115 protein-coding genes (2 of these 115 only partly in view) are annotated in these 111,049 nt (G+C 72.5%); 69 read left to right on the top strand and 46 right to left on the bottom strand.

Annotated features, from left to right (window positions below):
* Both AC07B0_RS12360 and AC07B0_RS12355 read left to right on the top strand, forming a co-directional pair.
* Nucleotides 1-531: the 3' portion of a 2-isopropylmalate synthase gene (locus AC07B0_RS12360; protein WP_469382643.1), read on the top strand. 714 nt of this gene lie to the left of the window's left edge; the window shows 531 of its 1,245 coding nt (coding positions 715-1,245); its start codon lies off the left edge, out of view; its stop codon occupies nt 529-531.
* The gene (locus AC07B0_RS12355; protein WP_469382644.1) at nt 528-1,232 is read left to right on the top strand and encodes a hypothetical protein; all 705 of its coding nucleotides are present in this window, start codon (nt 528-530) and stop codon (nt 1,230-1,232) included. The genes AC07B0_RS12360 and AC07B0_RS12355 overlap by 4 nt, the downstream gene beginning before the upstream one ends.
* On the opposite strand, the gene AC07B0_RS12350 is transcribed toward AC07B0_RS12355, so the two are convergent.
* Complete coding sequence (locus AC07B0_RS12350) at nt 1,219-1,647, bottom strand: MarR family winged helix-turn-helix transcriptional regulator (protein WP_356882362.1); 429 nt, start codon at nt 1,645-1,647, stop codon at nt 1,219-1,221. The genes AC07B0_RS12355 and AC07B0_RS12350 overlap by 14 nt on opposite strands.
* Nucleotides 1,648-1,778: 131 nt before the next feature.
* Between AC07B0_RS12350 and AC07B0_RS12345 the strand changes: the two genes are divergently transcribed.
* The 5 genes from AC07B0_RS12345 (at nt 1,779) to AC07B0_RS12325 (ending at nt 8,067) form a co-directional block, all read left to right on the top strand.
* Nucleotides 1,779-2,663 carry an MBL fold metallo-hydrolase gene (locus AC07B0_RS12345; protein ID WP_469382645.1) on the top strand — a complete coding sequence of 295 codons (885 nt, stop codon included), beginning with the start codon at nt 1,779-1,781 and terminating at the stop codon, nt 2,661-2,663.
* Nucleotides 2,664-2,804: 141 nt separating this feature from the next.
* Entirely contained in the window at nt 2,805-4,037 is a 1,233-nt protein-coding gene (locus AC07B0_RS12340; RefSeq protein ID WP_469382646.1) for an FAD-dependent oxidoreductase, read from the top strand.
* Between the two features lie 141 nt (nt 4,038-4,178).
* A complete protein-coding gene (locus tag AC07B0_RS12335) occupies nt 4,179-4,691 on the top strand; it encodes an SRPBCC family protein (protein WP_467299969.1) in 513 nt (170 codons plus the stop codon).
* 555 nt (nt 4,692-5,246) lie between these two features.
* Nucleotides 5,247-6,272 carry a trypsin-like serine peptidase gene (locus AC07B0_RS12330; RefSeq protein WP_356882354.1) on the top strand — a complete coding sequence of 342 codons (1,026 nt, stop codon included), beginning with the start codon at nt 5,247-5,249 and terminating at the stop codon, nt 6,270-6,272.
* Nucleotides 6,273-6,456: 184 nt separating this feature from the next.
* Nucleotides 6,457-8,067 (top strand): alpha/beta hydrolase, encoded by a 1,611-nt coding sequence (locus tag AC07B0_RS12325; RefSeq protein ID WP_469382647.1) that lies wholly within the window; start codon nt 6,457-6,459, stop codon nt 8,065-8,067.
* A gap of 72 nt (nt 8,068-8,139) precedes the next feature.
* Here the strand turns inward: AC07B0_RS12325 and katG are convergent, their stop codons facing one another.
* Entirely contained in the window at nt 8,140-10,329 is a 2,190-nt protein-coding gene (gene katG / locus AC07B0_RS12320; RefSeq protein ID WP_469382648.1) for a catalase/peroxidase HPI, read from the bottom strand.
* A 293-nt stretch (nt 10,330-10,622) separates the two neighbouring features.
* Between katG and AC07B0_RS12315 the strand changes: the two genes are divergently transcribed.
* Nucleotides 10,623-11,051 (top strand): Fur family transcriptional regulator, encoded by a 429-nt coding sequence (locus AC07B0_RS12315; RefSeq protein WP_478897891.1) that lies wholly within the window; start codon nt 10,623-10,625, stop codon nt 11,049-11,051.
* A 40-nt stretch (nt 11,052-11,091) separates the two neighbouring features.
* Here AC07B0_RS12315 and AC07B0_RS12310 read toward each other — a convergent pair whose 3' ends face one another.
* From AC07B0_RS12310 to AC07B0_RS12295, 4 genes are all read right to left on the bottom strand, one after another.
* A complete protein-coding gene (locus tag AC07B0_RS12310; RefSeq protein WP_478897887.1) occupies nt 11,092-12,654 on the bottom strand; it encodes a mucoidy inhibitor MuiA family protein in 1,563 nt (520 codons plus the stop codon).
* An 8-nt stretch (nt 12,655-12,662) separates the two neighbouring features.
* The gene (locus tag AC07B0_RS12305) at nt 12,663-14,789 is read right to left on the bottom strand and encodes a DUF4139 domain-containing protein (RefSeq protein WP_478897885.1); all 2,127 of its coding nucleotides are present in this window, start codon (nt 14,787-14,789) and stop codon (nt 12,663-12,665) included.
* Between the two features lie 83 nt (nt 14,790-14,872).
* Entirely contained in the window at nt 14,873-16,684 is a 1,812-nt protein-coding gene (locus AC07B0_RS12300) for a thiamine pyrophosphate-requiring protein (protein WP_469382651.1), read from the bottom strand.
* A 66-nt stretch (nt 16,685-16,750) separates the two neighbouring features.
* Nucleotides 16,751-17,068 (bottom strand): WhiB family transcriptional regulator, encoded by a 318-nt coding sequence (locus AC07B0_RS12295; RefSeq protein ID WP_478897883.1) that lies wholly within the window; start codon nt 17,066-17,068, stop codon nt 16,751-16,753.
* Nucleotides 17,069-17,317: 249 nt separating this feature from the next.
* On the opposite strand from AC07B0_RS12295, the gene AC07B0_RS12290 reads away from it, so the two are divergent.
* The 4 genes from AC07B0_RS12290 to AC07B0_RS12275 all read left to right on the top strand — a co-directional run bounded on the left by AC07B0_RS12290 (nt 17,318) and on the right by AC07B0_RS12275 (nt 21,286).
* Nucleotides 17,318-17,962 (top strand): DNA alkylation repair protein, encoded by a 645-nt coding sequence (locus AC07B0_RS12290; protein ID WP_469382681.1) that lies wholly within the window; start codon nt 17,318-17,320, stop codon nt 17,960-17,962.
* Nucleotides 17,963-18,013: 51 nt separating this feature from the next.
* Nucleotides 18,014-19,051, top strand: a complete 1,038-nt coding sequence (locus tag AC07B0_RS12285; RefSeq protein WP_478897881.1) for a hypothetical protein — start codon at nt 18,014-18,016, stop codon at nt 19,049-19,051.
* Nucleotides 19,044-20,048 (top strand): RNA ligase family protein, encoded by a 1,005-nt coding sequence (locus tag AC07B0_RS12280; protein WP_478897879.1) that lies wholly within the window; start codon nt 19,044-19,046, stop codon nt 20,046-20,048. The genes AC07B0_RS12285 and AC07B0_RS12280 overlap by 8 nt, the downstream gene beginning before the upstream one ends.
* 155 nt (nt 20,049-20,203) lie before the next feature.
* Nucleotides 20,204-21,286 (top strand): MBL fold metallo-hydrolase, encoded by a 1,083-nt coding sequence (locus AC07B0_RS12275; RefSeq protein WP_478897877.1) that lies wholly within the window; start codon nt 20,204-20,206, stop codon nt 21,284-21,286.
* Between the two features lie 10 nt (nt 21,287-21,296).
* On the opposite strand, the gene AC07B0_RS12270 is transcribed toward AC07B0_RS12275, so the two are convergent.
* The gene (locus AC07B0_RS12270; RefSeq protein WP_469382656.1) at nt 21,297-21,851 is read right to left on the bottom strand and encodes a GNAT family N-acetyltransferase; all 555 of its coding nucleotides are present in this window, start codon (nt 21,849-21,851) and stop codon (nt 21,297-21,299) included.
* Nucleotides 21,852-21,968: 117 nt separating this feature from the next.
* Here AC07B0_RS12270 and AC07B0_RS12265 point away from each other — a divergent pair, with 117 nt between their 5' ends.
* The gene (locus AC07B0_RS12265) at nt 21,969-22,169 is read left to right on the top strand and encodes a hypothetical protein (RefSeq protein WP_356882328.1); all 201 of its coding nucleotides are present in this window, start codon (nt 21,969-21,971) and stop codon (nt 22,167-22,169) included.
* Between the two features lie 6 nt (nt 22,170-22,175).
* Here AC07B0_RS12265 and AC07B0_RS12260 read toward each other — a convergent pair whose 3' ends face one another.
* On the bottom strand, nt 22,176-23,141 hold the full coding sequence (locus AC07B0_RS12260; protein ID WP_478897874.1) for an MBL fold metallo-hydrolase: 966 nt from the start codon (nt 23,139-23,141) through the stop codon (nt 22,176-22,178).
* Nucleotides 23,142-23,388: 247 nt separating this feature from the next.
* Here AC07B0_RS12260 and AC07B0_RS12255 point away from each other — a divergent pair, with 247 nt between their 5' ends.
* From AC07B0_RS12255 to AC07B0_RS12245, 3 genes are read left to right on the top strand one after another with little or no spacing between them, the layout of a single operon-like run.
* Nucleotides 23,389-23,586 (top strand): hypothetical protein, encoded by a 198-nt coding sequence (locus AC07B0_RS12255; RefSeq protein ID WP_478897873.1) that lies wholly within the window; start codon nt 23,389-23,391, stop codon nt 23,584-23,586.
* A 5-nt stretch (nt 23,587-23,591) separates the two neighbouring features.
* On the top strand, nt 23,592-25,049 hold the full coding sequence (locus AC07B0_RS12250) for an amidase (RefSeq protein WP_478897871.1): 1,458 nt from the start codon (nt 23,592-23,594) through the stop codon (nt 25,047-25,049).
* Nucleotides 25,050-25,059: 10 nt separating this feature from the next.
* Complete coding sequence (locus AC07B0_RS12245; protein ID WP_478897869.1) at nt 25,060-25,632, top strand: TetR/AcrR family transcriptional regulator; 573 nt, start codon at nt 25,060-25,062, stop codon at nt 25,630-25,632.
* Nucleotides 25,633-25,651: 19 nt separating this feature from the next.
* Here the strand turns inward: AC07B0_RS12245 and AC07B0_RS12240 are convergent, their stop codons facing one another.
* A complete protein-coding gene (locus tag AC07B0_RS12240; RefSeq protein WP_356882318.1) occupies nt 25,652-25,864 on the bottom strand; it encodes a hypothetical protein in 213 nt (70 codons plus the stop codon).
* 158 nt (nt 25,865-26,022) lie between these two features.
* Between AC07B0_RS12240 and AC07B0_RS12235 the strand changes: the two genes are divergently transcribed.
* Nucleotides 26,023-26,334 (top strand): hypothetical protein, encoded by a 312-nt coding sequence (locus AC07B0_RS12235; RefSeq protein WP_478897867.1) that lies wholly within the window; start codon nt 26,023-26,025, stop codon nt 26,332-26,334.
* Between the two features lie 48 nt (nt 26,335-26,382).
* On the opposite strand, the gene AC07B0_RS12230 is transcribed toward AC07B0_RS12235, so the two are convergent.
* The 4 genes from AC07B0_RS12230 to AC07B0_RS12215 form a co-directional block, all read right to left on the bottom strand.
* On the bottom strand, nt 26,383-26,856 hold the full coding sequence (locus tag AC07B0_RS12230) for a lamin tail domain-containing protein (RefSeq protein WP_469382661.1): 474 nt from the start codon (nt 26,854-26,856) through the stop codon (nt 26,383-26,385).
* Between the two features lie 224 nt (nt 26,857-27,080).
* The gene (locus AC07B0_RS12225) at nt 27,081-27,506 is read right to left on the bottom strand and encodes an ester cyclase (RefSeq protein ID WP_478897865.1); all 426 of its coding nucleotides are present in this window, start codon (nt 27,504-27,506) and stop codon (nt 27,081-27,083) included.
* Between the two features lie 147 nt (nt 27,507-27,653).
* A complete protein-coding gene (locus tag AC07B0_RS12220) occupies nt 27,654-28,466 on the bottom strand; it encodes a hypothetical protein (protein WP_478897863.1) in 813 nt (270 codons plus the stop codon).
* A gap of 114 nt (nt 28,467-28,580) precedes the next feature.
* Nucleotides 28,581-29,123: a GNAT family N-acetyltransferase gene (locus AC07B0_RS12215; protein ID WP_356882308.1), complete on the bottom strand. Its 543-nt coding sequence runs from the start codon at nt 29,121-29,123 to the stop codon at nt 28,581-28,583.
* A 175-nt stretch (nt 29,124-29,298) separates the two neighbouring features.
* Here AC07B0_RS12215 and AC07B0_RS12210 point away from each other — a divergent pair, with 175 nt between their 5' ends.
* Entirely contained in the window at nt 29,299-29,730 is a 432-nt protein-coding gene (locus AC07B0_RS12210; protein WP_469382664.1) for a GNAT family N-acetyltransferase, read from the top strand.
* A gap of 42 nt (nt 29,731-29,772) precedes the next feature.
* Here AC07B0_RS12210 and AC07B0_RS12205 read toward each other — a convergent pair whose 3' ends face one another.
* On the bottom strand, nt 29,773-29,940 hold the full coding sequence (locus AC07B0_RS12205; RefSeq protein WP_356882303.1) for a hypothetical protein: 168 nt from the start codon (nt 29,938-29,940) through the stop codon (nt 29,773-29,775).
* Between the two features lie 343 nt (nt 29,941-30,283).
* Here AC07B0_RS12205 and AC07B0_RS12200 point away from each other — a divergent pair, with 343 nt between their 5' ends.
* On the top strand, nt 30,284-30,673 hold the full coding sequence (locus AC07B0_RS12200) for a hypothetical protein (RefSeq protein WP_478897860.1): 390 nt from the start codon (nt 30,284-30,286) through the stop codon (nt 30,671-30,673).
* A gap of 24 nt (nt 30,674-30,697) precedes the next feature.
* On the opposite strand, the gene AC07B0_RS12195 is transcribed toward AC07B0_RS12200, so the two are convergent.
* Together AC07B0_RS12195 and AC07B0_RS12190 are read right to left on the bottom strand one after the other, a co-directional pair.
* Nucleotides 30,698-30,979: a DUF3040 domain-containing protein gene (locus AC07B0_RS12195; protein WP_356883394.1), complete on the bottom strand. Its 282-nt coding sequence runs from the start codon at nt 30,977-30,979 to the stop codon at nt 30,698-30,700.
* Nucleotides 30,980-31,001: 22 nt separating this feature from the next.
* On the bottom strand, nt 31,002-32,300 hold the full coding sequence (locus tag AC07B0_RS12190) for an ArsB/NhaD family transporter (RefSeq protein WP_356883396.1): 1,299 nt from the start codon (nt 32,298-32,300) through the stop codon (nt 31,002-31,004).
* A gap of 532 nt (nt 32,301-32,832) precedes the next feature.
* On the opposite strand from AC07B0_RS12190, the gene asnB reads away from it, so the two are divergent.
* Entirely contained in the window at nt 32,833-34,677 is a 1,845-nt protein-coding gene (asnB, locus tag AC07B0_RS12185; RefSeq protein WP_478897858.1) for an asparagine synthase (glutamine-hydrolyzing), read from the top strand.
* Nucleotides 34,678-34,726: 49 nt separating this feature from the next.
* On the opposite strand, the gene AC07B0_RS12180 is transcribed toward asnB, so the two are convergent.
* Complete coding sequence (locus AC07B0_RS12180) at nt 34,727-35,608, bottom strand: endonuclease/exonuclease/phosphatase family protein (RefSeq protein ID WP_469382668.1); 882 nt, start codon at nt 35,606-35,608, stop codon at nt 34,727-34,729.
* A 265-nt stretch (nt 35,609-35,873) separates the two neighbouring features.
* Between AC07B0_RS12180 and AC07B0_RS12175 the strand changes: the two genes are divergently transcribed.
* On the top strand, nt 35,874-36,404 hold the full coding sequence (locus AC07B0_RS12175) for a GtrA family protein (RefSeq protein WP_478897856.1): 531 nt from the start codon (nt 35,874-35,876) through the stop codon (nt 36,402-36,404).
* 182 nt (nt 36,405-36,586) lie between these two features.
* On the opposite strand, the gene AC07B0_RS12170 is transcribed toward AC07B0_RS12175, so the two are convergent.
* Nucleotides 36,587-37,036, bottom strand: a complete 450-nt coding sequence (locus AC07B0_RS12170) for a spore-associated protein (RefSeq protein ID WP_356883402.1) — start codon at nt 37,034-37,036, stop codon at nt 36,587-36,589.
* 384 nt (nt 37,037-37,420) lie between these two features.
* Between AC07B0_RS12170 and AC07B0_RS12165 the strand changes: the two genes are divergently transcribed.
* The 5 genes from AC07B0_RS12165 to AC07B0_RS12145 all read left to right on the top strand — a co-directional run bounded on the left by AC07B0_RS12165 (nt 37,421) and on the right by AC07B0_RS12145 (nt 41,300).
* The gene (locus AC07B0_RS12165) at nt 37,421-38,344 is read left to right on the top strand and encodes a LysR family transcriptional regulator (RefSeq protein WP_478897854.1); all 924 of its coding nucleotides are present in this window, start codon (nt 37,421-37,423) and stop codon (nt 38,342-38,344) included.
* A 300-nt stretch (nt 38,345-38,644) separates the two neighbouring features.
* Nucleotides 38,645-38,962, top strand: a complete 318-nt coding sequence (locus AC07B0_RS12160; RefSeq protein ID WP_478897852.1) for a hypothetical protein — start codon at nt 38,645-38,647, stop codon at nt 38,960-38,962.
* A gap of 211 nt (nt 38,963-39,173) precedes the next feature.
* Entirely contained in the window at nt 39,174-40,448 is a 1,275-nt protein-coding gene (locus AC07B0_RS12155; protein WP_356883408.1) for an NAD(P)/FAD-dependent oxidoreductase, read from the top strand.
* A 105-nt stretch (nt 40,449-40,553) separates the two neighbouring features.
* Nucleotides 40,554-40,730: a hypothetical protein gene (locus tag AC07B0_RS12150; protein ID WP_356883410.1), complete on the top strand. Its 177-nt coding sequence runs from the start codon at nt 40,554-40,556 to the stop codon at nt 40,728-40,730.
* A gap of 126 nt (nt 40,731-40,856) precedes the next feature.
* Nucleotides 40,857-41,300 carry a DUF6325 family protein gene (locus AC07B0_RS12145; RefSeq protein ID WP_478897850.1) on the top strand — a complete coding sequence of 148 codons (444 nt, stop codon included), beginning with the start codon at nt 40,857-40,859 and terminating at the stop codon, nt 41,298-41,300.
* Between the two features lie 119 nt (nt 41,301-41,419).
* On the opposite strand, the gene AC07B0_RS12140 is transcribed toward AC07B0_RS12145, so the two are convergent.
* From AC07B0_RS12140 to AC07B0_RS12130, 3 genes are all read right to left on the bottom strand, one after another.
* The gene (locus tag AC07B0_RS12140; RefSeq protein ID WP_469382671.1) at nt 41,420-41,716 is read right to left on the bottom strand and encodes an SHOCT domain-containing protein; all 297 of its coding nucleotides are present in this window, start codon (nt 41,714-41,716) and stop codon (nt 41,420-41,422) included.
* A 124-nt stretch (nt 41,717-41,840) separates the two neighbouring features.
* The gene (locus AC07B0_RS12135; RefSeq protein WP_478897848.1) at nt 41,841-42,806 is read right to left on the bottom strand and encodes a hypothetical protein; all 966 of its coding nucleotides are present in this window, start codon (nt 42,804-42,806) and stop codon (nt 41,841-41,843) included.
* 94 nt (nt 42,807-42,900) lie between these two features.
* Complete coding sequence (locus AC07B0_RS12130; protein WP_478897846.1) at nt 42,901-44,574, bottom strand: MFS transporter; 1,674 nt, start codon at nt 44,572-44,574, stop codon at nt 42,901-42,903.
* A gap of 343 nt (nt 44,575-44,917) precedes the next feature.
* Between AC07B0_RS12130 and AC07B0_RS12125 the strand changes: the two genes are divergently transcribed.
* The 5 genes from AC07B0_RS12125 (at nt 44,918) to AC07B0_RS12105 (ending at nt 49,462) form a co-directional block, all read left to right on the top strand.
* Nucleotides 44,918-45,553 (top strand): excalibur calcium-binding domain-containing protein, encoded by a 636-nt coding sequence (locus AC07B0_RS12125; RefSeq protein WP_478897844.1) that lies wholly within the window; start codon nt 44,918-44,920, stop codon nt 45,551-45,553.
* 123 nt (nt 45,554-45,676) lie between these two features.
* Complete coding sequence (locus AC07B0_RS12120) at nt 45,677-46,360, top strand: GAP family protein (RefSeq protein WP_478897842.1); 684 nt, start codon at nt 45,677-45,679, stop codon at nt 46,358-46,360.
* A gap of 1,059 nt (nt 46,361-47,419) precedes the next feature.
* On the top strand, nt 47,420-48,151 hold the full coding sequence (locus tag AC07B0_RS12115) for an ANTAR domain-containing protein (protein ID WP_356883422.1): 732 nt from the start codon (nt 47,420-47,422) through the stop codon (nt 48,149-48,151).
* A 5-nt stretch (nt 48,152-48,156) separates the two neighbouring features.
* Nucleotides 48,157-48,885, top strand: coding sequence for a GAF and ANTAR domain-containing protein (locus tag AC07B0_RS12110; RefSeq protein WP_356883424.1), 729 nt, complete (start codon nt 48,157-48,159; stop codon nt 48,883-48,885).
* Between the two features lie 325 nt (nt 48,886-49,210).
* Nucleotides 49,211-49,462, top strand: coding sequence for a hypothetical protein (locus AC07B0_RS12105; RefSeq protein ID WP_356883426.1), 252 nt, complete (start codon nt 49,211-49,213; stop codon nt 49,460-49,462).
* A gap of 7 nt (nt 49,463-49,469) precedes the next feature.
* Here the strand turns inward: AC07B0_RS12105 and AC07B0_RS12100 are convergent, their stop codons facing one another.
* Complete coding sequence (locus AC07B0_RS12100) at nt 49,470-50,837, bottom strand: S41 family peptidase (protein WP_356883428.1); 1,368 nt, start codon at nt 50,835-50,837, stop codon at nt 49,470-49,472.
* 193 nt (nt 50,838-51,030) lie between these two features.
* Here AC07B0_RS12100 and AC07B0_RS12095 point away from each other — a divergent pair, with 193 nt between their 5' ends.
* Both AC07B0_RS12095 and AC07B0_RS12090 read left to right on the top strand, forming a co-directional pair.
* On the top strand, nt 51,031-54,450 hold the full coding sequence (locus tag AC07B0_RS12095; protein WP_478897839.1) for a hypothetical protein: 3,420 nt from the start codon (nt 51,031-51,033) through the stop codon (nt 54,448-54,450).
* A 99-nt stretch (nt 54,451-54,549) separates the two neighbouring features.
* Nucleotides 54,550-54,945 (top strand): YciI family protein, encoded by a 396-nt coding sequence (locus tag AC07B0_RS12090; RefSeq protein WP_469382676.1) that lies wholly within the window; start codon nt 54,550-54,552, stop codon nt 54,943-54,945.
* 129 nt (nt 54,946-55,074) lie between these two features.
* Here the strand turns inward: AC07B0_RS12090 and AC07B0_RS12085 are convergent, their stop codons facing one another.
* The 4 genes from AC07B0_RS12085 to AC07B0_RS12070 form a co-directional block, all read right to left on the bottom strand.
* Complete coding sequence (locus AC07B0_RS12085; RefSeq protein ID WP_478897837.1) at nt 55,075-56,190, bottom strand: ABC transporter substrate-binding protein; 1,116 nt, start codon at nt 56,188-56,190, stop codon at nt 55,075-55,077.
* Between the two features lie 318 nt (nt 56,191-56,508).
* Nucleotides 56,509-56,580, bottom strand: coding sequence for a putative leader peptide (locus AC07B0_RS12080; protein ID WP_356883799.1), 72 nt, complete (start codon nt 56,578-56,580; stop codon nt 56,509-56,511).
* A 203-nt stretch (nt 56,581-56,783) separates the two neighbouring features.
* The gene (locus AC07B0_RS12075; protein WP_356883797.1) at nt 56,784-57,242 is read right to left on the bottom strand and encodes an RrF2 family transcriptional regulator; all 459 of its coding nucleotides are present in this window, start codon (nt 57,240-57,242) and stop codon (nt 56,784-56,786) included.
* Between the two features lie 117 nt (nt 57,243-57,359).
* Nucleotides 57,360-58,562 (bottom strand): acyl-CoA dehydrogenase family protein, encoded by a 1,203-nt coding sequence (locus AC07B0_RS12070; protein ID WP_356883795.1) that lies wholly within the window; start codon nt 58,560-58,562, stop codon nt 57,360-57,362.
* Between the two features lie 765 nt (nt 58,563-59,327).
* Between AC07B0_RS12070 and AC07B0_RS12065 the strand changes: the two genes are divergently transcribed.
* Nucleotides 59,328-59,879, top strand: a complete 552-nt coding sequence (locus AC07B0_RS12065) for a winged helix-turn-helix domain-containing protein (RefSeq protein WP_478897834.1) — start codon at nt 59,328-59,330, stop codon at nt 59,877-59,879.
* Nucleotides 59,880-59,973: 94 nt separating this feature from the next.
* On the opposite strand, the gene AC07B0_RS12060 is transcribed toward AC07B0_RS12065, so the two are convergent.
* Nucleotides 59,974-60,306 (bottom strand): STAS domain-containing protein, encoded by a 333-nt coding sequence (locus tag AC07B0_RS12060; RefSeq protein WP_356883792.1) that lies wholly within the window; start codon nt 60,304-60,306, stop codon nt 59,974-59,976.
* Nucleotides 60,307-60,490: 184 nt separating this feature from the next.
* On the opposite strand from AC07B0_RS12060, the gene AC07B0_RS12055 reads away from it, so the two are divergent.
* Nucleotides 60,491-61,168 (top strand): class I SAM-dependent methyltransferase, encoded by a 678-nt coding sequence (locus tag AC07B0_RS12055; protein WP_356883790.1) that lies wholly within the window; start codon nt 60,491-60,493, stop codon nt 61,166-61,168.
* Nucleotides 61,169-61,205: 37 nt separating this feature from the next.
* Here the strand turns inward: AC07B0_RS12055 and AC07B0_RS12050 are convergent, their stop codons facing one another.
* Together AC07B0_RS12050 and AC07B0_RS12045 are read right to left on the bottom strand one after the other, a co-directional pair.
* Complete coding sequence (locus AC07B0_RS12050; RefSeq protein ID WP_478867230.1) at nt 61,206-62,369, bottom strand: agmatine deiminase family protein; 1,164 nt, start codon at nt 62,367-62,369, stop codon at nt 61,206-61,208.
* Between the two features lie 182 nt (nt 62,370-62,551).
* Complete coding sequence (locus AC07B0_RS12045) at nt 62,552-63,151, bottom strand: TetR/AcrR family transcriptional regulator (protein ID WP_478897832.1); 600 nt, start codon at nt 63,149-63,151, stop codon at nt 62,552-62,554.
* Between the two features lie 111 nt (nt 63,152-63,262).
* On the opposite strand from AC07B0_RS12045, the gene AC07B0_RS12040 reads away from it, so the two are divergent.
* From AC07B0_RS12040 to AC07B0_RS11995, 10 genes are all read left to right on the top strand, one after another.
* Nucleotides 63,263-64,879, top strand: a complete 1,617-nt coding sequence (locus AC07B0_RS12040) for a serine/threonine-protein kinase (RefSeq protein ID WP_478897830.1) — start codon at nt 63,263-63,265, stop codon at nt 64,877-64,879.
* Nucleotides 64,880-65,026: 147 nt separating this feature from the next.
* Entirely contained in the window at nt 65,027-65,608 is a 582-nt protein-coding gene (locus AC07B0_RS12035; RefSeq protein ID WP_356883782.1) for a TetR/AcrR family transcriptional regulator, read from the top strand.
* Between the two features lie 366 nt (nt 65,609-65,974).
* A complete protein-coding gene (ureA, locus tag AC07B0_RS12030) occupies nt 65,975-66,679 on the top strand; it encodes an urease subunit gamma (RefSeq protein WP_478867232.1) in 705 nt (234 codons plus the stop codon).
* Nucleotides 66,676-68,430, top strand: a complete 1,755-nt coding sequence (locus AC07B0_RS12025; RefSeq protein WP_478897828.1) for an urease subunit alpha — start codon at nt 66,676-66,678, stop codon at nt 68,428-68,430. Before ureA ends, AC07B0_RS12025 begins: the two co-directional genes overlap by 4 nt.
* A gap of 98 nt (nt 68,431-68,528) precedes the next feature.
* Complete coding sequence (locus AC07B0_RS12020; RefSeq protein WP_478897826.1) at nt 68,529-69,551, top strand: agmatine deiminase family protein; 1,023 nt, start codon at nt 68,529-68,531, stop codon at nt 69,549-69,551.
* An 86-nt stretch (nt 69,552-69,637) separates the two neighbouring features.
* The gene (locus AC07B0_RS12015) at nt 69,638-71,305 is read left to right on the top strand and encodes an ABC transporter substrate-binding protein (protein ID WP_478897825.1); all 1,668 of its coding nucleotides are present in this window, start codon (nt 69,638-69,640) and stop codon (nt 71,303-71,305) included.
* Nucleotides 71,302-72,261, top strand: coding sequence for an ABC transporter permease (locus AC07B0_RS12010; RefSeq protein WP_478897823.1), 960 nt, complete (start codon nt 71,302-71,304; stop codon nt 72,259-72,261). The genes AC07B0_RS12015 and AC07B0_RS12010 overlap by 4 nt, the downstream gene beginning before the upstream one ends.
* A complete protein-coding gene (locus AC07B0_RS12005; protein WP_478897821.1) occupies nt 72,258-73,115 on the top strand; it encodes an ABC transporter permease in 858 nt (285 codons plus the stop codon). The genes AC07B0_RS12010 and AC07B0_RS12005 overlap by 4 nt, the downstream gene beginning before the upstream one ends.
* Nucleotides 73,112-74,128, top strand: a complete 1,017-nt coding sequence (locus tag AC07B0_RS12000) for an ABC transporter ATP-binding protein (protein ID WP_478897820.1) — start codon at nt 73,112-73,114, stop codon at nt 74,126-74,128. Before AC07B0_RS12005 ends, AC07B0_RS12000 begins: the two co-directional genes overlap by 4 nt.
* Nucleotides 74,121-74,918 carry an ABC transporter ATP-binding protein gene (locus AC07B0_RS11995; RefSeq protein ID WP_478897818.1) on the top strand — a complete coding sequence of 266 codons (798 nt, stop codon included), beginning with the start codon at nt 74,121-74,123 and terminating at the stop codon, nt 74,916-74,918. Before AC07B0_RS12000 ends, AC07B0_RS11995 begins: the two co-directional genes overlap by 8 nt.
* A 204-nt stretch (nt 74,919-75,122) precedes the next feature.
* Here the strand turns inward: AC07B0_RS11995 and AC07B0_RS11990 are convergent, their stop codons facing one another.
* Nucleotides 75,123-75,758 carry a TetR/AcrR family transcriptional regulator gene (locus AC07B0_RS11990; protein ID WP_356873594.1) on the bottom strand — a complete coding sequence of 212 codons (636 nt, stop codon included), beginning with the start codon at nt 75,756-75,758 and terminating at the stop codon, nt 75,123-75,125.
* A 157-nt stretch (nt 75,759-75,915) separates the two neighbouring features.
* Between AC07B0_RS11990 and AC07B0_RS11985 the strand changes: the two genes are divergently transcribed.
* On the top strand, nt 75,916-77,067 hold the full coding sequence (locus AC07B0_RS11985) for an agmatine deiminase family protein (RefSeq protein WP_469378115.1): 1,152 nt from the start codon (nt 75,916-75,918) through the stop codon (nt 77,065-77,067).
* Nucleotides 77,068-77,287: 220 nt separating this feature from the next.
* The gene (locus tag AC07B0_RS11980; protein ID WP_478865208.1) at nt 77,288-77,923 is read left to right on the top strand and encodes an esterase/lipase family protein; all 636 of its coding nucleotides are present in this window, start codon (nt 77,288-77,290) and stop codon (nt 77,921-77,923) included.
* A 13-nt stretch (nt 77,924-77,936) separates the two neighbouring features.
* Here AC07B0_RS11980 and AC07B0_RS11975 read toward each other — a convergent pair whose 3' ends face one another.
* From AC07B0_RS11975 to AC07B0_RS11965, 3 genes are all read right to left on the bottom strand, one after another.
* Nucleotides 77,937-78,803, bottom strand: a complete 867-nt coding sequence (locus AC07B0_RS11975) for an alpha/beta fold hydrolase (protein ID WP_478897815.1) — start codon at nt 78,801-78,803, stop codon at nt 77,937-77,939.
* Nucleotides 78,800-79,444 (bottom strand): TetR/AcrR family transcriptional regulator, encoded by a 645-nt coding sequence (locus AC07B0_RS11970; RefSeq protein ID WP_478897813.1) that lies wholly within the window; start codon nt 79,442-79,444, stop codon nt 78,800-78,802. Before AC07B0_RS11970 ends, AC07B0_RS11975 begins: the two co-directional genes overlap by 4 nt.
* Before the next feature lie 162 nt (nt 79,445-79,606).
* Complete coding sequence (locus AC07B0_RS11965; protein ID WP_478897811.1) at nt 79,607-80,218, bottom strand: TetR/AcrR family transcriptional regulator; 612 nt, start codon at nt 80,216-80,218, stop codon at nt 79,607-79,609.
* Between the two features lie 84 nt (nt 80,219-80,302).
* On the opposite strand from AC07B0_RS11965, the gene AC07B0_RS11960 reads away from it, so the two are divergent.
* The gene (locus tag AC07B0_RS11960) at nt 80,303-80,710 is read left to right on the top strand and encodes a DUF4345 domain-containing protein (RefSeq protein ID WP_469378123.1); all 408 of its coding nucleotides are present in this window, start codon (nt 80,303-80,305) and stop codon (nt 80,708-80,710) included.
* Between the two features lie 89 nt (nt 80,711-80,799).
* Here AC07B0_RS11960 and AC07B0_RS11955 read toward each other — a convergent pair whose 3' ends face one another.
* The gene (locus tag AC07B0_RS11955; protein WP_356873902.1) at nt 80,800-81,195 is read right to left on the bottom strand and encodes a RidA family protein; all 396 of its coding nucleotides are present in this window, start codon (nt 81,193-81,195) and stop codon (nt 80,800-80,802) included.
* 136 nt (nt 81,196-81,331) lie between these two features.
* Here AC07B0_RS11955 and AC07B0_RS11950 point away from each other — a divergent pair, with 136 nt between their 5' ends.
* The gene (locus AC07B0_RS11950) at nt 81,332-82,309 is read left to right on the top strand and encodes a helix-turn-helix transcriptional regulator (RefSeq protein WP_356873608.1); all 978 of its coding nucleotides are present in this window, start codon (nt 81,332-81,334) and stop codon (nt 82,307-82,309) included.
* A 12-nt stretch (nt 82,310-82,321) separates the two neighbouring features.
* Here AC07B0_RS11950 and puuE read toward each other — a convergent pair whose 3' ends face one another.
* Nucleotides 82,322-83,230, bottom strand: coding sequence for an allantoinase PuuE (puuE, locus tag AC07B0_RS11945; protein WP_478897808.1), 909 nt, complete (start codon nt 83,228-83,230; stop codon nt 82,322-82,324).
* Between the two features lie 136 nt (nt 83,231-83,366).
* Between puuE and AC07B0_RS11940 the strand changes: the two genes are divergently transcribed.
* The gene (locus AC07B0_RS11940) at nt 83,367-83,669 is read left to right on the top strand and encodes a hypothetical protein (protein WP_356873612.1); all 303 of its coding nucleotides are present in this window, start codon (nt 83,367-83,369) and stop codon (nt 83,667-83,669) included.
* Between the two features lie 35 nt (nt 83,670-83,704).
* Here AC07B0_RS11940 and AC07B0_RS11935 read toward each other — a convergent pair whose 3' ends face one another.
* Nucleotides 83,705-84,031, bottom strand: a complete 327-nt coding sequence (locus AC07B0_RS11935) for a hypothetical protein (protein ID WP_356873614.1) — start codon at nt 84,029-84,031, stop codon at nt 83,705-83,707.
* A 502-nt stretch (nt 84,032-84,533) separates the two neighbouring features.
* Here AC07B0_RS11935 and AC07B0_RS11930 point away from each other — a divergent pair.
* From AC07B0_RS11930 to AC07B0_RS11915, 4 genes are all read left to right on the top strand, one after another.
* Complete coding sequence (locus AC07B0_RS11930) at nt 84,534-85,895, top strand: bifunctional o-acetylhomoserine/o-acetylserine sulfhydrylase (RefSeq protein WP_478897806.1); 1,362 nt, start codon at nt 84,534-84,536, stop codon at nt 85,893-85,895.
* Nucleotides 85,892-87,064 carry a homoserine O-acetyltransferase MetX gene (gene metX / locus AC07B0_RS11925; protein ID WP_478898176.1) on the top strand — a complete coding sequence of 391 codons (1,173 nt, stop codon included), beginning with the start codon at nt 85,892-85,894 and terminating at the stop codon, nt 87,062-87,064. The genes AC07B0_RS11930 and metX overlap by 4 nt, the downstream gene beginning before the upstream one ends.
* 226 nt (nt 87,065-87,290) lie before the next feature.
* Nucleotides 87,291-88,010, top strand: coding sequence for a hypothetical protein (locus AC07B0_RS11920; protein WP_478897804.1), 720 nt, complete (start codon nt 87,291-87,293; stop codon nt 88,008-88,010).
* Between the two features lie 49 nt (nt 88,011-88,059).
* Nucleotides 88,060-88,497 carry a hypothetical protein gene (locus AC07B0_RS11915; protein ID WP_478897802.1) on the top strand — a complete coding sequence of 146 codons (438 nt, stop codon included), beginning with the start codon at nt 88,060-88,062 and terminating at the stop codon, nt 88,495-88,497.
* Here the strand turns inward: AC07B0_RS11915 and AC07B0_RS11910 are convergent.
* Nucleotides 88,463-89,350 carry a class I SAM-dependent methyltransferase gene (locus AC07B0_RS11910; RefSeq protein WP_469378135.1) on the bottom strand — a complete coding sequence of 296 codons (888 nt, stop codon included), beginning with the start codon at nt 89,348-89,350 and terminating at the stop codon, nt 88,463-88,465. The two genes, AC07B0_RS11915 and AC07B0_RS11910, sit on opposite strands and share 35 nt — an antisense overlap.
* Nucleotides 89,351-89,466: 116 nt before the next feature.
* Between AC07B0_RS11910 and AC07B0_RS11905 the strand changes: the two genes are divergently transcribed.
* A complete protein-coding gene (locus AC07B0_RS11905) occupies nt 89,467-90,072 on the top strand; it encodes a TetR family transcriptional regulator (RefSeq protein ID WP_469378136.1) in 606 nt (201 codons plus the stop codon).
* Between the two features lie 53 nt (nt 90,073-90,125).
* Here the strand turns inward: AC07B0_RS11905 and AC07B0_RS11900 are convergent, their stop codons facing one another.
* Entirely contained in the window at nt 90,126-92,609 is a 2,484-nt protein-coding gene (locus AC07B0_RS11900; protein ID WP_478897799.1) for a CehA/McbA family metallohydrolase, read from the bottom strand.
* A 104-nt stretch (nt 92,610-92,713) separates the two neighbouring features.
* Nucleotides 92,714-93,505 (bottom strand): SDR family NAD(P)-dependent oxidoreductase, encoded by a 792-nt coding sequence (locus AC07B0_RS11895; protein WP_478865181.1) that lies wholly within the window; start codon nt 93,503-93,505, stop codon nt 92,714-92,716.
* 141 nt (nt 93,506-93,646) lie between these two features.
* Here AC07B0_RS11895 and AC07B0_RS11890 point away from each other — a divergent pair, with 141 nt between their 5' ends.
* From AC07B0_RS11890 to AC07B0_RS11875, 4 genes are all read left to right on the top strand, one after another.
* Nucleotides 93,647-94,219, top strand: coding sequence for a TetR/AcrR family transcriptional regulator (locus AC07B0_RS11890; RefSeq protein ID WP_356873630.1), 573 nt, complete (start codon nt 93,647-93,649; stop codon nt 94,217-94,219).
* 132 nt (nt 94,220-94,351) lie between these two features.
* A complete protein-coding gene (locus AC07B0_RS11885; protein ID WP_478897797.1) occupies nt 94,352-95,101 on the top strand; it encodes a hypothetical protein in 750 nt (249 codons plus the stop codon).
* A gap of 146 nt (nt 95,102-95,247) precedes the next feature.
* Nucleotides 95,248-95,784 carry a hypothetical protein gene (locus AC07B0_RS11880; RefSeq protein ID WP_356873634.1) on the top strand — a complete coding sequence of 179 codons (537 nt, stop codon included), beginning with the start codon at nt 95,248-95,250 and terminating at the stop codon, nt 95,782-95,784.
* Between the two features lie 134 nt (nt 95,785-95,918).
* Entirely contained in the window at nt 95,919-96,419 is a 501-nt protein-coding gene (locus AC07B0_RS11875; RefSeq protein WP_478897795.1) for a DUF4232 domain-containing protein, read from the top strand.
* Nucleotides 96,420-96,473: 54 nt separating this feature from the next.
* Here the strand turns inward: AC07B0_RS11875 and AC07B0_RS11870 are convergent, their stop codons facing one another.
* Together AC07B0_RS11870 and AC07B0_RS11865 are read right to left on the bottom strand one after the other, a co-directional pair.
* Nucleotides 96,474-96,809: a hypothetical protein gene (locus AC07B0_RS11870; protein WP_356873638.1), complete on the bottom strand. Its 336-nt coding sequence runs from the start codon at nt 96,807-96,809 to the stop codon at nt 96,474-96,476.
* 105 nt (nt 96,810-96,914) lie between these two features.
* Nucleotides 96,915-97,253: an STAS domain-containing protein gene (locus AC07B0_RS11865; RefSeq protein ID WP_356873640.1), complete on the bottom strand. Its 339-nt coding sequence runs from the start codon at nt 97,251-97,253 to the stop codon at nt 96,915-96,917.
* 123 nt (nt 97,254-97,376) lie between these two features.
* On the opposite strand from AC07B0_RS11865, the gene AC07B0_RS11860 reads away from it, so the two are divergent.
* The 5 genes from AC07B0_RS11860 (at nt 97,377) to AC07B0_RS11840 (ending at nt 103,512) form a co-directional block, all read left to right on the top strand.
* Nucleotides 97,377-99,737, top strand: a complete 2,361-nt coding sequence (locus AC07B0_RS11860) for a bifunctional serine/threonine-protein kinase/ABC transporter substrate-binding protein (RefSeq protein ID WP_478897793.1) — start codon at nt 97,377-97,379, stop codon at nt 99,735-99,737.
* Nucleotides 99,738-100,012: 275 nt separating this feature from the next.
* Nucleotides 100,013-101,530: a SulP family inorganic anion transporter gene (locus tag AC07B0_RS11855; protein ID WP_478897791.1), complete on the top strand. Its 1,518-nt coding sequence runs from the start codon at nt 100,013-100,015 to the stop codon at nt 101,528-101,530.
* A 92-nt stretch (nt 101,531-101,622) separates the two neighbouring features.
* Nucleotides 101,623-102,465, top strand: a complete 843-nt coding sequence (locus tag AC07B0_RS11850; RefSeq protein WP_356873644.1) for a hypothetical protein — start codon at nt 101,623-101,625, stop codon at nt 102,463-102,465.
* A 94-nt stretch (nt 102,466-102,559) separates the two neighbouring features.
* The gene (locus tag AC07B0_RS11845; RefSeq protein ID WP_356873646.1) at nt 102,560-102,985 is read left to right on the top strand and encodes a DUF6003 family protein; all 426 of its coding nucleotides are present in this window, start codon (nt 102,560-102,562) and stop codon (nt 102,983-102,985) included.
* A gap of 323 nt (nt 102,986-103,308) precedes the next feature.
* A complete protein-coding gene (locus tag AC07B0_RS11840) occupies nt 103,309-103,512 on the top strand; it encodes a cold-shock protein (protein WP_356873648.1) in 204 nt (67 codons plus the stop codon).
* 145 nt (nt 103,513-103,657) lie between these two features.
* Here the strand turns inward: AC07B0_RS11840 and AC07B0_RS11835 are convergent, their stop codons facing one another.
* A complete protein-coding gene (locus tag AC07B0_RS11835; RefSeq protein WP_478865175.1) occupies nt 103,658-104,878 on the bottom strand; it encodes a phospholipase D-like domain-containing protein in 1,221 nt (406 codons plus the stop codon).
* A 194-nt stretch (nt 104,879-105,072) separates the two neighbouring features.
* Nucleotides 105,073-106,986, bottom strand: a complete 1,914-nt coding sequence (htpG, locus tag AC07B0_RS11830) for a molecular chaperone HtpG (RefSeq protein ID WP_478897789.1) — start codon at nt 106,984-106,986, stop codon at nt 105,073-105,075.
* A gap of 213 nt (nt 106,987-107,199) precedes the next feature.
* Between htpG and AC07B0_RS11825 the strand changes: the two genes are divergently transcribed.
* On the top strand, nt 107,200-107,601 hold the full coding sequence (locus tag AC07B0_RS11825) for a hypothetical protein (RefSeq protein WP_356873652.1): 402 nt from the start codon (nt 107,200-107,202) through the stop codon (nt 107,599-107,601).
* Between the two features lie 13 nt (nt 107,602-107,614).
* On the opposite strand, the gene AC07B0_RS11820 is transcribed toward AC07B0_RS11825, so the two are convergent.
* The gene (locus tag AC07B0_RS11820) at nt 107,615-108,316 is read right to left on the bottom strand and encodes a 2-phosphosulfolactate phosphatase (RefSeq protein WP_478897787.1); all 702 of its coding nucleotides are present in this window, start codon (nt 108,314-108,316) and stop codon (nt 107,615-107,617) included.
* A gap of 87 nt (nt 108,317-108,403) precedes the next feature.
* Here AC07B0_RS11820 and AC07B0_RS11815 point away from each other — a divergent pair, with 87 nt between their 5' ends.
* A complete protein-coding gene (locus AC07B0_RS11815; RefSeq protein ID WP_478897786.1) occupies nt 108,404-108,817 on the top strand; it encodes a nuclear transport factor 2 family protein in 414 nt (137 codons plus the stop codon).
* A gap of 150 nt (nt 108,818-108,967) precedes the next feature.
* On the top strand, nt 108,968-109,612 hold the full coding sequence (locus AC07B0_RS11810) for a dihydrofolate reductase family protein (protein WP_469378160.1): 645 nt from the start codon (nt 108,968-108,970) through the stop codon (nt 109,610-109,612).
* A gap of 38 nt (nt 109,613-109,650) precedes the next feature.
* Here the strand turns inward: AC07B0_RS11810 and AC07B0_RS11805 are convergent, their stop codons facing one another.
* On the bottom strand, nt 109,651-110,178 hold the full coding sequence (locus AC07B0_RS11805) for a DUF4232 domain-containing protein (protein WP_469378162.1): 528 nt from the start codon (nt 110,176-110,178) through the stop codon (nt 109,651-109,653).
* Between the two features lie 139 nt (nt 110,179-110,317).
* A complete protein-coding gene (locus AC07B0_RS11800; RefSeq protein WP_356873662.1) occupies nt 110,318-110,638 on the bottom strand; it encodes a DUF6087 family protein in 321 nt (106 codons plus the stop codon).
* Nucleotides 110,639-110,779: 141 nt separating this feature from the next.
* On the opposite strand from AC07B0_RS11800, the gene AC07B0_RS11795 reads away from it, so the two are divergent.
* Together AC07B0_RS11795 and AC07B0_RS11790 are read left to right on the top strand one after the other, a co-directional pair.
* On the top strand, nt 110,780-110,995 hold the full coding sequence (locus AC07B0_RS11795; protein WP_469378164.1) for a hypothetical protein: 216 nt from the start codon (nt 110,780-110,782) through the stop codon (nt 110,993-110,995).
* On the top strand, nt 110,988-111,049 hold the 5' portion of the coding sequence (locus tag AC07B0_RS11790) for a helix-turn-helix domain-containing protein (RefSeq protein ID WP_469378165.1). The gene runs 1,162 nt beyond the window's last position; the window shows 62 of its 1,224 coding nt (coding positions 1-62); it begins with the start codon at nt 110,988-110,990; its stop codon lies off the right edge, out of view. The genes AC07B0_RS11795 and AC07B0_RS11790 overlap by 8 nt, the downstream gene beginning before the upstream one ends.

The following is a 111,049-nucleotide window of genomic DNA, read 5'->3' as shown; positions in this document are numbered from 1 at the left end:
CGCGTGCACTCCGCGTCCTGGCTGGGCATCGCCGAACGCAGCGGCATGGTCGCCACCGAACAGCTCCTGTTCCTGCTGGCCTACCGCCCCGAACGCACCCGCGCCCTCCTCGGTGACGGCCGCGACCCCTGGTGGACCGCTCCCGACCTGACCCTGCTGCCGGACCTCGCCCGCATGGTGGCCGCGGAGACCGGCGCACCGCTCGGCGTGACCACCCCGGTCGTCGGGGACGGCGTCGGCACCATTTCCACCGGTACGCCCTTCGTCCATCCCCGCCTGTTCGAGCCCTACGATCCGCTCGAACTCCTCGGCATCGAGCCCCGGGTGATCCTCACGCATCTGGCGAGCGCCCGCGTGATCAACGCGGTCGCGGCCCGTCTCGGCCACGACCTCGACCCCGACCAGACCCGCGCCGCGGCGACCTGGGTGAAATCACGGGCCTACGGCCAGGGACACGCCGTGGTCGACGAAGGGGAATTCGCCGACTACCTCACCGCCCTGACCGTCCCCTCCGCGCGGACCCCGCGATGACCGCTCCGCGTACCGACACCGTCGACGCCGCGCACGCGAACCTGTCCCGGCGCCGGGCCGCGGTGCTGCCCAATCCGGCACCCCTGACGTACGTCGTCACCGCCCTCACGCCGCACGCGGTGAACCGGGCCAAGGGACGCCCCGCCGGTCAGCCCGTCGCCCTGTGGACCCACCACCCCGACACGACCGACCGCGTCCTGCGGGCGCTCGACCTCGCCCCCGGGCCGGCCGAAACGGCCCGCCGGCTGCTGACCGGGGAACGCGTCACGCTGCTGGCCCCGCTGCGTCGTGACCACACCCCGCCCGACTGGCTGGCTCCGGCCACGCACGAGGGCTGGACCCTGCTCTTCGGCGCCCGCTGGGCCCCGCTCCGGCCGGTACTGGACGCGTACCCCGTCCTGTACGTCAGCAGTGCCAACCGGACGGGCCGCCCTCCGGTGTCCAGCGCGGCCGGGGCGCGGGCCGTGTTCCCCGGCCACGTCACCGTCCTCGACCCCGCCACGCTCCCCGGCACCACGCCCGACGCCGCGGACGCCCCGCCCCGCTCGGCCACCACCACGGTCCGCCTGCATCCGGACGGGCGCATGGAACTGCACCGCTCCGGCGCCCAGGACCAGGTGTACGCCGGTCCCGGCACCTATCTGGATCACCTGCGCGCCGCCTGCCGGCCCCGGCCCGGGCCCCGGCTCACGGAGAGGTGACGGCCTGCTCCAGCAGACCGTGAAGGACGCGCTGTTCCTGCGGGCTCAGCCCGGAGAGCGGTGAGTCCACGGCCAGGAGTCCGAGGAGACGTGCGCGCAGCGCGGTCCCCTCGGCGGTCAGGACGAGGTGCTTGGCGCGCCGGTCGGTGGGGTGCGGATGGCGTTCGACGAGCCCCTGCTTCTCCAGCTTGTCGATGACGAACGTGGTGTTGGAGGGTTCGCAGCTCATGCGTTCGGCGAGCTCCCGCATGGTCATCGGTCCGCTCATCTCCCGCAGGGCGGTCGCCTGCGGCGCCGTCAGCCCGAGGGTGGCGGCGCGTTCCCGTACGTGCTCGGCGATCCGCTGCGCGAGCCCGTTCACCAGACCGCACAGCTGTCGCTCGGCGATGGCCTGCTGTTCGGGGGGCGTCGTCATGCCACCACCCTAGCAACTCCGTCAAGGTGAAACATTTCTAGCTTGAATGATTCTAACTTGATGCTTATGGTGGTGCTCGTCGCCGCGGGAGGCACCGCGACGGCCTGACGACGACTCACAGGAGAGAACCCATGGCTGACTTGACGGTCGAGCGGGACGAACGACTGAGCCGGCCGGCGGGAATCCGCTCGATACGGCTGGGCGACACGAAGGTGTCGTACGTACCGGACGGAGACGTGCGGCTGCGCCCGCTGCGGATGCTCCCGGACACCACCGACGAGGTGTGGGCCGCACACCCGCAGTACCTGGACCCGGCCGGCCACCTCGTCGGCAGCGTCGGCGCCCTGCTGGTGGAGCGCGGTGACCGCGCCCTGCTCATCGACGCGGGCTTCGGCCCGCAGGCGCTCCAGGCCCCGGACGGCCCCCTCGCCGCGATCCACGGAGGCGCCCTCCCGCGCGGCCTCGCCGAACTGGGCCGCCGCCCCGAGGACATCGAAGCGGTGGCCTTCACCCACCTCCACTCCGACCACCTCGGCTGGGCCTGTCACCCCGCCCCCGGCGAAGACCGGCCCGTGTTCGCCCACGCCGACCACCTGGTCTCCGAGCAGGAGTGGGACCGCCGCGACCTGCTGGAGGCCCAGGGCATGGCCGGACAGGTCGCGGCCCTCGCACCGCGCGTACGGACGGTCACGGACGGGCAGGAGGTCTTCCCCGGTGTACGCGTACGGATCACCCCCGGCCACACCGTCGGGCACGCCGAGTACGTCATCACCGGCGGCGGACGGCGCCTGATCGCCTTCGGCGACGCCATGCACTCGCCGATCCAGGCCGACCACCCCGCATGGTCGTCGGCCTTCGACCACGACCCCGCCCTGACGGCCGGTCACCGCCACCGCCTCGTCGCCGAGCTGGCGGAGCCCGGCACCATCGGCTTCGGCGTCCACTTCGCCGACGTCGTGTTCGGACACGTCCGCCGGGACGGGAACGGCCCGGCCTGGCACCCCGTCGACGCCTGACCGGCGGAAGCGGGCGCCGACGGCGGCGTCACCCGTGGCGCGCGGGAGGTGCGCCGTGGTGTCGCCGTTACCGGCCGCGCCGTCCCGAATGCGGTATACGTCCTCTGGGGCTCACCCGATCCCCGCGAAGGGAGCGTTGCCGTGGAGCGCACGACGTGCTGCGTGGTGGGAGGCGGGCCGGCCGGAATGGTGCTGGCACTGCTGCTGGCGCGGGCCGGGGTGGAGGTGACGGTGCTGGAGAAGCACGGCGACTTCCTGCGCGACTTCCGCGGTGACACCGTGCACCCCTCCACCCTGTCGCTGCTCGACGAGATCGGCCTGGCCGAACGGTTCGCCCGGCTGCCGCAGCGCCGGGTGACCTCCGTGCAGCTGCCCATCGGGCCGGACCGCTCCCTGGTCATGGTCGGCAACATCGGGGCGCTGCCGGGCAAGTACAACTACATCGCGATGGTCCCCCAGTGGGACCTGCTCGACCTCCTCGCCGACGAAGCGGGCCGGGAGCCGTCCTTCCGCCTCCGCATGAACACCGAGGCGACCTCCTTCCTCATCGAGCGCGGCCGGGTCACGGGCGTCCGCTACCGCACCGCGGACGGCGGCACCGGCGAGCTCCGGGCCGACCTGACCGTGGCCTGCGACGGCCGCGGCTCACTGGCCAGGGCCCTGCCCGAACTCGGCCTGGAACACTTCCCCTGCCCCATGGACGCCTGGTGGTTCCGCCTGCCGCGCCACGAGGACGACCCCAGCGGCCTCGTGGGCGCCCTGGGCGACAGGTTCTTCACCGCGCTCATCGACCGCGGCGACTACTGGCAGTGCGCCGCGCTCATCCCGAAGGGGACCGACGCCGAGCGCCGCGCCGAGGGCCTGGAGCGCTTCATGGACCGCTTCACGGCCGCCGCCCCGTGGCTGGCCGGCCGGAGCGGCGCCGTCACCTCCTGGGACGAGGTCAAACTGCTCGACGTACGGCTCGACCGGCTGCGCCGCTGGCACCGTCCCGGGCTGCTGTGCATCGGTGACGCGGCCCACGCGATGTCACCCGTCTTCGGGATCGGCATCAACCTCGCCGTGCAGGACGCGGTGGCCGCGGCCCGCCACCTCGTGCGTCCGCTGCGCGCGAGCACCGTGGGCCTGCGCGACGTGCGCCGCGTCCAGCACCGGCGCTGGCCCACCACCGTGGCGACCCAGGGCCTCCAGCGCCTCGCCCACGCCCAGGTCATCGAACCGCTGCTGGCCGGCCGGACCGCGTTCGGCGATCCCCGCAAGGCCAAGCGGATGACGGAACTCGTCACCGACTCGCGCTGGCTGAACCGGATCCCGGCCTACTTCCTCGCGTACGGAGCCCTCCGCGAGCGCCCCCCGAGGGAATCGCTCCGCTGAAGGACCGTCCGGCGGGAGCCGGGCGGCGAGACGGGGCGTGAGACGGGTCCGGGCCGGCAACGAGTTTTCACCGCGAGGTTACCGATGGGTAGCCGTGGGGGGTGCCGGGACGGTAGCGTCGGCGGCCTGGAGGGGAGTGCCATGCCTCGTACGTTCACGGTGTCCGACAGCATCGTCGTCCACGTCCGTCCCGACGAAGTCTTCCGGCAGGTCGCCGATCCCGCCCGCATGGGCGAATGGAGTCCGGAGAACCTGGGCGCCACCGTCCACGGTGACGTCGGTGAGACGCGCGTGGGGATGGTGTTCGACGGACGGAACAAGCGCGGCGCCTTCCGCTGGACCACGCGCTGCACCGTGACGGCGGTCGAGGCGGACCGCTTGTTCCGGTTCCGGGTGCACGCCATCGGCGTACGGCGCCCGCGGGTGCCCGGCCCCATCGCCACCTGGGAGTACCGGTTCGAGCCGGTTCCCGGGGGCACCAGGGTGACCGAGACGTGGACCGACGACCGGCGTTCGTGGCCCGACTTCGTCGCCGGCGCCTTCGACCGGGTCGCGACGCGGGGACACACCTTCGCCGACTTCCAGCGCGGCAACATCCGCACCACCCTGCGCAACCTCAAGAAGGCCCTGGAACCGGCGCCCGACACCGCGTGACCGCGAGAGGCTGGGACGTCTACGCCGGCGCGGCCTTCGACGCACCCGCCCTCCTGCGCGCCCTGTCCCCGCACATCTCGCTCGAACTGTTGCCGTAGCCCCGGGAGTCGCCGCCCGGCGCCTTCGGCCGGGGCCTCGGCGGCTCCACCGGCCGCTTCGGGGGCGGCGGCGTCCTCGGCGGGTAACTCTGCGGCACCCTCGGGCCCTTGTCCTCGACCGGCTGCGTCCTCATACGGCCACGCTACGTCCGGCCCGGCCGGCCCGGCGGGCATCGGGACGAACCGGCAGCCGTTTCCCGGAGCCTCCGGGACACCCGGCATACGGCCGGCCGGTACCCGGCCGCACGGGCTACGGGGCCGGTCCGGCAGGGCGGTCGGAGCCCCGCTGGAGCCGTGCGTCTCGCGCCCGGCTCGGGGCCCGACCGAATGTCACGGTTGTGTCTCGGGCCGTACGGCGGTGAACAGGGCCCGCAGGAGCCGCGTGGCTAGGGAAGAGTCCGAGCCTCACCTCGCAGCCACGGCCGCCCGCGCCGTACCACCCCACGGGGGTCACCTCATGCTCCATCGCCGTGCCGCCTTCCTCACCGCCGTGCTGGCCGCCCTCGCGCTGACCGTCGCCCTCTCCGGCTGCGCCGCCCCGCAGCTGCCGGCGGCCTTCACCAACCCGGTCATCCCCGGTCTGTGGACCCCCGACCGGATGGCGGGGGCGGTCTCCGCCGACAGCCCGGTGGCCGGCGATCTCGGCGCGGACGTGGACGTGACCGACCCCGAGCCCGCCCCGGTCACGGCGAAACCGGAGGCGACCGCCTACCACGACAACGCGGCCGTCATGGGCAAGCTCTTCTTCGACACGAACGAAGGGCCGAGTGTGTGCTCCGCCACCGCCGTGCGCGATCCCGCCCGCCCCGGCCGCTCCGGCCTGGTGTGGACCGCCGGGCACTGCGTCCACGGCGGGGCCGGGAGCCGGTGGTTCCGCAACATCGTCTTCGTACCGTCGTACAACAACGACGGACTGACCGGGGCGGCCCGCGCCCGGGCCGGCCTCGGCGCGGTGGCCCCCTTCGGGACGTGGTGGGCCGACCGCGCGGAAACCGCGCCGGAGTGGATCGCCGAGGGCGCCCCCAGCGGAGGCGGAGGCTCCCCCTTCGACTTCGCGGTCCTGCACGTCAAGCGCTCGGGAACCAGCGCCTCACTGGAGGAGACGATAGGCAGGGCGGCGCCCGTCTGGTTCGGGGCGGCCTCGGCGACGACGATCCCGGCGATGGGAGTCTGGGGATACCCCGCCGAGAAGCCCTTCGACGGGGAGCGGATGTTCTCCTGCCAGGACCGCCCGGGACGGCTGGCCGTCAGGCGCGGCCAGCCCGTCCTCTACCGGATCGGCTGCACCATGAACGGCGGCGCCTCCGGCGGCGGGTGGTTCGCCCGCGACCCTTCCGGCGCGCTCGCCCTGGTCAGCAACACCTCCATCGGCCCGGACGGCAACACCTGGCTGGCGGGGCCCCGGCTCGGTCAGCGGGCCAGGGAGGTCTACCAGTCGGTCAGCAACGGCTCCTCACCACGTCCGGCCGCCCGGGACCGCTGACCGCCCCACCCGAGCGGTCCCTTCCGGATCCCGTACGGCCCGCCGTCTATCCCGGCCGGGCCCACCGGTGGCAACCTGTGCGTGCCGCTCAGCCGAGCCCGGGCGCCCACACGTCCCCCCACCTCGTGAGCCACCCCTGCCCGTGAGCTGCCCCTGCCGACCCGTCACCGAGGGAGTTCACCGTATGCAGAGCCGTTCAACCGACGACCCGCGCAAGCGCGTGGTGTGGGGGATAACCCTCGTCCTGATCGCGGTCACGGCACTCCTCGGCGTCACGCCCGGGTCCGCCACGGCGACGACCGCCGGCTCCCCGCCCGTGCCCGTCCTGTCCTGGGGCCCCTGCGCCGCCCCGGGGGACGGTTTCGAGTGCGCGACCGCCCGGGTACCGCTGGACCACCGCGATCCCGCCGGACCCACGATCCCCCTCGCCGTCACCCGGCGGCTCGCGGCCGACCCGGCCCACCGCACCGGCGTCCTGCTGCTGCACCCGGGCGGACCCGGCAACTCCGGTGTGGACTTCGCCCGTAACAGCTACGAGGCCCTCCCCGCCTCCCTCCGCGACACCTTCGACGTCGTCGGGTACGACATGCGCGGCGTGGCACGCAGCGGACAGGTGGAGTGCTGGAACGACCAGGAGTACTCGGCCGCCGTCGACGCCGCACGCGGCGTGCCCGCCCCCGGAGCCCTGAGCGAAGCCGTCCGGCAGGGCCGCGACTTCGCCGACGCCTGCCGGGAACGCTCCGGCGGCCTCCTGCCGTTCATCGGCACCGGGTCGAACGCCAAGGACATCGACCTGCTGCGCCGGGCCCTCGGCGAGGAGCAGCTCACCTTCTACGGCCGTTCCTTCGGCAGCTACGTGGGCACCGTCTACGCCGCGCAGTTTCCCCGCCGCGTCCGCGCCATGGTCCTGGACGGCGCCTACGACCCGCACCGCTACTCCGAGGTGCCGTACGCCTACGACGCGGCGCAGTTCGCCGCCCTGGACGGGGCGGTCGGCCGGTTCCTCGACTGGTGCGCGCAGAACGCCACCACCTGCGGATTCGGGGAGGGCAAGCCCCGGCAGGCCTTCGAACAGCTCAAGCGGGCCCTGGACGCCGACCCGGTCATCACCGCGAGCGGACGGCCTGCCACCGGCTACACCCTCGCCTACCGCCTGATGTTCAACATCAACTCGGGCAAGGAGATCTGGCCGTACCTGGGAGAGGCCCTGCGGGCGGCCCAGGCACGCCAGGGCTCGTTCCTGCTGAACCCGCCCTCACCCGGCTCCTTCGACTTCCTCAACGTCAACACGGCCGTCGAGTGCGCCGACCGCGTCTACCCGCCCGGTCGCCTCCTCCTGGGCGCGCTGGTCAGCGCGCACGCGGCCTCGGCGCCCCTGCTGGGACCCCCCATCGGCCTGGGACCGCCCACCTACGACCACAACCACGCACCCACCTGCGCCCAGTGGCAGGCCGAGCGTCCGAGCCGCTACGACGGCTCCTACCGCGCGGCGGGCTCCGCGCCGATCCTCGTCCTCGGCACGACCGGCGACCCGGACACCCCCTACCAGGACGCCGTCGCCCTCGCCCGGACGCTGGACAACGGACGCCTGCTGACCTTCGCGGCCGAGGGACACACCGGCTACAACCGGAGCGCCTGCGTCAGCGCCCTCGTCAACGACTACCTGGCCACCCTGGCGCTGCCCGCGCGCGGGACCGTCTGCGCGGACGAGACGCCCCCGGGCGCCCCCGGCCGCCGCACGACCACGGGCGTCGAGGCCGACGAGACGCGGGACGTGATCCCCACCCTCCGCTGACCCGCGGTCCGTGCCCGGCAGCGGAGGAGTCTCCGCCGCCGGGCACCGGGCCCGGGCGAGGTCCGACGGGGCTCAGGCGAGGTCGAACCGGTCCAGGTTCATCACCTTGTCCCACGCCGCCACGAAGTCACGCACGAACTTCTCGCCCGCGTCCTTGGACGCGTAGACCTCCGCGATGGCGCGGAGCTGGGAGTGCGAGCCGAAGACGAGGTCGACGGCGGTGGCGGTCCACTTGACCTCGCCCGTGGCGTGGTCCCGCCCCTCGTACACGTTCTCGTCCGCGGCCGACGCCTTCCACTCCGTCCCCATGTCCAGGAGGTTGACGAAGAAGTCGTTGGTCAGCTGCTCCGGCCGGTCCGTGAAGACGCCGTGCCGGGATCCCTTGTAACCGGTGTTCAGCGCGCGCAGGCCGCCGGTCAGCACCGTCATCTCGGGTGCGGTCAGGGTCAGCAGGTTGGCACGGTCCAGCAGCAGCGTCTCCGGGGACAGCTTCTCTCCCGCCCGCAGGTAGTTGCGGAACCCGTCCGCCCGCGGTTCGAGCACGGCGAACGACTCCACGTCCGTCTGCTCCTGCGTGGCGTCCGTACGCCCCGGGGCGAAGGGGACCGTGACGGCGTGCCCGGCGTCCTTCGCGGCCCGCTCGACCGCCGCGCAGCCGCCCAGCACGATCAGGTCGGCGAGCGAAACCTTCCGGCCGTCGGACCGCGAGGCGTTGAAGTCCTCCCGGATCCCTTCCAGGGTCCGCACCGCCTCCGCCACCTCGGGCAGGTCGTTGACCTCCCAGTCCTTCTGCGGCGCGAGCCGGATCCGGGCCCCGTTGGCCCCGCCGCGCTTGTCCGTGCCGCGGAAGCTCGCCGCCGACGCCCAAGCCGTGCCGACCAGTTGGGGGACGGACAGTCCCGAGGCGAGGATCCTGCCCTTGAGGTCGGCGACGTCCGCCTCCGAGACGAGCTCGTGATCGACCGCGGGGACCGGGTCCTGCCACAGCTGCGGCTCGGCCACCCACGGCCCGAGGTAGCGCGAGAGGGGGCCCATGTCGCGGTGCAGGAGCTTGTACCAGGCCTTCGCGAACGCCACCGCGAGCTTGTCCGGGTTCTCGTGGAAGCCCTTCGCGATCGGCCCGTACACCGGGTCCAGCTTCAGCGCGAGGTCCGTCGTCAGCATCATGGGGGCGTGCCGCTTCGACGGATCGTGCGCGTCGGGCACGGTGTCCCGGGCCGAGGGGTCCGTCGGAGTCCACTGCTGAGCGCCGGCCGGGCTCCTCGTCAGCTCCCAGTCGTACGCGAACAGGTTGTCCAGGTACCCGTTGTCCCACTTCGTCGGCTCGGAGGTCCAGGCCCCTTCGAGGCCGCTGGTCAGGGAATCGACGCCCTTGCCGCTGCCGCACGTGTTCCGCCAGCCGAGACCCTGCTGCTCGATGGGGCCCGCCTCCGGTTCCGGACCGATGCACTCGGGATCGACCGCGCCGTGGCATTTTCCGAAGGTGTGGCCGCCGATGATGAGGGCGGCCGTCTCCTCGTCGTTCATCGCCATGCGCCCGAACGTCTCGCGAATGTCCCGGGCGGCGGCGACCGGATCCGGATTTCCGTTGGGGCCTTCCGGATTGACGTAGATCAGACCCATCTGAACGGCACCGAAAGGGCCCGTGAGTTCCCTGTCGCCGCTGTACCGGGCGTCTCCGAGCCAGGTGTCCTCAGGGCCCCAGAAGATTTCCTCGGGTTCCCAGATGTCCTCCCGTCCGAAACCGAAACCGAACGTCTTGAACCCCATGGATTCCATGGCGCAGTTGCCGGCGAACACCAGGAGGTCGGCCCACGAGATCTTCCGGCCGTACTTCTGCTTGACCGGCCAGAGCAGACGGCGCGCCTTGTCGAGGCTCGCGTTGTCCGGCCAGCTGTTGAGCGGGGCGAAGCGCTGGGCGCCGGCTCCGCCGCCGCCCCGGCCGTCCTCGATGCGGTAGGTTCCGGCGGAGTGCCAGCTCATCCGGATGAAGAGCGGCCCGTAGTGACCGTAGTCGGCGGGCCACCAGTCCTGCGACGCCGTCATCACCTCGAAGACGTCCCGCTTCAGCGCCTCGACGTCCAGGGACGAGAACTCCTGCGCGTAGTCGAAGTCCTCGTCCATCGGATTCGACTGGGGCGAATGCTGATGGAGAACCTGGAGGTCCAGCTGGTTCGGCCACCAGTCCCGGTTCGTCCTGGGGCGCGTCGCCTCGGGGGTCGGGGCGGGGATTACTGGGTTCTCGCTTTCGCTGCCGGACACGTCCGTCCTTCTTTCCTGTCTCGGTGTTTCCCTCTGCTGGCTGCTTGCGCCTGACGCATTCCCTTCGTCCGGATCGAGCACCGCGGCCCGCCACCCGAACGACGCCGACAATCGAGCGCGCATCAGCGTCCGTATGGTCGCGCACCGCAGACCGCACCGCTACGAGAACACGCAGGGCACCCCCGCACGGCGAACGCCCGAAATGACAAACCGCCGGTTCCGCTTCCCGCCGGAACTCCGGCCGCTGCCGGTAAACTCCTGCTGTCCCGACGAGCCTGAACGGGTGAGCGCACATGAGCGACCTGCTGGAGCGGCTGAAAGGACGTGGCTGGCGGATGACCTCCCAGCGGCGTGTCGTCGCGGAGGTCCTCGACGGCGACCACGTCCACCTCACGGCCGACGAAGTGCACGCCCGCGCGGTCCTGCGGCTGCCCGAGATCGCCCGGGCGACCGTCTACAACACCCTGGGCGAACTGGTGTCCCTCGGCGAGGTCGCGGAGGTCTCCACCGACGGCCGGGCCAAGCGGTACGACCCCAACGCGCACCACCCCCACCAGCACCTGGTGTGCTCCGGCTGCGGCATCATCCGCGACGTCCACATGACCGGCGATCCACTGGCCGGCCTCCCCCCGCAGGAGCGGTTCGGCTTCACGGTGTCCGGGGCCGAGGTGACCTACCGCGGGCTGTGCCCCTCCTGCCTCACCGGCCCGCCGCAGGCGTGACGTACGGCGGACCGCCCACCGGGCCCGGGGCCCCGGAGGCTCAGATCCCGGCGACCTTGGCGCTCGCCGACACCTCGTAGACCAGGGTGACCGTACGGTGGCCGCCGGGCGGGAGACCGACGTCCCAGCGGGCGATGCCGTCGGCGTCGACCACCTCCGGCGCCGGGGAGCAGGCGTCCTTCCGCAGGCGCACCTCCACCGCCGACACCTCGGAGACCGGGATCCGCTCCCGCAGGACGACCACCCGGTCTCCGAGCTCCCCGGGGGCGGAGAACCGGGACAGGTGCAGCCGGACGGTACGGGTGACCACGGTCCGCTGCATGATCCCGGTGGTGTCGCGGGACTCCTCGGCGTGCCGGACCACCCCGTGGTCGTCGCAGCTGCCGAACGCGAGCTCGACGGGGGTGCCGGGCGCGGTGAAGTCCAGGGTCCCGCGGCCGCTGAATCCGCTGCCGCGCACCAGGTCCACGGGCCCGGCGAGCAGTGCGTGGCCGGCCGCGTTGTCGAACCGCACCACCTGGGTGACCAGCGGCGACACCTCGGGCGAACATGCGTACTCGCTGACCGCGGCCGTGGTGAAGACGGAGAGCGGCACGCGGTGGGCGCGGCCGTCCCCGCGCACCGAGACCGGCGCGGGGGAGTGCAGCACCCGCGTCTCGCCGCCGTCGTCCACCCCGGGCAGGCCGAGCACCGGAGCCGGGCCGAGGACCCCGATCTCCTCCTCGCGCAGCTCCACGTCGACCGTGCGGCGCTCGGCCGCCGAGCGGTCCCTGAGCGTCAGCCGGTCCTCGTCCAGCCGTGGCGGATCGGTCGCCAGCGCCGAGCGGGCGGTGGACAGCGTCAGCCGTACGTCCGACCAGTCCTCACCGGTGCGCTGCCAGACCACCGCGTCGGTCTCCAGCGTCAGGGAGTCCCCGTCGAGGACCGCCCGGTAGGCGGGCCGCCACAGCGCGCAGGGGGTGAGGTGGCTCAGGCGCAGCTCCACCGGCCCGGCGGCCGCCGCCTCCACGGTCAGCTCGACGTGCCCGACCAGTTCGGCGGGTTCTTCCTCGGAGACGCGCATGGCCCGCTGCGCCGCCGCCAGTTCGGTGCCGAGGGTGGCCAGCCGGGCGTCCACGGCGCGCAGTCGCTCCCCGTACGCGTCCCGCTCGCCGTCCAGCCGGTCCAGTTCGCGGGACCAGCGGGGCCCTTCGGTCTCCCCGCGGCCGGCGCCCTCGCCGATGTCCCGCAGGAGATCGGTGGTGAGGACGCCGAGCAGGTCGAGGCGGGTACGCAGCCGGTCGCGCCGCTGCCCCAGGTCCAGCCGCTCCTCCTCCAGGGCGCGTACGCGCTGCCGCAGGGCGGAGTCCTCGTCGGGGGACGGCAGCGGACCGCGGGGGGTCCAGCTGCGGACGATCCGCACGTCGAGGACGCTCGCGGGGAATCCGGCGGTCAGCTCGGCATGGAGGGTCCGGTCCACGGCCAGCGCGCTGACCGGGCCGAGGCGCAGCCGCTGGACCCCCGCCTCCAGGTCGAGCACGACGGCGCGCTCGACGTGGGCGCGGTCCTCCAGGCAGGTCACGGCGGTGACGGGGAGGGCGATCGGCTTCGGGGCCGTGGACATGGGGTGCGTCAGCTCCTGCGGTTGCCGCCGGCGAGGGCCTTGCCGGCCGGGATGCGGATCTCGTAGCCGCCGTCGAGGGCGGTGGTGGCGCCTGCGGGCAGGTCGAGCCGCCAGACCCGGGTGCCCGGGGCGTGATGCTCGGGCCCGACGCCGTGCTCGGGCGCCGTCCAGTCGGCCCGTTCCTCGATCCGGACGTCCGGTTCGGAGGTGACCGGTACCCGCTCGCGGACCTCGACGGTGACGGGCCTCGCGAGCCCGTTGGCCAGCTCCACGTGAACGCGGTGGTCGAGGACCGTGGTGTTGTTGCGGAGCCCCGACGTCGACTCGTGCAGGTTCGTCCGGCGGGTCACCCGGATGCCCTCGGCCGGTCCGAGTCCCACCCGGCGGACACCGCCGGGCGCGAGCGTGGGCAGTGCGGTGGTCAGCAGGAAGTCGCCGTCGACGGAGACCTCCACCGGGCCGGCCAGCAGGGCCTGGTCCGTGGCGTTGGACAGCACCAACGTCGCGTACACGGTCGGCTCCACGGCCGGCACGCTGAGGTACTCGGTGCGCAGGCCGACCGGGATCTCGGCGACGGTGACGGTGTGCCAGGTACCGTCCGACGGAACGTCGGCGCGGGCCGCGGCGTCGAAGCGGTGGTCGAAGGAACCCGCCGACTCGCGGGGCCGTACGGCCTGCGCGGGCAGCGGCAGCGCCGCCACCGCTTCGGCACGGCGGCGGTGTTCGGCCGCCACCGGGTCGAGGGGGGCACCGGGGAACAGCCGGCCCCTGCGACCGGACTGCTCGGCGGGGCCGGACAGGACGAGGGAGGCGTAGTCGAGCTCGGCGCCGCTCGGCTGCGGCGGACCGGGCACCGGTGCCGGAGGAGGCGGCGCGGGCACACCACCGGGAGCCGCCGGAGCGGCAGGTGCCGGGGCGGCGGGGGCCCCGGCGAAGGAGGGGGCACCCCTGCGCGCCCTGGCGGGCGGTGGCACGGCGCCGTCCGGCTGCGCGAGGCGGGGCATCCCGCCGGCCAAGGTCTCGGAGGAGCCGCCCGTACCCGCGGGCGCCGCGAACGCGGCCGGCGGACCGCCGTAGCCCTGCGGCGCCGACGGCGGGGGAGGCGGCGGTGGCGGCGGTACGGGACCGGCTGCGGGAGCCACCGGAGCGGGGCGGGCCGCCACGGCCACGGGCGCGCCGGCGCCGGCGGGGCGGGCGGGGCGGGGGCCGGCCCCCTGGTACCCGGCGAACAGGTCGGCGAGTCCCGCCGGGGGCTCGCGCCAGCCGGAGGGCGCGGGGGCGGCCTGACGGCGCCCGATGCGCATCGAGCGGAGCCTCGGCAGGTCGGTGCGGCGCCGCAGGTCCGCGGTGGCCAGTGCGATGCGTACGCCGCTCCAGTCCTCGCCGGTCCGCTGGGCGACCGAGGCGCGCAGCACCAGGCGACCGCCGCCGTCGCCCTGACGGTAGGAGAGCCGGTAGGCCGGCACCCAGACGGCGCCCGGCACCGCGTACTCCAGTTCCAGGTCCACCTCGGCGTCACCGGTACCGCCGCCGGCGGTGTCGAGGGTGAGGACCGCGCACACCGTGGTCTCCACGTGCGCTGACGGCGCGTCGGTGGAGGCGCGGGCGAGCCGGTCGGCGGCGACGGCGAGTTCGTGCTCGGCGACGCGCAGCGCCTCCTCCAGCTCGACGAGGCGGGCGTGCAGCCTCGTCAGCCGTTCGTCGACGAAATCGGCGAGTTCCAGCCACGCGTCGACCGGGGTGCGGCGGTGCGGGTCGTCGCGCCTGCGCGGAGGCGCGACCGGGCGCAGGGCCCCGACCTCTTCGATCAGGCTCAGCTGTCGGTCCCGGCGCCCCTGCGCCGCCCCGTGCGCGTCGCGCAGCCGCTCGACCTCGCGCCGCAGCCCTTCGGGCGTGCCCGTAGCGAGCGGTGCGGCTTCGACCTCCACCCGGGCCTCGGTGACGCGCACCCCGGGAGCGTCCAGGACGCGGGCCCGCAGCGAGCCCGGGTCCAGCGAGCGGGGCAGTCCCGCCACCCGCACCCGGCCGTCGGCCGGAACCCGGCCCCGCGCCAGGCGGCGGCAGACCGCTCCCCGCGCGTACACCACGACCGAATCGAGGGTCGCCCCCCACCGCTGTGCCGTCTCCGTCGTCATGCGCTCCGCCCCCGTCGCGTCCGTGCTGAGCGAAGCCTACGCCCGAGCGGCCGGTGCGCGGCCGCCGAGGCCCGACAGCGGGGTCAGCTGCCGCCCGGGGCCCGGTCGCGGCGGTGACCGGGCAGGAACTCCTGGATCTTCGACTTGATTCCCTGCCGCACCATGCCGGTCCGGTCGCTGTCCCCCTTGAGGATCGCGGAGGCCGTCGCCTCGATCTGGTCGAGGTCGGCGTGCGGCGGAACGGGCGGGACGGCGGGGTCCGTACGGAAGTCGATGACGAACGGCCGGTCGGCGGCCAGCGCCTGACGCCAGGCGGGTTCGACGTCGGCCGGCTTCTCCACGCGCACGCCGTCGAGGCCGATCAGGCGGGCGAAGTCCGCGTAGGGCAGGTCGGGAAGGGACTGGGAGGGAAGGAACTGCGGTGCGCCGTTCAGCGCGCGCATCTCCCAGGTGACCTGGTTGAGGTCACCGTTGTTGAGGACCGCGACCACCAGCCGGGGATCCTCCCAGTCCTGCCAGTACTTGGCGGCGGTGACGAGTTCGGCCATGCCGTTCATCTGCATCGCGCCGTCCCCGACGATCGCGATCGCGGGCCGCTCGGGACGGGCGAACTTCGCACCGATGAGGTACGGAACCCCCGGCCCCATCGTGGCCAGCGTCCCGGACAGCGAGCCGCGCATGGATCCCCGCAGCCGCAGGTGCCGGGCGTACCAGTTGGCGGCCGATCCGGAGTCGGCGGCGAGCATCACGTCGTCGGGCAGCAGGGCGTCGAGGGAGTGCACGACGTGCTCCGGGTTGACCGGGTCGGCCGCCACGCCGGCGCGCCGTTCCATGACCGTCCACCAGCGGGCCGTGTCCTTCTCGATCTTCTTGCGCCAGGACCCGTGCTTCTTCCGCTTCAGCAGGGGCAGCAGCGCGTCGAGGGTCCGCGCCGCGTCCCCGACCAGGTTCACCTCGAACGGGTAGCGCAGTCCGACCATGAACGGATCGATGTCGATCTGTACGGCGCGGGCCTGGTCGAAGGCGGGCAGGAACTGGGAGTAGGGGAAGCCGGAGCCGACCACGAGCAGGGTGTCGCAGTCCCGCATCATCTCGTACGAGGGCCGGGTGCCCAGCAGCCCGATCGACCCCGTGACGTACGGCAGGTCGTCCGGCAGGGCGTCCTTGCCGAGCAGCGCCTTCGCCACCCCGGCGCCCAGCACCTGTGCCAGCTCCTCCACTTGGGGCCGGGCGCCCCGGGCGCCCTGGCCGATGAGGATCGCGACCTTCTCGCCCGCGTTGAGCACCTCGGCGGCCCGTTCGACGTCCGCCGGAGCGGGGACGGGTGCGTAGGCGGACATGCCGAGGCTCGAAGGCACCATCTTGAAGGCGTGGGCCGGCGGCACGTAGTCGAGCTCCTGCACGTCGGCGGGGAGGATGACCGCCGTGACGGTCCGCTGGGCGAGGGCCGTGCGCATCGCCCGGTCGATCACGTTCGGCAGCTGCTCGGGGACGGTGACCGTCTCGCAGAACGCGGAGGCCACGTCCTTGTACAGGCTCGCCAGGTCGACTTCCTGCTGGTAGGAGCCGCCCATCGCGCTCCGGTCGGTCTGGCCCACGATGGCCACGACCGGCACGTGGTCGAGCTTCGCGTCGTACAGGCCGTTCAGCAGGTGGATGGCCCCGGGCCCGGAAGTGGCCGCGCAGACGCCGACCCGGCCGGAGAACTTGGCGTACCCGACCGCCTGGAAGGCCGCCATCTCCTCGTGCCGGGCCTGGACGAACCGCGGCCGGTTCTCCGCGCGGCCCCACGCGGCCAGCAGGCCGTTGATCCCGTCACCGGGATACGCGAAGACGTGCTCCACGTCCCACGCGCGGAGGCGTTCCAGTACGAAATCGGAAACCTTGGTCGACATGGCGGTACTCCTCGTACTCGTCTGGGGCGGCCCGGCGGCGTGGGCCGCGTGCGGGCGCCGGGTCCGTCAGGCGCTGGACGGCAGGGCGGGGCGTTCCGCCCGCGCGGCGACGAGGCGGCGCCGTTCCCCCTCGTCGAGCCCGCCCCACACTCCGTACGGCTCGCCCACGCGCAGCGCGTGCCGCAGGCATTCCGGCTGTACCGGGCACAGCGCGCACACGTCCTTCGCGGCAGCGGCAGCTCCGGCAGCGCGGCGCCCCGGTGACCCGTCGCGTTCCCGGGCGGGGCGGAAGAGCAGGCGCGAGCCGAGCCGGAGGCACTCGGCCTCCTCCTGCCACGGCCGATGGCCGGCCGCACGGCCTTCCGGACGGGAAACGTCCCCCACCTCGGGCTCCCTTCGGATCGGATCGGGCCCTTCGGAGCGGGCGCGAGCGCCCGCCCGTCCCTCGTCTGACCCGTTCGGCGTTCCCGAAACACCGGGCGCGCAGGCGTCGAGGGAGAACGGCACCCCCCTGTACCCCCGGCCTCCGCTCCGGAGGTGGCCGAATTCCGTCGTAGGCTGAATCCCGCATACGACGTACAGGAGGCGGAAGTGGCCGGGACGACGCTGACCGGGACGACGGTGGCCGAGGTGATGGCCGAGCTCGCCGCGCTCCAGGACCCGAAGGCACGCGCGGTGAACGAGCGGCACGGTGACGATCACGGCGTGAACCTCGGCAAGCTGCGCGCGGTCGCCAAGCGGCTGAAGACGCAGCAGGAACTCGCCCGCCGGCTCTGGGAGACGGACGACACCGCCGCCCGGCTGCTGGCCCTCCTGATCTGCCGCCCGAAGGCGTTCGGACGGGACGAGCTGGACGGCATGCTGCGCGGGGCGCGCGCCCCCAAGGTGCACGACTGGCTCGTGAACTACGTGGTGAAGAAGAACCCGCACTCCGAAGAGCTGCGCCTGGCCTGGTCCGCCGATCCGGATCCCGTGGTCGCGAGCGCCGGCTGGGCCCTGACCACCGAACGCGTGGCGAAGAGGCCCGAGGGCCTCGACCTCGCGGGGCTGCTCGACGTCATCGAGGCGGAGATGAAGGACGCCCCGGACCGCCTGCAGTGGGCGATGAACCACTGCCTGGCTCAGATCGGGATCGAGCACGCCGAGTACCGCACCCGGGCGCTCGCCATCGGCGAGCGGCTGGAGGTCCTCAAAGACTACCCGACCTCCCCGGGCTGCACGTCTCCGTTCGCGCCCGCCTGGATCACCGAGATGGTCCGCCGGCGGCAGGACGACTGACGAGAACAATGCCCGCGCCCCGCCGGGAGCACAGCCGCTATCGTCGCCACGGTGATCACCGAAGACGACGTGGATCCGGCGACGCTGGCCGCCGGGATGCTGCGGCCGGCCTGGCGCCACGGTCTGTACTGGGCCCTGGAGGCCCAGGACCACACCGCCGCACTGACGAACGCGCTCGACCGTGCGGCGGCCGTGGCGCGGGCGTCCGCCGCGCAGCTCCGCGAGATCGTCGAGACGGTGGTCCGTGAAGGCCACGAGGAGCTCGGGCGGGGGTTCGTCCACCACCCGGACATCTCCGGGGAGTACCTCCTCGAACTGTGCGACCGGGGCGTGCTCACCGACGCGTTGGGGCACCGTGCCGGGCCCCGCGGGCTGCTGGTGCGGATGTGTGAGGTCCACCGGTACCCGGAGGCGGTCCTGACGCTGGGGCTGGAGCTCTACCGCGATCCCGCCGTCCCGCCGGACGAGTTCGCCGCCTTCGTCCGCCAGTACGGCGGCGTTTCCCGTGGCTGGCTGCTGAGGGCCCTCGCCGAGATCGATCCGGACCCGGCACTCAAACTGACCGCGTACGAGGACGCGCTCACCGCCGCGGCGGCAGCGGGGGACACCGGCCGGGAGGCGGCCGGGTTCCACGCCCGGTACCTGGCGACCGCGCCGAGCGGCGACGCCGGCCGGCTGGCGCGGTTCCTCGACCGGCACCCGGACGCCCACGTACTCGCCCTCCTCCTGGAGTCGAGCGTCCCGGACCCGGTACGCGGCGAGCTGATCGCGGCCCGTGCCCGGGAGTCGGCCGACCCGCGGGTTTCCGACGCCCTCCGGCGCCGGGAACAGCGCCGGGAGGCCGCCAGCGCGTCCCTGGACGCCGAGGCCGCCGCCGAGCTCGCCGCGACCGGACTCGCGGACGTCCTCGTCCTGCTGGCCGCGAACCCGCGGACCCCGCGCCCGATCCTGCGCGAACTGAGCACACGAGCGGCATCGCCCGGTGCCCGCGCCATCCGCAACGCGGCCGCGCACACCCTGCGCCTCACCCGGGGACACCCCGAGGGCCACCGGCCCGAACCGCACCAGCAGGACGGTCCGCATGCCTGACACCCGCTGGACGCCGTACCCCAAGATCCCGTCCCGAACCCGGCTGGGCGAGGGGCGGGCGGCCCGTGAATGGGTCGCGCTGGAGAAGGTCCACGGCGCCAACTTCGCCCTCGTCTGCGACCGCACCGGCGTCCACCCGGCCAAACGCCGCGAACTGCTCGACGAGAGCGGCCTCGACGAGTTCTTCGGCGTGGGGCGGATCTGGCCGGCCCTCGCCGTCGCGGCGGCCCGCTGCGCGGCGGCCCTGCGCCGCGGCCTCGAAACGGACGCCTCCGAACCGGTCACGCTCTACGGCGAACTGGCCGGCGGCCGCTATCCGCACCCGGACGTGCCGCCCGCACCGCGTACGGACCCGGTGCAGACGGGCGTCTGGTACGCGCCGCACCTGCTCTGGCTGCCGTTCGACGCGACGATCGGAACCGGTGACTCCGTCCGCTGGGTCGCCGACCGGGCACTGCGCGAGGCGGCGGCCGCCGCGGGCCTGTACTGCGCCCCGCTGATCGCCCGCGGGACGCTCGCCCGGGTCCAGGAGCGGACGCCGGTGTTCCCGACCCGGGTACCGGCCCTGCTGGGCCTGCCCGAGCTGCCCGGCAACCTCGCGGAAGGGCTCGTCATCAAGCCCGCCGAGGAGTGGTGGCCGACCACCCGCCCCGTGGCCAAGGTCAAGCACCCCTCCTTCGCCGAGGACGAACGCTTCGACGGCGCGCGCCCCTACCTGGCACCCGCCGAAGGCGCCGCGGGCGTCCCCGGCTGGCTCCTCGCCCGGGCCACCGAGCTGCTCACGCCGGCCCGCGCGGCGGCAGCCGTCAGCAAGCTGGGACCCCACGCGCCGCCCGGAGAGGTCGCCGCCGAAGTGGTCCGGGACGCGGTCGAGGAGAGCGCCGAAGCCCTGGGCGGCCTCGACGACACCCTCCTCCGGGCCCTGGAAGGGTCCTTGCGCCCCGCGGCCCTCACCCTGGCGCAGTACGACGCGGCCGACCGCCGACCACGGCGGTGAGCACGGCCGGAGCGGGTCCGGTGTTCGGACAGGTACCTGAAGGGCCGGCCACGACCGGGGGCGGTTCGTTCCCGAGGACACCCCGCCCGGGTCGGCGTACGCTCGCAGCCAGGGCTCCGCGGCGAGCCGCACCGGACGGGACCGCGGGAGGAAGCATGACCGCGCTCGGCGACCTGATCGAGATCGACGACAGGACCGTACTGGTCCTCGGGCAGGAACTGGACGTCGAGCACGGTCAGCCCGACGTCGCCAACGCCCTCGTGCACCGGACCGGCGACACCCTGGTGTTGGTCGACACCGGAGTCACGGCGCCCTTCCGCGCGGCGCTGCGGGCGGCGGCCGACCGGGTCGGGCCCTGGTCCCGGGCCCTGCTGCTGACCACCCACGGCCATCTCGACCACGTCGGCAACAACGACCTGGCCGACGAGCTGGGCGTGCCGGTCGAGCACTACGTCCCCGCCCGTGACGTCGACCAGATGCGGGACCCGGCGACGTACTGGGTGCGGTCCTTCGAACGCGTCGCCGGGTCGGCGCCGCTGCTGGCGCCGCCCGCGCCCACCGCCGACAGGCTGGTGTCGCTCTTCCAGCCGATGCGCCCCTTCGGCGCGACGACCCGCACCTACGAGGAGCGGCCGCTGGAGCAGATCAGGTTCGGCCCCCTCCGGTTCTCCGGCTGGACCTTCGCCGACGGCGCGGTCCGCGTACTGCGCAGCCAGGGACACTGCGCCGGGCACGTGATCGTGCACCTGCGGGACTGCGGTGTCCTCCACCTGTCCGACGAGGGCAACGGGCCCTGCGGTGCGATGGCCGACGCCGACCAGCTCAAGATCCAGACCGTGCTCGGCGCCGCCTCCCTCCTCTTCGAGCAGGGACGGGCCGCACTCCTCACCGACGGGCACACCTTCGCCGTGCGCCGTGGCGCTGACGCGGTGTCCTACCTGGACGGCCTGCTGGAGCAGGCCACCGCCCTGCACGAGGCGGCGCTCGGGCTGACCGGTGAGGCCCTTCACGTCCGGCCGAGCACGTTCACCACCCGCTACGCGGAAGCCATGGCCGCCCGAGGGACCGGCGGCGCCAACCCGAACGCCCTGTTCGTCGCCATGACGGCGGTCAACCAGCTCCGCGAGCTCGGGCTGCGGCCGGAGTCCGGCGGCGCAGACGCGCCCTGGTCCCGGCCCACGCTCCGCAACCCCGCGCCGGCCCCCGTACCCCCCGGCCCTGGCGCGGGAGCCGGCTGAGCCGCGGGGATCAGCGGCCGGGTGCCATGTCGTAGGTGACCCACATGGTGCGCGTGGCCACCTGGTCGTACTTCGACCTCGCCCGGTGGTTGTCGTCGGCGGTGATCCACCGGACCACGCTCCAGCCGCGCTCCGCGGCGATCTCGCGCAGCGCGCCGAGCAGCAGGTCGACGGCGCCCGAACCGCGGTGCTCCGGCGCCACGAACAGGTCGTCGAGGAAGCCGCCGACCGTCGCCGAGAGCGGCCGGGCGTACGGACGGTAGTGGGCCAGGCCGAGGAGCCGGCCGTCGGCGTCCTCGGCGACGAGCGCGTCGACCTCGTGGGCGGGGTCGTTGACCCACCCCCACACCGTCTCGGCCGCCTCCTCCGTCTGCTCCACGCGGTAGAAGTCCGCGTACCCGCGGTAGAGGGCTCGCCACTGGGGGAAGTCCTCGGGCCGGGCGGCGCGGACGGTGATCTGGGACATGCGGGTCACTCCTGTGGTCGTGGGTGCTGCGTCGGTGGCCGTGGAGTCGTCCCGGTTCAGGAGCGCCTCGTCGTTCCGGGCGAGACCGGTCTTCGTCACGAACCGTGACCTTATGCAGTGCTGTTCCGCTGTCGGGCGTGGGGGTGCCGATGCGCCGTTCGTGTCAGTGTGGGGGGGAGGAAGCCTCGGTGAGCACGTCATGGAGGAGTGGCAGACATGGACGGTAGGCAGGACGAGCGCCAGGAAGCGGGGCAGGGCCGGGAGCAGCAGGACCGCTCCGGTGCCATGAGTCAGGATCCCGTTCACCCCGGTACCCGCGCGGAGAGGTCGGTGAGCCCGGAGGAGCTCGCGCAGCGCCGCCGGGAGGAGATGCGGCGCGAGCGCGGCGAGGACGAGATGCGCGAAGACGAGTTCTGACCTCACTCAAGCCGGTGCCTGGCCGCCCGTGGGCGTGGCGGTGGCCCTCGGGCGGCCGGGGCGGGCGGGGACGGGGTGCAGACGGTAGGCGGCGCCGTGCGCGCGGACGAGCCCTGCCGTCGGCGGGGGGAAGTGGCTGCCGAGCAGGAGGGTGTCCGTGCCCGCGAGGTCCGAGAGGAGGTCGCGACGGGTGGCCTCGGCCCGCGCGGGATCGACGTCGACGTGGCTGTGGATGCCGGGCGCGGCGAGCTGGACGGGGTGGTGGATGCAGTCGCCGGTGATCAGGGCCGAGCTGCCCCGGCTGTCCAGCCGTACGGCGACTTGTCCGGGTGTGTGGCCGGGAACCGGTACGAGGGTGACGCCGGGGGCGACGACCAGTCCGCCGGCGGGTACCTCGACGAGGTCGAGGAGTCCGTGGTCGGCGACGGGGTAGACGGAGTCGCGGAACATCTGGTGCCGGGGCCCGTCCATGTCCACGGCCGCCCAGTAGTCCCATTCGGCGCGGCTCACGAGGTAGCGGGCGTTGGGGAAGGTGGGGACCCAGGTACCCGCGTGGGAGCGGGTGTTCCAGCCGACGTGGTCGGTGTGCAGGTGCGTCAGGATGACGACGTCGACGGTCTCGGGGGAGAAGCCGGCCCGCTCCAGACGGTCCAGGTAGTCGGTGCGGAGCCGGTGCCAGGCTGGGTTGGCGCGCTCCTTTCCGTTCCCGATGCCCGTGTCGACGAGGATCCGCAGTCCGTCCGCCTCGATCGCGAACGTGTGGCTCGCCAGGCGGAGCACCCGGTCGGATCCCGCGAAGTCTGGTTGCAGCCAGGGGAATTCGGCCACGACGTCGGGTGTCGCCCGGGGCAGGAGCCAAGGTCCGGTCTGTGGGGGCAGTTCCACCTCGTCGATGCGGTGGACGGTGACGCCCCCCACGGTCCACGCGGGGGTGTGGAGCGGCGCTGCGAGGGCAGTCGGGTCCGAGGTCATGAGCTCGCCTCCTCCTTAACGCTGAGATGTTGCTTTTACGCTACCCCGCCCGCCCGGCTAACGCAATGAATGAGCTTTAGGCCAGCGGCGGGACGATTCTCGAACGACTAAGGCTCAGAGTTTGCGTTAGTGGCGTACTCCCCCTACTCTGCCCCTCACGCAAATATTTAGCTTTTGGGCGGCTCCCGCTCCCTTGTGCGGGACCGAGGCGGCACCCGAGTGCCGCTGCCCGGAAAGGACTTCGGTCATGTCTGTTCCCCCGCTGTCGCCCGAAGCGGCCGCCGAGTCCGCGATGCGCGCCGGACTCTCCCTCGGAGAAGACCGGCACGCCGCCGTCGCCGGAACGGCGCGCCACGTCCTCACCGTCATCAGCCGGCTGCGAGAGATCGACCTGGGGGAGACCCCGCCCGCCTCCGTCTACCACGCCGGCTCCCAGGGGCGGTGAAGGCGATGGAGCCCTACGAGCTGTCCCTCGCCGAGGCGTCAGCGGCCATCGAGGACCGGCGTCTCTCGCCGGTCGAGCTGACCGATTCCGTCCTGGCGCGCATCGAAGCCGTCGACGCCGACGTCAGCGCCTACGTGACCGTGGTCGCCGGGGCCGCGCGGGCCCAGGCCGCCGAAGCGGCCCGGGACATCGCCGCCGGCCGCCGCCGGGGCCCGTTGCACGGCGTCCCCATGGCGTTGAAGGACCTCATCGACACCGCCGGCACGCGGACCGCGTCCGGCTCCGCGGTCCGGGCCGGCCGGACGCCCGCCGCGGACAGCGCCGTGGCCGCCCGGTTGAAGGAGGCCGGCGCCGTCCTGGTGGGCAAGGCCCACACCCACGAGTTCGCCTACGGCCTCACGACCCCCCAGACCCGGAACCCCTGGCACCTGGACCACGTGCCCGGCGGGTCCAGCGGAGGATCGGCCGCCGCCGTGGCCTCAGGGACGGCGACGTACTCGCTGGGCACGGACACCGGCGGCTCGATCCGGGTCCCCTCCGCGCTGACCGGCGTGGTCGGGCTCAAGCCCACCTACGGGCTCGTGCCCCGAGACGGGATCGCCTCGCTGTCCTGGTCCCTCGACCACGTCGGCCCCATCACCCGGACCGTACGGGACGCCGGCCTCGTCCTCGACGCCCTCGTCGGACGACACCCCGGCGAAGCCGCCGGCCCCGGCCACCCGTACGCGGCGTACGCCTCGCGCCCCGACGAGGGCCTGGCCGGCGTGCGCATCGGCGTCCCGGCCACCTACTACTTCGACCACGTGGACCCACAGGTGGAAGCGGCGGTCCGCGAGGCCATCGCGGACCTCGCGGACCTCGGCGCCCGTCTGGTGGACGTGGAGATCCCGATGGGCGAGTACGTCCGGGCCACCCAGTGGGGCCTGATGGTTCCCGAGGCCACCGCCTACCACGAACAGCACCTGCACACCACGCCCGAGCTGTACGGCCCGGACGTACGGGTCCTGCTGGAAGCGGGCGCCCTCGTCCCCGCCACGGACTACCTGCGCGCCCAGCGCGTCCGCACCCTCATGCGCGACGGATGGAACGAGCTCCTGCGCGAGGTCGACGTCGTGGCCGCTCCCACCGTCCCGGCCACGGCGGCCCGGCGCGACCAGGAAACCTTCCGGTGGGCGGACGGGACGGTCGAGACCGTCTCCGACGCCTACGTCCGCCTCTCGGCTCCCGCCAACATCACCGGGCTGCCCGCACTGTCCGTGCCGGCCGGCTTCGACACCGCCGGTCTGCCCGTCGGACTCCAGCTGATCGGCCGCCCGCTGGACGAAGCGACCGTCCTGCGCGTCGGCGAAGCCCACGAGCGGCTGCGCGGCCCCGCGCCGCTCGCCCCGTACCCGTTCCGCCCGTCCGGAGCGCCCGCCCCGGGCAGCCCGGACGCGACGCCGCAAGCGGATCCCCGGCATTAAGGTGACCGACATGACCCCCCAGCCGAGACCCCGTCCAGGAGGGCGCAGCGCCCGTGTCCAGCAGTCGGTCCACGAAGCCGTGCGCACGCTGGAATCCGAGCTCGGACGGGCGGCGTTGACCGTACCCCTCGTCGCCAAGAGGGCCGGCGTCACTCCCTCGACGATCTACCGTCGGTGGGGCGACATGACGGAACTCCTCTCCGACGTCGCGGTGGAGCGGCTCCGCCCCGAAGCGCCGCCCGCCGATCTGGGCAGCCTGCGCGCCGACCTGGAGGCCTGGGCCGTGCAGTTCCTGGAGGAGATGTCCTCGACGGCCGGCCGGGACTACATCCGTGACGCGCTCGGCGGCGATCCGGACGGCCACAACGCCGGCCAGTGCTCCGCCTACGCCGTCGAGCAGGTGGAGATCCTCCTCGCCCGCGCGGGCGAGCGGGGGGAAGCGGCACCGGCCGTCGACGCGGTCATCGACCACGTCGTGGCCCCGATGATGTACCGGATCCTCTTCCGCCCGGGCCTGCTCAACGCCGACTACGCCCGCGCCCTGTCCGACACGGCCCTGACGCGTCTGATGCCCCAGTCCTGACGCGGTGCCCGGCGCCGTGTCACCGTTCACGGTCCATGACGCGACGGGCGGCTTCGGCCTCCGCCGCGGGCGGGGACAGTTCGTCGAGGGTGTCGAGTTCGTCGTCCGACGCGAGCTCCTGCTCCCAGGCTTCCGCGAGCCGCTCCTGCTCCTCGCGCGACGTGCCGGTGACGGCCTCCCGCTGGTCCGGGCCCAAAGCCGCGAGGAAACGTCCGACCGCGTCCGTCGGCATGCCGTGCTCCTTCTCGCCGTGGGGGAGGGGAGCACCGAAACCGCGGAACTGCGCCCCGCCCCAGGATGGGCGAACACGGCCGGCGCCGGCGGCCCGACACGGCGCTCCGCCACCCGAACGGCCGAGCCGCCCGCGGCGCCTCGTTAGGATCGTGCCCCATGAGTGACATGCGGTGGTGGCGGCGGGGGCGCCGGGTGGACGAGTCGGCGGCGGTCGTCGTCGGGGTGGGCAACCTGCTCCTGAGCAGTGCGCTTTCCTGGATGCTGATCGGCGGGGGACCGTTCTACGAGGCCACCACCCGGGCGGAGGAGACGGCGGCCCAGGAGCTCGCGGTCTCGGTCTTCGGCTGCTGGCTGGCGGCCGGACTGGTGCTGTTCCTCGTCCTGGGCATGATGCGGACCCTGGTCGGTCACGTACTGGCGATGCTGCTGCCGGCCGCCGCGCTGGTCCTGCTCCTGCTGGCCCTGTGACGCAGGACCGGCGCCCCGGAACGAGGTCCGGGGCGCCGGGTTCCGGGCTCAGTGACCGTGGCGGTGTCCGCGGCGGTTCCAGGATTCGGTGTCGATGACGTTGCCGCGGTTGTCGCGGAGGGTGGCGGTGTCGCGCTCGTCCCAGATCTGGTGGCGGCGGCCCTGGTAGACGTCGCGGCCGGTGTCGCGGCCCTGACCGGTGTGGACCTTGACGCTGGAGCGCCCGGCCAGGCGGAGACCGTCGAAGCGGTAGCGGTTGCCCTGCTGGTCGGTCAGGGTGAAGCCGCGCAGTTCGACGCTGTGGCGGCCGGAGTTCCGCACCTCGACCCATTCGTCGTTCAGGGCGCGGTTGCCGCGGCCGCGGCTGTCGTTCTGGACCTCGCCGATGGCGAGGGAGGAGCCCTGGCCGCGGTGGTCACGCCGGTGGTCGTCGGCGACGGCCGGGAGCGACGCGGCGCCGATCAGGGCGCCGGCCGCCAGGAGGGCGGCGAGGGCGCGGCGGGTGGCGACGGAAGCAGACATGAGGATGGCCCCTTCAACGGTCAGCCCTGCCCGGTCTCTTGCGAGCCGGGCGGGCTCCGAACGGTTCCCGGCGTCCTGCCGAGGAGCCACACTGTGGCCCCCGTTCCGCCCGAAAGCAACGATAACGCCCCGTGTTACCCAATGCGGACATATTTGTGACCGCCCCAGGTAAGAGCCGTACGTCAAGGCCGTGTTGACTTCGCGAGGTACCGCGGCCGACGGGGCTACGAACGCCGTGACGTCGAGATCTGCCGCATGAGGCTCGTCATGTCCGGGGCCACCCACTCCTCCGCGATCCTGTCGCCCTCGATGCGGTAGAGCTCGATGCTGCGGAAGCTCACAGGCCGGTGTGTCGCCTCGATGCCCTGGAAGGTGCCCCCGTGGGTGCCGTGGAAGTGCACGCGTACCGCCACCTTGTCGCCGACGCCGAACATGTCCTCGATGTCGAGCCGGATGCCGGGGAAGCCGGCGAGCATGGCCTCGGCACCCAGCCTCCACACCTCCCGCCCGTGCAGCGGGCCGGGCAGTCCCGGGAGGTTGGCGATGAAGTCCTCCGTCAGCAGTCCGACGCACGCGTCGAGGTCACCGCCCTCCAGCTGCTGGTAGGCGGTGCGGAGCAGGGCCAGGTTGTTCTCGGTAGCAGAGTCCATCGGGTGTCCTCGTCTCAAGGGGGTCGGGTGCGTTCCGGGCGGCCCGACACCGTGGTGGTGGCGGATCGCCCCACCGAGCCCCTGACGAGCCGCGGCGATCTCTCCGATCCGCACGACCTCAGTGAAAACCTTGGCGTCGCGTCGAGGTCAACTCCCTGCGGAGGCGCCGGAGCGGCGGGGGCGGCCACGGTTGCGGCGACGGCGGGTCCGCCCACGGCTGACCCGGAGCCGGTCCGCGGTCTCGGGGTCCCGTGCCGCCAGCTCGGCGAGTGCCGGGTGCAGAGCGTTGCGGGAACGGCCTTCGCTCAGCAGGGCCTCCCGGCGGGCGTCGTCGCGCAGCCTGCCGTACCTGACGAGGCAGCCGATCTGCACCGGCACGGCGAACCAGGTCGCGATGGCCGCGGCGCCTTCCGCCGGCCCGTGGGGGTCGGTCCCGACCAGGGCGAGGGCCGTCCCCACGATCACCGCCAGCGCGGCCCACACCGCCCACGCCGCCGGGCGGCCGGACCCGCCCGGCTTCGCCGGAAGCCGGGACCGCAGACGGTTGCGGCAGGCGGTGTGGAACTCTTCCCGGGCGGCGCGGAGTTCGGCGTCGCGCGCGTGGACGTTGCCGAGGGAGGCGGGTGCGGTGCGGCGGCGCAGGGCGGCGAGCAGGGCGTCCGGCACGGGGTGCCCGGCTCCGGCCCCCGGGTCGGACCCGGCAGCGGTGAGGGCGAGGTTGCCGCGGCGGGTCACCGTGACCAGTCCGTCGAGCAACAGCCGGGCGGCGGCGGCCTGGACGTCGTCCCCGAGCGGCCGGCGGCCGCAGGCGGCATGGTAGGGGTCGACCACCAGCGCGGCGATCCGCCTGGTCACGGCCCGCCCCCACCACCGCCGTTCCTGACGGACCCGCATGCCGAGGATCCCGTACAGCAGGGCTGTCAGGGGCAGGACGACGCAGGCGAGTTCGACGGGGTTCACGCCGCCGAGCGTAGGAGGCAGCACCGGGGTGCGTACATTCGGTATCCGCCCCCCCCGGAACACCCCTCGGCCGCGGCCCACGGGGCCTGGGCCGAGGAGCGGGGGCGGGGTGCGTCAGGGGCGGGCGAGACCCCACGTCTGCAGGCTGTACGGCCGGCCCTTCTCCTCACCCGTGATCAGCGGTACGTCGAGCAGCCGAAAGCCCGCCTTGGTGGCGACGGTGACGCTGGCGGTGTTCTCGGCCTCCAGCTCCAGGATCACCTGCTCCGCGCCCAGTTGCTCGAACGCGTAGGAGGACATCACCCGCACCGCTCGTGCCGCCAGCCCCCGCCCGCGGTGCGCCGGGCCGACCGCGTAACCGATCTCGGTCCCCTCGGGGGCACGCCGCAGCATTACCTCGCCGAGCGGTGCGCGGCCGTCGACGGTGATGGCGAGCAGGATGGCCGTGCCTTCCGCGCGCAGCTGCCGGTCCCGGTCCAGGCGCGTACGGGCGGCCACGTCGTCGAAGGGGGAGACGATCGGTGTCCAGTACGCGATGTCGGGGTGGTCGAAGAGTTCCGGCATCGAGGCCAAGTCCGCCTCCGTCCAGTCGCGCAGGACGAGCCCCTCCCCCGAGAGCTCGATCCGCTCGGGGAACGACGACGTTGTGCTGCTCATGATGAGGAACCTCCGTGGGCTGACCGCGACGAGGCAGCGTAACCGCGCGCAGACGACGGGGCACCGGGATTTCCCCGTACGCCGGACCGGACCACCACGAGCCGCTCGGTCCACCCGCCGGACGGGGAACGAAAATCAGCGGTGGGGCGGTGGCCGGAGCTGCTTGGATGCCGCCATGACCGCTGAACTCCCCGCCGGGTACGAGATCTCCACCGACTCCGCACGGATCGACGCCGCCCTGGTCCACCGATGGCTGTCGGAGGACGCCTACTGGGCCCGCGACCGGTCCCGGGAGAAGCAGGACCGCGCCATCGCCGCCTCCCTCAACTTCGGCGTCTACGATCGGGCCTCCGGGCGGCAGCTCGGCTATGCCCGGGTGGTCACCGACGGGGCCGATTTCGCCTGGCTGTGCGACGTGTACATCGCCCCGGAAGCCCGCGGCAAGGGGCTGGGAACCGCGCTGGTCACGGCGGTGCGCGAGCACCTCGCCCCGTACGGTCTGCGGCGCGTCCTGCTGGCCACCTCGGACGCGCACGCGGTCTACGCCAAGGTCGGTTTCGCCCCGCTGGCGAAGCCCGAACAGTGGATGACGCTGGGCGCCCAGTGAGCCGCCCACCCGCGAGGCCGGCCGGGTAGGCGACGCCCGGGGTCAGACGCCCGCGCGCCACACCTCGGGGCCGCCGCCCTCCCAGCGGACCGGTCCGTCCTCGGACAGGTCGACGTCTTCCAGGCCGGCCCGTCGCAGGAACTCCGATACGTCGGCGGGGGAGTGGGCACGGCCGAGGTCGGCGTCGACGCCCAGCGCGTGCACGGTCACCTTCCGGCCACCCTTGGGCGACACGGGATGAACGACGATTTCCGTCCGGTCCGGCATGGGTCCAGCCTGCGCGGATCCGTCCGGTCCGGCACGTCGGACGCCTGCTGCCGGCGGCGGCCGGGGAACGCCGGTGCGCCCGGTGCCGGCCGCCGCCGGGGCCGCCGACAGGGCCCACGTTTCAGCAGGTCAGATGGTATTCAGGCCTCATGGGCGGGGGATGTCCGAGGCTGGGAGCCGTTCGGGTGAGGGAGACGGACGACCGACCCCGTCCCTCGCGGTCCCACGGCAACGGGCCCGGGCGCACTTCAGGGCTCCGCGACCACCCGCGTGACAGGATGGGCCCATGACCGAACCGCGTACGTGGGTGAAACGGTGGGGCCGGGGCGACGGGTCCTACCTCTCGGTGTGCTCCAAGGATTCGGTGTTGTCGATCGGCTCGGTCGGCTCGGTGCTGTCCATCGGATCGGTGGGCTCGGTCCTGTCGATCGGATCGGTGGGCTCCGCCCTTTCCGCCGCGTCCATCGGGTCGTCCCTCTCCTTGCTCTCCGCCGCCTCCTGGCTCAGCACGGGGTCGCTGCTGTCCGCGCGGTCCCACTGGTCGGTGCTGTCCTGGCACTCGCGCGACGGATTCATGGCGGCGGGGGCCCTGACCGCGGCCGCCGTCGCCGGACTCGCCCTGCACGCCACGGCGCGCCGCGGACGGGCGCACGGGACGTCGTCCACGCCGTTCTGATCCGCCAGACGGCCAGGACACTCCCTATGGCCCGCGCCGGTGCGGGCGGCGCCGGCGGCCTGCGTCGAAGAGGTTCACGGCGAGCGCGGCCGTGATCAGGCCGCCCGCCAGCAGCAAGCCGTGCGGCACCACCGCCCCGGTGACCACGGCGGACAGGGCCAGCAGCATGACCAGCCAGGCCCGGCCGCGCCGGTACTCGCGGGGCCGCCGCGGACGCCCCGTGCCCAGGCCGCGGGCGAAGCGGGGGTCGTCGTGCCACAGGGCGGCTTCGAGGTCGGCGATCTTCTCGTCGTCCGATTCGGTCATGGTTTCCGCCTCCTTTCCGTGGTCAGGCGAGGGCGAAGTAGCGGAGCCACACGTAGAGGCCGGCCAGGGCCGTCGTGACGGCGGTGACGACCAGGCCGTAGCGGCTGAACTGCCAGAAGGAGATGTGGTGTCCGGCCCGGTCGGCGATGCCCACCGTGACGACGTTCGCGGAGGAGGCGATGATCGTGGCGTTGCCCGCCAGGTCGGCGCCGAGGGCGAAGGACCACCACAGCACCTGGGCCTGCCCGTTCCCTCCGGAGGCGGCGACGATCTCGGAGACGACCGGCCCGGTCGAGGCGACGAAGGGGATGTTGTCGATCACCGCGGACGGCACGATCGACCCGTAGAGCAGGGCCATTGACGCGCCGAGCAGACTGCCGTCCAGCGCCCGGGCCGCGGCCTGCCCCAGGTCGGTGAGGATCCCCGTCCGCACCATGGCGCCGACCATGACGAACAGGCCGGCGAAGAACGCCAGGGTTTCCCACTCGACGTCGGCCGCGACCCGGCGCGCGTCGATGCGCGAGACGGCGAGCAGGACGAGGCCGCCGGAGATCGCCACCACCGAGGGCTCCAGGTGCAAGGTGGTGTGCAGGACGAAGCCGGCCATCACGATCACGACGACGACGCCGCTGACGGCCAGGAGGCGTGCGTCGGTGATGGCGTCCCGCTCGCGCATCGCCATGACGCGCGCGGCCCGCTCGGGGTCGTAGGAGAACGCGCCGCGGAACATCCACCGGGCCAGCACCGCGAACACCACGACCAGCACGGTGGTGACGGGCGCCATGTGGAGCAGGAAGTCGTTGAAGGAGAGCCCGGCGCGGGACCCGATCATGATGTTGGGCGGGTCGCCGATGAGGGTGGCGGCGCCGCCGATGTTGCAGGCCATCACCTCGGCGATCAGGTACGGCGCCACGGGCAGGGCCAGGCGACGGCACACCTCGATGGTGACCGGGGCGATCAGCAGGACGGTGGTGACGTTGTCCAGCCACGCCGACAGCAGGGCGGTGGCGAAGATCAGCAGCACCATGAGCCGGTACGGGCGGCCGCGCGACCTCTTGGCCGTCCAGATCGCGACGAACTCGAACAGTCCGGTGCGCTTCAGCACGGAGACGATCAGCATCATGCCCAGCAGCAGGAAGATGACGTTCCAGTCGATCCCGGCCGCATCGGAGAAGAACGCGTGCTCCGCGCTCGTCGCCCCGATCAGCAGCATGACGACCGCACCGCCCAGCGCCGCGGTGACCCGGCCGACCTTCTCGGTGGCGATCAGTACGTAGACGGCCGCGAACACCGCCACGGCCGCCCAGGCGGAGCCGCTCACGGCGGGCCCGGCCAGGTGGGGGTGGGGGCGGCGAGAGGAATTCGCGGGGTAGGCGGCAGGTTCGTCATCGGCGCTGGCTCCGTTCGTGCCGTGGCCCGGAGCACCCGCCCCGCCCGACCGGATCCGCGCCTCACACGCCGATGCCGCAACCAGGGCTCAGGGTGCTCCTCCACCCCACCCTCTCCCTCGGCACCACCCGCCCACATCGGGGCCGGCACCCATCTTCCGCCCGCCCGCCGGCTTTTCCATCCCCGTACCGTCTTGGGTAAGCCACGGGCAGCCCTTTAGGTTTTCATTATCCAACCCACCCTGACCTTGCGATTCCTTTGCCTTGGCTTGCCCCCTCCTTTGCAGTAGGGGTTCCTAGGGGATGTGACCGGTAGCGGCCGGAACTAGCGTCGGGGCCGACAAGCGCACCCCTCGGGCGTCGAGGCCGGCGTACGTGCCGGAACGGGGCCCCCGGCGGGGCGGAGCCGTACCGGCCTACGCATCGAGCCCCCCGGGAAGCGCCGCGACTACGAGGAGCATCGACATGTGCGGCATCGCCGGCTGGATCGCCTACGACCGGGATCTCACCCAGGAGACCACCACCCTGGACCGCATGGTCCGGACACTGACCGGGCGGGGCCCCGACGCCGGAGGCCGGTGGATCGACGGGCCCGCCGCCCTCGGCCACCGCAGGCTCGCCGTGATCGACCTGGCCGGAGGCGTCCAGCCGATGCGGGCCACCACCCCCGACGGCCCGGTCGTGCTGACCTACAGCGGCGAGGTGTACAACTTCGCCGAACTGCGGACGGAGCTGCGCGGAAGGGGCCATCACTTCCGCACGTCCAGTGACACCGAAGTCGTCCTCAACGCCTACCTGGAGTGGGGTGAGGCGATGGCGCCCCGGCTCAACGGCATGTACGCCTTCGCCGTCTGGGACGCCCGCACCCGCAAACTGGTCCTGATCCGGGACCGGATGGGCGTCAAGCCGCTCTTCTACCACCCCACCGCCGACGGCGTGCTGTTCGCCTCCGAACCCAAGGCGATCTTCGCCAACCCGCTGGCCGAGCCGGTGGTCAGCGCCCGCGGCCTGCGCGAGTTCGTCGCCTTCAACCGGCCGCCCGGCGAAACCATCTGGGACGGCGTGGCCGAGGTCGTCCCCGGCACCGTGGTCACCGTCGACCAGGCCGGCATCCGCAGCCACACCTATTGGCGGCTGGAGAGCCACGAGCACCCCGACGACCTCGACACCACCGTCGAGCGGGTCCGCGACCTCCTCGACGACACCGTCGGCCGCCAACTCGTCGCCGACGTACCCACCTGCGTGCTGCTCTCCGGCGGCCTCGACTCCAGTGCCGTCACCGGACTCGCCGCCCGCCGCCGCGCCGCCGAAGGCCTGCCGCTGCACACCTTCGCCGTGGACTTCACCGGCGAGTCCGCCGGCTTCGTACCCACCGGTGTGCACGGCACCCGCGACGCCGACTTCGCCGGCGCGATGGCCCGCCACGCCGGCACCGAGCACACCGACATCGTGCTCGGCCCCGACTCCGTCGCCGACCCCGGGATACGCCGCCAGGTCGTCATCGCCCGGGACAGCCCGGCCGGCCTCGGCGACATGGACGTCTCCCTCTACCTGCTGTTCAAGGCGATCCGCGAACGGTCCACCGTCGCCCTGTCCGGCGAGGCCGCCGACGAGGTCTTCGGCGGCTACGGCTGGCTGCACGACCCTGTCGTCCAGGCGGGGGACACCTTCCCCTGGATCACCGCGGGCATGATCGGCGCGACCCCCAACACCCAGCCCGTGGAGATGTACGACCTCGACACGCTGATCGCGCTCAACCCGCTGGAGACCGTCGCCGAGAACTACGCGACCGCCCTCGCGGAGGTCGGAAGCGTCGGCTCGGAGAGCCCGCACGAGCAGCGCATGCGCGTCATGTCGTACCTGCACCTGACCCGCTTCCTGCGGATGATGCTCGACCGCAAGGACCGCATGAGCATGGCCGTGGGCCTGGAGGTCCGCGTGCCCTTCTGCGACCACCGGCTCGTGGAGTACGTCTACAACACGCCCTGGACGATGAAGACGTACGACGGCCGCGAGAAGAGCCTGCTGCGCGGCGCGACCAGGAGCCTGCTGCCGCGGTCCGTGGCCGAGCGGACCAAGAGCCCCTACCCGGTCATCCAGGACTGGCGCTACGCCGAGGCGCTCCAGAACAGCGCCAAGGACCTGCTGGGCGAGGACGGACCCGTCTTCCAGATCGTCAGCAAGGGCTGGCTGGCCGAAACCGTGACCGCCGCGCCCGAGAGCCTGACCCCGGCCGCCCGCAACGGCCTGGAGCGTGCCCTGGACACCGCGATCTGGCTGGACGTCTACCGGCCCGAGGTCCGGATGTAGCCGGACGGCTCCGCCTGCCAGCCGGCCTGTCAGCCCGTTCGGGCAGTGTCTACGCCGTGTCCAGGTCGGCGTGCAGCAGGTGGTGGTCCGAGTAGGGGGTCGGACTCACACGGTGCCCGAGCGCGACGACGCCCCGCAGGAAGACGTAGTCGAACTTGCTCCGCCAGTCGGTGGTCGGCTGGCAGCCGCCGGTGCCCGAGGGGCCGCACCGGGGGTCCGCGTCCGTGGCCAGGGCCCACATCACGGCGAGTTCGGGGGTGTCCGGCACGGCGTTGAAGTCACCGAGGACGATCGCGCGGTCGTGCCGGGCGACGTCCTTGGCGAGTACGCCGGTCTGCTCCGCCCGGACCGCCTCCTGGCGCCGTTGGGCGAGGTGTGTGTTGAAGACCCGGACGGGTCGGCCGTCCACCATGGTGGTGACGGCCATGTACCCGCGGTCCTCGGATCCGCCGTCGGGGTATTCCGTGTGGGCGACGTCCGTCATCGGTGCTGCTGAAAGCACCGCCTGGCCGAAGCCCCCCGGACTCCACGGCATTCCCCCGCAGCGGCCCCAATTCTGCAGCACCATCCCGTACTCGACGTGGTAGACCAGCCCGTACAGGGCCTCCAGATGGTCCCGGATCCTCTCGACGTCCCGGACGCAGGCTTCCTGCATGCCGATGACCTGGGGCGCGTACGTGGCGATCTCCGCCGCCCGGTCGACGTTGCTCTCCCCACAGGGGTTGCAGAGGTTCCACGTCATGACCCGGTTCGGTACGACGTCCCCGGCGGCTCCGGCGGGCAGCGCCTTGGCGAAGAGGGCGCTGCTCGGCGCACCGGGGCCGACGAGCGCCACGCAGGCCACGACCAAGGCGCCCCCGAGCATTCGCGTGGCCCTACCGAGCACCGTCGCCTCCTCACAGCGGATGCCCACGGCATCTGACGTCTCCACGGACGAGTTTATGGGACGGATCTTTCGCCACCGCACGCCCTGTAGCGGATCTCGATCCGCTCGCCTGACGGGCATAGCGTTCACCTTCATCCAATGCAACGGGAGGGGGTTTCGTGTTGCGTTAGTTTTCGATCCAGTGCAACGATTTATGGTCTCTGAGCTGCTGATACATCGCTCGATCGCAATATGTGCGTTGCTCGATCCGTGAATGCAACGTAGCGTTTCCATCGTAAGAAACGGTGGATCGGTCGAAGGGGTGGGGACCATGGAGGCAACAGCGCAGAGCCGGCGGCAGGCCGCACCCGGTGCCGTCACCGCCTTCGCCCGCTTCGTGCTGTGCGGCGGGGGAGTGGGGGTGGCCTCCAGCTTCGCGGTGGTGGCCCTCGCCTCCTGGATGCCCTGGGTGTTGGCGAACGCCCTGATCACCGTGGCCTCCACGCTCCTCGCCACGGAGCTGCACGCCCGCTTCACCTTCGGTGCCGGGCGGCGTGCGACCTGGCGCCAGCACGCGCAGTCGGCCGGGTCCGCGGCAGCCGCGTACGCCGTGACCTGCGTCGCGGTACTCGTTCTGCAGCAGCTGGTGGCATCGCCCACTGCCCTGCTGGAGCAGGCCGTCTACCTGTCGGCTTCAGCCCTCGCCGGTGTCGCCCGCTTCGGGGTTCTGCGCCTGGTGGTCTTCGCGCGCAACCGCTCCCAGGACGTCCCGGCCGCAGTGCGCGCCGCCCGTCCCGTCCCCGCGACGCTGCCCCGCGCCGGAGCACCGGCGGCCCCGGCCGAACTCTGCCGCGCCGCCTGACGGGGACCCGGACGGCCGCGCGCCCGAGGGAGGGGGCCGGACGCGCCCTCGCCCCGGCAGAACTCGGTGAGTCTGCCGGGGCGAGCCGGACCGCGGTGGTTCCCGTGTGGTCGTCAGGTCGTGGATCCCGCCCCCGGCGACCGTACGACGGCACAGGACGTCGCGGTCAGGAGGGGCCCGGGTCAGCGGACCTCGGTGACCCGGTGCTCCTTGCGCGCGCCACAGTTGGAGTTGTACACCTGCACGTGCACGTTGCTGATGCCCCCGCCCCAGTCGACGCAGTGGCCCTTGCCGTACACGTAGGCCGGGCCGGCGTACGACGTGTACCGGCCGAAGTCCTCGCCCCGCTCCCAGGTGTCGGTGACTTCGATCCAGAGGGCCATGTCCACGGCGGCACCCGGGTTGTTGCGGATGGTCGCGACGCAGTTCTTGCCGTTCGAGGCGTTGTACGTCAGGTAGACGGTGCCCAGCGAGCCGATGGCGGCCTGGTTCACGGTCTTGTAGGCGCTTCCGCAGACCTTCTGCGGCGTGGTGTTGGGCGCGGCGGTGGCGGGCGCCGCGAGCGCGGTCGTGGCCCCCAGCGCCAGGGCGGCGAACGCGGTGGTGGTGAGAACGGAACGGGTGAGTTTCATATTTCCCCCTGCTGGTCATGGGAGTTGGTCACTTCTGCGTGATGTGACACACATGACGGCGGAACGGTTCCGCGTCGTCGGCAAAAGATGTGACCGCGCCACCTCACTACCCGGCCGGCCGGCCGACGGACGGCCAACGCGCTCCATTCGTCCGCCACCACGCCGCCCGCGCCCGTGAACGGGAAGGCGCCCTCACCGCCCCTCGGCCGCGACCGCGCCGACGTGGCGGCGGGTCGGCACCCGGCATGTTCCTGAGCGCTGTCCGGACCAGTGCTCAGACCATGCCGGGTTGCCGCCCTGGGCCCGAGATCGATCGTCACAGGAGGCCAGACCCCAGTCAATCCTCGGATTTCATTGCCCTGACCCAAGCTGTAGCTTGGGTCGGTGACTCTTGACGATCTTCGATTCTTCGTTGCGGTGTGCAAGGCCGGGTCGCTCAGCGCGGTGGCGCGCGAGGTGTCGTGTACGCAGTCGGCCGTCAGCCAGCACGTCAAACGCCTCGAGCGCGAACTGGGCCTCAGCCTCCTGGAGCGCCACCCCCGGGGAATCGTGCCCACTCAGGCAGGGCACCTGCTGCGCGTGGCCGTCGAGGACGGCCTCGGCGGCATCGACCGCGCCCTGCGGCAGATCGAAGACCTCGTACGAGGCCACGGCGGCTCCGTCCGGATCACCACCGGGGCCACGACGGTCCGCCACTTCATGTCCGATGCCATCGTCGACTTCCGGAGCCGCTACCCACAGGTCAGTCTGGAGTTCGAGACCGAGAACTCCAGCCGCGGCTGCTTCGACGCGCTCGCCGCCGGCGGTCTCGATCTCGCCTGGATCACCATCGGACCGTCCGTGCGGGGCATCGAGCAGCGCCCCGTGATCGAACTGCCCTGGGTACTGGCCGTCAACGCCGAACACCCCCTGGCCGCAAGGCCGTTCATCGAGCCGGCGGACCTGGAGGGCATCCGGGTCGTAGGACTCCCCGAGAACTCGACCTCCCGGGCCCACCTCGACAACTGGCTGCGGGAGTCGGGGGTCCAGCCGGTCTTCGACACCAGCGTCACCGACTGGGACACGGCGATCCTCCTGGCCGAACTGGGCCTCGGCTGCGCGATCGTCCCCGCTCTCCCCGGCTGGCGCGGCCCCCGTCACACGGGCCTGCGCCTCGTCCCCATCCCCGCCCTCCCCGAACTCGGCGCGGGATGGGCCGTCCGGCGCTGGGACGCGCTGTCCCCGCTGGCCCGTACCTTCGCCGACACCGTCGCCCACAACTGCGCGACCGCTCACACCCGTCCCCGGCAGGAACGGCCGGCACCATGACCCCGACCGGGGCCGGATGCGTGACGCGGGGGCTTCCCGTAGCCGGCCTCTCCGCGACAGCGGAGGGCGACCGGGGCCGCTCCCGGGCCCGCCTGGTCGAGTTCCGGGCGCCACAAGGTCGTTGACGGGCGTGCGCTTGTCCTGGCGTCGGGGCCGGCCCGAGCCTGGATGGAGCCCGGCGGAAAGGCCGGTTCCGCTCGCTTGCCGCCCACCGGAATCCGGTCCGGCGAGGAGCGGACCCACCGCAAGCCGAGTACGCCCGTACGACCCCGTGCCCACGACGACGTCCCAGGGAGACCCATGCGCATCAGGCGCCGGATCGCAGCCACCACCGCAGCGGTGGCCATCATGACGGCCGGACTCACGGCCGTGACCACATCGCAAGCGGCGGCCGTCGGGAGCTGCTCGAAGAGGAACGTCACGGGCAGCGGCGGCCACGCCGGAGCCTACATCGCCTGTAAGGGGAGCGGCCGCTTCCAGGCGTACATCACCTGCGAGCGCACCGACAACGGCCTCGACTACACCCACTACGCGGCGTGGCGCACCGCACCCGGCACCGCGGCGGTGTGGTGCGACCTCGGGGCCCGCGTGACCGGCTGGGGCAAGATCGTCGGCTGAGGAACCGCGCCCCGGCACCGGACCCTCGTGCCCCCGCGCGCCACCCCGCCGAGGAGAGTTGCGACTTCGCCGCGCTCCTCGGCGGGCCGTCCGACGTCAGGAGGCCGGGATCCTCCCGACCGGCGGCCCGGTCTTGACAACTGCTCATGTACCTGACAGCAGTGGCACTGCACACTCCCACCGGCCGCACCACGAAGGGAGCGATCAGCGCATGGTCAAGCCTGAGAGCGCGGGATCCGACTACGACGTCGTCATCAGCGGAGCCGGTCTCGCCGGCAGCGCCGCGGCGATCCTGCTCGCTCGACGGGGCGTCCGCGTCGCACTGCTGGAACGCCGCTCGGACCCGGAAGCGTACAAGGTGCTGTGCACGCACTCCCTCACGGCCTGCGCCTACCCGGTGCTGGACGAACTCGGTCTCGTCCCCGCGCTGGAGAAGGCGGGAGCCGTCCGCAACGAGGCGCGCTGGTACACCCGTTGGGGATGGATCGAGCCGAGGGCGGCGCCGACGGGCCCCGAGCTGCCGTACGCGTACAACATTCGGCGCAGCGTCCTCGATCCGCTGATCAGGTCTCGCGCGGCGGACACCCAAGGCGTCGACCTGCTCCTCGGTCATCAGGTGACCGGGGTGGTCCGGGAAGCCGGGCGGACCGTGGGGGTGCGCGCGTCGACACCGCAGGGCGAGCGCGAGATCCGGGCCCGCCTGGTGGTCGGTGCCGACGGCAAGGACTCGGCCGTGGCGAAGCTCGCCGGGGTGCCCGCCCGCCTGCACGAGAACGCGCGGTTCGGCTATCTCGCGCACTTCCGGAACCTTCCGCTGCACGGCGGGATCGGCCAGACCTGGTTCCTGGAGCCGGACATGGCGTACGCGTTCCCCAACGACGACGGGGTGACGGTCATCGCGGTGCTCCCGGACAAGAAGCGATTGCCGGCCTTCCGGGAAGACCTGGAGGGCAGCTTCCTCGCCTACGTCCGCGCCCTGCCCGAAGCGCCGCCCATCGACTCCGCCGAACGCGTCACGAAGATCATCGGTGCGGTCAACTACCCGCTCCTCAGCCGCCGGCCGACCGCACCGGGCGTCGCGCTCGTCGGCGACGCCGCCCTGACCGGCGACCCCCTGTGGGGGGTGGGATGCGGGTGGGCCCTGCAGTCCGCGCAATGGCTGGCCGAGGCGGTCGCCCCGGCCGCGACCGGTCGGGGAGACCTCGACAGGTCGCTCGCGGTGTACGCGCGCAGGCACCGGCGCCGGCTACGCGGTCACCAGTACCTGGGAGCCGACTTCGCCAAGGCCCGTCCCTTCAATCCCGTGGAGCGGCTGGTGTTCTCGGCGGCGGCGCGCGACGAGGAGGTGGCGCGGCACATGTACCTGTTCGCGTCCCGCCTGATCGGGCCGCTGCGCTTCTTGAACCCCGTGGCCCTGGCCAAGGCGTCGGCCGTCAACATCAGGCACCGCCGGGCGGCCGTGGCCCCCGTACGCCGGGCCAGGTGACGGAATCCTGGTGCATACCGGCCAGTAAGCGGGCGGAACGGTTGCGGATTTGATAGTTCTGGCCTGAGCCGGTCGAACCGTTGCCGGCGGGAGAGGGTGAGGGCCGTGTTCGAGGTCGACCGTCCGCGGGTTGTCGTCTGCCCGCACTGCAGGGCCACGGACCAGGACGGGGCGGCCAGGACGCTGTCGGCCGCCGGCGGGGTGCTGTCGGTGACCTGGCACGCCCGCGGCTGTCCGCACCTGGCCGCCGACCTGATCCTCGCCTCGGTGCCCGGCCGCTGACCGCGGCCGGCCACCGGTTCGGTCGAAGGTGCGCGGCCTCGGGACGGATGCTGCAATGGAGACGGGGGTGTGCCGGCCCTTGGCCGCATCGCCGGGCCGCCGATCCGCCGAGTGCGAGGAGTGGTCATGAGCGACGACGTCGAAGACATGGGTCCCGTCGACTTCCTGGTCGTCGAGTTTCCCGGAAACCGCATGACGGGTGAGGCGTTTCCCCTGCTGGTCGACTTGGTGGACCGGGGCATCGTCCGCATCCTCGACCTCCGGTTCATCGCGAAGGACCTCGACGGCAGTGTCATCGCCCTCGAGATCGCGCAACTGGCGGAGGAAGACGGGGACGCGGCGAACCTGGCCGTCTTCGACGGAGTCTCGTCCGGGTTGCTCGGCCAGGACGACCTCGACGAAGCGGCGCACGCACTGGAGCCCGGCAACGGGGCCGCGGTGCTCGTGTACGAGAACGTGTGGGCGGCTCCCTTCGCCCGTGCGCTGCGGCGCAGTGGCGCGCAGATGGTCGCCGGCGGCCGGATTCCCGTCCAGGCCCTGCTGGCTTCCCTCGAAGCCGAGGATGCCTGAGCCCCTGAGCAGAGGAAGCCTGAGCGGGACCGCGAAGCTGAGCGCCGGGGAAGCCCCGGCGCTCAGCTTCGCGGTCGTCGCCCGCGTCCGCATCCGTCAGTCGCCCGCGGTCGGGACCGTCAGGAGCTGAGGATCTTGCGCTTCTGCTCCGCGAACTCGTCCTCGCTCAGGATCCCCTGCTCTTTGAGGGCGCCGAGTTCCTTGAGCTGGTCGATGCGGCTGCTCATGTCGTCGGCCGGCGGGGCGGGCGGCGGCGCGGGCGGCGCCGGCGCGGCGGGGGCCGCGTTCTGCTGAGGGGCCGGAGCCTCCTGTTCGGCCCACCGCCCGGCCTGGCGTCGCGAAACCCGGTTGGAGACGGCCGTTGCCGTACCGGCCACCACTGCGGTGCGTGCTATTCCTCGAAGGAGACCAGGCATGTCGCTCTCTCCCTTGGTCGGGGCCGGTCCGGGGCATCCGGTATCCGGTCCTCCACTTCCTTCCAGCATGGCACCGACAAGGGCTTCGCGCTGAGGCGGGCACGTCGCGGCCGGGGGTACTTGCTCAGGGACAGCGCGACACCGGGTCGTCGTGAACGAGGGCGCAGACCATCTGTTCGCCCCGCCGGTCGTCCGGGTAGGTCCTGACCAGTTCGGCCTTGAAGTCGTTCCACTGGCGCGTGGTCTCGGCGGTGGCTCCGGAAACGGCGCGGTTGAAGTTGTCGCCCGTCTTCGAGCGGAGGGATGCGGCAGTGTCCTTGTTCAGGGCGCGGTTGTGGGTGACGCGGCCGGCGCAGTCCTCGGACTTGACCCCGGTGGAATCGAAGTCGGGGTAACAGCCGGTCGTGAGGTCCACGGGCATGCGGGCGCGCGCGTCCCGGGTCCAGTCGGCGTCCTTCATGGTGCTGTACCGGCGGATGTCGAGGAAGGGCGCGACGTCGGCCCGCGCCAGTCCGGGAGGGTTGGAGAGGCCGACCGCACCGGGGGCGGCTCGGTCGGACCAGTTCGAGTGGGAGTAGAAGTCCTGGACCGAGTGCCAGCCGCGGCCCAGCTGTTCCAGGACGTCGCACTTGGCGCGGCCGGAAGCCTTCTCCCAGGTGCAGGGGGACGAGAGGTCGCTCTGGTCGGCCCGCACCTTGCCGTGCGCGTCGACGAGGCCGTCCGCCGCCCGGATCGCGTTGCGGAAGCGGGCGACGGAGGAACGGATGCAGGCGAGGAGCTCGGTGGTGGCCTCGTCCCGGCTGCGGGGATAGTCCTGGACGTGACGCGGCGCGAGGTAGTCGGCGTTGTCGCAGTGCAGCGGGCCGAGGAGGAAGTACCCGCCGTGGTCATCGGCATTGATCGCGCCGTCGCGCGCACCGGCCATCGCGGACAGCGTGGCCGGCTCCCAGGGCAGGGCCGCCCGCGTGACGGTCTCGTGGTTGCCGCCGGTGAAAGCGAGCGCGGGGGCGGGCGGCACGGCCGCCAGGGCGATCACGACGGCAGCCGGGAACACCACTCGCACAGAGCGGGGCAGCACGCGGTACGACATGCGACGCTCCCGTCCTACGAGGGCGCGGAACCGGAGTGAGCCGGCGCCCCGGTGACAGTCGAGCTTCCGACGGTACGGCCGTCCTCCCACCAGCCTAACGAACGGAGGGTGCGGGTGCCGGGGGCCCGGCGGGCGCCCCCCGGGCACGCCCGTCGCCGGGCGGTGTCGTGGAAGGGGCCGTCGGGATCCGCTGGGTGAAGAACATGGCGATGAGGGCGGCGAAGGCGAGGATGGCCAGTGCGGCGCGCAGACCGTCGAGTCTCGCGGCGCTGTTCGCGTCGATCGCGGCAGAGGTGACTTCCGGGCTCGTGCCCGCCTCGTCGAGGGCGGTCTTGAGCTGGGCGTCCGACATGAACGGCACGCCGCTTTCGAGCGTGACGGTCGCCTCGCTCTTGACCTGGGCCGGAACCGCCGGGTTCTGCTCGATGCTGGTGAGGAAGGAAGCGCTGAGCGCCGCGATCAGGATCGAGCCGGCGAGTGCCGTTCCGATCGACGCGCCGAGGTTGGTGACGGCGTTCTGGATGCCGCCGACCTCGGAGCTCTGCTCGTCGGGCACGGCGGAGACGGTGACGGCCCCGAGCTGGGAGGCCAGTGCTCCCATGCCGAGTCCGATCAGCAGGAGCGGGACGGTGACGATCTCGGCGCCCGCATCCGCGTCCAGTGCGGCGAGCAGGGCCACCGCGCCGACGAGCAGCGCGAGGACCCCCAGTCGCACCACGCGGCGGGGCGAGACGTTCGGGAGGAAGCGCGGGATCAGGATCGCGGCGGCGAGCAGGGTCAGGGACAGCGGCAGGATGTGCGCGCCGGTCTCGAGCGCGGACAGGCCCAGGGCGACCGACAGGTAGAGCGGTACGACGAAGAAGACGCCCATCTGTACGAGGTACTGGAAGAAGAACATCGTCAGGCCGCCGGTGAGCTGCCGGTTGCGCAGCAGGGCCGGGTTCACCAGGGGCTCCCGCTGCCGCTCGACGAGGCGGGCCTCCCAGTGCAGGAAGAGCCACATCAGGAGCAGGCCCGCCAGCATCAGCCAGACGACCAGGGAGATCCCGAGCCAGGCGGGCGCCCCGGGCTTCGGCAGGAACCAGCCCCATTCGCTCGAGCGGAGGACGCCGTAGACGAAGGATCCGAGCCCGAGGGCGGACAGTACGGCGCCGACGAGGTCGATCCGCCGACGCTCGCCGACCGGGGCGTCGGCGGTGCGGCGGGCGAGGAGCAGGATGCCGAGCACGATGACGACCTCGCCGGCGAAGACCCAGCGCCAGGAGAAGTACGTCGTGGCGACGCCCCCGACGAGCGGCCCGACCGCGATCGCCGCGGCTCCCGAGGCGGCTACGAGTCCGTACGCGGACGGCCGGCGCTCCGGCGGGAAGTTGCCGGCGACCAGTGCGACGATCGCGGGCAGGATCAGCGCGGCCCCGATCCCTTCGAGGAACGACCAGCCCAGCAGGAGTACGGAGAGGTTGGGGGCCAGCGCGGTCATCAGCGACCCGCACCCGTAGATCACGCAGCCGGTGAGGAACGCCCGTTTGTGGCCGATGAGCGCGCCGACCTTACCGCCCGGGATCATGAACATCGCCATCACGAGGGTGTACGCCGTGATGGCGCCCTGGATCCCGGTCACGGTGGTGTCGACGTCCTCGGCCACCGTCGCGATCGACACGTTCATGACGGAGCTGTCGAGCGCCATCAGGAACTGTCCGGCGGCGAGCGTCAGCAGTACGACCCCCGCCCGTGCCGGCTTCTCTCGTGTGCCTGCCTCGGGTGCCATGACAGCACGCTCGCAGCGGCCCCGGCCCGCTGCTCATCGACCCGCCGGGGAGGTCAGCTGATTGGCGGCAGCCGCACACGGCCGGGAGGAGCCCTCGTGCGGCGCGGGTCCGTCCGCGTCCGGTACCCGGAGCGCGGTGTTCCCGGTAACCCTTTCGGGCCAGGGGCGTTGGGGTGACGTACCCCCCGGCCGGCCCTACGGGCCCCACGTCGAAGGCCGGGGCGCCCGCCTGCCGCAGAGCCCGTCCGCCACTGTCTGGAGATCCGTGTTCCCCGCTCCCCACCCCGTCCCGCACGAGCCGGCCCCGTCGCGCCGTTGGCACCCGCTGCTCGCTGTTCCCGCCGTGACCGTCGCCACGCTCCTGATGCCCCCGCTCGGCGCGGCGCTCGCCTTCATGGCCCGCTGGGACAAGGCGGGCCGGGCGGTGACCGTGGTCCTGGCCTCGATCTGGTTCCTCGTCCTGGTCGTCGCGGCTTCCGGCCCGAAGGCCGCGCAGGACGACGCGAAACCCGGCGCCCTGCCCGCCGTGACGGCCACCGTCACCGTCACCGCGACGCCGCCCGCACCGCCCGCCTCCGGTCCGGTTCCGTCGGCCACGTCCGCCGCACCGGCCACGCCGGCGCCAGTGGCGTCCGTACCGGTACCGGCGGCCGTCGCCACGCCTGCGCAGGCACCGGCCGTCCCCGCTCCGGCGCAGCCGCAGGTGCCCCAGGCACCGCCGAACCGGACCCGCCCTCCCGCGGCCGACGACGGCAAGGCGAGGACGCTCGTGGACGCGACGGCGGGCGGAGGATCTTCGTCCGGCGGAGGCTCGACCACCGGCGGAGGCTCGTCTGCCGGGGCCGGGGGAGGAGGCCGCGGTGTCTCGTACCGGAACTGCACGGCGGTCCGGGCCGCGGGAGCGGCCCCCATCCGCCGCGGGGACCCCGGCTTCGGAGATCACCTCGACCGGGACGGCGACGGCGTCGCCTGCGAGTGACCGCGGTACCCGCGTGGCGATCACCTGGGAGGGCCGGGAGAATGGAACGGCCGGACGGCGTCGGCGTCGGCGGTATCTGCCGGACGAGGACACGACGGCCGGGGCAAGGCGGGATGTGTGGCCATGGTGCTCGACCTGCTGCTCATCGGCTTGGCCGTGACCCTGTTCCCCTTGCCGATCATGGCGTTCGTACTGGTCGTCTCCGCGCCCCGGGGCGTGCGCAAGGGGCTGGCCTTCATCCTGGCCTGGCTGGCCTGCCTGGTGGCCGTCATCGCGATCGTCCTGCTCCTGACCGGCGGAGAACCGCCGCCGCCCCGCTCCCCGCCCTCCATCGCGGCACTTGCCGCGACCCTGCTCATCGGAGTGGGTCTGATCGGCTACAGCGAGCACAGGCGGCGTCGGCGCCACCGTCCCGCGACAGCCCCGGGCGACCCTGACCGGGAGCGCCCGCAGGCGCCCGGGACCTCGCTGTCGTCACGCATGGACGACGCCACCGGCTGGTCCGCGGCCGCGCTCGCCGTGCTCCTGCAGCCGTGGGGGATGGTCGGCGCCGCCGCTGCCACCGTCGTGCAGGCCGACCTCTCCCACGGCGCGTCCTTCCTGGCCCTCACGGGCTTCTGCGTCCTGGCCACCTCCAGCCTGCTGGCCATGGAGCTGTACGTGGTGTTCGCGCCGGAAAGGGCCCAGGTCGCGCTGACCGGCCTGCGCGCATGGCTCGAACGGCACAAGGAACCGGCCGTCGTGGTCACTTGCCTCGCCCTCGGGCTGTGGCTCGTCGCCAGAAGCATCTACCAGCTCACCGGATGAACCCCGGCAGAGGCACTTGAGCGCCGACGGACCGTCGCTTCCGCCTCGCTCCTCGTCCCCGCCGGCGGCGCCCTCCGGATGCTCGTCGCGATCGGCGAAGAAGCGTGCGAGGCCCCGGCCCGCCCGGGCCAGCAGCTCGGCTGAGGGGCGGCCGTAGCCGGGCTGCTCCAGGCCCCGGCGGAAGGGTTCCGGGTTGTCGGTGGACGCGCTCATCAGGGGCCTCCGTGCTCCTCGACGGCGCCCCGTCGGAACGTGACGCCGCGGGTGTTACTCCGCCAGGCCGGGCGCGGGTGTCCCGGGCGTACCGGCTTCGCGGACCCGGTGTGATCACAAGCTGCTGCTGCGCAAGAGGTACCGAAAGGGAGGCCCACGACGCCGGGCCGTCGGCGTGCGGCCCCACCCGCCCGGCGCGGTTCCCAGCGGTCCCGGAAGCCCCTGCGCCCACACCCCGAGGGCGGGCGCAGGGGACCTCACACCCGAGACCGGTCACCGAACCGGGCCGGACACGACGGGTCTGCACTTCCGGCATCGGCCCGGAGGCGCATGGCTGTGACCCGGCGCGGCGGCCGGCACTGCACGGGGCCGGTCCGGGACACGGAGAGAACCGGGGGTGCCGTCCGTCGTGCGGTCCCGGCCCAGCCACGGAGGCCGGGTCGGGAGAGGTGATCACGGGGTCTGGGTGATCGGGGAGGAGATCTTCGCGGCCACGGGGTCCGGGTGGCAGGAAGGTCTGAATGATCACGGGGGCTGGGTGATCACGGACGGCCTGCCGCTGCCCCGGGGTCACTGAAGCGGACCGTGTAGGAGGCACGGACGGACAGTGGTGACGGGGCGGGACCGGCCGGAGCCCATGGTGGCAACATCCGCGACCCTGAAGCGACCCTGGTGCGGCGCATTCACCCGATCGCGCGTGGAGTGACGTTTCCCCTCAGGCGCCGACCTGCGGCGCGCGCCGTGCCGTGCTTCCGGCCGGACCGGGATGGTCCGCGGGGATCGCGGGCGGGACTAGGCTGGAGGCGACCTCGCGGCCGGCGAGTCGGGGCGGGGGAGGTGAGGCGCATGGCGGCTAGTACGGCGATGGCCCGGATCCTCGCCGAACTCCGCCCCGAGGCGGGCAGTACGGACTTCTTCGGCGGTGACCCGGCCCGGTGCGCGGTCGTCCTGGGTTTCGACGGCGTCGCGGTCTCCCTGACCACGGCGCAGGGCTTCAGCGAGCTGGTCTGGTGTTCGCCCGGCGTCAGTGCCGCACTGGAGGACCTGCAGTTCACCCTCGGCCAGGGACCGGCCTGGGACGCCGCCGCGCGCCTGGTCACCGTGACCGAACCCGAACTGCTCTCGGTGGAGCTGGACCAGTGGCCGGTGCTGCTGGCCGAAGCCGTCGCCCTCGGAGTGCGGGCGGTGGTGTGCATCCCCCTACACCTGGGCGGCGCCTGTCTGGGTACGGTGACCTTCCAGCGAGCCACGCCCGGCCCCATGACGGCCTCGGCCCTCCTGGACGCCCGGCTCCTGGCCGCGGCCATGCTCGCCGTCATCCTCGACAAACCCCCCACGGCCCAGGACTCCGCCACGCCGGAAGAACATGCGAACTTCCACCGGGCGGTCGTGCACCAGGCCACCGGGATGATCAGCGTGCAGGCCGGCATCACCCTCGCCCAGGCCCTGCTGCTCCTGCGCGCCTACTCCTACCGGCACTCCCGCCCCGTGGGAGACGTCGCCGCGGACGTGGTGGCCCGACGGGTGCATTTTCGAGAACAACCGGAGCCGGACGCATCTGGCCGAACGAAGGAGTGAAGGCCATGAACCGCGAGACCCGCGTCCTGGAAGTAGTCGTCGAAGCCGTCGACACGATGCTCGACGACTACGACCTCATCGACTTCCTGCAACGCCTGTGCGAACGCTGCGTCGAGCTCCTCGACGTCTCCGCCGCCGGCGTCATGCTCGTCGACCACAGCGACACCCTCCAGCTCATCGCCGCTTCCGACGAGCACACCCGGCTCCTGGAACTGTTCGCCCTCCAGCACGACGAGGGCCCCTGCGTCGAATGCCACCGCACCGGCCACACATGGCTCAACGTCGACCTCAACACCCCGGCGGCCACCGCCGGGTTCCCCGCCTTCGCCGCCCGGGCCCGCGAAGCCGGCTTCGCCACCACCCACGCCCTGCCCATGCGCCTGCGCCACCAGGTCATCGGCGCCCTCAACCTGTTCCACGAGCAGACCCGGACCCTCACCCCGGCCGACGTACGCCTCGCCCAGACCCTCGCCGACGTCGCCACCATCGCCATCCTCCAGCAGCGCACCATCGACCGCCAGACCGTCGAACACCAGCAGCTGGAAGCGGCGCTGACCAGCCGCATCACCATCGAACAGGCCAAGGGCATCCTCGCGGAGCGCTGGCAGACCGATCCCGACACCGCCTTCACCGCCCTGCGCCGCCACGCCCGCGCCCATCGGATCAAACTCTCCGACCTCGCCGTACAGATCGCCGCGGGCACCCTCGACACCGACACCGTCGACCGCGCCTGACCGGCCCCGGTACCCGCCGAGGTCACCCGACCGGTGGCGGGGGCGGTGGCGGAGGAGGGAACGGCGGCGGGGGCGGAACACGTGGTCGGGGCGGAGCCGCCGGTGGCGGCGGCGGGGGTTCCGACGGAGCCCGGCCGGGCCGATGCCGGGGCGGCCGTGTGGTGACCGGGGGCGGTGGAGCCGGCGGCGGGGGCGGAGGCAGCTCCATCGCCGGCAGCAGCGGACCGCCCGCGCGCAGCCGGGCAACGGTCAGTTCGTTGCGGCGGCGTGCGGTCGGCGAGTCGTCGCGTGCGTAGACGAGCCGGATGCCGGCGAGGCCGAGGTTGTGGACGGTGAAAAGCCGGTAGCCGAGCGCGTGGGCGATCTCCTCGACGCGGTGCCGCTGTGCGGCCGTGGCGTGGCCTGGCAGCAGCTCGACGCGCCCGCGGCCGTCGAAGCGCGAGCGTACCTCGTCGTCCTTCACCTGACTCCACCCCCGGGGAACGGCCGGCGGCCAGGCGGCCGCCACGCACCACGATCGTCGCACGCGCGCGAATCCTCCGCGATCACGATCACGATCACGATCACGATCGCCTGACGTCGAGTCAGTCCGGTGTGCCGCTGTGGTTCCGGAGGACGTGCACGGCCCTGTCGAAGGCCGAGTCCTTCCGCTGGTCGAACTCCTCCTTGGTGAAGACGGGTTCGGTGAGGTGGGGCGGAATGCCCGCGCCGTCGAAGGTCCTGCCCGAACGGGTGAGGAACTCCTCGTTCGGGAGCCAGGCCTCCATGCCGTTGGGGAGCTTGCGCTCCAGGTGGTCCGAGAAGGATCCCTGGGTGGGCTGCCCGATCCGGACCGTCTTTCCGGGCCGCTCCATGAGGGCCTGAGTGAACGTTTCCCCCGCGCTGAGGGTCGAGCCGCCGGTCAGCACGGCGACCGGCCCGGTGTAGCGGGGGCCCTGGGCGGGCGTGACGTACGCGGCCTGGGGGCGCGTGTGCCGGGTGGGGTCCGCGGGGTCGTTGCGGGCCCGCTTGGAGTAGGCGAGGTAGGGGGTGTCGGTCAGACGCCCGGCGAGGTGGAGGCCCAGGGCGTCGTCGCCGCCCCCGTTGATCCGCAGGTCGATGACCAGGCCCTTCAGGCGCCGGGTGCGCTCCTGGCCGAGGACCGTGTCCAGCGCCCTGTCGAGCTCGGCCAGCTCGGCGGCGTGGCCGCCGTCGGCGTACCCGGTGAAGCCGGAGATCCGGAGGTAGCCCTGCCCGCCGGGGAGGTCGGCGTAGGTGATCCGCCCCTTGGCGAAGTCCTGCGACTCCCGGGCGTCCTTGAGGTCGCGCTCCACGATGTACTTCTTGACCTCGGCGTCCAGTGTCCCGTCGGGCATGACGGTGCCGGGGCGGACCCGGTGGAAGAGGCGGGTGCCGCCGCCCAGGACGGCGACGTGGGCGTCGTTGAGCGGTGTGACCATCTCGCTGAAGACGGCGAAGAGTTCGTCCTTCGACGTCTTCGCGTGCACCCGGGGCCGGTACTGGTCGCGTACGGCGTGCCAGTCGATGCCCTTGGCGGCGAAGAAGGGGTAGTTCTCCTCGAAGGACTGCCAGAAGACGTCGAAGGCGGCGAGCGAATCCTCCGGGGCCGTGGACGTACAGGCCTCGGGCAGCGCCGGGATCCGGCGCAGGTTCCGGACGCCGACGTCGCCGGCCGTCCCCACGGACCCGCGCTGCCCTTGGACGCGTACGGTGAAGACGGTGCCGTCGGACGTCGTGTAGGTGCCGGCACCGGTCCGCTGCGCGGAATCGGTCTTGAGGCAGCTGACGGCGGTGGTCTGGTACTCCTGGAGAGTTCCGTTCCGGATGGAGAGCACGGTGCCGTAGCCGTCCGTACGCCAAGTTCCTTCTGTGCCGGGCTGTTGGGCGGTGGCGGCAGGCGCCGTTCCGGCGGCGAGGGCCAGTACGGCGGTGGTGGCCGTGACGATGCGCACGATCTTGCCTTGTCTGTAGGCGACTTGCTCGGTACTGCCCCACGGTCGCCGACGCGCGGTCCGCCCGACCATCCGGCTATCCGGTTGATCTTGGTGGGGCAGGCCCCCGCTACCGGCGGTACCCGGCGCGCGGCTGTGGGGCCGGTCCGATAATCGCTGCGGCGGGCTCGCGTCCTCGGGCACAATGCCCGCGATGATCTCCACTGCCGATGAACTGCTCGCCGCCCTCGAACCCCTGCCGCACGCCGCCCGGCTCCGGGTCACCGCCGTCACCGCTCACCGGCTCGCCACCCGGGGCGAACTGCACCCCCTGCTCGCCGCCCTGGACGCGCGCGGCCCGTACGAACGCCGCCTCGCCGCGCTGGCGGCCCTGACCGCCGGGGAGACGGCACACCTGGCGCACCGGCTGGGCGACCCCGACCCCGTGGTTCGCCGGTACGCGCTGCGCGGCGCCCGGCGACTGCCCGTCCCGGACGCCGTCGTCGAGGCCGCGTACGACGACGCCCCCGCGGTGGTCCGCGCCGACCTCGCACGGCTGCTGCGCGACGGGAGCCGGCCCGAACTCGCCGAGCGACTGGTGCTCCGCGTGCGCGGCGAGTACGGCGACCGGGACGCCGCCCGCCTGCTGCCGGGCTGCTCGCCCGGGTTCACCGCGCGGCTGCTGCCCGAACTCGCCCGGGCGCTCGCCTTCGAGGACTGGAGCACGCTGTCCGCCCGGCATCCCGCCGCCGTCCTCGACCACGCGGAACGGGAACTCGAAGACCTGCCGGAGCAGTTGCGCGACCTCTGGTGGAGGCGGCACGCCACCGCTGTGGCCGCCGCCACGACCGCCGCGCCGGGGCGCGTCCTCGATCTGCTGGAGCGGTACGCCCCCGCCAACCTGCCCGGTCCGGTGCACGACCGGCTGGGCGAACTCGTCGCGGTGGACGCCGGGCGCGTCGTGCGCTGGCTCGCCGACCCCGGCCGGGCGGCCGAGCGGTGGGAGCGGACACCCGGCCGGGCCGTCATGCGGCAGCTGGTGGCGGCGGATCCGCCGGCCCTGCCCGAGCTCGGGGCCCGGTGGTTCCACCGGGACGCCTTCGGCGTACTGCTGCGGTCGGTGCCACCGGCGCGCCGGCCCGGCTTCCTGGACGCCGTCGTCGCGTGCGATCCGAGCAGGGAGCCGCACGCCGGGGTGCTCGCCCTGCTGCCGCCCGCCGAGCAACAGGCCGGAGCCCGGGCGGAGATCGAGGCACTCCGCGCCGAGCGCGGCACGGACTGGGACGTCTCGGACCTGCTCGCCCTGCTGCCGCCCGCCGAGGCCCGCCCCGAACTCCTGGCCGCTCTCGGTACGGGCGACTCCGAGGAGCGCGGGACGATCTGGGACCGGCTGGTCTTCAACGCGGGCCACACCCGTGATCCGGGGCAGGTCGCCGAGGTCCTCGCACTGGCCGCCGGCCGACTGTCCAACGAGCGCGACCCCGTACGCGGGGAGGCCCTGTCCGGCTTCGCCGACCTGCCGACGCCGCTGCTCGTGGCGGCCCTCGGGACGGGCGCGCCCACCGGGGACCGCACCGGGGCCGACTCCCTGGAACGGCTGTGCCTGGCCGCCCTACGGGCCCGGGACTGCTCACCCGGCACCCGGGACACGATCCGGACCCTGGCCGTCACCCTGCTTGCCGCCGTCGCGGACCCGGCTGCCGATGCCGGCGCCGCCGCCCTGCCGACCGCCGTACGCATCGTCGAGGCGCTGACCGCCCACACCGGCACGCCGGAACTCGGACACCTGGGCGCCGTGCTGCGCGGCAGCGGGACGAGCATCCTGCTCGACGTACTCGGCCCGTCGCTCGACCGGGCCGCCGAGCGCGGGGACGTCCTGCCCCTGCTCGCGCTGGTCACCTCCTGCGGACACCGCGCGTACCGGATACCCGAACTCCAGGACCGCCTCGAACAAGCCCTGCACACCTGCCCGGACGGGGACTTCGCCGATGTCGCCGCAGCCTGGCTGGCCGATCCCGCGACCCGCGGCCACCGCGTGGCCGAGCTGCTGGCACGGGAGCCCTCCGCCGTCTTCCTGACCCCGGTGCTCACCGTGCTCGCCGCCGAGCGCACCGACCTGCTGGACCTCGCGCTGCCCGCCGTCCCCCTCCCGGGTGGCCGTTTCCCGGTGTCCGGAACCCCCCGGCCCCTGCCCCCCTTCCGGTACGCCGACCGGTGGCTGCCCCGGCAGCAGCAGGCCGCGGTCCAACTGGCCGCGGCCGTCATCGCCGACACCGGCCGGGGCCTCCACGAACGTGCCGCGCTGCTGCGCGCGGTGGCCCCGGTACCCGGGCACGGGCGGGCCCTGCTCCACCGCCACACCCGCCCGGCCGGCCACGCCGAGCCCGCTCTGACGGCAGCGGCCCTGGACGCGGCCGCGCACACGGACGACCCGGCCTCGGCCCTCGCGGCCATGCTCGACCATGCCGGCGACGACAGCGCCGCGGCCGCCTGGTCCGCCGCCGGCCGCGCCGCTGCCCACGCCCGGCCCACCCAGGTCGCGGCCCTGCTCCATGACGTCCTGACGCGGGAGAGCGGGGTGAAGGTCACCGTCGGCAAGGCGGCCGCCCGGCTGGCCGCCCGACACCTGCCGCCGGGCGCCGCCACGACGCTCCTGTCCACCGTGGGCAGCGCCCCGGGCGTCCATCCGGACGTGCGGGCCACCGTCGTCGGTCTGGCCGCGACGCTGCTCCCGGCCGAGGAGATGTGGGCCCTGCTGGAGTCGGCGGTCACCGACGGACCGGACCCCGCCAGGCGCACGCTCCTCGACGTGAGCCCGGCGGATCTGGCTCCGGCACATCGCGCGCGGTACGGGGAGCTGGTCGCCCGCCTGCCCTTCGTGGCCGGCGGACAGATGGCGGACCAGGCCCTGTCCGAGCTCCGCGACTGGGCGCGGTACACCCCCGCGGCCGGAACGGCGCTGGCGGACGTCTACACCGACCTCGCCTCGTCGCTGAGCGCCAGGCAGGTGAGATACGCGCTGACGGAGCTGGCCCAGTCCGAACTGCCCCACCCGATCGGCGGCGTGGCGCCGGGCAGCCTTCTGCACGACGTCGACCGGCTCCTGGCACGCATCGCGGCCGGCGAACCGGAGGGCGGCGGGCGGGACGGGGATCTGCCGGCGCGCCGCCGCCTGGAGTCCCTCCTCGGCTGGTTGGTCCAGGACCACCGGATGTGCGCGGCCCTGGCCCGGCAGCTGACGGCCGAACCCGCGGTCACGGGCACCCGCACCGCCCTCCTCGTAAAGGCGGTCGACCTGGAGGCTGCCGAGCCCGAGCTGCTGCTCTCGCTCGGCGAGCTCATCGCCGCGCTCGAGGGCCGGTCCGTCCTCGCGGTGGGGGTGGCCAAGTACGTGGAGGAAACCCATCGGTCCGGCAACCGGCTCGCCGACCCGGCCGCGGTGCTCGCCGCGGTCCGTGCCCTGAGCGGCGGCGGCGGTCTCCCGGAGGGCCTCCTCGCCGTGGGCCTCGCCAGGGCCGTCGGTATCCGCCAGGACTGGCCTGAGACCTGCCGCGCCGTCGTCGTCGAACTGCGCCGCCACCCGGAGCGGGAGGTCCGCGAGGCCGCGTACGCCACGGTCCTGGGCGAAAACTGAGCGGCGCGCCGCGGCGCACCGATGAGTTTCGCGGTGCCCGGCTGTCTACCCTTCCGTAAGCCTGAAGAGCGCAGCAGCCGCCCGGGAAGGGTGAGGAACATGAAGTACATGATCCAGATGAACGTGCCTGCCGCCCAGTGGGACACCATCATGTCGGCCTACTCCAAGGACGACATGGAGGCGATGTTCGCCCACATGAACTCCCTCAACGAGGACCTGGTCTCAGCGGGAGAATGGGTGGACGGGCAGGGCCTGGGTGGTCCCTCGCTGGTCAAGACGGTGCGGGCCGGGAGCGACGGACGGCCGCAGGTGACGGACGGCCCCGCCCAGGCGGGGGGAAGCATCCTGGCCGGGTACTGGCTGGTCGACGTCAAGGACGAGGACCGGGCGCTGGAGATCGCGGCACGGGCGTCGGCGTGCCCCGGCCCGGGCGGGGCGCCGGGCGCCGACCCGGTCGAGGTGCACCCGATCCCCGGGGACCCGACACAGGCCTGAGCCGACCGGAGCGGGCGACTCCCCGGCCGCCGCGAGCGGGCCGCCGGGGACATCGGGCACGGGGCGGTGCACCTGAACCTGATGGCCGCCACCGGCCGACCCGTCAGGCCGGCGCGGCCGCCTACGGAGTTACTTGGTGCCGAGACCGGCGTCGGAGACCTCGGGCTTGCCGGCGGCCTTGAGGACCTTGTTCAGGAGCCTCAGGTCGTAGATGCCGGCGAGGTCGGGCTGCTCGATGAGCTTGGCCTTGACCGCCCAGTCGGACTCGGTCTTCAGGGTGGTGGCCAGCGGGTCGTCGGTGACGAGGATGCTCTTCCACGCCGGGTCGATGACCTTGGCTTCGAGCGGCTTGCCGCCCTCGGCCTCCAGCCTGGCGTTCGCGGAGGCCTTGGCCTTGTCCGGGTTGGCGTTGATCCACTCGTTGGTCTTCACCGTGCCCTTCAGCACGGCCTCGACCACGTCCGGGTGCTCGTTGAGGAACTTCTGCGACACGATGATGTTCGTGATCACGAACTTCTTGTCGGGCCACAGGTCGGTCTCGTCGAGGAGGACGGAGGCGCCGTCGGAGACGAGCTTGGAGGCCGTGGGCTCCGGCACCCAGGCGCCGTCGACCGAGCCCTGCTTGAAGGCGTCCGGGGTGACCTTGTTGTCGGTGCGGACGACGGAGACGTCGCCCTTGCCGGACTCGGGGTCGACCTTCCAGCCCTTCTCGGAGATCCAGTTGAGGAACGCGACGTCCTGCGTGTTCCCCTTCTGGGGGGTGGCGATCTTCTTGCCCTTGAGGTCGTCCAGGGTCTTGATCTTGTCCGGGTTCACGACGAGCTTGACGCCGCCGGAGGCCGAGCCGGAGATGATGCGGAGGTTGGAGCCCTTGGACTTGACGTAGCCGTTGATCGAGGGGGAGGGGCCGATGAAGCCGATGTCGAGAGAGCCGCCGTTGAGGGCTTCGATCTCGGACGGGCCGGCGTTGAAGGACTGCGGCTTGAGCTTGGTGCCGTTCAGTTCCTTCTCGATCAGGCCTTCCTGGAGGCCGACGAGGGCGGTGGCGTGCGTCAGGTTCGGGAAGTAGCCGATGCGGACCTCGGACGCGGAGAGCTTCTTGGCGCCGTCGGCCACGTTGGCGGCCGTGTCCTTGGGCTCGTCCTTCTTGGCCTCGGAGCCGTAGCCGCAGGCGGTGAGCAGCAGGGGAAGGGCGGCGGTGACGGCGAGGGCGCGCAGGGCGTTGAGCGGTCTTGCGGCAGACACGGAGGTGTCCTTTCACGGGACGGGGTACAGGGCGTGTGGAACGGAACCGGCTGCGGAGCGGAGTGGCGCAAGGGTGACGGCACGCGGGGCACCCCCTTCCGGCCGTCGGCGGCGGGATCGAGCCCGTGGGCTGAGCGGCGGACGGGTGCCGGACGGCCCGGGGGCGATCGCCGAGCCGTACTTCGGACACCCGCGACTTCGGACACCACCCGCGACTTCGGACACCCCCGACTTCGGACACCCGAGGGCGGTGACGTCGACCGACGGTGACGGGCACCCAACGGCGCCGTGCGTGCGGGGCCGGGACCTGGGGGTGGGTCAGGCAGGCTGACAGATGGCGCTGGACGTACGGACCAGGTCGATGTGCCGACGGGAGGTCAGGGGCGGCATCGGGCCCGCGTGGTGCGGTGTTCGCACGGCCACCTCCTGAATTCCTAGTTTCCCTACCGGGCTGGTAGGCATATTGGCAGGCGGAGGCACCCGCCCCAAGGGGGTGACCACATGATGGACGCCGTGATCTCGCGATATGAGAACCCGCAGGTGGGCGGGGAGATCAGGGCGTAGGTATCGGGGCGCGGGATCAGTACGCGGGATCAGGGATTGGTCCAGGCGTCAGGGGCACGGGTCAGCGCGGACACGTCGGCGGGCAGGTCGGCCGCCGCGACGTCGGCGAGCGTCACACCGTCGAGGATCTCGCGCACGTTGGCCCGCAGCGCGATCCACAGGGGGAGGAGCGCCTGGGCGGGACCGGTGTACGAGAGGTCCGGCGGGCGGACCCCGCGTACCGAGACGAGCGGTCCGTCCACGACGCGGATGACGTCCGCGATGCTGATGGAATCGGCGGGCTTGGCCAGCCGGTAGCCGCCGTTGCCGCCGCGCTGGCTGAGTACGAGGCCACCCCTGCGCATGTCGTTCAGGATGCCTTCGAGGAACTTGTGCGGGATGTCCTGGGCGTCGGCGATGGCTTCGGCCTTCAGTGGCCCGTCATCCTGTGACGCGGCGAGCTGTAGCGCGGCACGTACCGCATAGTCCGCCCTGGCTGAGATCCGCATGCGGACATTATCCCGCACGACGTGCGCCGATGTCCGTCGCGGGTGGGCCGTCGGCCGCCGGGCGGGTGTCCGTGCCCGGCGGCCGAGCGGATCAGGGCGCGGCGGGGGCGTCCGGTGTCAGTGGAAGGCCGCCGCCACGGCTCGGTGGGAGCCGTTCAGGTAGTGCTCGCCGATCGAACGCAGGCGGTGCGCGGCGGGGTAGTGGGCCGTCAGGACGCGGGCGTTGCGCCAGAAGCGGTCCAGGCCGGGGGCGTCCGCGAGCTCCAGTACCCGCGCGGTGACGTGCAGCGCCGCCTTCGACGTCACCGTCTCGGCGGTGGCGACCAGGGCGGCGACGCCCGCGGGTTCCTCGGCGTCGAGCTGCGCGCCCGTGTCGAGGGCCTGCGCCATGACCTCCGTAGCCCGGTCGACCACGGCGGTGGCCGTCTGGGCGGCGGAGGCGAGTTCCCCGTACGTCAGGAACAGGTCCGGGTCCGCGCCGGGCAGCCGGTACGCGCGGCCGCCCCTGCTGAGGTCGCGCGCTTCGGTGAGGGCGCCCTCGACGATGCCGAGGCCGACGTGGCAGAGCGCGAGCCGGAGCGCCGGTCCGGCGAGCGCGGTGAAGGGCGCGATCGACTCCTCGTCGTGCGGCCGGCGGCCCAGCACCTGCCCGGGCGGGACGGTGACCCGGTCGAGGACGACTTCGCCCGCGCCGACGACGCGCTGCCCGAGGCGGTCCTGGGCGGGTTCGATGGTCACGCCCCGCGCGCCGAGCGGAATCCGCAGGAGCAGGTCGTCACCGGTGACGGCGCAGAGGGCGTCGACCACGATCTGGTCCGCGACGGAGACGGCCGTGTCCACGAACCGGCGGCCGTTGAGCACGTAGCCGGTGTCACGCGGCCTCAGCGTGAGGTCCGGCCCGTCGGTGTCTTCGTGCGGTCCGGGCGTGCGGACGGCCCCGGTCCACAGCCATTGCTCGCGCGCCGACTCCTCTTCGAGGGCGCTCGCGTGGTGCGGTCCCGCGTAGAAGCGTCCGCTCCACGCGTGCACGTAGTGGCGGGCGAGTACGTCCCCGACGGAGCTGTCCGCCGCGGCGATCCTCCGTACGACGGCACATGCGGTACGCCAGTCCGCCCCGCGGCCCGGCCCGGGCGGCGTGAGGGCCGCCAGCAAGCCGGCCTCGCGCAGCCGGGCGGCCTCGTCGGTGGGCGGCTCACCCGCCTGGTCGCGGGCGATCGCGTCCGCGGCGAGGTCGTCCGCGACATCGCGGGCGGTACGCAGCAGCCCGCGGCGCAGCTCGTCGGCGGTCCGGCGGGCGGCGGTGCTCGGTGTCGTCGGCACGGGCGTCACTGACAGGCCCGGGTGCAGCCGCGCGGCGCGGGGGATGGGGCTGGGCGGACGGCGGTGCCATGCGGGATGGCAGGGGTCATGTCGGCTACTCCGGAACGTTGTTGGGCGGCGGTGGCGAGCCGTGACGCGTACCGAGCCCGGCGAGTGCCGATGGCACCGGCGTCCGGACGGGCCGAGCTCATCGGAACCCCACCTTTCCCATCGGATTGATAGGGATACTCGCCCGCGGCGACCTTCGCGGCAAGAGCGCGACCGCATGGTGGACAGCGCCGTCTCGTCATGGAAGATGACGTGCCGTCAATTTCTGGCGGTCCGGCCAGAGGTCCGTCCCGGTGCCCTCGCGGGGCTTCCGGGGGCTCCGGCGGTCACGGGCGCCATCCGTTCCCCATGGAATCGATAGGGAAGTATTGACGCCCGCCCGTCGGCCCGCTCACGATGTGGCCATGTCCCCGTCGCAGCCGTTGCTCGTACGCCGCAGGCACGTTGACTTCCGTCTCGTCGCCAGCTGCGTCTGCCGACCCGTCTAGTGTCGGGCTCCTTCGACAGGGCGTTCCATCGACGCGCGCAGGCCTTCCGGCCGCCGCTCCTCCCGTACGTCGGGCTCGTCCCCTGACTCCGGGTCTCCCGAGCCGCAGGGGTCGTACCCCCGGCGCGCGTCATGCTTCCTCGCGCGGTCGTTCCGCCACGGAGAGCCCCGCCCCGTCGCGTCCGAACACCCGGCATCCCCACCCACTCCGAGCAGCCGAGGGGCTCATCGTGACCACCGCACTTCCCGCACACTCCACCCGTCGTTCCCCGGGTTTCCACCTCCAGCTGGTCGGCGGCGGCCCGGTCGGGGTCCCCGCCGACGGGACCGGCGGCGGCCGCGTCGGATACCTCGTGTTCCTGCCGGCGGACGTCGACCCGGTGGCGCTCATGGAATCGCACGGCGTGCGCCCCGAGATCCGTCCCCCGGGGCCCGGAACGCGTCCCGCTGCCCAGCCGGAACCGGCCCCCCGGCCCGAACCCGTCCACTCGGACGACGCCATCCGGGTCGACCAGGACCGGCGGCTGATCGAGGTCGACGGGCGTGAACTGGACCTGACGTACCTGGAGTTCACCCTCCTCGCCCACCTCGTGACGCATCCGCACACGGTTCACACGCGCGAGGCCCTCATCTCGGGCGTCTGGGGATACGGGCACGTCGGCGACGGCCGAACCGTCGACGTCCACGTGGCCCGGCTGCGCCGCAAGCTCGGCCCCGCCTACCGGGACCGCATCTCCACGGTGCGCCGAGTGGGATACAGGTACGCGCCCGACCGCCGGTAGCCCGGGTTCGGCGAGGGGCGTCGTAGGGGACGGCCGGCCGCACGTCGGCGGGCCCGCGCGGGGTCGCCGGGCGCGGGCCCCCGGGCTGCGGCCTTCACTCGGCGCAGGCGCTGGCGAGGTCCGGGGCGATGTTGAGGACCGTGTCGGTACCGGTCACGGAGAACAGCCTCGCGATGTGGGGCGCCAGGGGGCCGGCGAGGACGAGGTGCTGTCGATGATGGGCCATGAGGAGCGTGTTGAGCACGGACGAGTCGACGAAGGAGACCCGCCCCAGGTCGAGGACGGTGCGTGTGACGCCGGCGTGGCAGGCGGCGTGCAGAGCCTGGCTCAGGGCGTCTTGGGAGTCGATGTCGAACTCTCCGGAGCACGCGATGATGCGGGTGCCGTCCTGGTCGGGCAGCGCCCGCACACACGCCAGGTCTCCCACGTCTACTCCCTCGTCGCCTCGTACCCGCCCGCGGCGCCGGGAGCAGCAAGCCGCGCCGACACCGGCCGCACCCCTCGGCGGCTGTCGACACGCGAGATTACATCTAACTTCCAGGTATGAAAAACTATACTGGCCGACATAGAAATCTGCCAGCGGGGGCGTGCGAGCTCTACAGTCGTCCTCTGTGACCGAACCTTCCCCGCACCTCCGTGCGACCACAGACGCCTACGACGCCATCGCCGTCCGCTACGCGGATCTCGTCCGCGACTCGCTCGACGACCTTCCGCTGGACCGCTCGTTTCTCGCCGCGTTCGCCGAACTCGCGCGAGCCGCCGATGCCGGGCCCGTCGCCGAGCTGGGCTGTGGTCCCGGATATGTGACGGGCCATCTCCGAGACCTGCGACTGGACGTCTTCGGCGTCGACCTTTCGCCGGTGATGATCGACCTCGCCCGGGAGGCCCATCCGGACCTGCGGTTCGAAGTCGGTTCGATGCACGCCCTGGACCTGGCCGACGGCGAGCTGGGCGGCATCGTGTCCTGGTACTCGGTCATCCACGCTCCGCCGCGGGAAATTCCCTCGTACTTCGCCGAGTTCCGCCGGGCCCTGGCCCCGGGAGGGACTCTCCTGCTGGCGTTCTTCGAGTCCGGGGGCGGTCCGGTGGCGGCGTTCGACCACAAGGTGACGACGGCCTACCGGTGGCCGGTCGACGAGCTCGCCGGGCTGGCCCGCGAGGCGGGTTTCGTCGAAGTCGGACGGATGCTGCGCGAGCCGCTCGCGGAGGAACGCTACCGACGCGGCCACCTGCTGATGCGCGCCGAGGACCGCCGGCACGGTCCCGCCGCCGGGAACCGGCCCGCCTGAGCCTCCCTGCGCCGCCGGCTCCTCGCCCGCCCGCGGGTCAGGCGGCGGGCTTGCCCGGCTGGTCGTGGGTCGAGCAATGGATGCCGCCGCCGCCCGAGGCGATGGTGTCGATCGGGACGGGTACGACGTCCCGCTTGGGGAAGTGCTCGCGCAGGATCGCGCGGGCCCGGTCGTCGGCCGCGCGGTCGCCGAAACGGGGCATGAAGACGGCGTCGTTGGCGACGTAGAAATTGGCGTACGTCGACACGAAGTCGTCGCCCTCGCCGGTGATCCTGTTCAGGTCGGGCTGCGGCAGGTCGATGACCTCGAAACGCCGGCCCCGGGCGTCCGTCGCCTTCGACAGGACGGCCTTGGCCTGGTCGGCGGAGCGCGACCAGGAGTCCGCCGGGGTACTGGGGTGCGCGCGGTCCAGCAGGACCACGCCGGGCGCGGTGAAGCGCACGAGGCTGTCCACGTGGGCGTCGGTGATGTCCTCGCCGCGCACGCCGGCCAGCCAGATCACCTTCTCGACGCCCAGGGTCTGCTTGAGTTCCTTCTCGATCGTGTCCCGGCTCTTGCCGCGGTTGCGGTTGTCGTTGACGATCGAGCTCTCGGTGATCAGCAGGGTGCCCTCGCCGTCGGGCTCGAAGGATCCGCCCTCCGCGACCAGCGGCGCCTGGAGGCGCGGGATCCCGTACTTCTGGAGCAGGCCGCGGCCCACGACGCCGTCGTTCTTGTGTTCCTGCTTGTTGCCCCAGCCGTTGAAGTTGAAGTCGACCCCGACCACCTTGCCGCCCTCCTCGACGAAGACGGGCACGGTGTCACGGGCCCAGAGGTCGTCGACGGCCAGCGGAATGACCTCCACCTGGGAGCCGCACGCCCGCTGCGCCGCGTCCACCTGGTCGGGCCGGGCCATCATGACGACCGCCTCGTACTCCCCGACGGCACGCGCGATCCGGGCGATGTCCTCGCGGACGTAGGGCAGGTCCTTGTCCCAGACCGAGGCCAGCGCGGGCCAGGACATGAAGGTACGGGTGTGGCTCTCCCACTCGGCGCCGAGCCGGCGCTTGCCGCCCGGGGCGGCGGACGGGGAGGACCCGGCGGTCGCGGGTGCCTGGGCCCCGGACGCGGAGGGTCCGCAGGCCGCGGCGCCCGTGATGGCGGCGCCGATTCCGGCGAGGGTGCGAAGGACGGTCCGACGGGTGGGGGGCAGGAAGGACACGGGAACTCCGATCGTGGGCCGGCCGGAAGGCGTGCTTCCGGCCAGGGCGGGCGCGGGAGGTGGCGTAGGCCGACAAACCGGGCTCTACGGACAAGAATGCGCGCTCCGCACCGCGAACGGCCGCTCTGTAGGAAGAGTGATGCGGCCTCGTGTTGCCACTGTGGCACTGACTGGAAATTCAGTCAACTCGTGGCCGACGCGGAACGCAGTCGTCCTATTTCCACTCGGACCGCCTCGCGCAGCAGGTCGCGGGCGTGCTCCAGGGGGAGCAGGCCGCTGAGCCAGCGGACGCTGAGTCCCTCGAGCAGGGCCGTCAGTCGCTCCGCGGCGGCGGTGACGGCCCCGCGCGGCGCCTCCGGGCACAGCGCGGAGAGGGGGTCCGCGACCTCCGCGACCCAGGCCGCGCCCGCCGCGGCGAGTTCGTCCCGCAGCTCCGCATCGAAGACCGAGTGGGCCCGCAGCTCAGCCCACGCCGTACTGTTCTCGCGGACCTCGGGGACGTCCTGGAACTCCAGCAGCAGGGTCCGTTCCAGGAGCTGCCGCGGATCGGCCGCGGGGGCTCCGGGCCCGGCCTCCCCCGTCGCGGTGTAGCGGTCCGCCCGGTCCCCGACGAACGCCAGGGCGTGCCGCAGGATGCCGGGCCGGTCCTTGAAGTGGTAGTAGATCAGGGCGGTGGACACGCCGGCCTCGGCGGCCAGGTCCGCCACGCGCAAGCCCCGGACGCCCTGACGTGCGATGACCCGTGCGGCGCCCGTGAGGATGGCTCGTCTGCGGTCGGTCACTGTGTATCCCTTCCGGTCGTGTGCGTCTCGCATTGTCACACATTGACTGAAAGTTTAGTTAGGGGCACGATGCGCGCAGGTCGATTGCCGCCTCGTTGAAAGAGCCCCCGCATGTCCGAGCACCTCCACGGCGTACCACCCGCGCCGACGGCGCTGTCCGCCGAAGACCCCTACGAGATCGGCGGCTACCGCCTCCACGCCCGTCTCGGCTCCGGCGGCATGGGGGTGGTCTACCTGGCGTACACCCCCGGAGGGCGCCCGATCGCGCTGAAGGCCGTCCGCAGGGAGTTCGCCGCGGACCCCGAGTTCCGCGAGCGGTTCGCCCGGGAGGTGGCCAGCGCCCGCCGGATCCACGGACTGTTCACGGCCCAGGTGGTCGACTCCGGGGTCGACGACCGCACGCCGTGGCTCGCCACGGCCTACGTGCCCGGGCCGTCGTTGCAGGAGGTCGTGCGGCGGCACGGACCGCTGCCGGTGCGCACGGTCCTGCTGCTCGTCGCCGGCATCGCCGAGGCGCTGCAGGCCATACACCGGGCGGGCGTCGTCCACCGCGACCTCAAGCCCGCCAACGTACTGGTCACGGACGACGGCCCCCGGGTGATCGACTTCGGCATCGCCCGCGCGGCGGACGCCGCCGCCCTCACGGGTACGGGCCTGCGCATCGGCACCGCGGCCTTCATGGCCCCCGAGCAGGCGCTCGGTCTTCCGTCGAGCGCGGCGACCGACGTCTTCGCCCTCGGGGCGCTGACCGGGTACGTGGCGGGCGGGGTCCCTCCCTTCGGGCACGGGCCGGAGTCCGGAGCCCTCTACCGGGTGGTCCACGAACACCCCGACCTCGCCCGCGTACCGCGGGACCTGCACGACCTGATCTCGTGGTGCCTGGCCAAACGCCCCGAGGACCGCCCCACGACCGCGGAACTGATCGAGTCCGTGCACGCGCACCCCGTGGTGGGTCCGCGTCCGGAGTTCACCGACGGCTGGCTGCCCCGCCCGGTCCTGGAGGAGGCCGGCGGCCTGGGAGGCATCGGTACACCCCCTCCCGGGCACCTCCAGCCGACCCGGACCGCGACCGCGACCGCGCCCGCGGCCCGCGAGGGCGCCGGGCCTGCCCCCGAACAGTCCGGGCCGCCGGGGACACGGAACAACTCCTCCGCCCCGGCACCGGCGCCCGCGCAGGGGCCCGGCCCAGACCGCCGGTCGCCGCGCCGCGGGCGACGGGGCCTGCCGGTGGCGGCCCTGACGGCCGCCGCCACCTTGCTGGGCTGCGCCGGGGCCGTCTACTACCTGGACGGCCCGGGCGGGGAGGGGGCGGCCACCGGCGGAAACCCCGCGCCCCGATCAGCTCCGCCCACGGGCTCCGGGTACCTGCCCGGCTACGCGCAGGCCAGGCTCACCGCTCCCGACTCCGGCTACGAGTTCGACCTGAAGACGGGCAAGGTGGTGACCGCGGAAACGGCTACCTGGTACCTGGCGCGAGACGGCCGGGCGTTCCTGCCGTCCGAGGAATCCGACGCCTTCCTGGCTGACGGCGGGGAACTGGGCCCGGCCGGCTGCGTACACGGCATCGAGACGCGCCCGGCCGCCGCCCTGCCCTTCGACGCGCTCGCGAACGCACGGCCGTTCTGCGTGCGGAGTCCGGACCGGAGCGAGATCGCGATCGTGCGGCTGGCCGGAACGGCGGCCGACGGCTCCGTCACGATCGTCGTGGACCAGTACCGCCGGAGCTGAAGCCTTCGCGCCGCCCGGAGACCCATTCGCCCAGGGAGACCCATGGACATCCGCCGCACCACCCCCCGAACCGGGTCCGCACCGGCGCGTACACCTGGTGACGGGCCGCGTACACCTGTCACGGAGGGCCCCGGTAGGGTGCGGACCATGGCGTCTCGCAGCACTCAGATCCTCGAAGCGGCCGCACGGGTGATCGCCCGGCGCGGGGTCCGCGGGCTGCGCGTGGAAGAACTCGCGGCCGAAGCCGGCGTCTCAACCGCCCTGATCTACTACCACTTCAAGGACCGTACGGGGGTGCTGCGCCAGACCCTCGAGTTCATCAACGACCGCGCCGAGCGCTACACCACCGACCGCGACCCGGACGACCCGCCGCTCACGCCCCGGGAAGAGCTGGAGGAAACGCTCCTCCTGGAGCTCCAGGACACCGCGGAGGTCCGGGAGAACAGCTCGGCCTGGGGTGAACTCCGCGCCAGCGCCGTGTTCGACGAGGTGCTGCGCGAGGATCTCGCCCGCGCCACCCTGGTCTGGGTCCAGGAAGTCGCCGCGCTGCTGGGCCAGGTCGAACCGATGACCCCGGCCTCCTCGCTCGCCGCCGCCGCCGAACGCCTCACCGCCCTCCTGGAAGGCCTCAGCATGCGCTGGCTCAGCGGTGGCACCAGGATCGATCACGCGCGGGAGCTCATGCGCGGCGCCATCGACGCCGAACTCGCCGGTCTCCGGCAGAACTGACGCCCCCGGCGGCCCCCCGCTGGGGGTCCAGGGAGGTTGTGCCTGCCCCCGAATGCCGTCCGGCCCTGCCCTTCCCTCGGGAGGGGAACCTTTCGCCACGCCATCTATTGACTGAATTTTCAGTCAATGCCAGAGTGGGGCCCAGAGCCGCCGCAGGCCCCGCAGAGTCCCGCCTCGCAGGCCGTGGACCGGCCCGGCCCGCGGGCAAGCGCCCGCCTCCGAACCTCTCCCATTGCTCCGCACTCCCGGCACACCGGACGACGGACTCGCGGCCCCGGTGGCCCACCCCACCCGCCTTCCGAGGGAAGGAATGATCATGAAGGTTTCGACCGGCCAGGTTTCCTGGGTGGAAGCCCGGTGGGCCCCGTGCCCCTGACACCCACCGAACGCGACCGGCTCCTGCTGTTCACCGCCGCAGAACTGGCCCGGGCCCGCCACGCCCGCGGCCTGCGGCTCAACGTCCCGGAAGCGACCGCCGTCATCGCCGACACCGTGTGCGAGGCGGCACGCGACGGCCTGCGCCTCGCCGACGCCCTCGAACGCGGCCGGAGCGTCCTCGGTCCGGACGACGTACTGCCCGGCGTCGCGGACATCGTGACCGAGGTGATGGTCGAGGCGGTGTTCGAGGACGGCACCCGGCTCGCGGCGATCAGCGAACCGTTCGGGTCGCACCCCCGTGACGACGGCGCGCCGGGCGCCGTACTGCCCGGGGCGGACACCGTGGAGGCGCTCGCGCCGCTCCTGACCGTCACCGTGCGCAACACCGCGACGGTTCCGGTCAGCGTGACCTCCCACTTCCACTTCTTCGAGGCCAACCCGCGCCTGGACTACGACCGCGCCGCCGCGTACGGCATGCGTTTGGCCGTCGCCGCCGGGTCGTCCGTCCGCTTCGACGCCGGCGCCACCGTCGAAGTCGGTCTCGTTCCGATCGGCGGCGACCGGATCGCCATCGGCTTCGCGGGCCTGGTCGACGGCCCGCTGGACGCCCCCGGAGCGAAGGAAGAGGCCCTGATCAGGGCCGCGGCCTGCGGCTACCTCGGCGTGGGCGCCCCGGAAGGAATCCCGACATGAGCAGACCGACACGACACGGCGACCACTGCGCCCCCGGCAGCCGGCACATCGACCCGCGCGAGTACGCGGCGGTGCACGGTCCCCGCGCGGGCGACCGGGTACGGCTCGGTGACTCCGGGCTCACCGTCCGGGTGGAGCACGACGCGCAGAAGCCCGGCGACGAGTTCCTGGCCGGTTTCGGCAAGACGGCCCGCGACGGCCTGCACCTGAAGGCCGCCGCCGTCCGCGAGACCTGCGACGTCGTGATCAGCAACGTGCTGGTCATCGACGCGGTCCTCGGGATCCGCAAGGTGTCCATCGGCATTCGCGAGGGCCGCATCCACGCGATCGGCCGGGCCGGCAACCCCGACACCCTCGACGGCGTCGACGTCGTCGTCGGCACCGGCACGACCATGATCTCGGGCGAGGGTCTGATCGCCACGGCCGGAGCCGTGGACACGCACGTCCACCTGCTGTCCCCGCGCATCATGGAGGCCTCGCTCGCGAGCGGGGTGACCACGATCATCGGTCAGGAGATCGGGCCCAGCTGGGGCGTGGGGGTGAACTCGCCGTGGGCGCTGAAGCACGGTTTCAACGCCTTCGACGCCTGGCCGGTGAACATCGGTTTCCTGGCCCGCGGTTCGTCCTCGGACGCGGCCCCGCTGGTCGAGGCGCTGGCCGAGGGCGGAGCTTGTGGTTTCAAGGTCCACGAGGACATGGGCGCCCATACCCGGGCGCTGGACACCGCGCTGCGGGTGGCCGAGGAGCACGACGTGCAGGTGGCCCTGCATAGCGACGGCCTCAACGAATGCCTGTCCGTCGAGGACACCCTGCGCGTCCTGGACGGCCGGACCATCCACGCCTTCCACATCGAGGGCTGCGGCGGCGGGCACGTGCCCAACGTGCTGAAGATGGCGGGCGTGCCGAACGTGATCGGCTCCTCCACCAACCCCACCCTGCCCTTCGGGCGGGACGCGGTCGCCGAGCACTACGGCATGATCGTCTCGGTCCACGACCTGAAGCCGGACCTGCCCGGCGACGCCGCGATGGCTCGCGACCGGATCCGCGCCGGGACGATGGGGGCCGAGGACGTCCTGCACGACCTGGGCGCCATCGGCATCACCTCCTCCGACGCCCAGGGCATGGGCCGGGCCGGCGAGACCATCCGCCGCACCTTCGCCATGGCCGCCAAGATGAAGGGCGAGCTGGGACCGCTGGCCGGCGACGGCGAGGGCGAGGGCGACGACAACGCCCGCGTCCTGCGCTACATGGCCAAGCTGACCATCAACCCGGCCATCGCCCACGGCCTGTCCCACGAGATCGGCTCCATCGAGGTCGGCAAACTCGCCGACATCGTGCTGTGGCGCCCCCCGTTCTTCGGCGCCAAACCACAGCTCGTCCTCAAGTCCGGCTTCCCCGCCTACGGCGTCACCGGCGACCCCAACGCCGCCACGGACTGCTGCGAACCGCTCGTGCTCGGCCCCCTGTTCGGCGCCCACGGCGCCGCCCCCGCGGACCTCTCGGTGGCGTTCGTCAGCCGGGCCGCCGCCGAGTCGGGCTCCTTCGGCGCACCGTACGACGCGCTCGGTACCCGACGTCGCCGGGTCGCCGTGCGGGGGACCCGTGGCATCGGCCCGAAGAGCCTCGTCGGCAACGATCGGCTGGGGGACGTCGACGTGGATCCCCGTACCGGTCTCGTGACGCTCGACGGGGAACCCCTGCGCTCCGAACCGGCCCAGCGGGTCTCCTTGAACCGCCTCTACTTCCTCTGAGGGAGCGGTCCCGCATTCCGCGTCCACTCACCCCTTCGCTCTTGACTGAATTTTCAGTCGAGTGGAAGACTCTGCCAACGAAAGAAACGAGACACCTGATGGCCGATTACCGTATGCCTGCCGAGTGGACCGCCCACGAGGGCTGTCTGATGGCCTGGCCGACCCGCGAGGACCTGTGGGGAAGCGTGCTCGCCACGGTCAAGGAGGAGTACGCCGACGTCGCCCGCGCCATCGCGGCCTTCGAGCCCGTGACGATGGTCGCCCCGCCCGGCCACGGCGCGGACGCCCGCAACCACTGCGGCGCGGACATCACCGTGATCGAGCTGCCGCTCGACGACTCCTGGTTCCGCGACTCCGCCCCGCTGTTCGTCCTCGACGGGGACGGCAACCGGGCCGGCGTGGACTTCCGCTTCAACGCCTGGGGCGGCAAGCACCACCCGTTCGACGCCGACGACCGGGTCAGCGCCCTGCTGCTGGAGCACCTGGGGGTCGACCGGATCGCCTCCGACATGATCCTCGAAGGCGGAGCGGTCACCGTCGACGGCGAGGGCACGCTGATCACGACGGAGCAGTGCCTGCTGCACCCCAACCGCAACCCCGGCATGAGCCGGGACGAGATCGAGGCCGAACTGAAGGCCCGGCTCGGGGTCACCAAGGTCATCTGGCTGCCGTACGGCGGTCTGCTCGACACCGAGACCGACGGCCACGTCGACGGCGTCTGTGCCTTCGCCGCACCCGGCACCGTCGTCGTCTCCCTGCCCGACAACCCCAACCACCCCGACTACGCCCGGATGCGCGCCAACCGAGAAGTCCTCGAAGCCGCCACCGACGCCCGGGGCCGCCGGCTGGAGATCGTCGACGTACCGCAGACGGCCTTCGCCGACGTCGCCGACGGCGAGATCGAGGTCTCGTACCTGAACTACTACATCGCCAACGGCGGCGTCGTCGTCCCGGTGGCCGGGCTCCAGCAGGACGAGGACGCCCTCGCCGTGATCGCCTCGGCCCACCCCGGCCGCAAGGTCGTCGGGGTGCGCGCGCTGGCCATCGCGTTCGGCGGCGGAGGCGTGCACTGCATCACCCAGCAGATTCCCGCCGCCCGCACCACGATCACCGCCGGCTGACCCGGGCCGACCCCGTTCCCAGTGGACCGCCCCGGCGGTCCGCCCGCTCCTCCCCCCGCATCCCTCACGGAAAAGCGAGCGCGACGATGACCACCTCCCCACCCCGCACCAGCAGACGCCCCCACAGGGGGTCCGGCCGCCGCACCACGGCCCTCACCACCGCCGTCCTGACCTCCCTCGCCCTGCTCGCGGCCTGCTCGGGCCCGCCCAAGGGCGACTCCGGCGCCGTCACCGACGCCCACCTCTCCGCCTCCACACCCCCCGCCCAGGGTGAGATCGACTCCTTCAGCTGGGCCGTCTACGCCGAACCGCCCACCCTCGACTACACGGTGGCCTTCGACTACCCGCAGAACACCATCCTGTCCAACGTGTGCGAGAGCCTGATGCGCTGGACCCCCTCGCTCACCACCGAGCCCGGACTCGCCCAGAAGGCCTCCAACCCCGACCCCACCACCTGGGTCTACGACCTCCGCCCCGGTGTGCGCTTCCACGACGGCAACGAAATGACCGCGGACGACGTGGTCTTCAGCCTCGGCCGGCAGATGGACCCCGACAACGCCGCAGCCTGGGCCCAGGTCTTCCAGAACGTCGCCTCCGTCACCACGAGCGGCCCGCTCCAGGTCACCGTCAAGCTGAAAAAGCCCGACTCCCAGTTCCCGCAGTACATGGCCACCGCCGCGGGAGTGGTGGCGTCCAAGGCCGGCGTCGAGGCCGCGGGCAAGGACTACGGCACCACCGGCGGCCTCGCCTGTACCGGCCCCTTCCAGCTCGGCACGTGGAACAAGGGCCAGTCCATCGAACTCAACCGCTTCGACGGCTACTGGGGCACCGGGGCGAGATCGAAGAAGGCGGTCTTCCGCGTCCTGACGGACCCCTCCGCCCGCACCAACGCCATGCTCAGCGGCGAGGTCGACGGCGGCTACCTGATCCCCACCGAGAGCTACACCCGCCTGCGCGCCGGTGGCACCGGCACCCTCTACTTCGGCGAGGGCCTGAGCACCGTCAACGTCAACGTCACCGACATGACGGGGCCCCTCGGCGACGTCCGCGTCCGCCAGGCCCTGTCCCTGGCGCTCGACCGCACCGGCTTCGTCAAGGCCGGACTCGGCGGCGCCGGCACCGTCACCAACTCCCTCACCACGCGCGCCGCCTGGGCCGCGGCCCCCGAGGGCACCCTGAAGACGGCGTTCGACGGGCTGCCGCCCACCGGCCAGGACATCGAACGGGCCAAGGCCCTGATCAAGGAGGCCGGAGCCGGGGGCAAGACCCTCACCATGGCCACCAGCTCCATAGGCCAGGACGTGTCCCTCCTCGCCACCGCCGTCCAGGCGGCCGGCACCCGGATCGGCCTGGACGTCCAGCTCAAGACCATCGCCCCCAACGCCTTCACGGCGCTGTTCACCGACCCCGAGGCGCGCGAGGGCATCGACATGTTCCCGCTCACCTACTACGACTCGATCACCGACCCCCTCGACCTGCTGGGCAACTTCAAGACCGGCGCCTACCTGAACTTCGCCGGCTACAGCGACCCCCAGTACGACCAGCTCGTCGACCGGGCCGCCGCCGTCTACCCGGTCGAGGAGCGGCTGGAGATCGAGGCGAAGCTCCAGCGGCACGCCTCCGAGCAGCTGCTGTGGATCCCCGTCGCCGAGTGGCCGACCGCGATGTTCCTGAACAAGCGGATCACCGGAGCCCCCACCACGATCTCGTACATGTACTACCCGTGGGCCGCCGACGTGGGGGCCGCCCCGTGAGCTTCGTCCGCTTCGCCGTACGCCGCGTGGCGGAAATGGCCGCCACCCTCCTCGTCGCCTCGTTCGTGGTCTTCGGAGCCATGTACCTGGCACCCGGCAGCCCGGCGAGCTTCCTGCTCGCCGGCCGGTCGGCCTCCCCGGAGGCCCTCGCCTCGATCAACGCCCAGTACCACCTCGACGACCCCTTCCTCGTACGGTACTTCCGCTGGCTCGGGGACGTGCTGCAGGGCGACTTCGGAAGGTCGATCACCTACCGCACCGACGTCTCCAGCCTCCTGGCGGACCGGCTACCCGTAAGCCTGCTGCTGATCGCGATGGCCCTCGTCGTGGTCGTCGCGGTCGGTCTCCTGCTGGGCCGGATCGCCGCCGTCCGCGGCGGAGCGACCGACTCCGCCATCCTCGTCACCACGACCTTCGCCGTGGGTACCCCGTCCTTCGTCGCGGCCGTCCTGCTCCAGGCACTGTTCGCCGTCAACCTCGGCTGGTTCCCCAGCAGCGGCGCGGGCGACGGCCTCGCCGACATGTTCTGGCACCTCACCCTCCCCGCGATCGCCCTCGCGCTGTACCTGATCGGCATGCTCGCCCGGGTCACGCGCTCGGCCATGCTCGAAGCCCTCGACAGCGAACACGTCACCGTCGCACGCAGCCGCGGCGTCCCCGAACGCCAGGTCATCCGCCGGCACGTCTTCCGCAACTCCCTCGGCACCGTCCTGACCACCGGCGGACTGATCGTCTCCACCCTCCTGGTGTGCACCATCCTGGTGGAGACCGCCTTCAGCATCGGCGGCATCGGACAGCTCCTCGAACTGTCCACCACCACCAAGGACTTCCCGACCGTCCAGGCGATCTCACTGATCATCGTCGCCCTCTTCATGACCGTGAACCTCGTCGTGGACCTGCTGCTGCCCCTGGTCGACCCCCGGGTCACCCTCGGATCCAGGAAGGCCGCCGTATGAGCGCCGTTCTCACGCGGCGGCCGGGCCTGTCCCGGATCCGCGCCGCCGGCGGGTCCCCGCTCCACGCCGCCTGCCTGCTGCTCGTCGGCCTGGTCGTCCTCGCCGCGCTCTGCGCGCCCTGGATCGCGCCGCACGACCCCAACGCCGTCGATCTGGGCAACGCCCTCGCCGGGCCTTCCGCCGCACACCCGCTCGGCGTGGACGGCGCCGGCCGTGACACCCTCACCCGGCTGCTGCTGGGCGCCCGCACCTCCCTGCTCGGTCCGCTGGGCGTCGTCGTCTTCTCCACCGTCGCGGGCATCACCATCGGCATGGCCGCCGCCTGGCGGGGCGGCTGGCTCGACTCCGTCCTGTCCCGCAGCACGGAACTGGTCTTCGCCTTCCCCGGCATGCTGCTGGCCATCCTGATCATCTCCGTCTACGGCGAGGGCCTCATCGCCCCCGTCACCGCCCTCGCCATCGCCTACCTGCCCTACGTCAGCCGCCTCACCCGCTCACTGGTCCTGGCCGAACGCGCCCGCCCGTACGTGAGCGCCTACCAGGTCCAGGGCCACTCCGCGACGCAGATCTGCCTGCGCCACGTGCTGCCCAACATCGCCCCCGTCGTCCTCGCCCAGTCCACCGTCAACTTCGGCTACGCCCTCATGGACCTCGCCGGACTGTCGTTCCTCGGGCTCGGCGTCCCCGCGCTCACCCCCGACTGGGGCCGCATGGTCTTCGACGGACAGACCGCCGTCCAGCACGGCTACCCGCTGTCCGCGATCCTGCCCTGCGTCTTCATCGTGCTGACCGTGGTCGCCTTCAACGTGGTCGGCGAGCGCTGGGCCGACCGCGTCGCCAGGAGAGACAGATGACGAACACGACGAACACGAAGAACGCGACGACCGCGACGAACACGCTCGACATCCAGGGGCTGAGGATCACCCTGCCCGGCACCGCCCGGCCCGTCCTCGACGGCATCGACCTCACCGTCGCGGCCGGCGAGACCGTCGCCCTGGTCGGCGAGTCCGGCTCCGGGAAGAGCCTCACCTCCCGCAGCGCGCTGCGCCTGCTGCCGCCCGGCGCGGTCGTCGAAGGCGCGGTGCGGGTCGCCGGGGAGGACGTACTCGCCATGGACGCCGACCGGCTGCGCGGCGTACGCGCCGGCACCGTGGCCATGGTCTTCCAGGACCCGCGCGCCACGGTCAATCCGCTGCGCCGCATCGGCGACTTCCTCACCGAGAGCGTCACCCTCACGCGGACCATGAACCGCGCGGACGCCACCGTCAGGGCCGTCGAACTCCTCCGGGCCGTGGGCCTGGACGAGTCCCTCCTGCGCAAGTACCCGGGCCAGGTGTCCGGCGGCATGCTCCAGCGCGTCGTCATCGCGGCAGCCCTCATGGGGGACCCCGCGCTCCTGCTGGCCGACGAGCCCACCACGGCGCTGGACGTCACCAGCCAGGCCGAGGTGATCGCGCTCCTGGCCGCCCTCCGCGAACGCTTCGGTACCGGCCTGCTGTTCGTCACCCACGACCTGGAACTGGCCGCGGCCATCAGCGACCGCGTCTACGTCATGTACGCCGGGCGGATCGCGGAGAGCGGACCCGCCGGTGCCCTCTTCGCCCACCCGCGCCATCCCTACACGGCCGCCCTCCTCGCCTCCACCCCGCGCATGGACGGACCCCGGGGAAGGCTCGCCGCCATCGAGGGCCAGCCCCCGGACCTGCGGGAGCCGCTCCAGGGCTGCGCCTTCGCCGCCCGCTGCCCGCTCGCCACGGAGATCTGCGACCAGCGGGCCCCCTTGCCGTCACCGGCCCCGGACCGGTCGGACCACCGGGCCGCATGCCACCACAGCGACCTGCTCGAAGGGAGCGCCGTCGATGCCTGAGAACGTACTGGAGGTCAAAGGCCTGCTGCGCGCGTTCGGCGCCGTCCGTGCGGTGGACGACGTGTCCTTCGCCCTGCCCGAGGGCGGATCACTGGGCGTCGTCGGCGAGTCCGGCTCCGGCAAGACGACCACCGCCCGCATCGTCGTCGGTCTGGAGCGCGCCGACGGGGGAGAGGTCCTGATCCGCGGCCGGACCCGGAGCGGGCGCACCCGCGGCCGGACGTCACGGCTGGCCCGCGCCCGGGAGGTCCAGATGGTCTTCCAGGACCCGTACCTCTCCCTCGACCCGCGCACCAGCGTCGAAGCGGCCCTGCGCGAAACCCTGTGCCTGCACTTCCCCGGCCGCGACCACACCAAGCGGATACGGGAACTGCTCGACCAGGTCGGTCTGGGCACCCGGGCCGCCGACGCCCTGCCGCGCCGGCTGTCCGGCGGCCAGCGCCAGCGCGTGGCGATCGCCCGGGCCCTCGCCGTCGAACCGGCCGTCCTCATCCTCGACGAGGCCGTCGCCGCGCTCGACGTCTCCGTGCAGGCACAGATCCTCAACCTGCTGGCCGACATCAGGGAGCAGACCGGGATCGCGTTCCTGTTCATCACCCACGACCTCGGGGTCGTCCGGTGCGTCACCGACGAGATCGTCGTCATGCGGCACGGGTCCGTGGTCGAACAGGGCGGCACGCAGGAGGTGCTCGCCGCGCCCCGGCACCCGTACACCCGGCTGCTGCTGGAGTCCGTACCCCGCCCGGGCTGGGATCCGCAGGCGATCGCGGCGGCCCGGCGCGCGCTCTAGGGCCTGTCGTCAAACTCCCGTCGTCGCCCGGAGGGCGGCCCTGCGGCGTCTGGTGCGTGCTCTCGGTGCGCCGGGCGGAAGCCCGCGTACTGGACGTACTTGGCTTTCGCCCGGTGCGGCGAGAGCGCGTGCCAGGCGTCGCGGGGCAGACGGGAGTTTGACGACAGGCCCTAGTGCCAGGGCACTGGAGCGGGGTGGCCCGGGTCAGGCTCCGGCGGCGAGCGTACGGATCAGCGTGCGCAGCACCGCCCCGGAGTCGGCCTCGGAGCCCAGCGACTCCGCGGCGGCCAGGCCGTCCACGGCGGCGGCGACGGCCCCGCCCAGCAGGTCCGCGTCGACGTCCCCGGTCCGTTCCCCGGCCAGGACCCGGAACAGGGCGACGAAGCAGCCGCGCCAGCGCCGGTACTCCGTCTCCAGGCTCTCCCGGACCCGGGGGTCGTTCAGGGCGTGCCAGTGCAACGCCGAGTGGAGGCGGGAGAGTTCCGCGCCCTCGGGCCGGTCCAGCAGTTCGACCACGCGGTCGGCCCGCTCCTCGAACGACCCGGGGGCGGCGACCGCCTCTTCCAGGGGGTGGATCCACTCGGGGCGGATGTCGGCGATGACCGCCAGGACGAGGTCGGTCCGGTCCTGGAAGTGGTAGTGACACATTCCGTGCGAAACGCCGCAGAGGGCCGCCACGTTGCGGGTGGTGAACCGTTCGCTCATGCCGCCCGCCAGCAGGGTCCGTGCGGCGGCGATCAGTCGTGCCCGGGTCTGTTCGCCCTTCGCCGAGGTCCGGGGCCGAACCGACGGGGCGGGGGGAGCGGGAGAGTCCGGGGAGTCCTTCGTGGAAGCGGCCATGGCGTCACTCTAACGAGCCCGCTCGTCGCGACCTGCGCGTTTCCCCGATCCTGCGGAACGACCCCGTCCAAACTCTTGACCGAGCGCTCGGTCAGTTTTAGCTTTCCGGTCAACCCCGCTGTCAGCGGGGGGAGTTGACGCTCCCAAGGAGACCCTCATGAACGATCACGCAACCAGTCCGACCGGTCAGGGCATGGCCAGACGCGGATTCCTGGCAGCGGCGGGACTCACCGCCGCGGCCGCCGCGCTCGCCGCGACCGAGGGACGGGCCCGGGCGGCGGCCCGCCCCGCCCCGGCGGCCGGTACCTTCCGCGTACCGATCGAGGACGTCCGCCACACCCGCACCTGGATGGCATGGCCGGACAGCACGTCCATCTGGGGCGGCACGCTCAGCGGCGTCCAGTCGGACATCGCGCTCATCGCCCGCACGATCGCCAAGTACGAGCCGGTCTACCTGTGCGCCAACCCGGGCAGCGCCGCCAAGGCCCGCTCCATGTGCGGGTCCACCGTCACGGTCGTCACGACCATCCCCGTCGACGACTGCTGGATGCGCGACTCCGGACCGGTCTTCCGCACCGACGGAGCCGGCGGCCTCGACGCGGTCGGTCTGAACTTCAACGGCTGGGGCAGGAAGCAGGCCCACGCCAAGGACGCCCTGGTCGCCGGCCGGATCGCCGCGTACCTCGGCGTCCCCTTCACCACCGCCGGCCTGGTGGGCGAGGGCGGCGCCGTCGAGCAGGACGGCGCGGGCACCCTGATGGCCACCCGCAGCAGCCTGATCAACCGCAACCGCAACCCCAACCGGTCGCAGGCCCAGATCGAGGCCGCGCTGTGCGCCGCCTACGGCGCCTCCAAGGTGATCTGGTTCGACGGCGTGGTCGGCCAGGACATCACCGACGACCACGTCGACGCGACCTCCCGCTTCCTCGCCCCCGGGAAGGCCCTCGTCCAGATGCCCCTGGCCTCGGACAACGACGTCTACGCCAAGGACGCGCGCCAGCAGTTCCAGATCCTGTCCGCAGCGACGACCGCGGGCGGCGCCCGCATGACCGTCGAGAAGCTCCAGGGCCCCGACTACGACCGGATCCGGTCCACCAACCCGGACTTCCTCGCCTCCTACGCCAACTACTACGTGTGCAACGGCGCCGTCATCAGCGGCCAGTTCGGCGACACCCAGGCCGACAGCGCGGCGCGGGCCACGCTCGCCCGCCTGTTCCCCGGCCGCGCCGTGGAACGGCTCAACATCGACCGCCTCGGCGCCGGCGGCGGCGGCATCCACTGCGTCACCCAGCAGCAGCCGGTGCCGTAGACCTCCGGCGGCCGGGTGGCATCCGAACGGCCGCCGACGGCCCGGCCCCCTGGGCCGAGGAGCCCGCCGGCCGGGGAGCCGTTACGTTTCTGCGGTGAAACCCTGCCTCCGGGCGGGTGAGGATGCGGCCGACCGCCGCGGTCGGTCGCACCGGGCGCGCTACAAACCTCGCGTGATCAGGAACCTGCTGCGGAGCGTGCCCGCGCTCGTGCTCGCCCTCATGTCCCTCCTTCCCACTCCCGCTTCCGCGGCCGGCGGCCGGCACCAGGCCGCCGGCCCCGACCCCGTCGTCTTCGTGCACGGCTGGAACTCCGACGGCTCCACCTGGGAGACCATGGCGGGACGCTTCCGAGCCGACGGCTGGCCGGCCGGCCGCCTCGACCAGTGGACCTACGACACCACCCAGTCCAACGCCACCACCGCCGCACGCCTCGCCGACGAGATCCAGCGCGTCCTGGACGCCACCGGCGCCACCAAGGTCGATGTCATCACGCACTCGATGGGCGCCCTCTCGTCCCGCCACTACCTCAAGAACCTCGGCGGCACCGCCAAGGTGGACGCCTGGGTCTCCCTGGCGGGACCCAACCACGGCACCGAGACCGCCCGCTGGTGCGGCGGCGTCGCGTGCGCGGAGATGCGACCGGGATCCGCCTTCCTGAACGCCCTCAACTCCGGTGACGAAACCCCCGGCTCCCCCCGCTACGCCACCTGGGGCTCGCCCTGCGACCTCCTCATCACCCCTGCGAGCAGCGTGGCCCTCACCGGTGCCCTCAACAGCAAGACCGCCTGCCTCGACCACAGCGGGCTGCGCACCGACCGTGCGGTCTACGAAGCGGTCAAGGCGCACGTTCGATAGGCGCCGCCCGCGGTCACCCGCGGTCCCGCTCGGCTTCCAGGAACGGGACGATCGCATCCAGGAAGTGCTCGTTGCGATCACCGGCCACCATGTGCCCCGCGCCGGCCACATCGACGCGCCGAGCCCGGGGAACCCGGTCGCAGAACTGTTCGGCGACGTCCTCCCGCACCACGTCGCTGAGCCCGCCGCGGACGAGCAGGACCGGTACGTCGGCGTGGCGCGCGGCGCCGAGGAGACGCTCCGCCATGCCCGGCGGGTCCATCCGGTCCTCGAAGCTGTCCAGCATCCGCGGGTCCCAGTGCCACACCCAACGGTCGCCGTGGCGCCGCAGGTTGGCCCGTATCCCTTGGACGTCGGCCGGCCTGGGGCGGTGCGGCAGGTGGGCGGACACCGCCGCGGCCGCCTCTCCCTCGTCGGCGAATCCGTCCGGATGGCCGCGCATGAACGCGACGATCCGACGAAACCCGCGGGGATCCGGTCGATGGGCGACGTCGACGAGCACCAGGGCGCGGACCGCCGCCTTCGGTACCTCTCCGGCGGCGAGCAGCGAACCGAGGCCCCCGAGCGAGGCACCGACGAGCACCGGCCGGCCGCCGGTCTCGGCGACGATCGCCCGGACGTCCCCGGCGAACAGGCCGAGGGAGTATTCCCCACCGGCCGACCACGCGCTGTCGCCGTGCCCACGCAGGTCCGGGGCGATCACCCGCCACCCCAGCGCGGCCAGCCGCGGGCCGGTCCGGCCCCAGGCGTGCCGCGTCTGGCCGCCGCCGTGCAGCAGGAGGAGCGGGGGAGAGGACGCCGCGCCCCACTCGTCCGCCGCGAGCCGGATCCCGCCGTGGCCCGCGAAGCTCCGGTGCCGTGGCAGCGCGTCGGCCGTCATCCCGCGCCCCGGGTCCGCAGCGGGGCCAGCAACTGCTCGCGGTGGGCATCCGCGGCTCCTGCGGCGAGCGCGACGTCCAGGGCGAACAGGGCCCGCGCGAGGAACCGGTCGTCATCGATCAGGGCGGACACCCACTGATGCAGCGCGCCCACGCACGAGGCGCTGACCACCGCCGCCAGGGCGTCGGTGTCGACGTCGGCGCGCAGGAGGCCCCGTGTCCGGGCGTCCGCCATCGCCAGGCGGAGCTGAACGAGAGGGCCACGGCCGTGGTCGAGTACGAGGCCGCTTTCCTCCCAGCCGCGCACCATCCGACGGGACACGACCGGGTCGTCGACGAAGAGCCGGACGGTCGATGCGACGACCTCCCGCGGGTCACCGGCTCCCAGCGCCGCCAGCCGCTCCTCGAGCTCGTCCATGAACCCGTCGGCGAGGGCCTCCCAGATCTTCTCGCGCGGTCCGATCAGGTTGTACACGGTGGCCGGGGACACCTCCGCGCGCTCGGCGATCCGCTCGGTACTGATCACCGGTTCCGGGCTCTCCCGCAGGAGTTCCCGCGTCGCGTCGAGGATCCGGGACCGTCTGCGGGCCTTGTGCCGCTCGCGCAGCCCGTCTCCGGTCGTCGGTACGCGCCCTGTCGTCATGCGGACTCCCGTTCCCCGGAAATTTAGAGACTCTTCCAAATTTGGAGATGCCTCCAAATGGAGTGGGCCAAACCTACTCGGCGGGCTCCGGCAGGCGGACAGGAAACGCGGCCGCACGCCCAGTAGCCGGGACCTCCGGGGCGGCGGCCCCCGGACCCGAGGTCAGTCCGGGGGCGCGACGTTCGCGGGGTCCGCGCGGAGGAACGGACGGAGGGCGCCGAGCAGGGCGCCGACGCAGGTTTCGCGCAGCTCCGCCCGCGTACACGTCTCCGCGGTGAGCCAGTCCAGACAGAGCACCCGGACGAACACCAGCCAGCTCCTCAGGACCGTCGTCACGGCTGCCCGGACGGAGTCGTCCGCGAGCGGGAGGATCTCCAGCAGCCGGGCCCGCAGGACGTCCAGCTCGCCGTCGATGATCGTCTGGACCACCGGATCGCCCGCGAGGAGCCGGTTCGCCGCGAGGACGGTGTTGCGGTGGGCGATGAAGTAGTCGAGGTGTACGTCGAGTCCGTCGCTGAGCTGCGAGAGCAGGTCACCGGGCCGGTCGAGCGGGACCTGTTCGAGCAGCCGGTCGGACGCCTGCCGGTAGACGGCCGCGAACAGCTGCCGCTTGCCGGGGAAGTGGCGGTACAGCAACGCCCGCGAGACTCCGGCCTGTTCGGCGACGTCTTCCATCAGCACCTCGTCGTACGGGTACCGGGCGAAGAGCCGCGCGCCGACGTCGAGGAGCTGGGCACGGCGTTCGTCGGGGCTGAGGCGTCGGCGGGGAGGCACGCGCCCGATGTTACTTGACACACGTCTACTAGTGGGCGCTACTAGTAGACACAAGTCTACTTACCAGGGGTGGGAGGTCGGAGCATGGCCAGGACTCTCAGGTGGCTCGTACTGGCGATGGGCGCCGCATGCGTGGCGATCGGGCTCGCCCACGTGGCGCTCGGGAACGCGGCGATACCCGGTGCGGGCTCCGCCGGTGCCACGGTCGACAGCCTCGGCCGGTTCCTGGGCGCCACGTTCGCGGGGTACGGACTCGCCTGGATCTGGGCCGCCCGCCAGTCTCCGGTCCCGGCGGGCGTGGTCCGTTGGCTGGCCGCGGTGTTCCTGCTCGGCGCCGTCGGCCGGCTGCTCTCGCTCGCCGTGCACGGATGGCCCGACGGCTTCCAGGTCGTGCTGACCGTCGTCGAACTGGTCCTGCCGCCCCTGTACTTCTGGCTCGCCGACGCCGACGAGAAGGCGCACCGGGCGAGCGGGGCCGCGGTCCCCGCCTGACCGGTCCTTCCGGAGCGCGGCGCGTTGTCGTCACGGGCAGCCGCCCGTGCCGGTTCGGCCGGCACGGGCGGCGGGGCGCCGGGGTCGCGTCACGCGACGGCGGTGCCCTCCAGCTCGACCATCTGGCCCGGGACCGCCAGTCGCGTCACCCCGAGCATCGTGGAGGCCGGCGCCACCCCGGCGGCACCCAACCGCGCCGCCAGCACTCCGTAGTGCGGGAAGAGCAGATCGACGTCGGTCGTGTAGACGTTGAGCCGGACGAGGTTCGCGAGGGACATGCCGGCCTCGCCGAGCACGGCCTCCAGGTTGTCGATGCTCAGCGCCAACTGCGCCGCCATGTCACCGTCGTGCCGGGGCTTGCCGTCGCCGCTCATCGCGGTCTGGCCCGAGACGTACAGGGTCCGTGTGTGCCCCGAGACGACCTCACCCTGGTTGAACCCCAGGGCCACCGACCACGTCACCGGGTTGACCGCGGTTCGTTCCACTGTCACGTCATCTCCATTCGATCCATCGGAAGCGCGTACGTCCGTCGGCTCGGTGGCCGACGGCTCTGACGCCGTGTCAACGAGCCTCCCAACTCATCACGACACCTCCTGTCATGTATTCCGTTAAAGTTCTCGTATGCGCGCCGACCGGCTGGTCTCACTGGTCCTGCTGCTGCGCCAGCGGGGCCGGCTGACGGCGGACGTACTGGCCCGTGAGCTGGAGGTGTCCACCCGCACCGTCTTGCGCGACATCGAGGCGCTGTCCGCGGCCGGCGTCCCCGTCTACGCCGAACGCGGCCGGCACGGCGGTTTCGAGCTGCTGCCCGGTTTCCAGACCGAGCTCACCGGCCTGAACCACGAAGAGGCGCTCGCCCTGCTGGCCGCCGGACCGGGGCGCAGCGAGCAGGTGTTCGGCCTCGGCTCGGCGCTCGCTTCGGCCATGCGGAAGGTCGTCGACGCGCTCCCCGAAAGCCACCGGGCCACTGCGGGCGACGCGGCCCGGCGCTTTCTCGTCGACCCGGAGAGCGACCTGCTCTCGCGCCGCCAGGCCGCCGTCGAGGAGGTGCCCGGCCCCACGATGATCGAGGTCAGGCGCGCGGTCCTCGCCGGACACAAACTGCGCATCCACTACGCGGCCACGGGCCAGACGCCGCAGTGGCGCACCGTGGACCCGATCGGCCTGGTCACCGTACGGGACCGGGGCTACCTGCTGGCCACGAGGTCCGGTGCGGACCGCACCTACCGGCTGTCGCGGGTGTTGGCCGCCGAGGAACTCCCCGAAACGGCACAGCGGCCGAACCGGGTCGATCTGGACCGGATCTGGCGGGAACGCTCCGCGCGGTTCCTCTCCGGCGGAGACCACATCACCGTGCTGCTGCGGATGAACCCGGCGCGGCGGGAGGAACTGCTGGACACCGCGCTGGCCGTCCGCGCGGAGGAACCGGACGCGGACGGCTGGCTGCGCCTGGAGGTGACCTTCCAGGATTCCCGGCACGCCGAATGGGCGCTGTGGCAGCTCAGCACGGACGCGGAAGCCCTGGCCCCGCAGTCGCTGCGCACCTCCCTGCGCGATCGCGCCGCCCTGATCGCCGCCCGTTACGGAGACCCGTCCTGAGGGTGCGGGGGCTCAGCGCAGCGGTGGGTGGGTGGCGAGCCAGTGCCGGGCGATCCGTTCGCGGGTGGTGACCCACGCTCCGCCGCGCTGTGCGACGTGCTTCAGGAAGCCGTCGAGGGCGCGGATGCGTCCGGGCCTGCCGATGATCCTGCCGTGCAGGCCGACGCTCATCATGCGCGGGCGGTCGGCCCCTTCGGAGTGGAGCGCGTCGAAGGTGTCGACGAGGTAGGAGAGCATGTCGTCGGCCGTCGTGAAGCCGTGGACGATCAGGAACTTGAAGTCGTTCGCGTCGAGGCTGTAGGGCAGCACGAGGTGCGGCCGGCCGGCGGCTTCCACGTAGAACGGGAGGTCGTCGGAGTAGTCGTCGCTGTCGTAGAGGAAGCCGCCCTCCTCGGCGACGAGGCGCCGCGTGTGGGGGCTCGTACGGCCGGTGTACCAGCCCACCGGACGGCGACCGACGAGCCGCTCGATCGTCGCGATCGAACGCGCCACGTCGGCGCGCTCGGCGTCCTCGGGCACCTGGCGGTAGTCGATCCAGCGCCGGCCGTGGCTCGCCACCTCCCAGCCCGCCGCGGCCATGGCCCGCGCCGCGTCCGGGTTGCGCTCCAGCGCCTGCGCCACCGCGTATACGGTGAGCGGCGCGCCGTGCGCCGCGACCGTACGGTGGACACGCCAGAAGCCGGCCCGTGAGCCGTAGGCGAACATGGACTCCACGTTCAGGTCGCGCCCTCCCACGACGGGCGGCGCACCGACGAGCTCGTGCAGGAACCCCTCGGAGGACAGGTCCCCTTCGAGGACGTTCTGCTCGCCGCCCTCCTCGTAGTTGAGGACGAGGCTGACGGCGACCCGGGCCCCGCCCGGCCAGGCGGCGTGCGGCGGCTCGGCGCCGTACCCGACGAGATCCCGCTGATGCTCGGACACGGGCGGCACCCTACCGCCGCACGGCCGCCGACGGGCGCCCCCTTTCACCACCGCACGCCGTGTCACTTTGAGTAGTGGTGGCCTACTGTCGGTGACATCGGTTTGGGGCAATACGGAAAAGGCAGGTGGAACGGGGATGCGCGAGACACGCCGGATGGCGCGGGTACTGGGAACGTGCGCGGCGGCGCTGACGCTGGCGCTGGCCGCGCCGGGCACGGCGCAGGCGGCCCACGGGGTGCTGTTCATCGACCGGGCGGCGATCCACGACCCGTCCGGCTGCTACCCGTTGGGCGACTTCGTGCCCTCCGAGGTGGCCAACTTCACGGACGAGACCGCCTTCGTGTGGTCGGGGCCCCACTGCGACGGGCGGGTGACGGCCGCCGTACTGCCGGGGCAGGTCCTGCGCCCCGCCCCCGGGATGAGCCTGTTCGTCCAGTAGCGGCCCTTCCGGCGGCGGACCGCCGCCGGGTCATCCTAAGGAGTGTCGTCGAGCGCGGGAGCGGGGCCGGCGAGGGGCGTCCCGCCCTCCAGGGGGAGGGGCGCCCCGGTTCGTACGGCCTCGATGACCGTGTCGTGCAGGGCGCGGCTCGCGTCCTTGCTGGGGCACGGGACGGGGCTTCCCGCGAGCGGGAGCCATTCGGACGCCCCGCTGTACTGCACGGTGACGTGGGCGAGGCCATCGGCTTCGATCCAGGTGGTGTGCACGTCGAGCTCACCGGTGAGGACAACGCCCGCCTCACCGGTGAGCACCCCGTTCCGCCCGGCGAAGACACCGCGAGTGGTCCATGAAGCCCAGCTCATCCGGCCTCCCTGCGCTCGTCGTCCTGCCAGTGTGACCGGATCGGGCTTCGCGCGCCTCTCGCGGACCGGTGCTCCGCGCCGAGCCCCCCATCCGTAACGCCCGTATGAACAAATCCGGACCCGGGGGCCGGTCGGTGCGCAGTCGTTGGCCCGCACCCCCGGGCTGTGGTTTTCTGGGCGCATGACCCCACTCGTGACCCGCCGCCACGTGGACTACGCGCGTGTCACGACCACGGGCTGTCCCGCCGCCCTCTGACGCGGCGCGGCGACCCCGGGTCGCCCCCCTTCCGCGGCACCGCGCGGCCGAACCGCCTTATTCCGTCCGCCCGTTCGCGGACCCCCGGCACACCGCACCCCGGTGACCCGGTGACCCCTCCCGCGCCGTCATACCCCCGAGCGTCCGGGCTCCGCAGGAGCTGAGCTCCGTACGCCCGCCTTCCCGCGCGCCGCCGCGCGGCCCCACCCCGCCCCGCCGGGCTCCGTACGCGTACCGAGGAGAACCATGAGCCAGCCGATCGACGCCGTCACCGCAGGTCACACCCCCCAGGACGAGGCGACCGGACCCGATACCTCCGCCTGGTCGTTCGAGACGAAGCAGCTGCACGCCGGTGCCACCCCGGACCCGGCCACCGGTGCGCGGGCCGTCCCGATCTACCAGACCACCTCGTTCGTCTTCCGCGACACGCAGCACGCGGCCGACCTCTTCTCCCTCGCCGAACCCGGCAACATCTACACCCGCATCCACAACCCCACCCAGGACGTCTTCGAACAGCGGATCGCCGCCCTCGAAGGCGGAGTCGCCGCCGTCGCCCTCGCCTCCGGACAGGCGGCGGAAACGCTGGCGATCCTGAACGTGGCCAGTTCCGGCGACCACATCGTCTCCAGCGCCTCCCTCTACGGCGGCACGTACAACCTCTTCCGCCACACCCTGCCGAAGTTCGGCATCGAGGTCTCCTTCGTCGACGACCCGGACGACCTCGACGCGTGGCGCGCCGCCATCCGCCCCGGGACGAAGGCCCTGTTCGCGGAGACCCTCGGCAATCCGCGCGGCAACGTGCTCGACGTCCGCGCCGTCGCCGACGTGGCCCACGCGGCCGGTCTGCCGCTGATCGTCGACAACACCGTGCCCACCCCGTTCCTGCTGCGCCCGATCGAGCACGGCGCCGACGTCGTCGTCCACTCGGCGACGAAGTTCCTCGGCGGCCACGGCACGACCATCGGCGGCGTCGTCGTCGACGCGGGAACCTTCGACTTCGGCGCGCACCCCGACCGTTTCCCCGACTTCAGCGAGCCGGACCCCAGCTACCACGGCCTGCGGTACTGGCCCGCCCTCGGCCCCGGCGCGTACGCCGTCAAGCTGCGGGTGCAGCTGCTGCGCGACCTCGGTCCGGCCATCGCGCCGCACTCCGCCTTCCTGCTCCTCCAGGGTGTGGAGACGCTGAGCCTGCGCCTGGAGCGCCACACCTCCAACGCCCAGGCACTGGCGCAATGGCTGGAGGGACGCGACGAGGTCACCGCCGTCCACTACCCCGGCCTGCCCTCCAACCGCTGGTACGAGACCGGACGCCGCTACCTGCCGCGCGGCGCGGGAGCCGTACTCTCCTTCGAACTGGCGGGCGGCGCGGAGGCGGGCAGGCGCTTCGTGGACGCGGTCGAGCTGTTCAGTCACCTCGCCAACATCGGTGACGTGCGCAGCCTGATCATCCACCCGGCGTCCACCACCCACAGCCAGCTCGACGAGACGCAGCTCGCCGCCACCGGAACCTCCCCGGGGCTGGTGCGCCTCTCGGTCGGCATCGAGAACCTCGCCGACCTCAAGGCGGACCTGGAGGCAGGCTTCCGCGCCGCGAAGGGCGCGTCCTGAACCCCGACGCGCCGAACGCTCCGGGTGCGGGCCACCCGACGGGCCTCCTTCCCGCCACCGGAGCGTGGCGGGAAGGGGACCCGCCGGGGCGCCGCCGCTGGTACCACCGGACGGGCGGTCTGCCGTTGGAGTCGGGCGGCCTGCTCCCGGGCGTGACCCTGGCGTTCGAGACGTGGGGGCGGCTCGCGCCCGACGCCTCGAACGCGGTACTCGTGCTGCACGCACTCACCGGCGACAGCCACGTCGCCGGTCCGGCCGGACCCGGGCACCCCACCGCCGGCTGGTGGGACGCGCTGGTCGGGCCGGGCCTCGCCGTCGACACGGACCGCTGGTTCGTGGTGGCGCCGAACGTCCTCGGGGGCTGCCAGGGCAGCACCGGGCCGGCTTCGCCGCGCTCCGACGGGCGCCGCTGGGCCGGTTCCTTCCCGCGGCTGACGCAGCGCGACCAGGTCCTCGCCGAAGCCGGGCTCGCCGACGCACTGGGGATCGACCGGTGGGCGCTCGTGATCGGCGGGTCGATGGGCGGGATGCGCGCCCTGGAATGGGCCGTGTCGCTGCCGCGGCGGGTGGCGGCGCTGCTGCTGCTCGCCTGCCCCGCGGCGGCGAGCGCGGACCAGATCGCCTGGGCGTCGGCGCAGGTCCACGCGATCCGCGCCGACCCCCACTGGCGGGGCGGCGACTACCACGACGCCGGCCCGGGACGGGGACCGCACGCCGGTCTCGGCATCGCCCGCCGCATCGCCCACACCACCTACCGAAGTGCCGGAGAACTCGAAGCCCGCTTCGGCCACAGCCCGCAGGACGGGGAGGATCCGTGGCTCGGCGGGCGCTACCAGGTGGAGTCCTACCTCGACCACCAGGCCGCCAAGCTCGCCGGGCGCTTCGACGCGGCCAGTTACGTCGTGCTGTGCGAGGCCATGAACGCCCACGACATCGGCCGGGGCCGGGGAGGCACGCGCGCCGCCCTCGGCCGCGTCGAAGCGAGGACATTCGTGGCGGGGGTGGACTCAGACCGCCTCTACCCGCTGTCGCAGCAGGAGGAGTTGGCCGCGGGCATCCCCTCGGCGAAGGGGAACGTCCGGGTGATCACCTCACCGTTCGGCCACGACGGATTCCTCATCGAGACCCGGCAGGTCGCCGCCCTGGTACGGGAGCTCCTCGCCAGGTGACCTGACCGGGGGCGACGCCCTGACCGCCCGGCCGTCCGGAATCCGGGTTGCGGCCGGCGGTCGCACCGGGCACTGGTACGAGCACCCCCTCGCCCCGGCGCCGGCGCGGCGCGTCCGCCTCATCAGGCCCTGACCTGCGGCACCGCCGGCTCGGGCTGCCCGGTGGCCGCACCGGCCGATATCCTGGGACCCTGCCTCGGGGGCTCTCCTCATGAAGGGCCGCACGATGAACCGGCAGACGAACCGGCATCGGTTTCTCCTGCTCCTCACCGCTCCGCTCCTCGCTTCCTCCGTCGCCCTGACACCCGCCGTCGCGGCCCAGGCCCGTCCGGCGGAGCAGCCCGCAGCCGCGCCCGCCGCACCCTCCTGTCAGTTGGTGCCGGGCGGGAGCGGCAATCCGGCCGGGGCCGCCGTCTACAAGCTCCACCTCGGCGGGTTCCCCGCGAACCAGTCCGTGCGGGTGGAGGGGCCGAAGACCTCGTTCCAGGCCAAGGCGAACGGCAAGGGCGAACTGGACCGGCAGGGATTGCCGCACGGCACGTACAAGGTCAGCTACCAGGGCAAACGGGTCACCTGCGCCACGCCGCCCGCGCAGAAGCCGGGCGGCAAGCAGGACGTGAAGGTCTCCAAGGCCGAGGTGGTCATCCTGACTCCGGCCGAGACCGCCATCGACTGCTCCAAGCCGACCACGGCCGAGTTCGACGGCAAGATCACGGCCACCGGACCGGGGAAGGTCCGCTTCTACTGGACCTTCGCCTCCAGTTCCGACCCGGTCTCGCCGGGCTCCGTCGACTTCCCCGCCGGCACGAAGACCGAGCGCCTGCTGCACGTGGTGGAGGTGTCCCCGCAGGCGAACGCCCCGACGATCAGCACCTTCGTCACCCTGCACCTGCCGGACCAGAAGATGAGCGCCCGGAGCGGACAGGTGACGTTCACCTGCAAGTGACCCGGCGGGAGCCCCGACCGTGAGAACCCCCGAGCAAGAGGAGCAGGCCATGCGCCGTACCAACGGCAGGGCACGCCTGGCGTGCGCCGCCCTGTGTCTCATCCCGGGCCTCGCCCTGGGCGGCGCGGCCGCGGCCACGGCCGCGCCCATGCAGCAGAGTTTCAAAGAGGTGGTCAAACCGTCGGACTCGATCACGGTTCCGGACATGCAGTGTCCCAGGGGGTCCTACCTGGAGAACGTCGACCACTCGCCCGGGCGGATCGTCCCGCGCGGCGTACAGGTGACCGAGCCGGGCGGGGTCGGCGTCACGATCCCGGAGGCGAACTGGGAGAACACGTCCACCGGGGTCTACGCGACCGGGAGCCGTCAGGGCACCGCCACCAACTGGGATCCCGTCACCCCCCACGAACTGACCGTCATGCTGCACTGCACCACCGACCTGACCAAGGCCTTCAAGCAGACCGAACGGCTGGGCCCCCGCGGGTGAACGGGCGCCGCCCGGCGCCGACGGCGGTGACCAGCCAGGAACTGCTGCGCAGCCACACCGCCCCGCCCGTCTCGTGACGGCGCAGGGCTGCCGTCAGTGCCAGGCGCGCCTGCGCCTGCCGGAGCGGCGTGACCTGGCTGAGGAGGTGACGTCCCGGGCCCGAGTCCAGCAGGAACGCCGCGGCGTCCGCCGCGTCCGTACCCCACTTCCCCGGCACCTCCACGCGCCGCACATCGACTCCGGTGAACCCGCCCGCGGTGAGAAGGCCGCGGATGCGGTCGGGGTCGGTGAGGGAGAACATGCCGGGGCCGTCGGGCCGGCCGAAGCCGCCGAGGGGCAGGATGCCTTCGAGTGAGGCGAGCGCCGCGAGCCACTCGTTGGCCTCGGCTTCGGCGGCGCAGACGAAGGCCAGGCGGCCGCCCGGGCGCAGCGCGCGGTGGAGGTTGGTGAACGCGGCGACGGGGTCGGCGAAGAAGGTCATGCCGTAGCGGCTGATGACCGCGTCGAAGCCCTCGGCCTCGAAGGCGTGCAGCTGTGCGTCGCCCTGGACGAACGAAACGTTCTCGACGCCTTCCCGCGCGGCACTGTCGCGGGCCCGCTCCAGCATGGGCCCGGACAGGTCCAGGCCCAGCGCGGTGCCCCGGCCCGTGAGGCGTGCGGCGAGCCGGGTGGTGCGGCCGGCCCCGCAGCCGACGTCCAGCACGCGGTCGTGCCCGGAGATGGCCGCGGCCTCCAGGAGGGGCTGGTTGAAGCCGTCGTTGACGGCGTCCCAGCGCTCCTGGGCGCGGGCCCACTGCTCGCCCTCGTAGCCGTTCCACGCCTCGGCCTGTGCGGTGTTGGCGAAGTGACCCATGGGTGAACTCCCTTCCGCCGGGGCGCGCTGAGGCGTCCCGGCCCTAGTATGGGCATGTGCCCAAACAGTATGGGCGCTCGCCCATACTCGCAATGGGCTTATGGGAAGGGGCTGTTGTGTCACCTCGCGGAGTGGCGATTCCGGACCTGCGGGAGAGGCTGTTCGCGGCCGCGGAACGGGTGGTGGCCCGCGACGGCGCCGCCGCGCTGACCAGTCGCGCCGTCACGGCGGAGGCGGACTGCGCCAAGGGCGTGCTGCACACGCACTTCGCCGGCCTGGACGAGTTCGTCGCCGAGCTCGTACTCGACCGGTTCGCGCGCAGCGCCCGCCAGGCCGGCGAACTGCGGGCCAAGGTGGGGGAGGGCACGGTCGCGGCCAACCTGCAGGCGGTCGTCCTCGCCCTGCTGGAGGCTCTGCCCCCGGCGGTGGTGGGGCTGGCGATGACACGTCCGGCGGCCGCGCTGCACACCCGGGAAGGCCTGCGGACCGGCGCGCCCGCGTTCGAGGAGATCCAGGACGCCTTCACCGCCTACCTGCGCGCGGAGCAACTCCGGGACCGGCTGCCCGCGGGCGCCGACGCCGCCACCATCGCGCTCGCGCTCGTCGGCACGACCCACCACCTGCTCATGACGCGCGTGCCCGGTCACAGGGAGGACCTTGAGGAAGTCGCCGGGCGGCTGCTCGCCGTCGTGCTCGGCGGCACCCGCCCGGCCGCCCCTTGAGCCACGGCCCTCCCTGCCGGTGGCCGCGGCCCCCGGCCCCGGCGCCGTGACGGTCAGCCGGAGCTGATCGCCGTCACGTGCGCGGTGCCGTCGCGCAGGGCGGTGATCCGCACCTGCCCCGCCGGGAACGGGTCCCTTCCGTTCGGGCCGGGTGGCTGCGCGAAGGGGGTCCAGGAGCCGTCCGGCTTCCTGACGTTGTGCCAGATCCGGCCGTCGAGCCCGACCGCCACGACCTGCGCGGAGCCGTCGGGCATCCCCGCGATGCCGAGGGCGCTGGCCCCCATGGTGGGGGTGGTGACGCCCCGCGGGGGCTGGAACCCGCTCCAGCTGCCGTCGGGGCGCCGCTGCTGGTGGTACACGATCCCGTCGCGCCCGATCGCGAGGACCTGCGCGGACCCGTCGGGCATCCCGGTGATCGCCAGGGCCGGGCCCGAGAACGTCGCGGCCCCGTTGTAGCCGGCCAGGCGCCCCCAGGGCGTCCACGTACCGTCCCGCCCGCGAACGCAGTGGTACATCGCACCGTCCGTGCCGTAACTCAGCACCTGCGCGGACCCGTCGGGCAGGGCGGCGACCGACACCTTCGTCGCACCCCAGCGGCTCTTCGCGGTGAATCCGGACAGCGCCCGGAACCCGGGCAGCCCGCCGTCGGCGCGGCGCTGCTGGTGGTAGGTGGTGCCGTCCATCGCCGTGACCACGATCTGACAGGTCCCGTCGGGGAAGGCCGCGATGTCCGCCTCCCGCACGCCGAACCCCGCCGAGCCGTCCGGGCCCGCGACGCGCTGCCAGGGCCGCAGGACGGCCGGACCCCGCACCGTCGCCAGCCAGAGCCCGTTGTCGGGCGCGATGCCCAGCACCACGACGGAGCCGTCCGCCATCCCGGCCGCGGCGCTCTGGATCCCCGCGAACGAGGCACTGCCGGCGGCCGCGCCCGGCAGCGGACGCATTCCGGCCCACGACCCGTCGGGACGGCGCTCGGTGTGGAAGAGCGCGCGCCGCTCGACGTCGTACGGCGGCAGTTGGGCGGAGTAGAACCACACCGGATTGGTGAGGGCGACCAGTTGGTCCAGCGTGGTGGAGGCGGGCTTGAGCCGCCTCACCTCGGCCCTGGCGAACAGGGAGGCCTTGCCCCAGCCCCGCCACCGCAGTTGCCCCCGGCCGCTGCCGTCGATGCAGGTGGCAGCCATGATGCCCCATTCGGTGTACAGCGTCGCGACGCTGTCCGGGGCGCCCGACACGTTCAAGGTCACGTCGACGGTGTCGAAGAGCGACAGGGGGAGTTCCTCACCGGGACCCGCGACCGCACCGCCCCCGCTGGCGGTGAAGTCCACCGTCACGGCCGAGGATTCGACGGCGTACGACCGGCCCCTGCGCAGGGCGTCCAGCACGGCCGGTGTGGAGAGGCCGGCCGCGTGCACCACGTTGTGCGGGCGGCCGACGGCGTCATCGGGGCTGTGCGCGTCGCTGTTGCCCACGGCCGCGACGCGCTTGCCGAGGCAGAGCATGACGTGCCAGGCGGCTATGTTGGCCGCGTCGTCCAGGGTCCACGGCCCGTTCCACACCTCCAGCGCGTCCACCCGGTCGAGGCCGAACTCCCAGAAGGAGCCCGCTGCCGGGGTCAGCGGATGGGCGGCGATCGTGAGTCCGCCCAGACTGTGCACGCGCCGCACGTGCCCCTCGAACACCCCCTGGTCCGCCGGTCCGTAGCGCCAGTCCACCCACTCGCCCTGCGGCAGACCGACGGCCAGCCAGTGGCCGTGACGGGTGGTCACCTCTTCGGCGTTGATGACCAGCAGGTCGGCCGGAACGTTTCCGCGCCACGTGACGCCGGTGGAACTGGTGTTGTGGTCGGACGTCGCGACGAAGTGGAGCCCTTCCCGCCGGGCGTCCGCCACGATCTCGTCCACCGTGCGCCGGCCGTCGGAGTGCACGCTGTGCAGGTGCAGGTCACCCCGGTACCAGCCGGGCCCCCGCCCCGCCACCGAGACCGGCAGGGTGTCGTACGGGGTGCCGGGTAACGGTTCCCCGTGGTGCAGGGTGACGTCGACCTGCCAGGCCATGCCGTCGGCGGCGCCGACCATCGGCCCCAGGATGACGGACCAGCCGCCCGGCTCGATCGGCCCGGGCACGTAGCCGGGGGTCGCGTCCGCGGCGGAGAGGGTGTAGCCCGGCCGTGCGCCGCCCGACCAGCCGCGGAAGCCGGACGGGCCGAAGGAGCCGAGGTCCAGGATTCCGGCGGAGGCGTCGTGCGAGGCGGCGACGGAGATCCGCTGCACCCCGGCCGGGACCTCGAAGGCGACGTACGCCCACTGGTCGATGCCGTACGGGGAACGGCCCCGGTAGGTGGTGGTCACGGTGTCGCTCCCCTCGCCCCGCGTCACGGCGGACGCGACCGGTGCGGGAACCAGCGCGGCGGCTCCGCCCGCGGCCAGCAGGGCCCCCCACCGCAGCAGGGACCTCCGCTCGACGCCCGGGGCGGGGCGCGGGCCGGGGGTGGGGGAGGGGGCGGGCACATCGTTCGGGAGGTGTTCACTCGGCACGGCCGTGCTCTCCGTTCACGTGGGTGGCAGGGAGACGTGCGGGGTGCGCGGACGGGGCGACGGGGCGGGGTCCCGTGGGGGAGGGCAGGGGACGGCGAACCGGCCTACCGGCGTGAGCGCTGGGCGTCGACGATGCGGCGGACGGAGCCGTCGACGTCCGTCCGGGCCTGGACCCTTTCGGCGAAACCGGGGAACTGCCCGGCGACGGCACTCAGCAACCGCAGTTCCAGCGGAGCCACGTTCACCTCGCACCGGTCCCGGCGCACGGCACGCACGACGCCGGCGGCGACCTGGCCGGGCGTGACGGTCCTGATGCCGTTCGGCGTGGTGGCGCCGGTGGCCGCGAACATCCCGGCGTCCCGGACGAACCCGGGCTGGACGAGGGACACGCCCACCCCCGTGCCCCTGAGCTCCTGACGCAGGGCGAGGGCGAATCCGCGCAGCCCGAACTTCGTCGCGTTGTACAGGGACGTCGACTTGGTCGCCGCCTTGCCGGAGATGGAGCCGACCAGCACGATGTGGCCGCGGCCGCGCTCCACCATGTGCTCCGCGAGCAGCCGGGACAGCAGGACGGGCGCGCGCAGGTTGACGTCGAGGGCCCGGTCGAGCTGCTCCTCGGTGTACTCCAGCAGGTCGCCGCTGGCGGGCAGGGCCGCGTTCGCGACGAGGACGTCCGTATCGGCGCAGCTCTCGGCGAGTCGGACCACGTCGGACCGGTCGGCGAGATCGGCGACCACGGTACGGGCGCCCCAGGCGTCCGCGGTGGCCTTGAGGGCTTCTTCCCGGCGGCCGGTGACCGTGAGCCGGGCCCCGTCGGCGGCCAGGCGCGCGGCGAGCGCGGACCCGATTCCTCCGGTGGCTCCGGTGAGCAGAACGTTCGATCCGGACATGTCCACAACGACTCCCGTACGACGGCCCTCTACTGTTCGTTCGAACGAACAGTAGGGATCCCTCCGTCGGCTGTCCACACCGCGGACGTCCCCAACCGGCCTGCCCCGCAAGGGCCGTCACTGCGACCGATGCGGCAGAATGCCGACATGTCCCAGGCTTCCGACACCCGCCAGAGCATCATCGACGCCGTACTGCGGATCATCGGGCAGGACGGCATCGCGGCCGTGACCAACCGGCGGATCGCCAAAGAGGCCGGGGTCTCCCTCGGTTCCGTCACCTATCACTTCGCCACCCAGCACGAGTTGCTGCGCGAGAGCCTGCTGCACTTCGTCGCCGAGGAGACCCGCCACTTCACCTCGCTCGCCGACACGTGCTCCGACGAGCGCTTCGACATCGGACAGGCGGCGGAGGTGGTGGCGCAGGTCGCGGGGGGCAACGCCTTCGACAGCCGCCACATCGCGCCCTTCGAGCTGTACGTGCAGGCCGGCCGTGACGAACGGCTCCGCGCCGCCGCCGCCGAGTGCTTCGCCGCCTACGACCTGCTCGCCGCCCGGATCCTGACCCAGCTCGGCGTGCCGGACCCCGAGCGCCTGGCCGGTGCGGCCGTCGCCCTGGTCTTCGGCCAGCAACTGCGCCGGCTGGCCACCGGCGCCCCCGCCGAGGACCTCGTCGACACCCTGTTGATCCTCACGAAGCTCACCCCGGGGGAGCCCTCGTAGGCCCGGTCCACGACCGCCGGCCCGGTGCGCGCGGTCAGGCGCGGCAGCGGAGCACCTGCGGCGGGGAGGGACCGGCGGGGAGCGGGCGGGGCCGCCGTGGATCGTCCGCTCCGCCCGCTCTAACCTGGCACGATGACGTACGAGGGGGAGTTCCGGGTCGGTGACGTGCTGTCGGTCGCCTGCCCCTTCACGCCGACCACGGTCGAACGCGGCGTGACGTGGAACCACGTGTCCGTGGTCTGGCCGTGGTGGCGCATCGACACCGCCAGCGACTTCATCCACTGGAACGGAATCGTCGCGCTGGGCGTGGACCGGGACGAGCACGCCCCGCAGGAGGACCAGATGGAGCTGTTCCGCACCGAACCATCCCCCGAGCACCTGAAAGCGGGAGACACCTGCCGGGTCGGCATCCCGCCGACCGTCGTCCACGTGACCGAAGTCGACCGTCACGACCCTCCGCTCGAAACCGGCTGGCTGCCACGCCCCGAACTGACCGTGGCCGTGCTGCGCCGTGGTCGGTCGTACCGGGAGTTCCCCGACTACAGCCATCTCAACGGCTCGGGGTACACCCTTCACCCGGGAGACGGGACCCCGTTCTCCTTCGAACTGCTGATGCGGCCGTACGCGTTCCTGCGGCCGGGAGACGAAGTCGCCGACGCCGGGGGCCGGGCCTGGCGCTTCGACGGACCCTGGGACTGGGCCGCATTCGACGGCGCGGGGCCCGGCGCCGGCCCCGAGTGGCCGCTGGTCCTGCTGACCCGCTCCGGGGCGCCGTGCTCCACCGCGGACGCGGAGGAAGTGGCCGCAGACACGGAGACCGGTTCCCACCAGGAGACCGTCCGGCGCTGGATGTCCCTCACCCAGGCATCGCCCACTCCCTAGCGGATGCCGTACGCCGCCCCCGCCATGGAGGCCCGCGTCGACGTCGCGGGTGCGCCTTCCCTCGGGATTCGCCCCCGGCCGGCTCATCGGCGGCCTACGGTACTGACACGCGGTGCCGCAAAGCCGCCGACAACAGGGAGGCCCCAGTGCCATCGTCCTTCGACCCTCAGCACGCCCCGGCCGGCGACGTCGGTGCGGCGCTCCTGGTGATCGACTCGCGGCTCAAAGCGATCTACGACGGCAAGACCGGGACCGGCCCCGAGCAGCGGCAGCTGACGGACCAGTTCATCGCGTCGATGGAGCCCCGGGAAGCCCAGGACCTGCTCGACGGGGCGTGCACGCTCATCTACATGTTCATGACCTGGCTGCGGAAGGCGCACGAGGAGCACGACAAGGACGTCATCGAGTACGTGGTGCCCCACTTCGTGGCCACGATGCGGACGATGTCCCGGAGCATCCGGCCCGAGTCCATCCCCACCATGGCCGCCATGGTCATCGCGGCGGGCACCGGCCTGAGCCCCAGCCTGTGGCGCAGGCAGTACGGGAGGTGGACCGAGGAAGAGATGAACCCCCTGGAAGCCACCGCCCTCCTCCTCGCGGAGCACATCAACCGGATCACGGGCGACCGCGACTACGCCACACGCCTGATCACCAACGCCCTCTCCGGCACGGACCGGGACTGACGACACTCACCAGGGTCCGCTTTGTTGGCATTTCGGGACATTGCCGCGCAGCCGTGGCGGGCAAGGATCCCACCGACCCGTGGGTCCGTGGGGAACGTCCGCGGAACCAGTCGGCAAGCCAGGGAGAGCCCAGCATGCGCACCAGCCGCACGTCCGCCACCGTCGTCGCCGTCATCTCGGCGGTCCTTGTGAGCGCGGGTACCGCGCAGGCAGCCCCGGCGGGCGACGACTCCGCCCCGTCGGCCTGCCGGCCGGCCAACCACCTCGCGAAGATCACGCGGGACCGGGCCGGCTCCGGGCACCTCCACTTCCGCGTCACGCTGACCGCGCCGAAGGGGTACGCGGCGTGCAGCCTCGTCGGTTCCCCGGCCGACGTGGTGTTCGCGCGGCACGGCGCACCGCTCGGCATCACGGTCGGGCGTTACGGCGACCAGAGCACCGCGGTGACCTTCGGGCCGGGAAGCCCCGTCCACTTCGACATCCAGGTCCCCGACCAGGGCCGCTCCACCCCGGCGGACGAAGCGGCGTTCACGCTCAACGCCGCCGGCGGCCGGATCCCGGGCACCTCCGTCGCCGAAGGCACCTTCGCGGTGGCGGCCGGCACCGTCATCGGCCCGATCCGACCCGGAGCCTGAGCCCCGCAGCCCCACCGAGCCGCGCCCGGCCGGCCCAGGGCGGTTCACGGCACGTCACTCGGGGTGTGCCACGGCGTCCTTCTGCAGCTCCGCTGCCGCCAGCAGACTCAGCTTCGGTTCCGCCTGGCGCAGCGCCCTCACCGCGGTGGCCGAGTCGATGTCACCCGTGAAACCGACATCGGCCAGCCGGGAGCGGACCCAGCGGGCGCGCAGCTGGGTTTCGGTGGCGGCGGCGGTGGATTCGACGAGCGCGGCGGCCCGTTCCAGACCGGGGCGCTCGGCGGGCGAGGCCTCGGCCAGGGCGTGGCGCAGGGCCGCCGCGACCGTGTCCGAGTCGCGGATGAGGAGTACGAAGTTGTGCTTCGTGTTCAGTCCCAGAAACCCAGTCATGCCGACCATCGTTGCGGCCGGATTCCGCACGCGGCAAGGGACTTGAGGATTCGCAGAGGTTCGGCCGGGGCGACGTGCCGCCCCGCCCGCCATGGCTGCCCGGGATCAACCGTACGTGATCGGGAACAGCGCGGCGGTGCCCGTCATCGCCAGCAGGCGCAGGAACTGTCCCGGCGGCGCGTGCAGGCTGATGCGCAGGCCGTGTTCCAGTGCGGTGAGCCGGGCCTGGAGGAACGCGTTGAGGCCGGTGGAGTCGCAGAAGGTGAGCTCCGCGAGGTCGAGCACGATCTCGCCGGGAGCGTCGGGCTGGGTGATCACCGCGTGCAGGGCGCCGCGCAGTATGGGTGCCCGGTCCAGGTCCATCTCGCCGCCTACGCGCACGACGACGCGGTGCTCGTCGCCTTCCACCCGGACGTGCGGGACACCGTCTTCCTGATCACCCATGCCGCCCACTCTATGAGACGGCCGAGCGCCCCGGTGAGCAGCGCCCGTGCCCCCGTCGCCCAGGGCGTGATCAAGCCATCCGTTCCGTCACCTGATCGGCTCAGCAGGACCTAGAGTGTCCGCGTGACCGAGCAAAATCCCGAACTCATCGCCGGCCGGTACCAGCTGGTCGAACGCATCGGCCAGGGCGGTATGGGCCGGGTTTGGCGTGGCCTCGACCAGCAGCTCTTCGGACGCGAGGTCGCCGTCAAGGAGATCCTCTTCCCGCCGGGCATGGAGGAAGGCGACCGGGCCGCACTGCTCGCGCGGTTCACCGGCGAGGCCCGGGCGGCGGTCACTCTCAGCCATCCCGGGATCATCACCATCCATGACGTCGTGGACCACGACGGAGCCCCCGTCATCGTCATGGAACTGATCCGCGGGGAGTCCCTGGCCGCCGCCATCCGCAGCCGGGGCCGGCTGCCCGTGCGGCGCGTGGCCGAGATCGGCGCCGCCGTCCTCGACGCCCTGACCGAGGCGCACGCGGCGCGGATCATCCACCGCGACATCAAGCCGGACAACGTGCTCCTGACCAAGGACCGCGTCGTCCTCACCGACTTCGGCATCGCCCACCTCGCGGACGCCACGACCAAGCTGAGTCACAGCGGGATCGTCATCGGCACGCCGCAGTACATGCCGCCGGAACAGCTGGAGGGCAAGCGCCCGACCCCCGCCAACGACCTGTGGGCGCTCGGCGCCACCCTCTACCACGCCGTCGAGGGGCACCCGCCGTTCGCCGCCGAGGGGCTCCACGCCCTCGCCGTGGCCGTGTTCACCCGCCCGCACCGGCCGCCGGTCCACGCCGGACCGCTCGCGCCCGTGCTGGACGCGCTCCTCACCAAGGATCCGGCACAGCGAGTCGGTGCCGCGGAAGCGGCCGAGATGCTGGCGTCGGTGCTGCGGTCCTCCCCGCCCAGGACCGACGCACCCGCCGGCCGCGAGCCCGGGTCCGAGCCCGATCCGAGGGCAACCCCCGTACCGGAGGCGGCGCCGGAGCCGGCACCATCGCCGGAGCCGTCGTCGCGGACTCCCACGGTCCTGGACCACGGGTCCGCCGCCGACTCTCCGCGGCGCCCCGTGCCGGACCGGCCGGCCGGGCCGCCCGTGCCGGTACCCCCGGCCGAGGACCCGGTCACGCTCGGGGCGACGGCCAGGATGGAACACGCCGAGCCGGCGCCCGCCCGGCGGCGGGGCCGCCTCACCCGGCGCTCCGCGGTCCTGGGCACGGTACTGGCCACGCTCGCCACCGGCTCCGTCCTGACCTGGACCCTCACCCGTGACGACACACCCGGCGGCGGCGCGGCCGGCAACGGCTCGGCGCCCTCCGCCGTCACGGTGGTGATCGGGGTGGACGCACCCCTCAGCGGCGGGATGGCCCCGATGGGCGTCGGCATCAGGAACTCCGCCGACCTGGCCGCCAGGACCGCCAACGAAACGCGGCACGTACCGGGCGTGACCTTCGAGATCAAGGCTCTGGACGACGCCGCCGACCCCGCCAAGGGCGCACCGCACGCGGCCGAATTCGTGGCCGACGAGAAGGTGCTCGGGGTCGTCGGGCCCCTCAACTCCGGTGTCGCCCGGACCCTGGTACCACCGCTCGCGCGGGCGGGCGTGGTCAACGTGTCACCGGGCAACACCGACCCCGTACTGACGCTGGGCCCCGACCGGGCCGCCGGCACCAAGTCCCGTCCCCACTCCACCTACTTCCGCACCATCGGCACGGACGTCGACCAGGGGCCGTTCGCCGCCCGGTACCTGCACGGCGAGCGGAAGAAGACCAAGCTCTACCTGGTCGACGACGCCAGCGCCCACGGCACCACCCTCACCTCCGGGTTCGCGGCCGAATTCACGAAACTGGGCGGGACCGTCGTCGGTACCGAGCAGGTCGATCCCGCAGAGCGCGCCTTCGAGGGCCTCGCCACGAGGGTGCGGTCCTCGGGCGCCGACGCCGTCTACTTCGGCGGCTACCACGACACCGCGGCGCCGCTCTTCCAGCAGATCGAGCAAGCGGGGGTGAACGTCCCCCTGATGGGCGGCGACGGCATCTTCGACCAGCAGTACCTCACGGCGAACCCGAAGGCCGAGGGCGACCTCGCGACCAACATCGGCGCTCCCGCCGAGGAGTCGGCGACAGGGCAGGACTTCCTCGACCGGTACCGCGGGGCGGGGTACCCGGAGGCCGCCGGCTGGTACGGCCCGTACGCGTACGACGCGACCTGGACCCTCATCGAGGCGGTGAAGGCCGTGGTGACGGCCAACGGCGGCACCCTCCCCGGCGACGCCCGGGCGAAACTGCCGCAGGCCGTCGCGACGACGGCCTTCGACGGCGTCACGGGCCGGGTCGCCTTCGACGGGGCCGGCGACGCGGTCAACCGCCGACTGACGGTGTACACGGTGAAAGCCGGCAGCTGGGCCACCGCGTACAGCGGGCCCGCCACTCGCTAGGGCGGGTTCGCGCCAACGAACCTCGCAATTTCGGGCTCTCTTCCGTTGGACACATGGAGTTAACCGCGCGAACAAGTCCATCGGGCTAACGTGTTTCTTGACCAGCCCTTGACCGACACTTGGTGTGCACAAGAGGTGATGCGTGTGGGGGAGAGGTGCGCTGCCGTGTTCGCACACGCGCACGGATCCCGTCGCATCGCGGTCGAAGGCCAGTCGGGAACCGATCCGTTCGGGTAGGCGCCCGTCCGACGCGCTGTCACGGCGCGCCAGGAGGAATGACCACGTATGCAGCCCCTCATCGACAACGCCCCGGCCCCGTGAGCGGCGCCGTGAACCCCCTGATCAAGTTTCCGCACCTCAGACAGGACTTCGCCGCCTCCCTGGTGGTCTTCCTCGTCGCGCTGCCGCTGTGCGTCGGCGTGGCGGTCGCTTCCGGTGTCCCGGCGGAACTGGGCCTGGTCACCGGCATCGTGGGCGGCATCGTCGCCGGGCTGATGCGGGGCAGCAGCTTGCAGGTGTCCGGGCCGGCCGCGGGCCTGACCGTGCTCGTCTTCGAGGCCGTCCGCCAGTTCGGGCCGGCCGCCCTCGGAGTGATCGTGCTGGGTGCCGGTCTGCTCCAGCTCCTCATGGGCGTGCTCAAGTTGGGCCGCTGGTTCCGGGCCATCTCGGTCGCGGTGGTCGAGGGCATGCTGGCCGGCATCGGGCTCGTGATCATCGCCGGTCAGTCGTACGCGGCGGCGGGCCTGAAGGCACCGGCGTCCGGCATCGACAAGATCACGGGGCTGCCGGACGCGCTGGTCCGAGCGGCCGGCAGCCCCGTGGCCCTGACTTCGCTCGGGGTGGGCGCGGGCACCATCGCCGTGATGGTGCTGTGGAAGAGGATGCCGAAACGGGCCCGCGCGGTGCCGGGCGCGCTCGCAGCGGTGCTGCTGGCCACGCTGGCCTCACTGGCGTTCGAGCTGCCGCTGGCCACCGTGGGGGTGCAGGGGCTGCTCGACGCGGTCCAGCCGCCAGGGGCCGACGCCTTCGGACAGCTGGCGCAGCCGGCCATCTTCGTCACCATCCTCGCGTTCGCGTTGATCGCGTCCGCGGAAAGCCTGTTCAGCGCGGCTGCCGTGGACCGGCTGCACGACGGTCCACGCACCGACTACGACAAGGAACTCGTGGCGCAGGGCGCCGGCAACACCGTGTGCGGGCTGCTCGGCGCGCTGCCGATGACCGCCGTGATCGTGCGCAGCTCGGCCAACGTCCAGGCGGGCGCCAAGACCAAGGCCTCACGCGTGCTGCACGGAGTGTGGCTGCTGATGTTCGCGGCACTCCTGCCGTCCGTCCTGGAACTGATTCCGCTGCCCGCCCTCGCCGGCATCCTCGTACACGCGGGCTGGAAGCTGATCCCGTTCCGGCAGATCGTGCTGATGTGGGCCGCGTTCCGAGGTGAAGCGCTGATCCTCGTGGTCACGGCCGTGTCGATCGTCACGGTCAACATGTTCGAAGGCGTGCTCATCGGTCTGGCGCTGTCGGTCGCGAAAACCGCCTGGCAGGCCTCGCACGTCAACCTGGAGGTCGTCGACAAGGGAGCCGGCCCCGTCCAGGTGTACCTGTCGGGCAACGCGACCTTTCTCCGGTTGCCGAAGATCCTCGACAGTCTGGAGGCGCTGCCCCGGAACCGCTCCGTGGAACTGGACCTCTCCGGACTGCACCACGTCGACCACGCCTGTCGCACGGCGCTGCGGAACTGGGCCGAGCGGCACGGCACGGCCGACACGGAACCGGTGAGGGACAGGGCGCGGTAGGCACCCGCCGGTCTCCGACGCGAAGGGAGGAACAGGGAGGAAAGGTATGTTTCGCCGTCCGTTCGGACCGTGCGAGGTACTAGGCTCCGGCCGTGGGACAGCCCGAGCAGCGCGCCGACGGCGCAGGACCGTTCACGACCCGGCTCACCTGGCACCGCTCCGAAGGCGAAACGGTGGTGTGGGAATCGCGGCTCGCGCGTCGGCGCGGGGCGCTGTCGGTCCGTGGCCCCGGAGGCACGGTCGCGACGGTTCCGAGTACCGATGCGCGGGCGCTGGTCCGTCTCCGCCGGCTCAACGCCGTGGCCTCGGGCGCGTTCGTCATCGGAGGAGCACTCTTCGCTCTCGGCGCCGCCGTTTCACAGTTCGGCTCGGGCGACGCGGGCGAGAGCGCCGCCGTCTACTTCGTCGGGGGCCTGTTCTTCAACATCGGGGGCTACGTCTCGCTCCTGCAGGTGCTGAACGCGCCCCGCCACTCCCAAGGCGGCGGCCCGCTGGTCACGGGCGGCTGGAGGTGGTGGGGGTACGAGCCGATGCGCCTGGACTGGCTGAGTACGTTCGCGCTGTTCGCCGGGACGCTCGTGTTCGGCGTCAACCTGTTGGACTCGTTCCTGCAGGGGCTCACCGTTCAGCAGACCAACAGGCTGATCTGGGCTCCGGACGTGATCGGATGCGTACTGTTCCTGGTCTCGGGACATCTCGCGTTCGTCGAGATCTGCCATCGGTCCCGGCCCTGCATCCGCTCGCGCGGTCTCGGCTGGTGGGTGGTCGCGGTGAACCAGCTCGGGTCCGTGCTCTTCATGGTTTCGGCACTCGCCGCGTTCACCCGGCCCGATACCGGAAGCCTGGTCAACACCGCCGTCGCCAACTGGGGAACGCTGTCTGGCGCGCTGTGCTTCTCGATCGGCGGCGTACTCCAGGCCTTCGAACGGCCCTGACGGCCATCCAGGTGCACTTCGATTCGCTCGACGCCTGAGGGGTAGGAGCCGAGCGATCGTTCACAGCCACGGTGTGCCAGGAGAGTGAAGCACGATGACGGATGACGCCTACCTGTTCCTCGCGGAGACCACGGCCGGCTGGCAGGGAACGCCGCTGGCCCTCGCAGGCGACCTGGAGTGCCTGGACACCCCGGCCGTGCAGGCGTGGTTCACCGCCCAGGGCGTGAACTCCACGTCGCCGAGCGTCCGCGTGGTGCCCCCCGAGCAGAGCGGGCTGATTCCCGAGGACGCCGAACGGCTCCCGGTCCCCCTGAGCGCGGAGGAACTGGAAGCGGTCCGTCGCGCCACGGCCACGGATTCCGTAGCGAGCGCCGAAGAGGATCTGCTCGCCTTCCGTGACAGCGAGGAAAACCGGGACGCCCTGCTGCGCCGGGCCCTGGCCGCCGGTGTACCGGCGCACCGGATCGTCGAACTCTCCGGCGTCGACCCGGCCACCCTCTCCTCCGCGTCCCAGTCCTGAACCCCACACCCGGAACGCGAAGGCAGAGCGACCCGGCGGTTCATATCTGTGACCGCGCGATGAGAGTTTGACGTTCCGTGCGGAGAGGGTATTTGCCGCAATGAACGGAGCAGAACTCTTCATCGTACGCGGGCCGCTACGGCGTGCTACTGTCGATTTCAGTTGCAGTCGTGGTTCCCAAAAATCTAAAGCGCCTTCACCGGTATTTTCTGCCGCTGAACGCGCTTTTACATCTCGGGATATTTTCCGGGCGGGGCATCATTGCGGCGACCCGGTAGCCGCACATCGCGGACACCGGTGTACTGCCCCAAAGGAGATATGACATGGCTGTTGGCACCGTGAAGTGGTTCAACGCGGCTAAGGGTTTTGGTTTCATCGAGCAGGACGGTGGGGGCGCCGACGTGTTCGCCCACTTCTCGAACATCGCCTCCCAGGGCTTCCGTGAGCTCCAGGAAGGCCAGAAGGTCAGCTTCGACATCGCGCAGGGCCAGAAGGGTCCGACGGCCGAGAACATCGTCCTCGCCTGACGCTGACGCGCACCTCGCAGCTGGGGCCCGCATCCTTCGGGGTGCGGGCCCCAGCTGCGCGCATTTCCGTACGGCCGGCGCCCGGCGGCGGGTTCCGGCCGGTTCCCGGTTTACCGGAGCCGGCGCGTACTGCGGAACGGGTATTTCACAGGAAGCGGCGAATGGGCTGGACGGCGATTTCACCGGCCCGTTGCAGGGCGGACCGCTTTTTCCAGCGGCCCGCCCGGATCAGTTCGCTGGCCGCCACGTCCGCCTCGAAGTGCTCGTCCAAGGTGGCCGTGAATTCCCGGTCGAGGACGGCGAGCATGACCTCTTCGTCATGGTCGAGGGACCGGCGGTTGAAGTTGGTCGAGCCGATCAGAGCCGCAACGCGGTCGACCGTGATGACTTTGGCGTGCATCATCGTCGGCTGGTACTGGTAGATCTTCACACCGCAGGCCGTGAGGGCCTCGTAATGGTGCTGACCGGCCAGCTGGCAGACCCGTTTGTCGGTGTGCGGCCCGGGCAGCACGATCTCCACCTCGACGCCGCGCCGCGCGGTCGCGCACAGCAGGTCGATGAAATACACGTCCGGTGAGAAGTAGGCGGTGGCCAGCCGGAACCGCTCTTCGGCAGACTCCAGCATCACGCGTATCAGGGTCTGCATGTCCTGCCAGCCGAAGCTGGCCGAGCCGCGGACCACCTGCACGATGGCATCGCCCTGCGGACGGTGCTCCGTGAACCGGTCGCGCTCGTCGAAGAGTTCGTCATGGCACTCGGCCCAGTTCTGCGCGAACGCCGCAGCGATCCCGTCCACCGCGGGACCGTGGACCTGCACGTGGGTGTCGCGCCATTCGTTCTGGTTGCGGGCGTCGCCGCACCACTCCTGTGCGATCCCGACCCCTCCGGTGAAGGCGGTCTCCTCGTCGACCACCAGGACCTTGCGGTGGCAGCGGTGGTTCTGCTTGAGCGGTGAGAGGTACAGCGGCTTCCGGAACCATGCCACCTGTACTCCGGCCCGCTCCATCGCCCGAAGCTGCTCGGCCTCGATCAGCCGGCTTCCGAACCCGTCCAGCAGCAGCCGCACCCGAACCCCCGCCCGGGCCCGCTCCGCGAGGGCCTCGGCGAACTGGCGGGCGATGTCGCCCTTCCAGTACACGAACGTCATCATGTCCACGGTGTGCTCGGCACGGCGGATCCCCGCCAGCATCGCGGAGAAGATCTGGTCCCCGTTGCGCAAGGGGACCAGCCGGTTGCCCTCGGTCGCCGCGATGCCTATCAGTCTCTCCAGACGCCTGCGTATCCGGCTGACGTGGGCATCGACGGCCGTGTCCGACGCCGCGGCGGGCTCCGTCGTCAGGCGCGGCGGCTCGTGCGTACTGGTCATGACATCCCCCGGCCGGAACACGACGAATGATGAAGCCCGGTGCCCGGTCCGGCGCGGGTGAGCAGCCCGCAGACTATACCCCCCGGTGCCGCGGCCGCCTCGGCCCGGCCCTGGCGCAGGATGCGGCCGGCCCCCGGACCGGGACCGGCCGCACTCCCCGTCCGGCGCTCAGCTCCGCGAGCGCGCGGGACCGGTCACAGGCTCCGCGTGAGGCGGTCGGTGAGCAGCCGGGTGAAGCGCGCCGGGTCGGACAGGTCGCCCCCCTCGGCGAGCAGCGCGCTGCCGTACACGAGCTCGGCGATGTCCGCCAGGGCGGGATCGTCGGCGTTCGCCCCGTGTGCCGTGCGCAGGGCGGTGATCAGCGGGTGCGTGGGGTTGAGTTCCAGGATCCGCTTGACCGGAGGCATCTGCTGGCCCATCGCCCGGTACATCTTCTCCAGGGTCGGAGTCATGTCATGGGCGTCGCCGACGATGCAAGCGGCCGATGTCGTCAGCCGCGACGACAGGCGGACCTGCTTGACCTCGTCGGACAGGGTGGCGGTCAGCCAGGGCAGCAGGGCTGCGAACTCCTCGTCGCGCTTCGCCCCGGCCTCGGCGTCCTCGGCGCCGTCGGCCGGGCCGTCGAGGTCGACCTGGCCCTTGGCGATGGACTGCAGACGGTGGCCGTCGAAGGCGGAGACCTGGTCGGCCCACACCTCGTCGACGGGGTCGGTCAGGATCAGGACCTCGTACCCCTTGGCGGCGAAGGCCTCCATGTGCGGCGAGTTCTCCACCATGGTGCGGGACTCGCCGGTCAGGTAGTAGATCGCGTCCTGGCCGTCCTGCATGCGCTCGACGTACTCGCGCAGGGTGGTCGTCTTCTCCTTGTCGTGCGTGGACTCCGCCGACACCAGTTCCAGCAGTGCCTCGGTGTTGTCGGTGTCCTCCAGGAGGCCTTCCTTCAGGACCCGGCCGAACTGGGTCCACAGCTTCGCGTAGCGCTCGGAGTCGCCGGCCTGCACGCCCTTGAGCGCGCCGAGGACCTTCTTGACCAGACGCCGGCGCACGCTGCGGATCTGCCGGTCGTGCTGCAGGATCTCGCGGGAGATGTTCAGCGACAGGTCGTGGGCGTCCACCACACCCTTGACGAAGCGCAGGTAGTTCGGCATCAGCGCTTCGCAGTCGTCCATGATGAACACGCGCTTGACGTACAGCTGCACCCCGCGCTTGCTCTCGTGGGAGAACAGGTCGAACGGAGCCTGGGAAGGGACGAACAGCAGGGCTTCGTACTCGAAGTTGCCCTCGGCCCGCATGTGGATGGTCTCGGCCGGATCGTTCCAGTCGTGACTGATCTGCTTGTAGAACTCGCTGTACTCGGCCGCGCTCACCTCGCTGCGGGGGCGGGCCCAGATCGCCTTCATCGAGTTGAGCGTCTCGATGTCGTGCGTGGTGGCGTCATCGGTGCCGGTCCGCTCGATCGCCATCCGGATGGGCCACCGGATGAAGTCCGAGTACTGCTTGACGATCTGACGGATCTTCCACTCGGTCAGGTAGTCGGCCAGCCCGTCCTCGTCGTCGGCGGGCTTGAGGTGCAAGGTCACCGAGGTACCGACCGGCAGGCCGTCGACGGCCTGGATGTCGTAGGTGCCCTCTCCGTCCGACTCCCACTGGGTTCCCGCGGTGGTGCCGGCCCGACGGGTCCGCAGGGTGACCCTGTCCGCGACCATGAACGCGGAGTAGAAGCCCACTCCGAACTGCCCGATCAGGCTCTGCGCCGCGGCGGCGTCCTCGGCCTCCTTGATCTTCTGCAGCAGGCCGGCGGTACCGGACTTGGCGATCGTGCCGATCAGCTCCACGACGTCGTCCCGGCTCATGCCGATCCCGTTGTCGCGGACCGTCAGCGTGCGGGCGTCCCGGTCGGCCTCCAGCGTGATGTGCAGGTCGGAGGTGTCGGCCGCGAGGTCCGCGTCGGTCAGCGACTCCAGCCTCAGCTTGTCCAGGGCATCGGAGGCGTTCGAGATCAGCTCGCGCAGGAAGATGTCCTTGTTCGAGTAGATCGAGTGGATCACCAACCGGAGCAACTGACGGGTCTCGGCCTGAAATTCGAGCGTCTCGACACTGCTACCCACTTCTGGGGGCTCCCTTCTCACGGATGAAACGCATCATAAGCGGGTCCCCGCCCGGCCGCGCAGCGGCTCCAGCCCCACGGCAGCGGTCACGCTCCGGTGCCGCGGGCCGAGTTCAACCGTCGTGAAACCGGCCGCCCCGCTTCGCTCCCGCCGATCGGCGACGAAACTGGTGTTCCGCAACCGCTCCAGTCCCGCACCGTCCGAGGGGACCCCATGCTCCAGCTCCGCCGCCCGGCCCACTCCTTACGGGCGGAAGCCGCGTTCCGTACCCGTCTCGCCGCCGAGGGCGCGCTGCTCGTCGAACCGGCCTGGCTCGGCAACGGCATCCCGCACCGGGTCCGCTGCGCCGCGGGCCACCTGTGCATGCCGCGCCCGTCCAACGTCCAGCAGGGGCAGGGCCTGTGCCGGACCTGCGCCCGCAAGGACCCCGCCGCGGCCTCGGCGGCCTTCCTGGAACGGCTGACGGCCGATGGCGCCGTCCTCCTCGAACCCGCCTGGCTCGGCGTTCACGCCCCGCACCGCATCCGGTGCGCCGCAGGACACGTCAGCCACCGGCGGCCCTCCACGCTGCGCCGCAGCGGCTGGGTCTGCCGGCACTGCCCCCGGCAGCGCTGATCGCCGTCCGCGATCAGACCGGGTCCGTGTCGGTGAGCGGGGGAACCGCGCGCGGACGCAGGACCATGAACGGGCCTTCCAGGCTCGCCACCATGGCAAAGGGGAACCGGTCGACCTCGAGGCAGAGCGCGACGTCATCGGGATGGACTCCTTGACGCACCCCCTCCGCCAGTTCGGAGGCGGCGCGCGACGCGGCGGCGCGCCGGACGAACTCGGCGGGATCCGCTCCGGAGCCGGTGGCCCTCCGGGCGATGTACTGAGCACACGCCAGGTCTTCGTCGGCCTGCCCGTCCTCGCCGGTGACCACGAACGTGACACCGTCACTCGCGCGCGTCCGCAAGAGCCGAGCCGTTGCCTCCGCCACCACGAAGGCGGCGCACAGCACCAGCTGCGCCTCCTTGACCGCGAGGGCGCCGACCGTCCCGGCGGTGGTCTTCTGCACGACGGTCCGTCCGCCGAGGTCGATGGACCGCAGCATGCCCGGCGAGTTGACGGTGTCGAATCCGGGCGCGAGGGGGCCGTCTTTGATCGCCACCCAATCAGGGTGGCGAGTCTTCAGCGCCAGGGCTTCGTCCAGGGACTCGGCGAGGACGATCTTTTCCGCCCCCTGGGCGAAGGCCCAGGCGGCCACGGTGAAAGCCCGCATGACGTCTACCACCACCGCCACGGACGGGGCTTCGGACAGATCGGCCATACCAAGGAAACGGGTGTCCATCTTGCTCATGATCACGCATGCCCGACCAGAGGTTCCCGGAGAGTGATGCGCGTCACACCGCCCCTGTGCCGGGTAACGTGCCCGGATATGACGGACATGACAGCAGAGTCGCCGACGCAGACCGTCCAGCGGTTGTTCCCGCTGCTCGCCGAAGGGAAGAGCGCAGAGGCGGCGGCCTTGTTCGCCGACTCCGTGTCGTTCTCCGTCCCGCACCCGCCGGGCATCCCGTGGGTGCCCGAGGCCGACTCGGCGGAGGGCATGCGGACGTTCTTCGAGCTGTTGCGGACCCACGTCCACGCCAAGGAGTTCGAACTCCGCCAGGTCATCGCCGAGGGCGACGACGTGGTCCTCCTCGGGCACATGGTCTCCGAGGTCAAGAAGACGGGCCGGGACATCGCCACCGCGTTCGCCCTCCACACCACGGTCCGGGACGGGCGGATCACCCGGTACCACCTCTACGAGGACACCCATGCCGTCGCCAGGGCCTACTTCGACGACTGACCGTCCGGCGGACCGGCCCGGCTCCCACATGTGACCACACCGTCACCCACGGTATCTGTTGCCGAAAGCCGGTTCCGTCGCACCGATGAGTTCGCGGACACGCCGGGGTCCCTCTCTTGACGGACACGACCGACTCACCTGGAGCAAGCCATGGGCCTCATCCACATCGAGCTGTTCGCGACCCTCGACCTCGTCGGGCAGGCGCCCGGCGGTCCTGACGAGGACCCGGTGGGGTTCCCGTTCGGCGGCTGGCAGGCGCCCCTGCTGGACGAGGTCGCCGGGGCGCAGGTCAGCGCCGCGTACGAGGGCACGGACGCCCTGCTGCTCGGCCGGCGGACGTACGACATCTTCGCGGCCTTCTGGCCTCACCAGGAGGGCGGCGAGGACGACGAGATCGCCACGCTCTTCAACCGCGTCCCGAAGTACGTGGCCTCTCGTGGCAGGCCCGACCTCTCGTGGGCCGGGTCCACGCAGCTCGGCCAGGACCTCGCCGCCGCGGTGCGCGAGATCCGTGACCGGCACGAGAACGTGAAGGTCGTCGGGAGCCTGAACCTGGTGCAGACCCTCCTGCGCGAGAAGCTCTTCGACCGTCTCGACCTCTGGGTGCACCCGATCGTCCTCGGCGTCGGCAAGAAGGTGTTCGACGACGGCGCGGTGCCCGCCAACCTCACGCTCCTCGCACCCCCGGCAGCCGGCCCGAAGGGCGCCGTGTACCTGCGCTACGGGCTCGCCGACGGCACACCCGCAACGGGAGACATGAGCGCACCCGATCGCGGTACCGGGCGCGACGACTGAAGCCTGCCGGCGGCAGGGCCGGCGCTGCCGGAGGGCCGTCAGGGGTTCTTCGGGAGTGCTGCGACGGCCTCGTCGACGGTGCCCTTCCACAGCGTGGTGATCGGGTCGTACACCGCGATGCCGGTCACCGGGGCGCCGATCTCGGCCGCGGTGAAACGGCTGCCGGGGTGGCCCGGGTTGGCGGTGACGGTCAGGCTCGGTACGTAGCGGGCCGCGCCGCTCCGGTCATCGGTGCGCAGGGCGGCGTAGAGGCGGCCCTTCGCTCCGAGCCGGTGGGGGCCGCTCTGCACAGGAGGTACCGGCCGCGCCGAGCCGTCCAGACCGGCGAAGGTCACGGTGGGGAACCGGTCGATCGTGCAGGAGGTGTTGCCCTTGTTGGTGACGGTGACCAGGACGACACTGCTCGCGATCGGGGGCAGGGCGTGCGCTTCGTAGCCGAGCGCCGCCTTGGCGCAGGCGCCCGTGGTAACGGGGGCGGCGGTCTCGGCGTGGGCGCTCGCGGCCGTCGCGCCGGCCAGGAGCGAAGGGGCGAGGGCGAGGACGGCGGCGCGCGTGAGCGAAGTCATGCGTCCAGTCTGCCTGTTCGCGGCTGACCCCGCCCCGCGGGACGGCGGTGTTCGGCCAGGCGGTCGACTCGGCCGCTCCGCGAGCGTCGACGGCCGCCGGGTGAGGGACCGGGGGAGCGGGGCCCAGCGGTGTGCGCGGTCAGGGACGGGGTTTGCGGTGGCGTCCCGTTCCCGGGGCCAGGGGGTTTCGGCCGGTGACGGGGCCGGTCGTCCCGGGCTGGTCGGCGGGCGCGCTCTCGGGGTTCGGGCCGAGGGCCCGGCAGGCCGCCGCGTAGTCCTCCACCGTCGACAGCGCCTGCCAGGCGAAGCCGTCCCATTCGAGGATCAGGCGCGGGGCGTCGGGGTCGAGGTGGGCGGCGCGCTGCGGGCCGGCGCCGAGGGTGACGGCCTTCCTTTCGCCGGGCTTGCGCAGGCGGCCTTGGCGACGGGCGGCCCACCGGTCGAGGGGTTCGTCTTCCACGTCGTACCTCCCTTGAGCAGAGGCAGCACCCTACCGAAAGAGCCGCCCTCGCAGTCGGTTTCGCCATAGTGCCGACGCCGGACACTAAGTGACGCTATGTTGCACATCCGTGGTCACCCTCCGCGACGAAAGGCCCCTGCCATGCCCCGCGTCAACCTCGCCCAACTGGCCGCCGCCGTTGCCGTCGTCCAGGCCGCCGACGAAGTCCGTCGTGACCCGGCCGTCGTCAAGGCGGCCAAGCAGTTCAGGGAGGACAGCGTCCGGGCCTTCCGCTCCGGTGGTGCGCTGGCGCGCGAGGCCCAGTCCTCCTGGCGTCGCCACAGCCCGCTGAACAAGAGGACCGCAACCGATGAATGACTTCAGCGCGGAGGCGATGGGCTCCGTGGTCCGCGAGCACCGCCAGGCCCAGAG

It is taken from the genome of Streptomyces sp. NPDC044704 (assembly GCF_056433525.1).
The sequence above is the reverse complement of the archived record's forward strand: the minus strand, read 5'-3'. Positions and strand labels throughout refer to the sequence as shown.

Coding starts and splice junctions, on each gene's coding strand:
- AC07B0_RS12355 (WP_469382644.1), top strand. CDS start 528: ATGACCGCTCCGCGTACCGACACCGTCGACGCCGCGCACGCGAACCTG.
- AC07B0_RS12350 (WP_356882362.1), bottom strand. CDS start 1,647: ATGACGACGCCCCCCGAACAGCAGGCCATCGCCGAGCGACAGCTGTGC.
- AC07B0_RS12345 (WP_469382645.1), top strand. CDS start 1,779: ATGGCTGACTTGACGGTCGAGCGGGACGAACGACTGAGCCGGCCGGCG.
- AC07B0_RS12335 (WP_467299969.1), top strand. CDS start 4,179: ATGCCTCGTACGTTCACGGTGTCCGACAGCATCGTCGTCCACGTCCGT.
- AC07B0_RS12330 (WP_356882354.1), top strand. CDS start 5,247: ATGCTCCATCGCCGTGCCGCCTTCCTCACCGCCGTGCTGGCCGCCCTC.
- AC07B0_RS12325 (WP_469382647.1), top strand. CDS start 6,457: ATGCAGAGCCGTTCAACCGACGACCCGCGCAAGCGCGTGGTGTGGGGG.
- AC07B0_RS12315 (WP_478897891.1), top strand. CDS start 10,623: ATGAGCGACCTGCTGGAGCGGCTGAAAGGACGTGGCTGGCGGATGACC.
- AC07B0_RS12310 (WP_478897887.1), bottom strand. CDS start 12,654: ATGTCCACGGCCCCGAAGCCGATCGCCCTCCCCGTCACCGCCGTGACC.
- AC07B0_RS12305 (WP_478897885.1), bottom strand. CDS start 14,789: ATGACGACGGAGACGGCACAGCGGTGGGGGGCGACCCTCGATTCGGTC.
- AC07B0_RS12300 (WP_469382651.1), bottom strand. CDS start 16,684: ATGTCGACCAAGGTTTCCGATTTCGTACTGGAACGCCTCCGCGCGTGG.
- AC07B0_RS12290 (WP_469382681.1), top strand. CDS start 17,318: ATGGCCGAGCTCGCCGCGCTCCAGGACCCGAAGGCACGCGCGGTGAAC.
- AC07B0_RS12280 (WP_478897879.1), top strand. CDS start 19,044: ATGCCTGACACCCGCTGGACGCCGTACCCCAAGATCCCGTCCCGAACC.
- AC07B0_RS12275 (WP_478897877.1), top strand. CDS start 20,204: ATGACCGCGCTCGGCGACCTGATCGAGATCGACGACAGGACCGTACTG.
- AC07B0_RS12265 (WP_356882328.1), top strand. CDS start 21,969: ATGGACGGTAGGCAGGACGAGCGCCAGGAAGCGGGGCAGGGCCGGGAG.
- AC07B0_RS12260 (WP_478897874.1), bottom strand. CDS start 23,141: ATGACCTCGGACCCGACTGCCCTCGCAGCGCCGCTCCACACCCCCGCG.
- AC07B0_RS12255 (WP_478897873.1), top strand. CDS start 23,389: ATGTCTGTTCCCCCGCTGTCGCCCGAAGCGGCCGCCGAGTCCGCGATG.
- AC07B0_RS12250 (WP_478897871.1), top strand. CDS start 23,592: ATGGAGCCCTACGAGCTGTCCCTCGCCGAGGCGTCAGCGGCCATCGAG.
- AC07B0_RS12245 (WP_478897869.1), top strand. CDS start 25,060: ATGACCCCCCAGCCGAGACCCCGTCCAGGAGGGCGCAGCGCCCGTGTC.
- AC07B0_RS12240 (WP_356882318.1), bottom strand. CDS start 25,864: ATGCCGACGGACGCGGTCGGACGTTTCCTCGCGGCTTTGGGCCCGGAC.
- AC07B0_RS12235 (WP_478897867.1), top strand. CDS start 26,023: ATGAGTGACATGCGGTGGTGGCGGCGGGGGCGCCGGGTGGACGAGTCG.
- AC07B0_RS12230 (WP_469382661.1), bottom strand. CDS start 26,856: ATGTCTGCTTCCGTCGCCACCCGCCGCGCCCTCGCCGCCCTCCTGGCG.
- AC07B0_RS12225 (WP_478897865.1), bottom strand. CDS start 27,506: ATGGACTCTGCTACCGAGAACAACCTGGCCCTGCTCCGCACCGCCTAC.
- AC07B0_RS12215 (WP_356882308.1), bottom strand. CDS start 29,123: ATGAGCAGCACAACGTCGTCGTTCCCCGAGCGGATCGAGCTCTCGGGG.
- AC07B0_RS12210 (WP_469382664.1), top strand. CDS start 29,299: ATGACCGCTGAACTCCCCGCCGGGTACGAGATCTCCACCGACTCCGCA.
- AC07B0_RS12200 (WP_478897860.1), top strand. CDS start 30,284: ATGACCGAACCGCGTACGTGGGTGAAACGGTGGGGCCGGGGCGACGGG.
- AC07B0_RS12195 (WP_356883394.1), bottom strand. CDS start 30,979: ATGACCGAATCGGACGACGAGAAGATCGCCGACCTCGAAGCCGCCCTG.
- asnB (WP_478897858.1), top strand. CDS start 32,833: ATGTGCGGCATCGCCGGCTGGATCGCCTACGACCGGGATCTCACCCAG.
- AC07B0_RS12175 (WP_478897856.1), top strand. CDS start 35,874: ATGGAGGCAACAGCGCAGAGCCGGCGGCAGGCCGCACCCGGTGCCGTC.
- AC07B0_RS12170 (WP_356883402.1), bottom strand. CDS start 37,036: ATGAAACTCACCCGTTCCGTTCTCACCACCACCGCGTTCGCCGCCCTG.
- AC07B0_RS12160 (WP_478897852.1), top strand. CDS start 38,645: ATGCGCATCAGGCGCCGGATCGCAGCCACCACCGCAGCGGTGGCCATC.
- AC07B0_RS12155 (WP_356883408.1), top strand. CDS start 39,174: ATGGTCAAGCCTGAGAGCGCGGGATCCGACTACGACGTCGTCATCAGC.
- AC07B0_RS12145 (WP_478897850.1), top strand. CDS start 40,857: ATGAGCGACGACGTCGAAGACATGGGTCCCGTCGACTTCCTGGTCGTC.
- AC07B0_RS12140 (WP_469382671.1), bottom strand. CDS start 41,716: ATGCCTGGTCTCCTTCGAGGAATAGCACGCACCGCAGTGGTGGCCGGT.
- AC07B0_RS12135 (WP_478897848.1), bottom strand. CDS start 42,806: ATGTCGTACCGCGTGCTGCCCCGCTCTGTGCGAGTGGTGTTCCCGGCT.
- AC07B0_RS12130 (WP_478897846.1), bottom strand. CDS start 44,574: ATGGCACCCGAGGCAGGCACACGAGAGAAGCCGGCACGGGCGGGGGTC.
- AC07B0_RS12120 (WP_478897842.1), top strand. CDS start 45,677: ATGGTGCTCGACCTGCTGCTCATCGGCTTGGCCGTGACCCTGTTCCCC.
- AC07B0_RS12115 (WP_356883422.1), top strand. CDS start 47,420: ATGGCGGCTAGTACGGCGATGGCCCGGATCCTCGCCGAACTCCGCCCC.
- AC07B0_RS12110 (WP_356883424.1), top strand. CDS start 48,157: ATGAACCGCGAGACCCGCGTCCTGGAAGTAGTCGTCGAAGCCGTCGAC.
- AC07B0_RS12095 (WP_478897839.1), top strand. CDS start 51,031: ATGATCTCCACTGCCGATGAACTGCTCGCCGCCCTCGAACCCCTGCCG.
- AC07B0_RS12090 (WP_469382676.1), top strand. CDS start 54,550: ATGAAGTACATGATCCAGATGAACGTGCCTGCCGCCCAGTGGGACACC.
- AC07B0_RS12075 (WP_356883797.1), bottom strand. CDS start 57,242: ATGCGGATCTCAGCCAGGGCGGACTATGCGGTACGTGCCGCGCTACAG.
- AC07B0_RS12040 (WP_478897830.1), top strand. CDS start 63,263: ATGTCCGAGCACCTCCACGGCGTACCACCCGCGCCGACGGCGCTGTCC.
- AC07B0_RS12035 (WP_356883782.1), top strand. CDS start 65,027: ATGGCGTCTCGCAGCACTCAGATCCTCGAAGCGGCCGCACGGGTGATC.
- AC07B0_RS12025 (WP_478897828.1), top strand. CDS start 66,676: ATGAGCAGACCGACACGACACGGCGACCACTGCGCCCCCGGCAGCCGG.
- AC07B0_RS12020 (WP_478897826.1), top strand. CDS start 68,529: ATGGCCGATTACCGTATGCCTGCCGAGTGGACCGCCCACGAGGGCTGT.
- AC07B0_RS12015 (WP_478897825.1), top strand. CDS start 69,638: ATGACCACCTCCCCACCCCGCACCAGCAGACGCCCCCACAGGGGGTCC.
- AC07B0_RS12005 (WP_478897821.1), top strand. CDS start 72,258: ATGAGCGCCGTTCTCACGCGGCGGCCGGGCCTGTCCCGGATCCGCGCC.
- AC07B0_RS12000 (WP_478897820.1), top strand. CDS start 73,112: ATGACGAACACGACGAACACGAAGAACGCGACGACCGCGACGAACACG.
- AC07B0_RS11995 (WP_478897818.1), top strand. CDS start 74,121: ATGCCTGAGAACGTACTGGAGGTCAAAGGCCTGCTGCGCGCGTTCGGC.
- AC07B0_RS11990 (WP_356873594.1), bottom strand. CDS start 75,758: ATGGCCGCTTCCACGAAGGACTCCCCGGACTCTCCCGCTCCCCCCGCC.
- AC07B0_RS11985 (WP_469378115.1), top strand. CDS start 75,916: ATGAACGATCACGCAACCAGTCCGACCGGTCAGGGCATGGCCAGACGC.
- AC07B0_RS11980 (WP_478865208.1), top strand. CDS start 77,288: ATGTCCCTCCTTCCCACTCCCGCTTCCGCGGCCGGCGGCCGGCACCAG.
- AC07B0_RS11975 (WP_478897815.1), bottom strand. CDS start 78,803: ATGACGGCCGACGCGCTGCCACGGCACCGGAGCTTCGCGGGCCACGGC.
- AC07B0_RS11970 (WP_478897813.1), bottom strand. CDS start 79,444: ATGACGACAGGGCGCGTACCGACGACCGGAGACGGGCTGCGCGAGCGG.
- AC07B0_RS11960 (WP_469378123.1), top strand. CDS start 80,303: ATGGCCAGGACTCTCAGGTGGCTCGTACTGGCGATGGGCGCCGCATGC.
- AC07B0_RS11950 (WP_356873608.1), top strand. CDS start 81,332: ATGCGCGCCGACCGGCTGGTCTCACTGGTCCTGCTGCTGCGCCAGCGG.
- AC07B0_RS11940 (WP_356873612.1), top strand. CDS start 83,367: ATGCGCGAGACACGCCGGATGGCGCGGGTACTGGGAACGTGCGCGGCG.
- AC07B0_RS11935 (WP_356873614.1), bottom strand. CDS start 84,031: ATGAGCTGGGCTTCATGGACCACTCGCGGTGTCTTCGCCGGGCGGAAC.
- AC07B0_RS11930 (WP_478897806.1), top strand. CDS start 84,534: ATGAGCCAGCCGATCGACGCCGTCACCGCAGGTCACACCCCCCAGGAC.
- AC07B0_RS11920 (WP_478897804.1), top strand. CDS start 87,291: ATGAACCGGCAGACGAACCGGCATCGGTTTCTCCTGCTCCTCACCGCT.
- AC07B0_RS11915 (WP_478897802.1), top strand. CDS start 88,060: ATGCGCCGTACCAACGGCAGGGCACGCCTGGCGTGCGCCGCCCTGTGT.
- AC07B0_RS11910 (WP_469378135.1), bottom strand. CDS start 89,350: ATGGGTCACTTCGCCAACACCGCACAGGCCGAGGCGTGGAACGGCTAC.
- AC07B0_RS11890 (WP_356873630.1), top strand. CDS start 93,647: ATGTCCCAGGCTTCCGACACCCGCCAGAGCATCATCGACGCCGTACTG.
- AC07B0_RS11885 (WP_478897797.1), top strand. CDS start 94,352: ATGACGTACGAGGGGGAGTTCCGGGTCGGTGACGTGCTGTCGGTCGCC.
- AC07B0_RS11875 (WP_478897795.1), top strand. CDS start 95,919: ATGCGCACCAGCCGCACGTCCGCCACCGTCGTCGCCGTCATCTCGGCG.
- AC07B0_RS11870 (WP_356873638.1), bottom strand. CDS start 96,809: ATGACTGGGTTTCTGGGACTGAACACGAAGCACAACTTCGTACTCCTC.
- AC07B0_RS11865 (WP_356873640.1), bottom strand. CDS start 97,253: ATGGGTGATCAGGAAGACGGTGTCCCGCACGTCCGGGTGGAAGGCGAC.
- AC07B0_RS11855 (WP_478897791.1), top strand. CDS start 100,013: ATGACCACGTATGCAGCCCCTCATCGACAACGCCCCGGCCCCGTGAGC.
- AC07B0_RS11845 (WP_356873646.1), top strand. CDS start 102,560: ATGACGGATGACGCCTACCTGTTCCTCGCGGAGACCACGGCCGGCTGG.
- AC07B0_RS11840 (WP_356873648.1), top strand. CDS start 103,309: ATGGCTGTTGGCACCGTGAAGTGGTTCAACGCGGCTAAGGGTTTTGGT.
- AC07B0_RS11835 (WP_478865175.1), bottom strand. CDS start 104,878: ATGACCAGTACGCACGAGCCGCCGCGCCTGACGACGGAGCCCGCCGCG.
- AC07B0_RS11825 (WP_356873652.1), top strand. CDS start 107,200: ATGCTCCAGCTCCGCCGCCCGGCCCACTCCTTACGGGCGGAAGCCGCG.
- AC07B0_RS11820 (WP_478897787.1), bottom strand. CDS start 108,316: ATGGACACCCGTTTCCTTGGTATGGCCGATCTGTCCGAAGCCCCGTCC.
- AC07B0_RS11815 (WP_478897786.1), top strand. CDS start 108,404: ATGACGGACATGACAGCAGAGTCGCCGACGCAGACCGTCCAGCGGTTG.
- AC07B0_RS11810 (WP_469378160.1), top strand. CDS start 108,968: ATGGGCCTCATCCACATCGAGCTGTTCGCGACCCTCGACCTCGTCGGG.
- AC07B0_RS11805 (WP_469378162.1), bottom strand. CDS start 110,178: ATGACTTCGCTCACGCGCGCCGCCGTCCTCGCCCTCGCCCCTTCGCTC.
- AC07B0_RS11795 (WP_469378164.1), top strand. CDS start 110,780: ATGCCCCGCGTCAACCTCGCCCAACTGGCCGCCGCCGTTGCCGTCGTC.